We start from the raw sequence: 114,597 nt of genomic DNA, 5'->3' as shown, positions 1-114,597 counted from the left end.
TAAAACTTGGCGGATAGACAATGGGCATATCGTTCGTTGTCTGCATAGTGACACCGCAAATATTACTACCTGCGCTGGTACCTAAGTAAGGAACCCCATTAAAGATAGCTTCCCTCAATACATGAAGCAGCTCGTACTTATAGAGTTGTTGCACTAGCAGGAATGTATTACCGCCACCCGTAAATAGGCCGCCAGCTCTCTCGATGGCTTTCTTTTTATCTTCATATTCATGGAGGCCCTTTACCTTCTTGTCAATTTTCTTGAAGCTTGTCGCTACTTTTTCCGTATATCCTTTGTGTGTAATGCCGCTAGGTCGGGCAAAGGGGATAAAAAGTATCTCTTTAGTGTCCGAAAAATGTTCTTCAAGGGTAGGTAACAGATATTCTAAATACGCTGCATTGTGAATAGTAGAAGTGCTAGCAACAATTATGTTCTTCATAAGAAAGTTTTATGTAAAAATAAGTAATGCGTTTGGCTTTCTTTATACTTAATATGTATCTTTAAAAGAAAATCGAGTGAAAATGAGACCCTATTTCATATTTATTTTATTATTTATTTCCATCGCTACTTTGCAGGCGCAAGAACGAACGCTTTTAAGGGGGCAGGTGCTTTACAGGAATGGTTTTGTGGCCAATGAGAATGTGGTGAATGTCACTGCTCAAAAGGCTACTATAACCAATGATAATGGTGAGTTTGCCATCGATGTGAAAATAGGGGATGAACTTGTTTTTTCTGCGCTCCAATTTCGGTTGAAGACCGTTTTTATTACGCCCGAGATCTTAAGAAACAATCGTTTGGTGGTTGAAGTGAATGAGAAGATCACGGAATTGAGTGAGGTGGTCGTCAGTCCTGAAAACGTAGATAAGTTTGTAGAGGTCAAAGAAGAGGAGTTCAAAGGGTTTGATTACGAGCGCGATAAGGCCACTCCCGTCAACAACGTCGCAATGGACGAAAATATTCTTACCTATGGTGTGAATTTTGTCAATATATATAAAGCGCTTTTCAAGCGAAAGAAAGAGACCGAGCCATCTGTACAATTAAATATGAGCGAAGTGATCCGAGAATTGTACGAAGATGATTTTTTTGTGGTCAATTTAAAGATCCCTCAAGACGAGATCAATAAATTCCTTTATTACTGTGATGCGCAAATGCCATCTAATTCATTGCTTAAAAAGGATAACGAGTTTCAGCTTATTGATTTTTTGGTCACTCAGAGCAACAACTATCGTTCGGGGAAGTGATTCATTTAACATAAAATTATAGACGGCTTAAGTTTTTTGTAAGAAAAGGTGTTGTTTCTTTAGCTTCTACGAAACCACCTGTATGAAAAACAACTATTTTCTTCTATTTCTTCTATTTCCGTTTTTGGTCAACGCGCAATTCTTTAAAGAATTGAGAGGTAAGGTATTGCATAACAGGAACAGCATAGTGGGAATTCACGTCTTGAATACCACAACGGGAGCCACCACAATCACTGATGAGGAAGGTTTTTTCGAGATCGGGGTAAGGCTGAATGATACCCTTTTCTTTTCCGCAGTTCAATATAACCATCAAACCCTGGTTATAAGCGCCGAAATACTTCAACAGAAAGTTGTAAATATTTATTTGGAAGAACGGATCACGGAGCTCGAAGAAGTAGTCGTAAGACCCCATAATCTCGAGGGAGACCTCACAAAAGATATTAAGAATAGCGGTGTAAAGCCAGCAATAAATTTTGATGATGTAGGAATACCGGGATATAAAGGAGTAAGGCAAGAGCCAATAATTTCTACCTGGCAAGCTTTCAACTATGGAATTCCATTGGGGTCCATAAATATCGAGGCGATCTATAAAAACTGGTCTGGTTATTACGAGGGACTAAAAAAAAGACGAAAGTGGGACGCTGAAAATGAGGCGATCGTTCAGATAATTTCTTTCTACGGAGTAAAATTTTTTATCGAAACCTACGCCCTTAATGAAGACGAGGTATATCCGTTTGTTTTAGGGTGTGTCGCTGACAGCGATGTTGAAGTGGACTTCAAAAATGGCAATCACAATTTGGTCGTGCAGTTGTTTGATCAAAGGCATCGCGAAAACAGGGACAGGGAATAATTGGAATGCTTTTTGTTCCATTGATATAGAATTGAATACTTTTACCCAAAATATGAGTTTTCTTATGCGACGCAAACTGCTGTTTTTGTTTTTAGTTCCATTATTGGCTTTCACATCGCTTCATAAGTATTATGTGAGCACCACCCAAATTAAACATTCTGAGAAGGATGAGGCATTACAGGTGATCACAAGAGTTTTCATCGATGACATGGAACGACTTCTGGAAATGCGTTATGACATCAAAGCAAAACTTGCTACAGAGGATGAGTCTCCCATGGCTGACAACTACCTTAAAAAGTACTTCTTGCAAAAAATGAGCTTCAAGATTAATGGCAAGGAAGCAAGTATCGATTTCTTAGGAAAAGAATATGAGGATGATATGATAAAATGCTATATCGAAGTTCCAAATGTCAAGGGAATCAAGTCCATCGAGGTGGTCAATGAAATTCTGTTCGACGCCTTTGAGGAGCAACAAAATATCGTTCATTTCAAACTTCAAGGGAAACGAAAAAGTTTTATCCTAATAAAGGACAATGATAAAGCTTTGTTAAACTTTTAACGTTTCTTTACCTTTTGTCATAGTTTCTTTAATTTCCCCTCGCTAAAAATAAATTCAACATTAATGAGAACAATAAAATATGCTTTTCTATCGATGCTTTTTGTGTCCTTCGGTCTAAGTTTTGCTCAAGACCAAGAGCAGCCAACTGAAGAAGAAAAGAAGCCTAAAGGCCATATCAACAACAACAAATTCAGGCAACTATATCAAGAAATGGCCACGCCAAATCAATATCGTACTGCCGCTGGGGCGCCTGGTGTTGCTTATTATCAACAACAGGCAGACTACAAGATGGATATCGAGTTGGATGATAAGACCCAAAAGATCTATGGTGTAGAGACCATTACCTACCATAACAATTCACCTGATGACTTGGAATATCTTTGGGTACAGTTGGATCAGAATGTTCGTTCGGCAGACTCGCCAGCGCCACTTAGAAATGGCGGGGGAGTACCCATCGCCGAACAACCTGGTGGATTTACGGCGAAACACCTTGGAGCTGCCTTCGATGGAGGTTTCAAGATAGACTATGTGCATGACGCCAACGGAAAACCGTTGTCGCATACCATCAATCAGACCATGATGCGAATCAACTTGGCACGCCCGCTAAAGAGTGGTGAGAAGTTTTCCTTTTCTATGAAATGGTGGTACAACATCCCAGACCATACGGTAAACAGAGCGCGCTCTGGGTTCGAACACTTTCCAAAAGATGGAAACAACGCTTATGTGATCGCTCAATTTTTCCCAAGAATGTGTGTTTATAACGACGTAGAAGGTTGGCAGAACTACCAATTTTGGGGCAGCGGAGAGTTTGCATTGCCCTTTGGAGATTACGAAGTGAATATCACCGTGCCTGCGGATCATGTAGTAGATGCTACTGGTGTTCTTCAAAATAGAAAAGAGGTCTTCAGCAAAGAAATGATGAAGCGTTATGAAAAAGCTAGAAGAACCTATGACAAGCCAGTTCTTATTGTAACTCAAGAAGAAGCTGTAGCAAAGGAAAGCTCGTTTTCTGAAAAGAAAAAGACTTGGGAGTTCAAAGCCAAAAATGTTCGTGACTTCGGTTTTGCCAGTTCGCGCAAGTTCATTTGGGATATGATGGCCGTAAAAATCGGAAATAAAGATGTGATGGCCGTTTCACTGTATCCAAAGGAAGGAAATCCACTTTGGGAAGAATACTCAACCATGGCTGTGGCACAGACCTTAAAAACATATTCAAAGCACACCTTCGATTATCCTTATCACAAGGCTATTTCGGTTCATGCTAAGAATCAAGGGATGGAATATCCAATGATATGTTGGAACTACGGTCGCCCAGATGAAGAAGGCAACTACAGCGACCGTACAAAGTTTGGAATGATCTCTGTGATCATTCACGAAGTAGGACACAATTTCTTCCCGATGATCGTAAATAGTGACGAGCGTCAATGGGGATGGATGGATGAAGGTTTGGATACCTTTATGCAATATCTCACAGAACAGGAGTTTGGTAAGGAACACCCTGAAGCCATCAAGCCTAACGAGAACTACCCATCTCGTCGTGGAGCGGCGTCGAAGATCGTTCCATATATGTCTGGTGACCAAGAGTTCATCTCGCCGATCATGTCCAATCCAGAAAATGTATATCAATTAGGGCCAAATGCCTATGGCAAACCTGCCACCGCCTTGAATATTCTTAGGGAAACTGTGATGGGGAAAGAATTGTTCGATTACGCGTTCAAGACCTACGCACAGCGCTGGAAATTCAAGCATCCAACTCCAGAAGATTTCTTCCGAACCATGGAAGATGCCTCCGCCGTGGACTTAGATTGGTTTTGGAGAGGATGGTTCTATACAACAGATTATGTTGATATCGGAGTCAAAGGAGTAAAGAAATATTATGTGACCAGCAAGCCAACAAAAGCGATAAGAGAGATCATGGCGCAGCGTGGCATGAAGGCGGAAGATCTTCCACCACTGGTATTTTTGGCCGAAGAGGGAAGTGAGGACTATGACGAAAGTTTGAAGGGAAAAGATGTTTTGGAAGCTTCTCAAACACTTAAAGAGTATGTGATGGACAACCTTACACCCGCGGAGCGTGCTAAGATGAAATCACCAAAATATTTTTACGAAGTTACTTTTGACAAGCCAGGAGGAATTCCAATGCCATTGATCGTTGAGTATACCTACGAAGACGGCAGCAAGGAGACCATCAAGTATCCGGTTCAGGTATGGAGAAAGAATGATGCCGAGTGCAAAAAGGTGATCGCCTCAGAGAAAGAGATCGTTGGTATTACGGTCGATCCAAATATGGAAACGGCAGACATCGATACAACAAATAACTCATGGCCCCAGAAGCAAGAAGATAATGACTTTGACAAGTTCAAAAGTAAGGTAAAGGGGTAATTCCTTATATATTTGAATAGACCATAGGTCAGAAAAATTGAGGGGGCTGCTGTTAAAGCGGCCCTCTTTATATCCTAACTTCCGTATATTTGCATGATGTTAGTTAATATGCCATTATTTATTAGTTGGACGGAGATCGTCTTTATTATGTTTATCGTCCTGATCGTCTTTGGTGCAGATAAGATACCGGAGATCGCAAGGGGACTTGGTAAAGGTATGCGTCAACTGAAAGATGCTACCAACGAGATAAAACACGAAATATCTAAGAGTGCCGAAAAGCATGGTGTCGATACCGATATTACGAAAGAGGTCACTAAAGAGATCAATAAGGTAAAGGATGATTTTGACGATCTAACGGGTCCCATCAAACGTCAACTTTAACTATGGAAAAACTCTCGGAGCTAGATGTTGAGTTGTTGGTGTTTCTTAACGGACTAGGTTCTGAGTCCTATGATAGCTTTTGGCGTATAGCCACTAACACCATCTATTGGATTCCGGTTTTTTTGATCGTCTTTATACTTCTGCTTAAAACCTCATCTAAAAAAGAGATATTGCTTACCCTTTCGAGTATTCTTTTATTAGCACTAAGTACTGGACTGGTTGTTTTTCTTTTCAAGGAAAATGTGATGCGACTTCGGCCAAACAATGATGAAACAGTTAGTCAAATGCTACGTTTGGTGATCCGCCCGGTCAGCTATAGCTTTATTTCTGGCCATGCAGCGAATTCTATAGCCGTCACCTCTTTTGTAGTGATGGTCTTTAGAGAAAAGACCAAATGGATATATCTCTTTTGGCTATGGCCTATGTTGTTCATCTACAGTCGACTCTATTTTGGAGTCCATTATCCGTCAGATATTATTTCAGGAGTTGTAATCGGATTCTTACTTTCCTTTGCATTTTATCGATTTCATAATTTTTTAGGTGTAAAATTTAGAATTTATTAATAGATTCGGCCGAATTTTAACTAAAACCAAACTAATTATGAGATTAACCACAAAAGCGCTGCTGCTTATGGCTGCAGTGGTTGTCGTATCTTGTTCTAGAGAAGAACAAAACTCCGCTCAGGAAGAATTGCTAAGCAATGAGCTTATTGAAACTCCAAAGGATCCCTTAACCCCCCAAGAGATCAACAGAGAAATTACACAAACCATTGAATCTTCAGGCACCTTTAGTTGGTCCGATGCAAGTGACCACTTGCTATGGAGTGCCGTAATTCATGGCGATAATGTCTTAACCATTGGTTTCGGAGCCAAAGGTGAAAGTTATCGAACCTTAGGACAAAAGGACGTCGCTGGCTACAAGCAAGCGATGATCTCCGCAGCCTCCGAAATTGAGAACAGCGGTAAGAAACAGACGGAGAAGATCCTCATTAACGAGAATGAAGTGCTGAATGTTTTCGATATCAAGGTAGAAAAGATAGCGACCATCCAAGCTTTGAGAAAGATGGAAGGACTTCGCTATATCGAGGCTAGTGGATACCGCTACGTAGACATCGAAAGACAAACGGCTTCGGGGTCTGGATGTGACACTTCTGGCGCTACTTTAGATTCTCAAGACTATAGAACGATCGCGCCAAATGCACGTGTGCCATGGACCTTTGACCAGCACAATATCACGCAAGCATGGGATTATAGTACTGGTAGTGGTATCGGGATTGCCGTAATCGATACTGGACTCTCATCAAATCAGCCATTACTGAACAGTAGTGGTATCAATGATGGCTATTCTACAGGAAGAACAGTGAAGAAATTTGGTGTTTATGTAGATTCTTGGTGGCCTTGGTCCAATAATACAGATGGACCTAACGATAAATGCGGGCACGGTACTAGCATGTCTGCTGCGGCGGCGGCTCCCAGAAATGATGATAATCTCCCGGTTGGTGTTGCCTATAATGCTAATTTGATCTCCTATCGCGCTACTAGCGATGTAGTACTAGATGGTTATCAAGAACAAAGAGGGGTAGCCAGAGCTTTAAGAGAAGCGGGCGATAGAAGCGATGTAAAGATCATTTCCATGTCTATCGGATACCCGTTCTCGATAGGGAGAATCAAAGATGCCGTGCGATATGCTTATGGAAAAGGGAAGTTGATATTCGCTGCAGGAGGTACTTCGACTAGCTTTACAAGCTTTGTTGGTGTCATTTTCCCAGCCAATATGAGCGAGGCAATCGCCGTCACTGGAATTAGAGATGATGGCTATAACACATGCGATATTTGCCACGACGGTAGTAAGATCGAATTTACCGTTGTCATGGAGCGTCGAAATACTGGAAAGAAAATGCCAGTACTTGGATTTAACAGCGGTCAGAATGACTATGTTGGTGGATCCTCGGTAGCTACAGCGACCACGGCAGGTATTGCTGCATTGGTTTGGGCTAAGAATCCAGGATGGAGTCGTTCTCAGGTGCTTAACAAACTAAGGCAATCTGCGGATTTCTATCCAAATAAAGATTCAGACCACGGCTATGGGAATATCGATGCTTTAAAAGCTGTTCAATAAATAAAATTCCCCAACCTAACCAGTATTCCAATTGTAATTGGGAAATTGGTAAACCCCAACTTGATTTAGTCTCGTTGGGGTTTATTTTTTTAACAACTGTAAATAGTGGTCTCTCGACAATTCCCATCGGTTTACCTCCTGCTCAAAATTAATGTTCCCAGGGATGGTGACGTATTTCCTAGCAAATGTAAATCCAAGTCGCTCCAATGTTCTATTAGGTGCTGGATTTAACGCATAGGGCTCACAATAGAGTTTCGCTAACCGATACGTTTCGAAGAAAAAAGGCAATGCCAGTTTTATAAGCTTGGTTCCAGCTCCTTTTTTTCGATGGGTGCCATCCCATAGATGAAGATGCATGGATGCAGCCTTGTCAAATTCGATCTTATTGATGTTATTATGACCTGCCGGTCTGCCATCGATCTCCCAAATAAGGCAGTAGGATTGTTTATCACCAATCGGAAAAGAAGCTTGTTGGCTCAAATAGGTCGCGAACTGTTCCTTGCTAGGCATTTTTTTCAAGTCAACACCCATACCTATAAGATGCTCGTCAGTAGCGCTAAACCAATAGTCGACTATTAAAGGGACATCACTCTGCTTTATTTCTCTTACGGAAAACATTGTTATTGATTAGATCACGACTCTACTAATGGTTAGGCCATCACGTATTGGTAGTAAGACAGTTTCCACTCGAGGGTCATTTTTTAGCAATCGATTGTAGTCTATAAGGGCAAGGGTCGATTCATCATCACTTTTCACCTTCTCGATCACCTTCCCGCTCCACAGCACATTGTCCGATAGTATGACGCCTCCCTTATTCATTTTGGGCATCACGAGCTCAAAATACTTGGCATAATTGGGCTTGTCGGCATCAACAAAAACCAGGTCAAATTTTTGGTCTAAAGTTGGAATGATCTCGGTGGCATCTCCCAAATGTTGTATGATCTGGCTTCCCCAGGGTGAACGATCGAAATATTTACGTTGAAAATCAACCAATTCCTCATTCACGTCGATTGTGTGGAGGGAGCCATTTTTTTGCAGGCCTTCGGCTAGGCATAGTGCAGAATATCCCGTGTAGGTGCCAATTTCGAGAATATTCGTAGGAGCGACCAATTTAGAGATCATGCCAAGGATCCTTCCTTGATAGGGGCCGCTTAACATTCTTGGCTGTAAGATCTTCTGGTATGTTTCTCTGGTCAATTGTTGAAGTAATGGCGGTTCTTCTTCAGAATGTGCCATCACATATTCGTCCAATGCCTCTGGTATAAAATGCACGAGCTATCTATTTATTTTTCGTAAAGATAGGACTCATAGACCAATTCTGCTTTGGGGTGGCAATGGCTTTTCTTATTTTTACGTAAAAAGCCACTGCATGCAATTTGAAAATACATTGGAGTTCGCCAGAAAGCTAGATGCCGAAGATAACTTGAAGAAGTATAGAGAGGAATTCCACTTTCCAAAAGTAAATGATGAACAGGTCATCTATTTCACGGGAAATTCGCTAGGGCTCCAGCCCAAAAGAACAAAAAAATATATCGATGAGGTGATGACCGACTGGAAAGAATTGGCAGTAGAAGGTCATTTTTATGCCGAAAAGCCGTGGTGGGACTATCACGAGCGACTAGCGGCACCTTTGGCCAAGATCGTCGGGGCGAAGACGAATGAGGTCACCGTGATGAACACGCTTACCGTAAATCTCCATTTGTTATTGGTCTCGTTCTATCAGCCTAAAGGGGAACGATTTAAAATACTCTGCGAAGAGAAGGCCTTTCCCAGCGATCAGTACATGCTACGGAGTCAGGTGCGCTTTCATGGCTTTGACCCGACCGAGGCCATCGTTGAGGTGAATAAGCGCAAAGGAGAACATTTTTGGCGTACGGAGGATATCGTGAAGAAGATAGAAGAGGTAGGGGATGAATTGGCCTTAGTACTTATCGGAGGTGTCAATTATTACAATGGTCAGGTTTTCGATATGGAGACGATAACCAAAGCAGGACATGAAGTAGGAGCAAAAGTGGGGTGGGACCTAGCACACGCAGTGGGCAATATAGCACTTCAACTACATGACTGGAAGGTGGATTTCGCTGCGTGGTGCAGCTATAAATACATGAATTCTGGACCAGGAAATGCCTCAGGCGTGTTTATTAATGAAAAATATCTTGGAAAAAAAGGGATTCAGCGTTTCGAGGGTTGGTGGGGAACAAAAAAAGAAACGCGTTTTTTGATGAAGCCCGAATTTGAACCTATGGAAAATGCAGATGCATGGCAGCTTAGCAACGCGCCGGTACTTTCTGTTGCACCCTACCTGGCTTCTTTGTCCATGTTTGATGAGGTAGGGATGGAGGCCTTGATAGAAAAACGGAACAAGATCGTTGCCTATTTAGAATTCATTCTACACGAAATTGACAAAGAGGTCGATACGACCTTCGAGATCATCACACCCAAAGAACGCGGCACACAATTATCGGTATTCCTACATGGGGAAGGACGCAGTATCTTTGATTATCTTATGAAAAATGGTGTCATTACCGATTGGCGCGAACCTAATGTGATTCGCTTGGCACCAGCACCCTTTTATTGTTCCTATGAAGACATGTATCGATTTGGGCAGATCTTGAAGAATGGAATTTTAAAGAAATAAAAGGCCACATGTTTGCTATGTAGCCTTAATTTTAAGAGATGTTACTGGATTGACATAGGGACTTCCATTAAGAGCAGCTTGGTGTCAGTATTGGCCTTGATATGCAGTTGCTCTACCTCCCATATTCCCAAACCATCCCTAGGTTCCAACAATTCATCATTGATAGAAACGGCTCCTTCAATGACAAAGGCGTAGACACCTGTATTTTTTCCTTTCAGATCATATTGAAGCTCTTTTGATCTCTCCAACGCCCCAATATGAAACCATGCATCTTGATTGATGTGCATACTTTCGTTCTCTCCATTCGGCGAAATAAGTTGAAGAAGCTTATTGCTGTATTCTTCTGGTTGTAAAGAGATTTGATCGTAACGAGGTTCGACATTGCGTTTTTTGGGCATGATCCAGATCTGCAAAAACTTTACCTCTTTATCCGTGTTTTTGTTGTATTCGCTGTGAAATACACCTGTTCCGGCGGTCATCACTTGAACGTCTCCCTCTTTGATCACTGTTTTATTGCCCATACTATCTTCATGTTCCAAATCGCCATACAGCGGAATGGAGATGATCTCCATATTGCTGTGTGGGTGTTTTCCAAATCCCATCCCAGCAGATACGGTATCATCATTGAGTACGCGCAACACTCCAAAATTCATCCGCTTCGGATCGTGATAATTGGCAAAACTAAAGGTGTGATAACTGTTTAACCAACCATGATTTGCATGACCCCTAGTGGCCGCTTTGTGCAACACTTTTTTCATCTTAATATCCTTTCTTAAAAAAAATAATTGAATCAACCCCGACGAAGGGCGGGATCTCCCTTTTTTACTTGATCAATTTGTCGTAAAAAAGGCTCTTTTCTTACAGCTATAGCTTCTAGTTCTCCGCCAAATATTTATGTACAAGACTGATGCTCATGGCACCCTCGCCAACAGCTGAGGCCACTCTATTCATCGCACCACTTCGTACGTCGCCGGCGGCAAAAATACCGGGAATGCTGCTCTCCAAGAGAAGTGGCTCGTGTGATACCTTCCAGGTCTGAGGGCCTTTTTCATGGTCCAAGACCTTCCGACCCGTAACAAGGAATCCTTTGGTATCTTTCAATAGCTGTTTCCCTGTCCATTCGGTATAAGGCTTGGCACCAATAAAGATGAAAAGTGCTGTGGCAGATCTTTCTTGCTCGGTGTTGGTTTTGTTGTTTTTAAGGACGATGCTCTCCAGGTGATCCTTGCCTTTGGCCTCGATAATTTCCGAATGTATGACCACCTCGATATTTTGTGTATTGTCTATCTGGTCGATCAAATACTGACTCATCGTGGAAATAAGTGAGTCTCTCCGAACAACGATATAGACATTCTTGGCAAATTTGGAAAGATACATTGCGCCTTGTCCAGCGCTGTTACCACCACCTACTATGTAGACTTCTCCATCCTTACAGGTATGTGCCTCGGTGGTAGCGGCACCATAGTAGATGCCGGCTCCAGATAGCGCTTCCATTCCCTTGTTATTTAGCCTACGATAGTCAACACCAGTGGCGATGACCACAGCTTTGGTCTTTATCTCGTTTCCATCAGAAAGTTGAAGTATTTTGTATTTATCTCTGGTGTCAATGCCTTGTACTTCTAGAGGAGAGAGAAATTCTATGCCAAATCGCGAAGCTTGGGTGATAGCTCTTCTGGCCAAATCCGAGCCGCTAAGTCCATTTGGGAATCCAAGATAATTTTCGATACGCGAACTCGTTCCGGCTTGCCCACCTGGAGCCTTGCGGTCGATGAGCAACGTTTTCAATCCCTCGCTTCCTCCATATACGGCTGCTGCAAGACCAGCAGGTCCAGCCCCGATGATGGCGACGTCATATAATTCTTCGCGCGCCTTTACATTCAACCCTAATTTTTCTGCAATGTCCTTGAGCTCAGGATTTTTTAAAAAACTTCCATCTTCGAAGAACACTGTTGGAAGATCCTTTGGTTCGACCTCATTGGTCTCTATCAACTCTTTGGCGGTCTCGTTGTTTTCGATATTCAAAAATTGGTAAGGAAAAAGATTGCCTGCCAAGAAATCCTTGATATTGTGTGTCTGTGGCGAAAACTGATAGCCAACAATTCTAAGCCCTACGAAAGGAGGAGAGAAATTGGCGAGCCAATCTTGCAACACGTCATCAATCACAGGAAATAACTTCTCTTCCGGGGGATTCCAAGGTTTTAGCAAATAATAATCCAGTTGAACATCATTGATGGCTTTGATCGCCGCATCGGTGTCCGAGTAGGCAGTGAGCAGTACTCTCTTGGCCTTTGGAAACACTTGTAAGGCCTTTTCGAGAAATTCTACGCCAAGCATCTCGGGCATCCGCTGGTCGGATAGGAAGAGTGCAATTTCCTCACCCTTATTCTTTAGTTGTTTGACGGCCTCAATAGCTTCATTGGCTGAGTCTGTAGCAATAATTCGATAATCGCTGCGATATCTCGATCGAAGGTCCGATTTGATGACCGTAAGTACCTGCGGGTCGTCATCGATGGCAAGGATTATTGGTTTTTTCATGCTTTCTTTTTCCGTGGTTGATAGTTAGCAATTTTATTTAATGGGAAGACAAACTTCAAAGGTGGTTTCGCCAGGTTCGGAATTTACTTTGATTTCGCCTTTGTGCTGTTTTACGATCTTCAGCACAATATCTAGACCTAAACCGGTGCCTTGTCCCATTTCCTTCGTAGTGTAGAAGGGTTCAAAGATGCGATTCACAATGTCCTCTGGGATGCCATGGCCATTATCGGTCACATAGACGCTTACAAAGTTGTTGGTCTTCTCCGTGGTAATATTCAATAGGCCTCCTTCATCGGGAAGCGCGTCGATAGCATTATCTATAAGGTTGGTCCATATTTGGTTAAGCTCTCCTGGCAGTCCTTTGATCTTAGGGACATCATTGGAAAAGTTGGTGGTCACCTCATGACCGACTTTGATAAGCTTGTGATTTAGCACGTTCAGCGTATTCTGGATTCCTTCGTGAATGTCCAACAATTGGAAATCCAAATTTCGATCCATGTAGGAATAGGATTTCACTGATTTGATCAATGTTTCAATGCGGTCTGAGGCCTCTCTGATCTCGTCAACCGTTTTTTGAGTGGTCATGTTTTGGATGATCCATTTTAAAACGGGATTGAAATCTTCCTCCCTAAGCAAGTCCTTTACGCGAAGCAGGTCGTCTGTATCAAATTGATAATCGACTAACAGCGGAATAAGGTCATATTTATCGTCAAGACTACATTCAGAGAACCAATCGTATAGCTCGTCTTCGAGCTCCGATCGTTCAAGGATCGAGAGGTTGGATGGTTTCTGCGAGAGTTTTTGGAACATAAAGTCATTGATCTCATCGATCACCTTATCGTCGGTTTTGATCTTAATCACCTTCTTAAAATCTGCTGGTAAAGACGTAAGATGTTGTTGCAACAAGGAGGCACTTCTCACAATGGCTGATGCAGGATTATTCAACTCATGGGCTAGGCCCGCCGACAATTTCCCTAAAGCGATAAGTTTTTCATTTTGAACCTCCATATGTGTGGTGTTCCTGATCCGGTTGTTCATCTCATGGACAAGCACTTCGGTAAGCTCGTGGTTTCCGGTGATGAGCGAGGTCATTTTATCTCTAGGTAGTTTCGCTATTTTAGAGGGTGTAAGGGCCACCCCAGAGGCGGTTGCCGTCTTGGCTCGAGAATACGGAAGCAGTCCGGTGATGTCATGTTTTTTAAAGGTGCCGAAGGTTTTTTTGTTATTTCCATTCTGAAAATAGACCTCGAACTCGCCTTCAAGAATAAGAATCATATGATCCACAGGATTGCCTTTTTCAAAAAGAAAATCGCCTGACTTTAGCTCATCGATCTCTACATGTTCGCATAACCACTCCAACTGCGCTGTTGGAATATTTTCTAGAAGAGGAAACGCCTCAAGCTCGGAGCGTTGTAAGGTTGGCATAGCGGATTTTTTTGATAGTTAAAGTTACATAAATGCCAGGTTGGGACAAAATGCTAGATTGATGATGTATTGGTACTTAGGTAATCGATATCCATGCGATCTTTTCTAGCGATCAGATTTCAGGTCTTTTAAAAAAGTTCAAAATAATCATTAGATAGTCGCCTTTGATCAAATAGTGCTATCTTAGAATGCTGAAAACCAATCAGCTTGAACTCGTTACACCTAATTCTTTCTAATTTACGATACTTTGCACCTGCATGGGTATTCGCATCCCTCAATATCATGGTTGGTACTTGGGTGCTCTACATTCCATATGTAAAAGACAAATTGTCCATTGATGATTCACAATTGGGTATCGCATTACTCTGTTTTGGTATGGGTACCTTGACCATGATTCCGATTTCTTCCAAAATCATCAGTCTCATCGGTCTTGGGAAGACCACTCTTTTTGGAATAACGTTATTTTCGGTCTTATTTCTTGCGCCAATAGTTGCTTCTAGCTATGTGTTGCTTTGTATAACGCTTTATCTCGTAGGATTAATGGCTTGCCTTACAGATGTTGCAATGAATGCGCTAGTCTCTGAGATCGAACAAGAAGATAGGGTTCATATCATGTCGGCATCCCATGGGTTCTTCAGTTTAGGGGGAGTGCTTGGCGCGGGAATCGGTAGTGTGGTCATCACCTATTTTGAAGTTCCGCTGACACATATGCTATTGGCGATGTCCGGGGTGGTGGTCACCAATCTTTTAATTGCCAAATCGTATCTTAACATCAAAGGAAAAAAGGCAGAGCGAGCAGCCAATTCCTTCAATTTAAAGTTGCTGAGACCGCTTTTGGGTTTAACGATCATCGCCTTTTTGATCATGGGAAGTGAAGGGGCCATAGAGCATTGGAGTAAGTTGTATCTGCAGGATGTGGTCAATGTGTTATCTGAAAGCACTGCCGGTTTGGGTTTTGTCGCTTTTTCAGCAACGATGACCTTGGGACGATTCTTCGGTGATGCGGTGAGTAAGCGCTTTGGTCCTTTGGCCATTATCATTGGAGGATGTTTGATCAGTGTGGCTGGTTTTTTAGCGGTACTTACCACAGGATTAGTTGCCAGTATTTTTGGGTTTGGATTGATCGGGCTAGGTTTTTCAGTGATCATCCCAGAATTGTTCCGCTTGGCAGGAAAGACCGAAGGCATCTCTGCTGCAGAGGGAATTTCCTTCGTTGCCGGATTCGGTTACGTCGGTTTTCTGGTTAGCCCCGCATTCCTAGGATTTCTATCCGATATAGGAACTTTGACCTTGAGTTTTACCGCGCTCTTGATCACGACGAGCGTGGCTATGTTAACCACCTTATTTTTAAAGAGAAGGAGTGTTTAAAGCTACTTTACGGAAATGTTGCTGAAACTCAGCGTCCAATTCCCTTCATCTTTTTTATGCGTCTTGGCGATCTTTAGCCCTTTGAAATCCTCGTAATTTTCCCACGAAGTCACAAGTGAAGGTGCTTCCGTATTCGCTTTTCTGAAGACCCACTCTCTGATGATCAGATCATCGCCAAAATAGAGATCATAGGCATCGCCAGGTGTATAACCGCCCTTGTCGCCATATACAATAGTAAGTTTTTGCATTGCTGTTTTGCTTATAGGAGCAGTAGCTTTTTCTTCATGTGTATATTCAAAGCTTTCACAATCCCAAACAAGATTAAATGGCGCCAACAGCCAGTATTTGTCATTGATAAAGCCACCATCGGTTTTTATCAGCGTAGAATCGATGATGCCTATTCGTGTATACCTTATCGTATCTTTACCCATAACCACAGAAACGTCATTCGTTTTCGGTTTCCAGGTCCAATGACGCTCAAAATGGTTTCCATCCCTGTCCACATTAAAAGTGTATTGAATTTCGTTAACGTTCTTCCAGTTTTCAAGACCGTGTGCGTTGGCTACTTTTTCTAGAAGCGTGAGTTCTTTTTGAACAACAGTTTCTTTTTTGCTGATAGGAGCCCGTGCCTTTTCTTCAGGCTTGCACGATATCATAGATAAAAGTGCAAGGGATAAGATGGTGATTTTTAGTTCCATGGTTTCTGGTTTTCGATAAAATTAGTAATTTAAACATCAAAAGACCAACCGCTATGGAATTACAGAAAGAATATCACAATGGCGACCTTACCATTGTGTGGAAACCCGAGAGATGTCAGCATGCAGGCATTTGTGTAAAAATGCTACCTGAGGTATACAATCCAAAGGAAAAGCCTTGGATAAAGGCCGAGAATGCAAGTGTAGAAGCGCTTAAAGATCAAATTAGTAAATGTCCTTCTGGGGCGCTGACCTATTATATGAAAGACGACACTAAAACATCTACTGCGACCGTTCAAGTTGTGGATAATGAAGAAAAAAAGCGTTTTGAAGCAGAGGTAAAAGGGAAGATCGCTTTTATAGAATACATTCGTGCCAAGGGAAGTATTTATCTTACCCACACCGAAGTGCCGATCGAACTCGAAGGGAATGGCGTTGGGTCGGCATTGGTAAGAGAGGTATTGACACGTATAGATAGATCCGGCGAGAAATTGGCACCACTTTGTCCTTTTGTAGCTGCGTACATGAAGCGTCATCCCGAATGGAAGAAGCTGTTGGCCGAAGGATATAATGTATGAAATGAAAATTTGTCAGGATGCATTTGATCGTCAGAGTTTTGGTATTTTTTTTGTGGTGAAGATGTAGAGCACTTTTGTTGATAATATTAATTTTAAACTAATTTGTTATGAAACAGCCGATTAATTTAAAGTTATTAGGAGTAAAAGGTGACCGCTTTTTGTTGCAATATCCTAACCTTTCCGTACCAATTGAAGTTAGCAAGGAACTACTACTCAAGTTAAAGCACAGCAAAGACTACCGGATTGTCGATTCTCACTTTACACATTTGAAACAGCGCGATGATCAACGACATTTAGCTATGAGCGTAATGAAGACAAAAGAAGCCTCGACCTATTGAGGCTTTTATTTTGTCCGATGTTTTTTGAAGTGACTCAATTAATAGCGACGAACAAATGCCCCGGGTCAACAGAATATACGAAACGCTATGAATTGATCAACGAGGAGCGCTTCGATATGATCATCATTGATATTGGACTTCCGGGAATGGACGGTCTTTCACTCATGAAAAAAGTGAAGAGGCTTAGACCAAATTTACCCATATTGATATTAAGCATGTATTTGGGGAGAGCGCTCGCCAAAAAGATACTTTCGGCAGCGGCAGATGGCCATCTTTCCAAGAAAGCAAATAAGAAGGAGTTATTTAAGGCCATAGAAAAATTTGCAACTGGAGGAACCTGCTATGGAAATGAGATAACCTCTATCATGGCCGATTTGATCAATTGCAAAACATCCCATACATCTGTAGCAAAGAAGGAGTTCACCAAAAGAGAACGGGAGGTCTTAAGGCTCATCTGTCAAGAATACTCGAGTAAGGAAATAGCCGATAGACTATGCATAGGGGTAACTACCGTGGAAACGCACAGAAGAAGTATGTTACAAAAGACAAACTCCAAGAATGTCATTGGCCTTATTCGCTTCGCCGTACAAAATGAACTTGCACTTTGGCATTAGCATCAAAAGTGAAGATCGACTTTCTCCGACAAGATACTTGTGCATACATTAAAATTAGTGATAATGGTATTGGAATGAATGCGCATAGGATGGACACCTGTAAAGGAATTGGCTGTAAGAATCTCTTTTCAAGGGTAGCACTTCTCTGGGGAAAGATAGACTTGAGATCGGTGTACACCAAAGGTGCTACTATAGTGGGTCAACTCTCAATATAGCTTCCCAAAAGTATCATTTTTTCTCTTGGTTTATTCACGTGAAGAAAACTAGCAATTGCCGTGAACGAGGATTCGGATTCGTCAATAATACCATGGTTTTCAAGTAGATAGAATCGTTGTTTGCAAGGATTTTATCACATCTCCTCTTGGTATACATTTGTTATATACGATTTGTTACAAATGTAGCTGGGATGCATACCGCTGATTTGTTGTCAAAAATGAATCGATTCTGATGGGCGAAAACCGAAAAGCCTTTTGAATAGAGTAGGTACACTAACAAAACCAATGATCATGAAAAATCGCAAATTAAAATTTATTCTTGTTAGCATTCTCACTTTTGCAATGCTATCGATGTTTGTCACTTCTTGTAGCAAAGATGATAATCAAAATGACCTAGAGACTAATGAGGTCATTCAAACCGATAATGATATTCTCGCTAAAGCCCTGCAAACCGAAGAAGTGCTAAATTTTCAGAGTACCATTCACGGTGGGGAATTGGCTCTAGACCAAGCGACCTACGAAGAAGTTGCAGACGAAAATGGCGACAAGGATGGTGCCTTTATCACCATACCCATCAGGTCGTATGTCGCCAATCAATCGAAAGGCCTTTACATTCATTATGATTTTTTGACCAAAGAATTCAAACACGAGGTCATCGCTGTTACTTTCGGTCAATCATTCGTAGATCAGGTAAAGGGGTCAAGATTGGATTCGATCGATCATTTATCAGATTCAGAGGTGGAAAATTTGGGGCTTAGCTATTCAGCGACGTATGAGTTCTTTGCTTTAGATGGTGTATTGTCGGGCCGATTGACCTATGAAGACAATATATTGATCGAAGACTATGAGAACAGTTCAAGAGTGAGCTACTGGTGTTTGTTTAAATGTATGGTTGGCAAATTAAGCTGGAGAGAGCGAATCAGCTGTGGCTGGGCCGCGATATCTTGTATATCTGGAAATTGGGTCTCTTGTGTATGGAACATCTATCGATGTGCCAAAAATGGTCCTCGATATTACAGAGATTGTAGACGAAGATGTTAAAACCAGCATACCTTGAGTTAAAGTAATTATTGATAACTAAAGCTCGTCTTGACCATATACTTATGTCTAAGTCGATACGCTGAAAAGAATGTGGTGTTGACAGAAATGGATAAGTAAAGACCACAATCTGAAGAGGTGCAGACCGAAGGTGGTTAAGACGAGTTTTAAATGTTTACAAGTGGCTGTTTGCCATTTTCAAGTATGCCAAAGCCCAGTATTTCAATATATCGGGTTTGGCTTTTTAAAAATTAAAATTGACAAAATGAAAACTACCAATCGCCAATCTATCCTCTTTTTGATCATCATTTTCTTTTTTTTCTTGAATACGAATATCCTTTCTGCCCAATGGCGATATCAATCGAGCAGCATCACCAATAGCATATTTCGATATGGAAATGTTGGCATCGGAGGTTATCCATATTACAAACTCGATGTTAAAGGTTCCTTTAGGTGCTATTCCCTTAGCACAACATCCGATAAAAGATTCAAAAAGGATATAAAGGATATTGCTTCTGCTTTAACTATGATCAATGAATTACAAGGTGTGACGTATATGTTTGATAGGTCCCAGCAAAGAGAAGGAGAGTCCTTTCCTGAAGGACTCAATATCGGCTTGATTGCGCAGGATGTTAAGAAAGTGCTTCCCGAATTGGTGTTCGAAGATGGACAAGGAATTTACTCGGTCAATTATATCGGAATCATACCTATTCTTATCGAAGCAACGAAAGAACTAAACGAACAGCTATTAGAGAAAGAGGCACAACTCGCAGAAGTCGAAGAAAGAGTACGAAGGCTGGAAGAGCAGATCATCGCTTTAGGTAAAACCAACACGATCGAAGCAACTGAGGGTTATTTTTTGGAGCAGAACAGGCCGAATCCTGCTGAAAATAGTACGAAGATCCAGTATAGAACTCCTTTGGAAGCCAAAAATATCGCTTTAAAAGTTTTCAACGCAAATGGAACGCTGATATGGCAAAGGATAGTACATCCATCTTTTGAAGGGGAAGTCGATATCCCTACGAATACCTTTAAAGCAGGCGTGTACATCTATGCGCTGACAATAGGAGATAGGATAATGACCTCCAAAAAACTGATCGTTAAATAATTGGAGACTATTCAATCGGATAGATTTTTAATAGGAAATGAAAGGGGATGCTCGTTTTTATGAGCATCCCCTTTCAAAGTAGTGAGAATTAGGTAGGGGATATGATCATATCTCCCTCAACTAGATCTATTTTACGGTCAAGGTATTGTCTGTCGATGTTGGATTTAACGGACAGAAGTATACGTATTCTCCTTTTATCAATTTTGTGGGTTGCGAAGCCTGCGTGCTTCCTGTAGCAACTGCTTTGGTCACATAAGCCGTTTTGATGTGGTTCGCAGGATTGCTTATATCCTGCCCTTTTTTTACCAAGACAAATCCGACATCATGTCCAACCCCGTTATTAGAGATCTCGAAGACATACGTGCCTTCTTTTACGGTGAGTTGCTTTTGGGTGAATTCACCTTTTGTCTGCTCCAATGCAATAGTATTGGTTGCCTTTTCTTTAGTCATTTCTTGGGCATTTCCTGTAAATACCATTCCGATGACCAATGCTAATAATGTGATTATATTTTTCATAAGTTCTTTTTGTGATTAACTCCGTTGAATCTTCGATTTACTGCGCCCGCTTACCGGACATGCAGAGAAACTGGAGTCTATTGTTATTATTTATAAGGATTTTACTAAAGACCCATCAGATTTCAAAACCCGACAGGTCTGGATTGAAAATTATACTAATTCAGCTTCCAAAGGCTGCGCCACTGGAAAGTCTACAGGAACTTGTGTTGTGCTATGAATATAATTAGAGATGGTCTTATCTCCGACCAAGGCGATGGTATCGATCAAATTCTCTTTAGTGTATCCCGCAGCGAAGAAGTTGTCTAAGACATCCGCCTCAGTACGCCCTCTGTTTTCAGTGATGTTCTTTGATAGACGTGCCAACGCATCCAATTTATGGTCAAAAGAGGCGTTTCCTGACCTTAGCTCTAAGATCTCCGCATCACTAAAACCGTTCATCTTTCCTATGGCGGTGTGCGCGGACAAACAATAGATACAATTGTTCACTTGGCTTACGGCTAGATTTACTACTTCCTTTTCTTTGGCTGAAAGCGAAGTTTTGGCGCCCGAAAATGTAAGGTAGTTGCTCAAGGCGTTGTCCGAATAGGCATATGTTGCATATAAGTTAGGTACGAAACCTAATTTACTTTGAAGGTTGTCAAATATCGCTTGATTGTTTGTGCTCACTTCTTTTCTGGTTGGTACTTTGAATGTGCTCATAATTTTGTTTTTTGTTTCAATGTCATCCCGAGCTTGTCGAGAGATATGAAAGGTTTATAATGATTAAAAAATGTTGATTAAAATTTCAGGTACAAATATCCGTGGTACTTGTAAAGGAATCCATGATGAATCTTCCTTTATTATTGTCAATTTTTCCTAAATTGATTTACTGCTTGTTACAAAGGGCTTCTCTACGTCACAATAGAAGTCATGGTGAGCCTTTTGCTCACAATGGCTTTCAGTGTTAAGGGTGGTCATTACCCTTTGCTTTCCTCTTCGGAAGATGTCTATTAAATTGAAAATTGATTTGTTCATCTCGTACTTGTTTAAATTTGATGGTACAAAGATGCGGCATAGAAGGGCGCTCTAAAAGGTGAAGAATTCCCGAGAACTTGTCAATTTTTCCTTAAATAAATGATTTAGGTCTAATACTCGGTAGAAGGTGTGAGTGAAGGTGATGGATTATTGACTGAACAATAATATCAGTTGAAGCGCTTTGCTATATGGATATGTATAGGTTAGAAAAGGTAGGTCGAATGAAAAGACGTAAAGAATGAGCATACGGATACACTCGGCCCATTTGAAAATGATGAGGTCAATTCTTACCGAAAAAATAAAAAACAGGCATCATTTTCACTTCGTTATATCGAAGTGATCATAAATAACTATATCCGATTATCAATTTCCTCGAGAATTACGAGGATTATAGAAAACGTTTCCAAAACCACGTGCAGAGATCATCCTGAACAGTGCCTGGCTAGATCGGTATAGTCGATTTGACCTTATAAAAGAAGTAAGAAGGTCGGATATGGCTATTCCTGGTCCTTTTTCATTCGTTCGATCTTCTCCTTTTCGCGTTCTTTACGTTCTTTTTTGGCCAGTAAGTTTTCGGTGAAATGTACACCATCGTCGTGCATATCGGCCAAGGTGACATCTTTGTTGGGTTCTTTTTTATGCATTTTTATTTTCAAATTAAAAAAAGTTGTATTGATAGCACGTTAAGGTCCTGTTAATTAATGAAATCCTGGGAAAATTAATTGATTCGTAGTCCTTTTAAACATCGATGAGCTTCTCAAGATGGAAGATTTTCATTTTTCTATTCATAGCTTTTCTAAGAACAACAGAGGCTTTCTGGTTAGAAAGCCTCAACTAATTTAAATATCTTATGATGTTCCGTATCTTCTTTAACTGGCCGCCAAACGCTTCCCCAGGATAGGGATATCGGCCCGGTAGAACCAAAGAATAATGGCGCTCAATGTAAAAGTAACAATCGCAGTGGCAAACAAGACGCCACCATCACCTCTTACCTCAATGCCCAATTGGGTAAGGTGCATCATAATGGCCCCGCCTATAATCCCTAAGGTCAAGGTGGCTCCAAGCCATGCCGTTCGAGGAATCAAAATTAGGATACCCGCGATCAACTCGGCAATACCAATACCAATACGGCCAATAGGTTCGAGACCGACCGTCTCAAAAATGTAAATACTATCAGGGTGTGCGGTAAATTTGAATCGTAAGGTCTGGATCAGGATCACCGCTACGGCGATACGTAAGATCAATGGAAGGTATTTTTTCATAAGGTTGGTTTTGATTTACTTAAAAGTAGCATTTTGTGTCACTTCCTTACAAAAAGTGCTATTTAAGCAATTTGATGTATGCTTACGAACTATTTCTTTAATTGTGGTGGCTTTGGCAATGCAACATAGGTTGCATCACCTGCTACCTTAGGCCAATCCCATGCCTCCCATTTTCTCTTGGCAGTTTCGATCTGTTCTTTTGAAGTGGCGACAAAATTCCAGAAGATGTGGCGTTCCTCGGGAAAAGCTTCTCCACCAAAGAGTAAAAGATGGGTGTTGGGCTGTATTGTGATGTTGCAGATATCTTCAGCCTTGCTTACCAGCATATTTCCTTCGGTGATGGTCTCGTCACAGGCGTCGATACTTCCGCTTACAATACAGATCCCTATTTCGCCTTTCAAATATCCTTCTGCTTTGAAATCATATGCGGATGAGGTAGTGACCTCCACCATAAACAATTCAGAATGTACTGGGACCGGCGATTCTTTGCCAAAGCCTTTTCCAGCGATCAACGCAAATGAGGCATCTCCGTCGTTCCAGCGCGGCAAGGCATCCGCATCGATATGGTGAAATTCTGGGTTGGTGTCTTCTAGCGCCTTAGGCAAGGCCACCCAGATCTGGTAACCATGCATGGTCATCGTGCGTCCATCTCGCAGGTGTTGTGGAGTACGTTCGGTATGGGCACAACCTTTACCTGCAACCATCCAATTAACAGAACCAGGGGTGATGTTCTGCTTGGTGCCTAGACTATCTTCGTGCATGATCTCTCCTTCCAAGAGATAGGTAAGCGTGGCCAAGCCAATGTGAGGATGCTGGTCAACATCAAGATAATGTCCTGGACCGATCTCAGAGGGTCCCATATGGTCGATAAAGATGAAAGGCCCGACCATGCGCTTCTTTCTGAACGGTATTAATCTTCCAACTAAAAAATCGCCGATATCACGGCTGCGCTCTTCAATAATGAGATCTGTATTGGACATCGCTTTTTTCTTTTAAAAATACGAAGATGTCGTATGTTCTAAAAAAGTCTAACCGATTATTTTGAAGCTCGAAATTGTGAAGGTGACTGCCCTGTCTGTTTCTTAAATAACCTGCTCAAGTGGGAAGCGTCATCGAAACCCAGTTCGTAGGCGATCTCCTTTGCGGTTTTATTGGTGTAATGAAGCAAACGCTTCGCTTCAAGTGTTATTCGTTGGTGAATGACTTGCAAAGGGGTAGTGTTGTAGCTGGCGAAACTGTTAGATAAGGTCTTAGGAGATTTGAATAGCTTTTCGGCATAGAAATTTACAGAATGATTCTCTTTGAAATGACTTTCGACCAAAAGATTAAAACTTCGGTAAAGGTCCAGCTTCCTATGCTGTTTTTCTTCTATCCCCGTAGAAGTCTTGAGAATTCTGGTCGTCTTGATTATGAATCGTGCCAAAAGCATGCGAAGCATTTCTGCCTGAATCGTATCTTTGGTATCGATCTCCTCTAAAAAGATCTGATGCAACATCTCAAACTTTCGCTGTTCGTCTTTATCAAGGTCAATGATAGGATTCGTATGATTGCCAAAGAATAAAAGTCCGACACAGCCAACTTCTTGATCATGATCTTTGATACAATAGAATTCTCTGTTGAACTGATATACGATAGCCCTTTCCCCTTCAAGAAATTGAAACTGTTGCAGCGGTGTCAACGAAATGATCTGATTCGGTCTTATCGTCATAGGAACACTATCCACCACCATGGTTATCGGATCGTCTTTTACCCAGATAAAGGTGTAAAGACCTAAAGGTTTGGATGTGGAGTGATTTTCTAAGATCGATTCTGTAGAAAGCAGCAGCAGTGCGCCGGTAGAAAATTCAGAGAATTTTTTTGTCATCAGTTAACTTTGATCAAAAATATGAAGAAAAAACCCTTTGTAACTACACAAAGGGCCGAGTAAAATATATATGGACGCGTAAAGCGGGATTATAATAATTACGAGATACTAGTGGCGACCAGATGACATTACTTACACGATTGAGCAAAACTTAGCTTATATTTAACATTTCTCATCAAACTATGGAAGAAATAAACGATTTTTTTGAGACCAATAGAGAGACTTGGAATGAAAAAGTTTCTCATCATGCAGCGAGCGAGATGTACGATCTGGATGCATTCAAACAGGGAAGGTCCTCATTAAAAAAGTATGAGTTAGACGCCCTTGGAGAGGTAAATGGAAAATCATTATTACACTTGCAATGTCATTTTGGGCAGGATACGCTAAGCTTCTCAAGAATGGGAGCGAGGTGCACAGGAATTGACATTTCTGATAAGGCGATAAAACTTGCCCAACAGCTAAATGACGAATTGGCGTTGGATGCTCATTTTATTTGCTGCAATACCTATGATGTGAACAAGCATATTTCCGAAGCTTTTGATATTGTATTTACCAGCTATGGGGTTATTGGATGGCTGCCCGATTTGAAGCCGTGGGGCAAGATCATCGCATCGCGATTAAAGCCAGGCGGCACATTTTTCATGGCTGAATTTCATCCCATTGTTTGGATGTTCGATTATTTGGAAGAACCTCCAAAATTGAAATATGGCTATCACCAAAAAGAGGTGATCTATGAAGAATATGAGGGCACCTATGCCGACGAACGAGCTCCGATGACCAGTAAAGAGTACGGTTGGAATCATGGCCTAGGCGAAGTCGTTACGGCCTTGACCGAGGCTGGCCTGGAAATCGAATATTTGAAGGAGCACGAAGCTTCGCCTTACGATGTTTTGCCAAATCTCGTGGCCACCGAAAATGAACTCTTTGTAACAAAGGATAAATTGTATCCGTTGATATTCACGATAAAGGCCACCAAGCCTTAAAATAGTCCAAAATTTTGGTATTTTAGCCGAATAGTCAAGACATGCAAGCATCTAAAAATATTGCTATCGTCGGGAGCGGACTCGTAGGGTCGCTTTTGGCGATCTATCTTCGCAAATCGGGTCACAAAGTTTCAGTGTTTGACCGTCGTCCGGATATCAGAAATATAGAATTTAGCGGACGCTCGATCAACTTAGCGATGTCTGACCGTGGTTGGAAGGCCATGCGGAATGCCGGTATCGAGAATGAAGTTCGAAAAATAGCCATTCCAATGGAGAAGCGTGCCATACACCTGGTAGGTCAGCCTGTGTATTTCCAATATTATGGCGATGAAGGAGAGGCCATCTATTCGATCTCGCGTGGTATTCTTAATCGAAAAATGATCGATCTTGCAGAGGCACAGGGTGCCCAGTTTTATTTTGAAGAAAAAGTATGGGATGTCTCCCTTCCCGAGGCAACTATTTTTACTGGGGAGACCGAAAGGGGAGCGTGGAAAGAATATAAGTTTGACATGGTCTTTGGTGCGGATGGTGCCTTCTCTAGGATACGGCATAAGATGCAGCGCCGTAGCCGTTTCGACTATTCTCAGGATTTTCTAGATACCGGCTACAAAGAATTGCACATCCCGCCAAATGAAGATGGTACGCACAAGCTGAACAAAAATTCATTACATATTTGGCCAAGAGGAAAATTCATGCTCATTGCCCTTCCCAATTTAGATGGAAGTTTCACATGCACTTTATTTATGCCTTTTGAGGGAGATCACTCTTTCGAAAAACTAATCACCGATGAACAGGTCAAAGCATTCTTTAAAGAATATTTTCCAAGTGCAGTGCCCGTGATGCCGACCTTGTTAGAAGATTTTAAGAACAACCCCATGAGTGCCTTGGTCACCATGAAGTGTTATCCATGGACCTATTGGGATAAAGTTGCGCTCGTGGGAGATGCAGCTCATGCTGTGGTGCCTTTTTATGGCCAAGGGATGAACGCAGGCTTTGAAGATATCACCCAACTGGATGAACTGATGAAACAGCATAATGATGATTGGGAAACGATTTTTTCTGAGTATCAGCGGTTGCGAAAGCCTAATGCAGATGCCATTGCAGAATTAAGTTATCGCAATTTTGTTGAGATGAGTGCGAAGACCGCAGATCCAAAGTTTTTGTTGCAAAAGAAGATCGAAAAGCATTTTGCAAGTAAGTATCCTGACAAATGGGAGCCTTTGTATGAGCGGGTCACCTTCTCTCATCGACCCTATGCTGAGGCTTTGGCGGTTGGAGATATGCAAAACAAGATCATGGAAGAAATCATGGCAATGACAAACATAGAAGACATTTGGCATGAAGTAGAGGTGGAAGATCGCATCCTAGAATTATTGTCTGAAGTTGAAATAGATAAGGAATAAAAAAACCTCGTCTGTGAAGACGAGGGTGCCATATATTTTAAGTCTAAGTTCCTAAAGGGAGCCGAATAGTTTTTCCATTTTTTCCTTTTCTTCGTTCGCCAGGGCTGGGTCTATTAGGATACGACCGCTATGCTCATCGGTGATGATCTTCTTTCTAGAAGCGATCTCCATCTGCACTTGAGGAGGAATGGTGAAAAATGAACCGCCAGAAGCACCGCGTTCTACGGCTACTACGGCTAAGCCATTCTTAACATTGTCTCGAATGCGTTTGTAAGCCATCACCAAGCGGTCCTCGATCTGCTTTTCAAACTCTTCAGATTTTTTGATCAACGCTTTCTCTTCTTTTTCAGTTTCGGCCAAGATAGCGTCTAGCTCATCTTTTTTGTGCTTCAAGTGTGCTTCGCGCTCAGCAAGACGCTCTTTGGATTGTGCGATCACCTCTTTTTTCTGTTCGATCTGAGCCTTAAATTCTTTGATGTGCTTTTCAGCTAATTGAATCTCTAGCTCTTGGAACTCTACTTCTTTGGTGATGGAATTGTATTCTCTGTTGTTACGAACGTTCTTCTGTTGTTCGCTGTATTTTTTTATCAAAGCTTTTGCCTCTTCGATGAGGTTCTTTTTGCTTTTGATATCGTCGTCGATCTGTTGTAATTCGGCTGTTAATTTTTCTAATCGCGTGTTCAGGCCTGTGACTTCATCTTCCAGGTCTTCCACTTCCAAGGGAAGTTCTCCGCGTACATTTTTAATTTCGTCAATTCTAGAGTCTATAAGTTGTAGGTCGTACAGCGCACGTAACCTTTCTTCAACTGTAGCTTCTTTCTTCTTTGCCATGCTATGAATACTTGATCGGATTTGTATTTACTTCAGATAAAATGATTGCAAAATTATGAATTTTTTTGCTAAGATGCTCTACTAATAAGTTTTTTGTGAACTGTTCGCTTTCATAATGTCCGATATCGGCGATGACCAGTTGTCCCTCTGCCTGATAGAATTGATGATATTTCATATCGGCCGTCACAAAAACATCGGCACCTGCTCTTTTGGCATTTTCAATGGCAAAACTCCCAGAACCTCCTAACACTGCTACATTTTTTATCGGTTTCCCGAGCAAAACGGAATGTTTGATTACACTTACATTCATTTTTTGCTTCAATAATTCAAGGAACGCTTTTTCTGGCATGGCCACTGGCAATTCACCGATCATTCCCATACCCAGATGTTGGTAGGTGTTATCTAAACTAACCACTTCATAGGCTACTTCCTCATAAGGATGAGCCTTTAAAAGCGCATTGATCACTTGTCCTTCTATATGCTTTGGAAAGGTGACACCAAGTTGAGTCTCCGCTTCAAAATGGGTAATTCCTTTTTGGCCAATAACAGGTTTGCTTTCATCGTTGCCCTTAAAGGTGCCTGTGCCTTCAACCGTAAAACTACATTCGTCATAGTTTCCGATGTTGCCGGCCCCAGCCTTGAAGAGAGCAGTGCGCACTTCGTCTAGATCTTTTGTCGGCACATAGGTAGTGAGTTTTTTGATGACTCCTTTTTTAGGAATCAATATTTTCCTGTTTTCCAGTCCCAATTGTTGACATATACGATCATTGACTCCATTGATCGAATTGTCCAATGCCGTATGCATCGCATAAATGGCGATATCATTTTTAATAGCTTTCATCACTACCTTTTCGACATAGTTGTTGCCATTAAACCGCTTTAGTCCCGAGAAGACAATCGGATGAAAGCTAATGATAAGATTGCAATCCTTTTCAATGGCTTCGTCGACGATGCTCTCTAAAGTATCTAAAGTGACCAATACATTGGTCACTTTTGTATCATGATTTCCTACCAACAGGCCTACATTATCAAAATCTTCAGCATAGGCAAGTGGCGCTATTTCCTCAATGACATTAATGACATCTTTAATATTCATGCCCTGTATTTTAATTCAAATATAAATATTATACTTTCGTTGTGTGAGATCGTTGAGAAAAATACTCTGGCCATTTTCAATCATCTATGATTTGGTCACTTGGTTGCGAAATCTCCTGTATGACTGGGGAATTTTTAAGAGCACTGCTTTTGACCTGCCGATCATCTGTGTGGGCAATCTTAGCGTTGGCGGCACAGGAAAGACACCCATGATAGAATATCTTATCGCCTTATTGGATACGGACTATCACATTGCTACCTTGAGCAGGGGATACGGTCGGAAGACAAAGGGATATCGATTGGCGACTGAAGAAGATGATGCCACCACAGTCGGAGATGAGCCGTTACAGTTCTTTAAAAAGTTTAAAGAAATCGATGTGGCTGTTGCAGAGAACAGGGTGATCGGCATAAAAAAATTGATTGATAAAGAAACACCACCACAAGTGATATTGCTAGATGATGCCTTTCAGCATCGCAGGGTCAAAGCAGGCTTGAACATGATGCTTACGGCCTATGATGATATTTTTTATAAGGATCTTGTTCTTCCTGCCGGTAGTTTAAGAGAAAGCAAGCGCGGCGCTAGACGCGCAGATGTGATCGTGGTCACCAAATGTCCTGAGAACCTCTCTAACACGAAGCAGTTATTGGTAGCTTCCAAAATTGGTCTAAAAACGGACCAAAAACTTTTTTTTAGCACGATTGCATATAGTGATGATGTTTTGGGTATCGACACCAAAAAAAAGCTTTCCACTCTAAAGAAAAAAGCCGTATTGCTCATTACAGGTATCGCAAAACCAGCCCCATTATTGACCCATTTGGAAAAAGAAGGCATCTCATTTAAGCATTTGGCATTCTCAGACCATCACAATTTTTCAGAAGCTGAGATCGAAAAAATACGACAGTTGTCAAAGGGGAAAGAGATCCTTACCACAGAAAAAGACTTTTTACGACTTCATAAAAAGCTAAAGGGCGTATCGATGTACTATCTACCAATTTCGGTCAGCTTTTTAGGAGATACCGCAGGTTTTGAATCGCTGATTCTAGAGTATGTGGATACCAACAAGAAAAAGGCTTGACCTCCGTCAAGCCCTTTGCTAACTAACCAAACTAACTCAATCTAATTTATGAAGTGAAAACAATACTAACCAAACTTTGCTTTCATTCTAATAATATCAAACCTCGTGCCAAACTTTAAAAAAGATGGTGTCATGATTCAATACTGATATTGCAATTGTCTGTAATTAAGCGTTTTGAAGGCTCGCCACAATATTTTTTGAGATCTTCTTATAGAATACTTCTGGCTTAAACGGCTTGGTGATAATATCGTCACAGCCTGCTTTGTAGAAATCATCCGTGTTCTCGTCCAGAGAAATGGCGGTCAATGCCACGATGGGAACTTTGGTATTGAATTTTCTTATTTCTTGTGTGGTCTGCAGTCCGCTGATGCCTGGCATATGAATATCCATTAGAATAATATCGTACGCTTGCTCCATGGCCAGGTCGATAGCCTTGTAACCATCGCTTGCGATATCGCAGGTCATGCCTTTCTTTTCGATCATTTTCTTTGTGATGACCTGATTGATCTTGTTGTCCTCTACGAGCAACACATGAAGTCCTTCTAAAAAATTATCTTTTTTATCGATCAGTAGGATATCCTCGGCATCTTTGACCTTATCAGACTTATTGAAAGTGATATCAAAGCCAAAGGTAGAACCTTTGCCCAGTTCACTAGATAATTTTATCTCACTGTCGAGCAGTTCTAACAGACTTCTAACGATCGTTAATCCAAGACCAGTACCTCCATATTTACGGTTGATCTGCACAGAGCCTTGAGCAAAACTCTCAAAGATCTTATGCTGCATTTCTTTGGAAATCCCAATCCCGTTATCTTTCACTTTAAAACTAAGGTCGATCGTTTTATCATCTTTACCAATAACATCTACAATGATCCATACATCACCATTCTCTGTAAACTTTAGGGCGTTGCCCACCAGATTGATAAAAATTTGAGAGAGCTTTAACGAATCACCGATGACAAAAGGTGGAATTTTTTCGTCGAAGACCAAATGGATCTTATTGTTATTCTCTTTGGCCGTGGCATTCAGGGAACTTATCACATCATTCAAGATCTTGTGAAGACTAAAATCGTCCTTCTTTACATTCAGCTTTTTTGCTTCAATCTTATTGATCTGAAGGATGTCGTTGATAAAGGCAAGCAGATATTCCCCGGAAAATTTCAATGATTTTAAGTGTTCCTCCTGATGTTTGCTTGGATTGTCCTCTAGCAATAGGTGTGTAAGTCCTGTAACCGCATACAAGGGTGTTCGCAATTCATGGCTCACCGTTGACAAGAATTGAGCCTTGGTGTTCATCGCTTTCTCCGCCTTGTCCTTGGCCAACTGCAGTTCGTTATTTTTCTTTACCAACAATTGGTTGGTTTTTATCTTGATTTGGTTGTTACGATAAAGCGATATGGTAAGTAAAGAAATGATAATAAGGAGCGCAGAGCTCAAAATCGAAGTGAGTTTTGCCGTTTTCACGGTTTGTCCAAAATCCGCATTTTCATTTTCCAATTCGCCGATCATCCTATCTTTGATCTCCGCATCCGTTTCGGCCAAGGCGCTTAATTCCGAGGCGAGTCTTTCGGACGAAAGAATGGAATCTTCTAGGGTGTGGTATTTCTTTAAATAAGAAACAGCATCCTGATAGGCTTCTGTCTTTTCACTGATTTCGCTTAAGAGTTTATAGGTGTCAATGCTTATCAAAGGAAAGTTAAATGCCTTTGCGATGTTGTTGGCTTCAAGAGCATGTTCTTTGGCTTGGGCATAATCCTCATTATTTTCATTGATACGAGCCAATAAAAGCATTGTTTTCCCTCTAAGATAGTTGTCTTCCAATGGGTCTTTTACAGGAAGCGCGCTCTTCAGGTTTTCTTCGGCCTTGATCAGGTTGTTCTTTCCGAGATAAACTATGCCCAGGCTAATGTTGATCCTGCTCATCAACCGATTGATATTGTATCTTTTGGCAATCGTCTTTGCTTCCTGAAGATATTGTAAGGCCGTTTGAAAATTTTCTTTCTTTGCTTCTGCGAGGCCTTTATGGGTCAATGTAATGATCAGCCCTTCGAAGTCGCGAATGTTCTTTTGAATATTCTCCGCTTTGAATGAGTATTCTAAGGAGTGGTCATACTTCTCCTTTTCAAGATTGATGCTGGCCACAATATTGTAGCATGCCGCAACTTTCTCGTCCACTTCCAAGACATCGGCGATCTTTAAGGCTTCTTGCGTTTTTTGGAGAGCTTCGTCGTAGCGCGCGTTGTGTTTTAATCTATAAGCCCTGTGAAGATGCTCATCTATCTTTTCTACACTATAGTTTTTTACCTCTTGTGCCTTAAGAAAAGACACGTGGAGGAGCATAGCAATCAATAGGTATTTTACAATCCGGGCGTTCACGTTAGTGATGGGTTAATACCAGTAAATATAACTATTTATTTAAAAACACATGAATTAGGTCTATTAATCTGCTTGCATAGCCCACCTCATTGTCGTACCATCCCACCACTTTCACCATCTTTCCGATCACAGAAGTCATCAATGCGTCGAAGGTGCACGAGTGCGGGTCGTTGATTATATCTACAGATACTATTGGGTCTTCTGTGTAGCATAAAATACCGTTTAAGCCATTGTTAGAAGCTTTTTTGAATGCATTGTTGATAGCTTCTATAGAGGTATCTTTCCTTACATTGAAGGTAATGTCTGTTAAGGATCCGTCCGGCACAGGGACTCTGATACCGCAGCCTCCGATAACATCTTTTAATTCAGGAAAAATTTTTGTCAGTGCCTTTGCTGCGCCTGTTGTCGTTGGCACAATGCTTTGGCTTGCGGCGCGGGCTCTTCTCAGATCTCTATGTGGTTGGTCGTGCAGACTTTGATCTGTGGTATACGAATGAATTGTAGTGATGTAGGCTTGTTCAATACCGCAAAGCTCGTCGATTATCTTTATCATTGGAGCAGCGTTGTTTGTAGTACATGAAGCATTAGAGACGATCTTCTCATCTCCTGTTAAAATGTGCTCGTTAACCCCTAAGACCACCATTTTGATGTCCTCATCCTCCGGAGGAACGGTAAGGATCACTTTTTTTGCTCCATTTTTTATATGATTTTCAAGAAGCTCCTTTGTCTTGTACTTTCCCGTAGCCTCTATAACAACATCAACGTTGTAGGGTTGCCAGTGTACGTTTTTGATGTTTCCTTCCTGTGAGAGTGGTATTTTATTTCCGTCGATAACGATGTTGCCCTCGTCATGTGTTATTTCATTTTTTAGAACTCCATGTATGCTGTCGTACTTTAATAGGTGTGCTAATGTCCTTGCATTGGCCAGGTCATTTATTGCAACTACCTGCAAGTTTGGATGGTTTAGAGAAAGCCTAAAGAAGGTTCTGCCAATTCTGCCAAAACCATTGATAGCGATGTTTATCTTATTGTTCATATAAAAAGTAATCCCGCCTAGGTCTATCGATCAAGATAAACGAAGTGCAGGAATAAAAGTATTCAAAATAAACCTGAAAAAAGGCTGTTAGTTGATATGTTTATGCGCTTTATATGAAGAACGCACCAAGGCACCGCTCTCCACATGTCTAAATCCTAATTCCTTGCCTATTTCTTCATATTTGTTGAATTGATCAGGAGTAATGAATTGCTTGACGGGTAAATGTTTCTTCGAAGGTTGAAGATATTGACCGATGGTTACAACATCCACATTTGCATTTCTTAGGTCGTGCAATGTCTCGATGACTTCCTCTTCTGTTTCACCAAGTCCCAACATGATTCCCGATTTGGTTCTACGTGCTCCCTGTTCTTTCATATAGCGCAATACTTCCAAGCTCCGCTCATATTTGGCTTGGATGCGAACTTCGCGAGTGAGTCTCTTCACCGTTTCCATATTGTGTGAGATAACTTCGGGAGCGACGGCCACGATGCGGTCAATATTTCTGGTCACTCCTTGAAAGTCTGGGATCAAGGTCTCTAGCGTTGTAGATGGATTCATCCTTCTTACGGCTTTCACCGTCTCTGCCCAAATGATCGACCCCATGTCTTTAAGGTCATCTCTGTCTACAGAGGTGAGCACCGCATGCTTTATGTTCATTATCTTTATGGAACGCGCTACTTTTTCAGGCTCATCCCAATCCACAGATTCGGGTCTTCCAGTCTTTACTCCACAAAACCCGCATGAACGGGTACATATATTTCCAAGAATCATAAAAGTGGCAGTACCCTCTCCCCAGCATTCACCCATGTTTGGGCAACTCCCTGAAGTGCAGATGGTGTTTAGCTTATATTTGTCTACCAATCCTCTGAGCTCGGTGTATTTTTTACCAGTGGGGAGTTTGACCCTAAGCCACTTTGGTTTCCCTTTTGGGGGTAATACATTAACTGCGGCATCTGTACTCATAGTGCAATTTTTTCGAATACAAAGATACAAACTATGTTTTCAAAGGCAATACTTAGTATAGTTATAATGTGAGCAGGTACCATGCACTGAAACCTATTAGAAATACGATACCCATCCAACTCAATATTTTCATGTAAATAGAGGGGTGCCATTCTTTTGGGGTGTGTTTGCTGTTGATCAACAAATAGTTCAACAGTGCATAGAATGGTGCAGTGATGAAGGACAGAATAGTGGCTATTTTCACCAATAATGCCATTTCGGACAAGAAGAAACCTAGAATAATAAGGGTACCCGTTACTAGAACGCCCATCCAAAAGATATAACTGTGCTTTATAAGGTTTCCAGCTAGCAGCTTGGTCGTTTTTGCCATCGCCCTTGGCGATGCGTCAAGAGTTGTTAGCGTAGTGCTGAACATGGTGGTAAATGCTGCCAGCGCAATGATAACATAGGCCCAATCACCCAAGTTGGTCGTGTATAATGAGATAAGTTGCGAGGAAAAGCCAGAGGCGCTTGGACTGAAGGTCTCGCCACTTTTGAACATGACCAAAGCGCCGAGCGACACAAAGCAAACTCCCAGAATAATGGTTGTTAAGTAGCCGATATTAAAGTCCAAGAGCCCCCCTTTCGTATCAAAGGATTTCTCTTCTTTTTTCTTTTCGATGGCCCAAAGTGAATGCCAAATTGAAATGTCCATCGGTGCTGGCATCCAGCCCATGAAGGCAATCAGAAATGCGATACCGACACTATTTTCTGGCAGAATTTGTACCAAGGACATGCTTTTAGGGTCATTGTTCAAAGCTATGACAACTGCTATAATGGTGCTTATGGTCAGTGCAACGATGATGATTTTCATCAGATTGTCCAAGAGCTTGTACCTTCCGATGACGAGGATCAAAAGACAGATCACCGTGATGATGATACTCCATAGCACAACATCATCGGTGACTCCAAAAAGATTTACTGCCAAACCGGCCGTTACGATGGTTACGGCTGTTTGAATGGTGAACATGGTTGCAAGGTTGAGGATGAAGTAGGCTATTAGTGCACCGCGGCCAAGCTTCTTATAACCATCTAGCAAGCTTTCGCCAGTAGCTAGCGCATATCGTGGTCCAAATTGAAAAAAAGGATATTTGAAAAGATTTACAAGCAGCAGTGCCCAGATAAGACCAAAACCAAAATCGGCACCCGCTCTGGTCGATTGTACCAAGTGAGAAACGCCGATCGCTGCTCCGGCGAACAACAACCCAGGACCTAGCTTCCTTAGAATGGCGATGCTCATGATTTTCTCTGAATGATTTCTGCCAATAGCTTCTTCGCTCGCAGTAGTTTTACTTTCACGTTATTCATCGGTTCCTTGAGATGTTCGGAAATTTCCTTGTAACTGAGTTCTTGAAAATATCTTAGATTGATCACCTCTTGATAATGTGGTTTTAGTTGTTTGATGTCTCTAAGCAATTTAGAAAGGTTCTGTTCAGTGATCAGCTTATCTTCTGGTGTTGGCGCATCATCTGGTATTCGGTATACTTTTCTTTCTTCTTCGTCCGTTGTCTCTGCATGAAGCGAGGAACGCTGTTTTCTGACCAGGTCTACATGTAGGTTCTTAGAAATAGTGATCAGCCAGGTCTTGAACTTGTAGCGGTCATCATACGTTTTGATCTTGTCAAAGGCTCGAGAAAATGTTTGGATGGTGATATCCTCAGCATCGTTTTCATTTTGGATGCGTTTTAGTTGAAAGCCGTAAACATCATTCCAAAAGGAATCTAGAAGAAAATTGAAAGCCTTTTGGTCGCCTTCCTTTGCTTTTGCAATTTGTATGGCCAATAAATCTGGGTCTATTTCCAATGGGTGGGTGTTGAAATCCTATTCACAATAAATATAGTAAAATGAAATATAATAAGCGTCACTTCTAAAACAGGTACTAGCCACCATATATCCGTTTCCTTTAGTTTTTTCGCACCATAACCGATTACGAGATACTGAATGATCATTCTTAACAGAAACGCCATGGCAACCCAAGGCCATAGTTTAGAGATCATGACCAGCGCAATTCCCAGCCCCCAAAAGAGCAATGTGCTCAGAAAGAAAAGCGCGAGCAGTATGCGATGTTCCAATCTATAATGGTAAGCCGTAGAGATATGCCTTCTCTTCTGTCGGAACCAAGCCCTCCAACTTTTTTTAGCTAAGGATACAGTAAAACTGTTATGTTGGTATTGAAGTGCTACATTTTGCTTGCTTGCGACCTGATTTATAAAAAGATCATCGTCTCCCGACATAATTTCCATATGTTCTTCGAAGCCATTGGCGTGATAAAAAAGTTCTTTTTTATAGGCGAGATTTCTTCCTACTCCCATATAGGGAAGTCCGATCTTCGCGTAAGAGAAGTATTGAATTGCAGAAAGGACAGTTTCGTACCGAATAAGTTTGTTTAAAAAAGAGCCTTTTATCTTTTCATAGGCGCCGTAGCCCAGAACAATATCCTTACTTTCAGAAAAGCCACTGGCCATACAAGAAAGCCAATTTTGGGAAATCGGCCTGCAGTCTGCATCTGTAAATACCAGGTATGAATGTTGAGCCGTTCTTATGCCCAATGTGAGCGCATATTTCTTGTTTCCTCGAAAGGTTGGACCCTCTTCCACGTTCACCACCTTCACCTTTTCGGGAAACTTGGTTTGGAAATCTTCCATTACTGAAAGGGAATCATCAGATGAATGATCGTTTACCAGTAGCAACTCAAAGTTGGAATACGCTTGTTGAAGGATCAGGGGGATAAATTCTCTTAAATTTTCTGATTCATTCTTGGCGCAGATCATAACAGAAATAGGTAGATCGGAATCATTTTTGGGCGCTTGGTCTTTGGAGAAGGAGAATCTAGCAAATATGAATAGATAGTAGATGAGTTGAATTCCAACGCATAAGAGAAAAGTGTAAAGCAGAACGTTCAGCATTTGATACCGCAGTAGTTACTGCTGCTGGAGCTCTGGGTTCTTGCAGTCTTGTTCGTCGGGCATTTTACCACAAAGACCACATGCTTCACCATCCTTATTGAGAAAAGGACTTTGACTTGCGCAGGTTCCGGCAAACTTTCCATCTTTTTTCGCCCATATCTTGATGGCGATTCCAGCAAAGGCCAATGCCAAAAGGCCTAGCGTTAAGAGTAACAGTTTCATCTGTTCGAATTTTATTGCATAATAGAGGTCAGACCTGCCTGCTGCAGACAGGTGCAATTCGCCAATAAACATTTCGGAAGAAACAACCGTTATGTTTTTGTGGCTCATTTCATATAAAAAAATAAGGCTACAAAGGTACAAATTTTACCTTGTGTAGCCTAAACTTAAGATATGTCAATGGTTATTGGAATTCTACGTTCGCGACCAAATTCTCTACCGTAGCATGATTATTCCCTCCTTTTCTCTCGATAGTGATATTGTAGCTGGTCGCATTTTCATTATATGGGATTCGAAGCAATTTGTTTTCTGCTTTTTCAAGCACTCCTAGGCTCACCATTTTACCATCGATATCGGCCCACATTTGAAATACTTGGTCCTCTGGAAGGTTCGGCAGGTCAACTACGTTGATCAAAGAGATCTTCTCTATTGGATTTACATAGGCTACCGTTTTCAGGTTCTTTGCTCTCTGATTGCCTCGCAGCACATATTTCTGTGTTTCCGGATTTCTAAGTCTTGAAAGCTCTTCATAGGCACTGGCAAGCAATGTGCCCGATGAACTAAGTTCGTTTTGTAAGGATGCTATCTCTTTCATAGCATCTGTATTTTCTGCCTTCAGGAGTCGTCCTTCTTGATAGAAATAGAATGTGGAAGCTGCAAATAGAACAGCTGCGGCACTCGCAACAATGGTGAACCATGATGGGTACCTTTTGGTAACAGCGCGTGAAGATCTCACTTCATCAATGACCACCTCTCTTATGTGGGCAGGAGCTTTCACCGCATGTGCTCTCGCATAGCGCTCCAGGTCTTCCTGCATCGCTACGTATCTTTTATTAACTTCAGGATATTTTTCAATATAAGACTCTGCCTTTTGAGTTTCTAACGTATCCGTGTCGCCTAAAAGGTATCGTTCTAATAAGTCAGACTGAAGAAATATGTCTAAATTTTCTTTCATAATAAATTCACAATTACCAATATTAATAAAGTCGTCACATCATAGACTTTTCTTAATTCTCTTAATCCAATTTTTAATCTTGACTTTATCGTTCCTAACGGAATGTCTAAAGCTTCGCTAGCTTCCTGTTGCGTCATTCCCTGAAAAAAAAGTGCATCCAATACTACTTGGTACTTTTCCTCGAGAGAATTCATGTGGTCCTTGACGTCTAAATGTTCTGGTTGGTAATCCGTATTGCCTAATCTAAATACGTTTGATACTTCTATTTGGATTTCTTTATCAGCTTTATTATTGACACTTCTAAGTTTATCGATGGCAGTGTTCCGTGTAATTCTGAAGAGCCAAGTAAAAAGTTTCGCTTTGGATGCGTCATAGCTCTCTGATTTTTTCCAAACCTTTACTAGGCTCTCCTGTAAAACATCTTGTGCAAGCGCTTCGTCTTTTACGACCTTTAGCGCAACACCGTATAAGGTGTCCGCATAGTTGTCGTACAAGAGGGATATGGCCTTGTCATCGCGTTCCTTTAAGAGTTGTATAATGTGTTTTTCTAATAGCTGCCCCATTCTGTTATTGGTAGTTTTAACGTTTTTTTGACATGCCATTGAAGTCCAATTAGCAAAAGCATGCCGTATCTATAAACGAGTGCACTTCAAAATTATTAATTAAAAACATTAAAAATCATGAAAATGGGAAAATTTTTTGCAGTGCTTGTTTTGTTAACATTTGGTTTTCAAGGAAGTGCACAATGTGATGATGCTAAAAAGAACACGAAAGAGCTTGCTTACAACGATGTTGAAATGGCACAAGCGGATATAGTGGATGTGGCAGCAAGTTTAGAAGATTTTAGCACATTGGTGACAGCCGTTAAAGCTGCTGGTCTGGTCGAAACATTAAAAAGCGATGGCCCTTTTACCGTATTTGCACCTACAAACAAAGCATTTTCTAAACTTCCAGCAGGTACCTTGGACGGACTTTTAAAACCAGAAAGCAAAGGTACCTTGTCAAATATTCTGACCTATCATGTTGTTTCCGGTAGAGTGATGGCTAGCGATGTGGTCAGTGCAATAAAAAGTAACAAAGGAGAGTTTACTATAAAAACCGTGAGCGGAGGCAAACTTACCGCCTCCTTAGACGGGGATAGTGTAATTCTTACAGACGAATCAGGTGGTATTTCTACCATCACCAAAACAGACGTGGGTGCCAGCAATGGTATCATTCATGTCATCGATACAGTTGTTCTTCCTGAATAATTGTTTTAGGTTAGTTTAGTTGGGGAAAAGCCCGTGCTGGGGAGCACGGGCTTTTATTTATCTACTGGATGACATTTACTTCGGCCTCTATGGCGATGCCAAATCTGGCCAATACGCATTGCTGAATCTTTTGTGCAAGGCCCCACAACTCTGACCCTGTGGCATTACCATGATTTACGAGAACCAAAGCTTGATTCTTATGAACTCCTGCATCTCCAAAACGTTTTCCTTTAAATCCAGCTTCTTCAATAAGCCAGCCCGCAGGAACCTTGATCTCATCATTTGAAACCACATAGTGAGGGATGTCTGGATATTTTTGCTGAAGCACTGCGAACGCTTCCTTTTTGATGATCGGATTCTTAAAAAAACTACCGCTATTTCCTAAAATGGCAGGATCAGGTAGCTTACGCTGTCTAATCGCTATGACCGCATTAGAGATATCCTTGATCTTCGGCACATCGATGCCCATCTCTGCTAATTCGGTCTCAATGGCGCCGTAAGAGGTGTTCAGTTTGTGGTTGTTCTTGGTCAGTCTAAAGGTTACCGAGGTGATGATATATTTACCTTTTGCTTCATTTTTAAAGATAGAATTGCGATATCCAAACTTGCAATCTTCCCTATCAAAGGTCTTCAAGGTGTTAGAGCTGATCTCTATCGCTTCACAGGACTGGAAAACGTCCTTCAGTTCAATGCCATAGGCTCCGATATTTTGAATTGGGGCTGTACCTACATTGCCTGGAATTAACGACATATTCTCCAGCCCTCCGTAATCTTGCTCCAAGCACCACAAAACGAATTGATGCCAATTTTCACCTGCTTTGGCGGTGATGATGACTTCGCTAGCTGTTTCGGAGACCTTTTCGATTCCCTTAATATTGACGTGCACCACCAAAGTATCGATATCCTTTGCCATCAACATATTGCTGCCACCTCCGAGGATAAATTTCTCTGGATAGGAATGATCGTCCAACAACTGCTGCAATTCTTTCACCGAATTGATCGATACAAAGTGCTTGGCCATCGAATCGATTCCGAAAGTATTGTATGGTTTTAGAGATATGTTATGCTGAATTTTCAATTTAGCTTTTGTATGCTTCTAGTGCCGACTTTAGTATTTCGACCGAACGCACGAGGTCTTCTTTTTTCAGTACATAGGCGATACGCACTTGATCGAGCCCTATTCCCTTGGTGGAGTAAAATCCTGCTGCGGGGGCTACCATGATCGTTTCACCATTCAGATGAAATTCTTCTAAGAGCCAACGTGCGAAATCATCTGCGTCGGCAACGGGAAGTTCTGCGATGCAATAAAAGGCGCCTTTTGGTTTGGCAACACGCACCCCATCAATTTTTTCTAATTCAGCGACCAATGTATTTCTTCGCTCTACATATTCTTCAATGACGGCGTCAAAATAACTTTGTGGGGTATCTAAAGCTGCTTCGCTTGCCATCTGAGCAAAGGTTGGCGGACTTAGTCTAGCTTGTGCAAATTTTAATGCCGTACCAATAACTTCTTTGTTTTTGGATACGATGCAACCTATTCTAGCACCACACATGCTATATCGCTTTGATACGGAATCGATCATAATGGCGTACTGCTCAAGTCCGGGCTCCTGCATCACCGAATAATGGTCTTCACCATCATAAGCGAATTCTCGATAAACCTCATCGGCGATCAAGAAAAGATCGTGTTTTTTAACGATTGCAGCCAATTTCTTGATCTCGTCCTTAGAATATAGATATCCAGTGGGATTCCCAGGATTGCAAATGAGAATGGCCTTGGTCTTTGGAGAGATCAACTTTTCAAATTCCTCGATAGGGGGAAGTGCAAAATTGTTTTCGATTTTCGACACCACAGGAACCACTGTAACTCCCGACGCTGTTGCGAAACCATTGTAATTGGCGTAGAACGGTTCTGGGATGATCACCTCGTCTCCCGGATCGGTGATACTTCCTATTGCAAAGAGCAGGGCCTCGCTACCACCAGTGGTAACTATAATGTCATCATATTTGACCTGAATATCATTCCTATGATAATAAGCGGCGATTTTGGTACGATATTCTTCAGAGCCCTCCGATCTGCTATATGCTAAAACCTCTAAAGTATTGTTCTTAATGGCATCTAGTGCCACTTGGGGCGTATGAATATCTGGCTGGCCGATATTCAAATGATACACTTTATGCCCTCTTTTTTTGGCATCTTCGGCAAACGGAACCAATTTTCTTATCGGTGATTCCGGCATATTTTTTCCCTTGAGAGAAATTGCTGGCATGGTCTATAATTTAATGGCGCAAAGTTGCGAAATATATTTGAAAAACTCGCACATGCTACAAGCTTCATGCCCAGTTAAATAATGTTAAATAATTGTTATTTGGTCTTGCTATTCCATAACTTAGTAAATACCCTCAAAACAAAATAAGATTGATTTTATTTAAAAAATATCTTGTCCTATTATGTTTTTTGTCATTTTCGCTTTCGCTTGCTCAAAGTAGTTTTAGCTTTATAGACAAAGATGACGACCAGAGTTCTTTGCGCTTTAAATTGGTGAGCAATTTAATCGTTTTGCCAGTGGAGATCAATGGTGTGGAGCTTACTTTTCTTCTAGATACGGGTGTTAACAAACCAATCCTCTTCAACTTAACAGAAAATGACTCGTTACAAATAAATAATGTTCGCAAGATCATGATACGCGGTTTGGGCTCTGGAGCACCGGTGGAGGCCTTACTCTCAAAAAACAATACGATGAAGATCGGCGGCGTCGTAAGCACCGATCAGGAAATGTATGTGGTGTTAGACGAGAATCTCAACTTTTCAACGCGATTAGGAATTCCGATACATGGGATCATAGGACATGATCTCTTAAAGGATTTTATCGTCGAGCTAAAATATTCGACAAAACGTCTAAAATTCTATGATCCAGATAACTATCAATATAAGAATTGCAAAAAGTGTGAGACCTTTCCGCTAAATTTCAATGGGAAAAAGCCATATTTGGACGCGATGGTCACGGTTGATGATAATGAGGAAATTCCTGTAAAGCTACTGATAGACTCTGGAGGTAGTGATGCCGTATGGCTTTTTGAGAATGTAGAGAAAGGAATCAGGGTGCCAGAACGAAATTTTAGAGACTTTTTGGGTAGAGGCCTTGGCGGAAGTATTTATGGGGAGCGCAGTAGATTGCAGACATTCAAAGTTGGTTCTTTTGAGTTAAAAGATGCCAAAGTGGCCTTTCCGGACTCCTTGGATATCGAGTTGGCCTATGCCTATCAAGAGCGAAATGGTAGTATTGGTGGGGATATCTTGAAACGCTTCGACTTGGTCCTTGATTATCCAAATCAGCAGTTGACCTTAAAGAAAAATGGGCTTTTTAAAAAACCTTTTGAGTATAATATGAGTGGTATCGAACTGCAGCATAACGGGACTCGCATGGTAAAGAAACTAGACGCCCAATATGGCGGCGTCAAAAGAAAGGACGACTCTTCCATAGAGATCGTGCTTAGTGATATCTACAAGATGGCACTGGTGCCGGCTTTCGAGATCGCTGAGGTGCGAGAAGGATCTCCAGCCGAAGCTTCTGGGCTAAAAAAAGGAGATATTTTGGTGAGTATCAATGGCAAGGGAGTGGATAGTTATGAGCTTCAAGAAGTCATAGGAATGTTGTCCAATAGGGATGGAAAGAATATTAGGTTAATCGTGGAACGCAATGGGAAAGAACTCCGATTTGACTTTAAACTACGGAAGTTACTTTAATTTCACGGATGTTTTTTTATCCCGCTCATACTTTCTCAAATAAAAATTTTTAACGCACCATTCCAATTCTTAATTCTTAGAAATAATAAAAAAACCGCCTCTTACGAAGCGGTTTCAATATCCTTTAAAAGGTTCCTAGTTATTTGTAGGGCCTTTTTTCTGTTTCATCATCACGCTTTGCTCCGGATCCGCATCGACCACTTTGCCCTTGATCCTTAAGGCAACCGTAGGCGTTTCAGCATTAGAATAGACCGTGATGGTCTTACTGATCGGGCCAACTCGCTTCGTATCATATTTTACTTGAATCTCTCCAGTGGCGCCAGGAGCGATCGGTTCTTCAGGTTTTTTAGGGATGGTACAACCGCAGCTAGAATAAACTCTCGAGATGATCAATGGGGCGTCTCCTGTGTTAGTGAACTCAAACGTGCGCACACCGTCGCTACCTTTCTCGATCGTGCCGTAGTCTACCTTGTTCGTCTTAAATTCGATCTTTGCTACTTTTTCTTGGGCATTAACAGCAAAACCGATAAAAGCTACAACTAAAAGTGTAATAATTTTTTTCATCACTTTTCTATTTTGTTAGAATGTAAATTTAGGTACTTTTTGATCAACCGCAAAATAAATGAATTCCTTTCATAATCGTGCAGAGTTGAGTACTTTTGCACATCTATTTTCAAAAATCGGACCAAAATCATGAATATTCCGGCAAAGTTTGATGCAAAGCAGGTAGAAGACAAGTGGTATGACTACTGGATGAGGCATAAATATTTTCACTCCACACCAGATGAAAGACCGCCTTATACCATCGTAATCCCACCACCGAATGTCACGGGTGTCCTTCATATGGGGCACATGCTCAACAACACCATTCAGGATGTATTGATACGTCGTGCGCGCTTACAGGGAAAAAATGCGTGTTGGGTACCTGGTACAGATCACGCTTCGATAGCCACAGAAGCTAAAGTAGTTGCCAAACTTAAAGAGCAAGGAATCAACAAAAGTGATTTGACGCGTGAAGAGTTCTTGAAACATGCATGGGAATGGAAAGAAGAATATGGAGGGGTCATTCTAGAGCAATTAAAAAAACTTGGGGCATCCTGTGATTGGGACCGGACCAAGTTTACGCTAGACCCAGAGATGTCCGAGGCGGTGATCAAGGTCTTCGTTGATCTCTATAATAAAGGTCTCATATATCGCGGCTACCGTATGGTGAATTGGGATCCAGAAGCAAAGACAACGCTTTCTGATGAAGAAGTGGTCTATGAAGAAAGACAAGGAAACCTCTATTATTTATCCTATGAGATCGAAGGCAGCGATGAAAAACTGATCATTGCCACCACACGACCTGAAACCATTTTGGGCGACACTGCTATCTGTATCAACCCTAACGATGAGCGTCATACACATCTCAAAGGGAAGAAGGCCATTGTTCCTATTTGTGGAAGAGTGATCCCAATAATTGAAGATGAATATGTAGATATCGAATTTGGTACAGGATGCCTTAAAGTGACGCCTGCACACGATGAGAATGACAAGGTGCTTGGTGATAAGCATCATTTAGAGGTCATCGATATCTTTAATGAGGATGCCACGCTAAATTCTTTTGGATTGCACTATGAGGGAAAAGACCGTTTTGTTGTTCGAAAAGAGATCTCTAAAGAACTCGAAGAAAAAGGGCATCTCGTTAAAATAGAGCCATATACCAACAAAGTTGGGACTTCCGAGCGTACCAAGGCGATAATTGAACCTCGCTTGTCCGATCAATGGTTCTTAAAAATGGATCAATTGGTAAAGCCAGCCATAAAAGCGGTCTTAGAGACAGGAGAAGTGAAGCTTTTCCCTAAGAAGTTCAACAATACCTACCGTCATTGGATGGAAAATATCCGCGATTGGAACATTTCTCGCCAACTTTGGTGGGGGCAACAAATTCCAGCCTATTATTATGGTGATGGGAAAGAGGATTTTGTAGTTGCAGAGACGATTGAAGCAGCCCTAAAACTTGCAAAAGAGAATTCTGGCAATGATCAACTTGAGATAGGTGATCTAACGCAGGATCCCGATGCCTTGGATACATGGTTCTCTTCATGGCTATGGCCGATGAGCGTTTTTGATGGGATTCGCAACCCGGAGAATAAAGAGATACAATATTACTACCCGACCAACGACCTGGTGACCGGCCCAGACATCCTTTTCTTTTGGGTGGCTCGGATGATCATTGCCGGTTATGAGTACAAAGGAGAGCGACCCTTCAACAATGTATACCTCACTGGACTGGTGCGTGACAAACAACGCCGAAAGATGTCAAAATCCTTAGGAAACTCTCCCGATGCTTTGAAACTCATCGATGAGTACGGCGCAGACGGCGTGCGTGTAGGGTTGCTATTGAGTTCCGCTGCTGGTAATGACCTAATGTTCGACTTCGATCAAGTTGATGAACAAGGAAATGTGCTGACCAAAGAGGAAATTTTTAAAAGGAAAGAGCTTGGCAAGCCCGAATTATATGTTTCACCGCTTTGTCAACAGGGAAAGAACTTTGCCAATAAGATATGGAATGCCTTCCGATTGATCCAAGGGTGGGAGGTAAGTGATAGTATTGCACAACCCGAACATTCAAGGATAGGATTGGAATGGTATGAGGCGAAGTTACAGAAGACCTTGACCGAGATTGAAGACCATTTTGGTAAATATCGTATTTCGGATGCTCTGATGGCTATCTATAAATTGGTGTGGGACGATTTCTGTTCTTGGTTATTAGAAATTTCCAAACCGGCATATCAACAGCCTATCGATAAGGTTACCTACGACAAGATCATCGAGCTTTTAGAGGCCAATCTGAAGTTGTTGCATCCCTTTATGCCTTTCCTTACGGAAGAAATATGGCAACATATCGCTAATAGGACATCCGAGGAGGCGTTGATCATAGCTTCATACCCAAAGAAGACATCTTTTGATGAGCACTTGATCGCTCGCTTCGAAATAGCCCAGGAGGTTGTATCTGGGGTGCGGACCATTAGAAAAGAAAAAAATATCGCCTTTAAAGATGCAGTGACACTTTCTGTATTGAATAGTGAGGGCTGGACCACGGACATGGATGCCATCATTGCCAAACTAGGTAACATATCTTCTATCGATCATGTGGAAGAGAAAGTTGGTGGCGCACTTTCATTTAGGGTAAAATCTAATGAATATTTCATTCCGTTGGTTGGAGCCATCGATATTGACGCTGAGATTGAAAAACTCAATGCAGAATTAACAAAGGCTGAAGGATTCTTAAAATCGGTTCAAAAGAAGCTCTCTAATGAACGCTTTGTGTCTAACGCTCCAGAACAGGTAGTGGCTTTGGAAAAAAAGAAAGAGGCGGATGCTTTAGCGAAGATCGCAACCATAGAGGAGAGTCTAGCGACGTTGAGCAAATAAGACTAAAGGGCTTTATTGTTTGTCAAAATAGTCATTCACCAACTGGATATACGCTTCCTTCGCTTCAGAGGGTGAAATGTTTTGTGATTGAAACAAGGCGTTGGCCTTGAATGCATTGATCAATGGTATTCGGCTGCTTGGCGTCTCTCGATTGAGTGTTGCTCGTTTGTAATAGGCGTAAAGACGCAACAAGAAATCTGCGGGAAAGGGTTCTTTATGTTGGTTGATTCGTTCTACCGCATTGTTAAAGGCTATATCTAACGCTTCTTCCGTCATTGTCTTTCGGCAATAATATCGATTCCTCCCTTTACTTTTTGATTCAGTGAAACATTGACCTTTGCATCAAGTGGCAAGAAGATATCTACTCTAGAACCAAACTTGATAAAACCAGCATCCGTTCCTTGCACCACCTGCATCCCTTCCTTGGCGTAATTTACGATACGCTTGGCCAGAGCTCCTGCTATCTGGCGATATAGTACTTCGCCGAAGGATTCGTTGTCAATGACGATCGTGGTGCGCTCGTTCTCTTCCGAGGCTTTAGGGTGCCAAGCTACCAGATATTTTCCAGGATGATATTTGCTATATTTGATCAAACCGCCAAGGGCGTATCTTGTTACATGCACATTGATGGGAGACATAAAGATGGAGATCTGCATCCGTTGGTCCTTAAAATATTCTTTCTCGTAAACTTCCTCAATAACGACCACCTTTCCATCAACTGGCGCAACAACATGATCATTGTTTAGAATCGCTTTTCTAATAGGGTTTCTAAAAAATTGCAGGATCAACAACAAAAAGATCAAGGCGGCGATCTGAACCAACAACTGAAGCCAAAAAATTCCGATGAATTGATCGGCAAGGATGACTATGATGGCGGCGATCAAAAATGAAATACTAATTATTTTATATCCTTCTTTATGAAACATGTTTAAATATTTGAATGGTAAAGTATATGAATGGGGCAGCAAATACCAGACTGTCCAATCGGTCCAATAATCCACCATGCCCTGGCAAGATCGCACCGCTATCCTTGACTTTTCCGACCCGTTTGAATTTAGATTCTACCAGATCACCAAAGGTGCCTGCTATGACCACAACAGCACCCAATGTCAACCAATGTACCGTCGAAAGTGCCTCACTGTCATCATATCGAGACAAGAGATATGCAGCGATCAATGCGAACACTACTCCGCCAAGAAAGCCTTCGATGGTCTTTTTGGGGGATATACGTTCAAAAAGCTTATGTCTACCAAAGGTGCGGCCTACCAAATAGGCAAAACTATCATTTACCCATATCAATATAAAAATACCAATAATTAACAGCTTGTCAAAGCGATTTTCTCCATAAGGGATCATGGTAAGAAAAATGAAGCCACCTCCAATATAGAACAGACCTATAAGGAAGAGGTTGGTGGTATTCCATTTCTTAGGTTCGTGCTCATAGAGATTTGCGAGTAGATTCAGATTGATCAGGATACAGGGAATCAAGAGTCCCCAAATAGCATTGGGTGATTTGATCACATATATGAATAACCACCAGAGTATCAAGAACGCGATAAAGATATAGGGGCCTTTTAATTTTACGATTCGTCGAAATTCGTAGATACATACGAGTCCAAAGACAAGAAAGAGAAAATCAAAGGCGTTTTCGTCCAAAAAAACGGCTCCCAGCAACAAAACGACATACAGAAAGCCCGTTAAGGCACGCTTCAAAAGTTCCTTCATGCTATAAGTCTTCGAGAAGCAACAAATATAGGTTTTTTGAACTACTGCCGTATGAAAGAAAGTCTTTTTCCTCTGCAGCTGGCTCAAAGTGTTTTATGGTGGTGATATTGCTTGGAATCTTGCTGCGGTCTTTGTTTTTTATCCCTCTGAGGCCTTCTCCCAAGGTTTCGACAAGTTGACTTGTCGTGGCAAATACCACAAAGTTATCTGGAAGGTCATTCAATTTCTTTTCAGCGATCTGTCTGGAAGACACGAGGATGGCACCATTGTTACCAACCAAATATTCACAGGTAGAGAAGAAGAATTTTGCATTGTGATTGGTCTTTGAGAAAAAGATATTGAAATCTGAAAATCTGTCTGCAAGTTGCTCATCTAAGCATATCGCTTCTTTGGCTAGCCAATCGTTTTCCTTTAAAATATTGCCGAAGGCTTCGTTTATTTCGTCGGTGGAGTCGCAATAAAGAAATTTTCCACCATTCTTTTTGAAGTTGATCGTGAACATTTCATCTACAGGAAGTCTTAATTCTGGCATGTATTTACTACGCTCTTGCGCAGTTTCATCCTGCGAAGTAGCTTTAGATTTAGGGCCAAAGATCTTCTTAAACAAACTCATTAGTATTAGCCAGATTTTGAGGGCTTACAAATGTTCAGTAAACGTAAAGATAGAAAATCCTGATGTTTCCATATGGATACACCAAGATTTTTTCTATATCTGTCGATGTTTATTTTTTCTAGCTCGCTTTCGACTCCCCGCCATCTTCTTTTTCCAGAATGGACTCGGGCGTTTCTTTTTGCTCCTCTTTCTTCTCAAAAGGACGACTTCCAAATATTTTTTCAAGGTCATCTTTAAAGATCACTTCTTTCTCTAGCAGGCGGTCCGCCAAAGTGGTCAATTTGTCCTTATGTTTTTCTAGAAGCGCTATTGCTCTTTCGTATTGCTCTTCGATGATGGCCGAGATCTCTTTGTCGATCACTTGTGCCGTCTCTTCGCTATATGGTTTAGAGAAGTTGTAATCCGACTGCCCGGTAGAATCGTAATAAGTAAGATTTCCAATCTTGTTGTTCAATCCATAGACAGTGACCATCGCACGAGCTTGTTTCATCACCTTTTCAAGGTCGCTCAAAGCACCAGTAGAGATCTTGTTAAAGATCACTTTCTCAGCGGCTCGCCCACCTAAAGTGGCACACATCTCATCTAACATTTGTTCTGTTCTTACGATCAAGCGCTCTTCTGGCAAATACCAAGCTGCACCTAAGGATTGACCGCGAGGTACGATAGTGACCTTTACAAGGGGTGCTGCATGCTCTAACATCCAACTAACTGTTGCGTGGCCTGCTTCGTGATAGGCGATCGTCTTTTTCTCTTCGGGAGTGATGATCTTGTTTTTCTTCTCCAATCCTCCAACGATTCGGTCTACTGCATCGAGGAAATCTTGTTTGTCAACGCCTTTTTTACCATTTCTTGCAGCAATAAGGGCGGCTTCGTTACATACATTGGCTATATCTGCTCCAGAGAAACCTGGAGTTTGCTTGGCCAAGAAATCCGTATCTAGAGATTCTGAGGTCTTGATAGGTTTTAGATGCACTTCAAAGATCTCTTTACGTTCTCTAAGATCTGGAAGGTCTACATATATTTGTCGGTCAAAACGACCAGCACGCATCAAGGCCTTATCTAATACATCTGCACGGTTGGTCGCCGCCAAGATGATCACATTCTCTTTAGATCCAAAACCATCCATTTCCGTGAGAAGTTGGTTCAATGTATTCTCACGTTCGTCATTCGAGCCTGTGAAATTACTCTTACCTCTCGCTCTACCGATGGCATCTATCTCGTCGATAAAGATGATCGATGGTGATTTGTCTTTTGCCTGTTTAAAGAGGTCCCGTACTCTAGACGCTCCCACACCCACGAACATTTCAACAAAATCTGAACCTGACAGTGAGAAGAAAGGTACTTTGGCCTCTCCGGCGACGGCTTTGGCCAATAATGTTTTACCGGTACCAGGAGGTCCAACGAGGAGTGCTCCCTTTGGGATCTTTCCTCCCAATGAGGTGTATTTGTCCGGATTCTTTAGAAAATCCACAATTTCTTGAACTTCCTCTTTTGCACCTTCGAGACCAGCAACATCTTTGAAAGATACCTTCGTATCGGTCTTCTCGTCAAAAAGTTTGGCTCTGGATTTTCCTATATTAAAGATCTGTCCGCCACCGCCAGCAGCTCCGCCACCGCTCATTCTTCTCATCAAGAAGATCCAAATACCTATAAAAAGTACCAGTGGCAGTAGGATTCCTATATAATCGGTCCAAATGTTATGTTTGGTCTTGAAGTCGTAATCAAATTGAATTCCTTTGGCTTTAGCTTCTTGGAGTCTTTCCTGAAAAAGGGTAAGGTCGCCTATTTCAAATTCATAGTGAGGCCCTGTATTGGCCTGCTTTAAAAAGGTCGTCTTGGGTATCTTTTTGTGGGCATCTTTTGCCAAGGCCTCTTGGTCGAGGTAAACAAGGGCTCTTTGTTTGTTGATCACCACGACCTTTTTCACATCTCCATCGTTCAGATATCTTTCAAAATCTGAAACATTGGTTCTAGGCGCGTCCTGCCATTGGCTGTCACTGTTAAAAACAGTCATACTCAGCAGAACAGCTATTAGAATCGCATAGATCCAGTATGCATTGAACTTGGGTTTCTTATTTGGTGTTTTCTCGTCTGCCATGAAGCATTTTTTAGTAATTGGTAGCTATAGAAGTCACTTTGGCATCGCCCCATAAGCCTTCTATATCGTAATATTCTCTTATATGTTTTTGAAAAATGTGTACCACAACGTTCACATAATCCATTAAAACCCATTCGGCATTGTCAGTTCCTTCTACATGCCATGGTTTGTCTTTTATTTGTTTGCTAACTGTTTTTTGAATGGAGTTAACGATCGCATTAACTTGTGTATTGGAAGTACCATTGCAAATGATAAAATAGTCGCAGACCGTATTTTCTATCTCACGAAGGTCCAAAATGTCTATATCTGAACCCTTTACCTCCTCAATTCCCTCTATAATAACTGATATAAGCTGGTCGGCGCCGCTATTCGTTTTTACCATTAATTTTTTGTTATTTTATGCAAAGTTATTACTTTTTTAAATTCTCAAAGCTCTTATTTAACATAAGATTCCAATTATTATTTTATGAATATCATCAAACTTGATGCCATTGGTTCGACAAATGATTACCTAAAAGAGATATACACCAAAAGAAATTTGGAGGATTATACCGTTGTGTCTGCGTTGGAGCAGATCAAAGGACGAGGGCAGATCGGGACTTCATGGGCCTCGGAAAAAGGTAAAAACCTAACAATAAGTGTGTTAAAGAAGATTGTTTGTTTGGATCATAGTGAACAGTTCAGTATAAGCATGGGGGTGTCGCTGGCAATCGTAAAGGCCTTAAATTACTTCGCAGTCCCTCAGCTCAAAATAAAATGGCCGAACGACATTTTGTCAGCAAATAAGAAAATATGTGGCATTCTTATAGAGAATATTATTAAGAATGGACAAATGAATGCTGCTGTCATTGGTATTGGACTTAATGTGAATCAGACCTATTTTGACCATTTACAAAGTGCATCATCCCTAAAATTGATCAATGGCATCACGTATTCTTTGGATGAGGTGTTGCATCAGGTGATGAAACAGTTAAAGGAATATGCGCCATTGATAGAAGATAGAGCCTTTGACCAGTTAAAAAAAGAATACGAGGAAAATCTCTTTAGAAAAGACAAGCCTTCAACATTTAAAAATTTAGATGGAGAACTGTTTATGGGATTTATTCAAGGAGTGACCGATACCGGAAAACTCTTGGTGAAGCTTGAAGATAACCGCATAGAGGAATTTGACCTTAAACAGATAAAGCTTCTATATTGATAGAGATAGGCGGGTGTAGTAGACAGTTAGCGGTTTGTAAAAAAAACTTACCGCAACTGCCAACTTCAATCGTACACTATTTTAAAGCTTCCCCATATTTTCAGATAGGGTGCCGATGAACTTAGTGATAGGTGCCTTGATCATCATGGACATCATTGGATTGAATTCTCCCTCGAAGGTCAATTGCGCTTCACTTTTGTTGGCTTCGACCTCTTTGATATCTGCGGTAAGGGTGAAGGGAAGTTTGTCACTCGCCGCTCCCAAAACAACCTTGTTAGGCGGCGTAGATTCTTTTAACTTCAATATAAGCTCGGGCATACCTTTTAACTGGAAAAGGAATTTGCCTTCTTCCAGAACCTCAAACTTATTGATACTCTCTGGCATAAGCTTCTCGAAATTTTCGACCTTCATCAGAGATTCGAAAAGTTCTTGTGGTGACTTGTCTACTGTTACTTTAGGACTTTGTAAGTTCATGTGAAATATGAAATGAATTATTAATTAGTATGGCCTATATCAATTAGCGTTCCATTCTGAAGGATGATCTCTCCAAGATCGTAAGGCAGCCAACTCTTTTTCTGTGATGTAATTGGTTTCCAGTGCTTGAGAAAGCAAGTTTTCGTAGTTGCTCAGGGTATATAGGTCAACAGCTGCTTTTTCAAAATTCTTTTCAGCAATGTCAAAACCGTATGAAAAGATCGCGATCATCCCTTTAACAACGGCACCGGCCTCTTTCAATGCGGTCACGGCATTGAGGCTGCTCTTTCCAGTGCTGATGAGATCCTCGATGACCATGACGCTTTGTCCAGATTCCAAGAAGCCCTCTATTTGGTTCTCACGGCCATGTTTCTTTGGCTCTGGCCTTACATAGACAAAAGGAAGTCCCATATATTCGGCAACAAGCATTCCAATACCTATGGCGCCTGTCGCAACCCCTGCAATGACATCTGGTTTGCCAAAACGTTCTTCGATCTGTTTGCTCATTTCCTCTCGCAAATAATTCCTGATAAGAGGAAAGGATAGCGTGATTCTATTATCGCAGTAGATAGGAGATTTCCATCCAGAGGCCCATGTAAAAGGATTTTTAGGACTCAATTTAATTGCATTAATTTGTAGTAGAAGTTCAGCTGTCTTCTTGGCGGTTTCCTTATCCAAAATCATGCTGCAAATGTATAAAGTTTTTGTGAATGAAAAACCTATTGTATTAACAAATACGATTACAAAAGAAACGGATTTTAAGCTCTTTTTGTTAGAAAGTGCTGATATTTATGAGGTCATCCGTCAGCTGCAAAAAAATAAGATCGCTGAAGCACGATTATACCATCCAAATAAACATCTATTGCTCGATCTCTTTAAAGAAAAATTGCCAGTCGTCATTGCTGGTGGAGGATTGGTAAAGAATTCAAAAGGAGAAGTGCTCTTTATTCGCAGAAATGATAAATGGGATCTTCCAAAGGGTAAAATAGAAAAAGGCGAGAGTGTAGAAGAGGCGGCGGTCCGAGAAGTAGAGGAGGAGACGGGTGTTGAGAACGTAGCGATCGATCACCAATTGATGGATACGTATCATTTATTCAGAAGAAATGGTATTTATAAGTTGAAGCTGACACATTGGTACGCTATGAACACCGATTACATCGGGCCTACGACCCCCCAGCTAGATGAAGATATCACTGAGGTAGCATGGAAAAACGATGTGCAGACAAAGGAAGCATTGACGGACTCCTATGAAAACATTAAGCTGCTATTTGAGAATGGAGTTTAGGGATCGAGACTATTTAATTTTCAGGAGCAAGGAGCAAGGAGCAAGGAGCAAGATAAGATGGATGAGCTTACAGGTAGAGGAGTTTAGCTTAAATGTTTAGGTACAAGTAGCAGAACATTTCTCAACACTAAACTTATAAACTTCAAACTTTCAACTTAAAGACCATCACCCGTCATCTAACATCGAGAGACAAGAGACAAGAATTAACGACTCACTCTGTATACCGGATATCTCATATGCGCCTTCTCGTAATGCTCAGATCGTTTATAGATCCAATCTAATTGCGCATACCAATTGCTTGAAAAGGCCTCATCATCCCGCTTTTTCTTTTCGAATTCAGCCCTTAGTTCATCATTCTTGGATAGTAACTCCAATGCTTTATCTTCCCAAACATAAGGAGAGAATCCTTCCTTCTGTTGCAAGATCGTGTCGAAAAAATTCCAATTGAAAAATGAATCGGGCGCTTCAGGTTCTAAGGTTTCAAGAAGGTAACGAAAGGCGGGCTGGTCAGTTTTGATGATCAAAAATTTGTCGCTCGGAAATGTGACCATCTCTTTGTTCATTCTTACCTTGGTGTTATAATGTGGATAGTGCCCTTCGTAAGCCGACTTTCGAGTTTCATAAGAGTCAATGTGATATACCTCGACCTCCATCGTAGTTTCATCTTCGATATATTCCATTTCCACCTTGTTGTTCTCAAGGCGTTCAATAATTCTAGACCAGGCCCTAGAAATAATGTAGGCTTTAGGAACGGTAACCTCTTTCGACGGCTTAAAACGGTTTTGATAGGCTACTTCAACTTCAAAAGGTTTGCTCTGATCGTATTTTAATCGCTCTGCTTCTGTGACCTTGCTAGGAATCATTTTACCTTCGTATCCCTTAAAATCAATTTTTGTCGATTTGCTTTCATCCAAGCTCCATTCGATAGCATAGGTATCCCGTTTGGCAAAATCATCTCGTGCTCGTTGGCGTAGCTGCTTTATTTTCTCATGATCTCTTTCGACGATCGCTATCATGCTTTTCATCAACTCATACGTGCCTTCCACGCGCAGATTATAAGGTTTCAACATATGCGTCTCTACCATCATACCCAAAGTGTTCCACAGGCTTGTATAGCCGGTAGAATATCTCGGAAGATCTAAAAATTGCGAAAAACCCTTTTCGGGCGTGGTTCCCCAAACGTTCACATAAGGGGTGATATCCCATTTTTTCGCTGCCAGCGTTCTTTCTAGTGTTGGCATCATTTCTGTATGGAGATAATTACCTAGCTCGCCACCTAATTTGTCGTGTTGGGTAAAAAGATGGGTCAATACATACTGATAATCTGCTCCGTTACTTACATGGTTGTCGATAAAGACATCTGGCTTTATCGTATGAAAGATCTTGGCAAAGGCACTGGCATTCCTGGTATCTGCTTTGATAAAATCCCTGTTCAGGTCGTAGTTGCGAGCATTTCCCCTGAAACCATATTCTTTGGGTCCATTTTGATTGGCCCTAGTGGAAGCATTGCGGTTCAGGGCTCCGCCGATATTGTATATCGGAATCGTCGCTAAAACAGTATTTTCTGGCATGGGGATCTTCCCTTGGGCGATATCTCGAAAGAGCATCATAGTGGCGTCGATGCCATCACTTTCGCCTGGGTGGATGCCGTTGTTGATCAAAATAACCCGTTTCTCTTCCCCGATATTGTTGAAATTGGTTTCTGGACTCGGGTTTATAATTACCAATTGAAGTCTTTCGCCACTATCTGTTCTGCCACCAGTACGAAGTTTCACCGACCGATAGGTCAAAGCCAGGTTCTCATAAAAAGAGACCACTTGATCATAGGTTGCTGTTTCGGTACCTCCTGATGCTTCAAAAGGTGTAATGAAATCAAAGGTTGAGGCATCTTTTTCGATCTTACAAGAGACCAAGATCAGTAGAAGTAGCACGTATTTTTTCATGGATAGTTTATTGCGAAAGGTAAAGCATCAGCCAGGTCATTCCTTCGACTGTATTTAGCGCATTATAGGTTTGTCTTAGTTCTTCTGCATTTTCTTTGGCTGCCGTGCCGATGATCTCGATGGTTTGCCCTGTTTTCCTTATGGTAAATTTGCATCCTTCTTCAACGATTGTGGCTACAACACCCGAACAGGCTATGTCTTGTCCACAATTATGTGCGGCAAAAGCTACTTTACAGGCCAAGGCATTGGCAGAGGACATACAACCAAAAAAGGCACCCGCCTCTACTGCAGGCAGCGAGATCTCTCCTACAATTTTGCAGGCCTCATCTTGAGCGAAGGACAGGGATGTGGTCATCGAGACAAGCAATACAATGATGATCTTTTTCATGATATTTAAGTTTATTTTGTTCTTACTACTTTAACGTCAAAACTTATTTCGAACAGTTCCTTGTTTCCATTAAGTGTCGTTTCTTGCTGACCGAGGCTAGCGGTATTCCCATAGATAGGGTGTATGTCGGGTTGTTGGTCATTCAATTTGGTCAACGTCTCTATCGAGTAGCTTTTCTCGGGATTTTGAAGATTTCCAAACCCAAAGCTAGATCCGATTCCCATGGGTGGCCCACCCAACATGCCTGTTGACCAAGGCGCCGTATTGCCTGTTCGTGTATCTAAGGTGATCGATAATCTCATCGCATGCCTGCCTGTGCTCAGCGATCGATAGGTCGCGCTCGTGGGCAGATTATTTTTGGCAGACGATAGAAAGCTATAATATCGGTTTCGTGCCATCGAGCTCTTCCAAACATTGCTCGATGCGCTGATATTCTTTGGCACCTTGTAATGGATGGTCTTAGCATTTTTGATGGAATCTCTTATTTTTTCGAGCCCGTTCTCGGATGTGAGGTAGCTGATCATGGTGGCCAGCTCGGGAGAGTTGTTATTTCCATTGATCGTTACATGTCCACCACCTTTGACGAGGCCAAAATTAGCGGGTTTTGCAATCTTTAGCTCTGGGTCGAAGGCATTGTAGATATGTCTAACAATGAGGCTCTCTATAAACGTTTGTTGCGCTTCTTTAGAGACTTGTCCTATCATGTTATCAATTGACGGATTGCCCTTGAACCACCTTAAAAAAACAAAATCTTCTGGCTTGAAAAACTCTTGTCGAACAACCTGAGTTGGTCTAAACCAATAAAACTTTAGATTTTGGCCGTTAGTGTTATTGAAATTAAAACTAAAGGGCTGTCCTGTTGCCGGTACCGTATATACCGATTCCATACTCCTCTGTTGGTCAAGGAACATTTGTGCCTCTGTCTTCCTTATAGGAAGCCCAGCCACTAAAGGATCATTAGCTGCGATCTGAACGGGGGCGATGGCATACTTGACTTTATCGGTATAGAGCTTTCTGAGTTTAACATTGTCAATTACCAATTCGTCATCTTTTTTCAGGTCGACATTAAGCTGAAACTGGCCATCCGCGGTGAAAACAATACCTTTTTTTTCATAGATCACTGGTCGATAGTGAACACCCATAAGGTCCTTGGCAGCGAAATATGACAAGGAGATCTTATAGCCAGGTTGTAGCCTGTCTGAAACACTAAACGGGATGATCACATTATTTTGATCATATACAGTGACCACCCATTTACGCCAATCAATAAGTTCTTGCCCACTGATCTGATTCAGTTTCTTATCGCTTTGGACATTTTCATTCACGCTGATTTTTTTAATGGCATCAACAATACTGGTATCGTCTTCTACTGGGTAGAATTCGAGTTGTTGTTCTTTTAAATAATCCTTTATCAACTCGGCAGCGGTAGGACGTGCATCTCCGATGAGTGCAAAGAATTCTTTGGTGTCCTGTCCGTTGTAATATTTAACACGCACCCCATTGTCTTCATGTGATTCCTCAAGTTCGCCGGCAAAATAACTTTGACCACTGACTTCAACTTCGAGATTATTTAAGTTTACCTCGATCTCTTCAGAATTCAAATAGTTAGAGAACAATCGTTGTACATCCAGATTTTCAACATTTACCTCAAAATCTTTGTAGTTCTTCGCTGGCAGCCAATGCACTTGTCCATCGCCGGCAGTAGCGTTTTGAAAGGAGATGATCTCCCTACTTCCATTAGGCATCAGAAAGTAAAGGACAAACTGCGGATTTTTGATGCGAATGCCTTTCTGGGCATCGTTGAAGATCCTTAAGCTGAATCTGATAAAGCCAGCATTCGCATCAACGGTAGATTCTTGAGTGATCTGCTGCACGAGTTGATTTTTTACGTCCGTGCTAGAGGTGTTAGTCGTGGTATTGGTCCTTTCAAATTTTTCGGTGGTCTTGTAGGTCGAAGTCTCGTAGACCCTATATTTTGGGGTCATCATATGATCCAATACATTTCCGCCAAAGTCTAGCAGGCCAGAAGGATCGCCCGAAAATGCTTTGGCGATTCCCCCTAAAAGTGAGCTTGGTTTGGGTCTGCTTTTATAGTAATCTTCATTGGTCTTTCTCTGTCGTTCCTTGGTAACATCTCTGATATAGCTATTGCTAAAAGTATTGGTGTTGCTACTCGAAAAGTTCTGATTGTTTTCGATCTTGTAATTGAGATAGGTCTTTGTCTGGCCCTGTGTCTTTACACCTACTTGGATATTACTGCTAATTTCTATCAATAGTTTTGGTGGGTAGTAGGTTTCTTGAGCGGTGGTGAGATAAAAGGAAATGAGGAATGGAATGAAAAAATAAAATTTCATGGGTCGTATAGTTGGTTTGCCCCTAATTTACAAAAAGTTGAAATTAATTTGCAAACCATCGGGCTATTGCTAGAATCGAGTAGTTGAATAACCAGAATTTAATCTGGCTTCCTTTTGTCCAGCGTTTAGATTCCTATATCTTTGCGGGCTTAAATCGATAGCGATGAATGCATTTGTACGTAAGCGCGTTGCCAACGCCAAGGATGATATTTTAAGCGGATTGACGGTGGCCTTGGCCTTAGTTCCGGAAGCAGTTGCCTTTGCCTTTGTGGCAGGGGTAGACCCCTTAGTTGGATTGTACGCTGCGTTCATGATCGGTTTGATCACCGCTATCTTCGGAGGAAGGCCTGGAATGATCTCCGGTGCTACCGGAGCTTTGGCCGTGGTGATGGTGCATTTGGTCGCCGAAGGAAATGCCATGGGCGCCGAGGGCGAGAACCTTGGTCTATACTATCTTTTTGCCACAGTAATCCTTATGGGAATCATTCAAATGCTCGCGGGTGTCTTTAAACTTGGAAAATTTGTCCGACTTATCCCGCATCCCGTAATGATGGGCTTCGTAAACGGACTGGCCATTGTGATCTTCCTTTCGCAGTTAGGAATGTTCAAAGAGATGGTCAATGGTGAGTTGACTTGGATGTCTGGGAACAAACTATGGATGATGCTCGGTTTGGTGGCGCTAACCATGGGGATCATGTTTGGATTGCCAAAGATCACCAAGAAATTACCAGAGGCATTGATCGCCATCCTTGTTGTTTCGGCTATCGTGATCTTAGGCAACTTAGATGTGGCTACCGTTGGTTCTTTTATTCGCGAAGGTGGCGGCGAAGGCCTAAAAGGTGGATTGCCAACCTTCCAAATGGACATCTTCAATAAAGTTCCCTTCACCCTAGAAACATTAAGATTTATAGCGCCCTATGCTTTTATTTTGGCGGCTATCGGACTCATCGAATCCTTGATGACCTTGAATTTGATCGATGAATTGACAGAGACCCGCGGAAATGCCAATAGAGAGTGCTTGGCCCAAGGTGGCGCCAATATTGTTACTGGTCTATTCGGCGGAATGGGTGGTTGCGCGATGATCGGGCAATCGATCATCAACATCAAATCTGGCGGCCGAACACGACTCTCGGGAATCGTTGCTGCTGTTACTTTGTTAGCTTTTATACTATTCGCCAGCGGCCTGATCGAGCAAGTGCCGATCGCAGCCTTGGTAGGCGTAATGTTCATGGTCGTTATCGGCACCTTTGCATGGAGTAGCTTTAGAATCCTTAGGAAGATTCCGTTGACGGATGCCTTTGTACTGATCGCAGTATCACTGATTACCGTCTTTAAAGATCTCGCAGTTGCCGTGATCGTCGGAGTGATCATCTCAGCCTTGGTCTTTGCCTGGGAAAATGCCAAACGCATCCGCGCTAGAAAGCGCATGAAAGAGGATGGTACGAAGATCTATGAGATCTGGGGCCCGTTGTTCTTTGGAAGTATATCGGCCTTCAACAATAAGTTCGATGTGAAGAATGACCCAGAAAAGGTGGAGATCGATTTTGTGGAGTCGCGTGTAAGCGATCATTCGGCTTTGGAGGCCATCTTCAATTTGGTGGAAAAATATCAAGCTGCAGGAAAGCAGGTGAAGTTGAAACATTTAAGCGAAGACTGCAAAGAACTTTTATACAAGGCGAGTCCTAAGTTCCATGAGGTGATCGAAGAGGACGTGGACGATCCAAGGTATCATTTGGCGGCCAATCCAGAGAAATTCACCAAGAGTTTGTCTGAGTATAAATTATAGGGTTTGCTGTGTCATTCCTGCGTAGGCAGGAATCCATTATTCATACCGATAAAAGGGTAAATCACTCCAATTGGGATTCTCTTCTTCTTCTTTCCCATCAGTCTTATGTATCATTTAACCCTTACACTATCTGGAACCAAAACGGTATAATCTCCACCATTTCGTATGACATCGCGGACAATAGAAGATGAGATATAGCTCTTTCCAGAAGAAGTGAGCAAGAACACGGTCTCTATCTCGGAAAGCTTACGATTGGTATGGGCAATGGCCTTCTCAAACTCAAAATCGGCCGGGTTGCGCAAGCCACGCAAAATGTACTGTGCGTCCACTTCTTTGGCAAAGTCAACAGTGAGTCCTTTATAAGTTACCACTTTGACCTTCGGTTGGTCCTTAAAGGCGTCTTCGATAAACTTTACACGTTCTTTTAAGGAAAACATATATTTCTTGTCGGCATTGATACCTATGGCGATGATCAATTCATCAAACAGCGTAATTCCCCGTTCGATGATGTCGTAATGGCCTAAAGTGATAGGGTCGAAAGACCCAGGAAAAACTGCTCTTCTCATGAGTCCTTCTTTACCTTTCCAAAGGGGTGAAATGATTTTATTTCGTAAATATAATAAACCATATGTTACTTTATATATTAGTTTACCCCCTTCTCTCTTTGGGAGAGGGGTTGGGGGTGAGGGCTTCCTCAATGGCATTTCCGAAAAGCTCGGGCAGGCTAATGCCAGCTGCCTGCGCCTGCTGCGGCAGGATGCTCTCTGCAGTAAATCCTGGGATGGTATTCATCTCTAACATATACGGTTCACCCCCTTGAAAGATGAATTCACTTCGGCTAAAACCACTCATCTTTAGAACGTCATAGGCCTTCTTTGCAACAGCCGAAGCCTTTTTGGTCATTTCCTCTGAAATTCTGGCTGGGGTGATCTCTTGTGACTTGCCTAAATATTTTGCCTCATAATCGAAGAAATCGTTTTCTGAAACGATCTCGGTAATGGGCAATACTTTGGTCTCTCCTTTATAGCTGATCACGCCAATCGATACTTCGGTACCGTCTAAAAATGCCTCTATAATGATCTCATCATCTTCTTTGAAAGCGATATCGATCGCATCTTGAAGATGCTCTTTTTTGTGCACTTTGGTCACACCAAAGCTGCTTCCCGCTTTATTGGCCTTAACAAAACAGGGCAGGCCTACCTTAGAGATTATAGCGTTCTCATCAATCGCATCTCCAAGATTTAGATAATAGGATTCTGCGGTTTTAATTCCGTAGGGCTTTAAGACCGAGAGACAGTCGCGTTTGTTGAATGTTAGTGCTGCCTGATACATTCCGCAGCTGGTATGTGGAATATGAAGTAATTCAAAATAGGCCTGCATATGACCATCTTCGCCAGGGGTGCCGTGAATCGCATTGAAGACACAATCAAAGGTGATTTTCTCATCATCGATAATTACTGAAAAATCATTTCGGTCTATGGGGGTCTCCTGGTTTTGAGCATCGACGTAGACCCACCTGTCCTTGAAGATGTGCACGCGATAGCGATCATATTTGTCAGCATCGAGATACTGATAGACCACATTTCCGCTCTTAAGCGAGATCTTATACTCAGAAGAATATCCACCCATAATGATGGCAATCTTTTTTTTCATCTAGTTCCCTTGAAAAATTAACAAATACTAAAACAAAAATATCATTTAATTTGAAGCGTTATGTAAAGCAATGGGTTTTTATATCTTTGCTTACATATAAACAGAATTGAATGAGTCTACTCAAATTTATTTTCAGTAAATCTTTTTTAAAGCAGATAGGGTTGGCGATCGTCGCCTTTATCGTGATTGTATTCTTGCTGTTGCAATGGTTAAAGAGTTCTACGAACCATAACGAATTTGTACAAGTTCCCGATGTGTCAAACCTTACCTTTATAGAGGCGAAGTCCAAACTAGAAGAGAATAGTTTGAATGTAGAGATCATGGATACGGCCAATTTTAATCCAAAATATCCAAAATTTGCAGTGATCGAACAATTGCCATTGGCAGGAGAGCAGGTAAAGGAAGGTAGAAGGGTCTATCTAACGATCAATCCTTCGGGCTACCGAAAGGTGACGGTCCCTAATATCATTCAGATCACCAGAAGAAGCGCCGAGGCTACCTTGAGAGCGGTAGGTCTGGAAGTGGGAAAGGTCGAATATATCGATCAGATCGGCAGGGATATGGTCTATTATATCAAGTATGATGGCAAGCAGATACGCCCGGGAGAAATGGTGACCAAAACCTCTAAGATCGACCTCGTTCTTGGAAATGGAAGACGCTCAAATTAAAAAGATGGCAACAGTGGAGGAGGAGTTGGACATCAATGGTGAAGAACAAGGTCTTTATGAGCATTACGCCTTTACTGCCGATAAGGGGCAACAGCCGTTTAGGGTAGATAAGTTCTTAATGGGCAGAATAGAGAATGCTACGCGAAATAAAATACAGCAAGCAGCCAAGAATGGTAATATCTTCGTAAATGGTCAGACTGTAAAACAGAATTATAAAGTAAAGGCGGGCGATGAGGTCAAAGTCTTATTTGAGCATCCTCCGCACGAATATCTACTTACACCAGAGGATATTCCCCTAGACATCGTGTACGAAGACGACACCTTGTTGGTTGTGAACAAACCTGCGGGAATGGTTGTGCATCCGGGTCATGGGAATTATTCGGGCACCTTGATCAACGCCTTGATCCATCATTTCGAGAATTTACCAGAAAATAGCAGCGGAAGACCTGGGTTGGTACATCGCATAGATAAAGACACTACTGGGCTTTTGGTAGTTGCCAAGACCGAAGAGGCCATGAATCACTTGAGCAATCAATTTGCCGAAAAGACTTCCGAAAGGGAATATGTGGCATTGGTATGGGGCAATGTCGAAGAAGATGAAGGCACCATTGAAGGGCATTTGGCCCGACACCCGAAGAATCGTTTACAGATGACTGTCTTTCCAGAAGGGGATCAGGGGAAAGAGGCGGTCACACATTACAAGGTCTTGGAGCGATTAGGGTATGTCACGTTGGTCTCGTGCCGACTGGAAACAGGTCGTACCCACCAGATCCGTGCACATATGAAGCATATTGGGCATACGCTTTTTAACGACGAGCGCTATGGGGGTGAAAAGATCCTAAAAGGCACCACTTTCACCAAATACAAACAATTTGTAGAGAATTGCTTTAAAGTACTTCCACGAACGGCGCTTCACGCAAAGACATTAGGCTTTGTACATCCCAAAACTGGGCAGATGATGCGTTTTGATTCTGAGATTCCACAAGACTTGCAGGATTGTATCGAACGTTGGCGGAATTACTCCAAGCATAGTAAAGAGTAAAATCAGAACGAAAGATTGATTTAGTTTATAACGGTATCAGCTGTTTTTTGTTCATCTAGTTTCTTCTACTATTTTCAAGTTGTATTTTTGAAAGAGCACTGTTTGGATCAAGCCTGAACGTGTAAAATAGATTCTCACTGTCGTGGGAATGACCACAAAATGTCATTATCTTATGAAAATTGTAATATCACCCGCAAAGTCACTTGATTTTGATTCAGCATTACCAACGAAAAGACATTCGGAAGCCGCATTCTTATCGGAGGCAGAACGACTGAACAAGCTTTTAAGAAAGAAATCCGCCAGAAGCTTATCAAAACTGATGAGCATTTCACCTGCTTTGGGCGAACTCAATTGGGAGCGTAACCAATCTTGGGCCTTACCTTTCAACCAGAAAAATGCACGACCCGCAGTATATGCCTTCAGTGGGGATGTGTATCGTGGATTGGATATAAGAACCTTACCCGAAGATAAATTGGACGACCTCCAAGATAAATTGCGAATCATATCTGGGCTTTATGGAATTCTCAAACCTTTAGACCTGATGCAGCCCTACCGTCTGGAGATGGGAACCAAACTTCCTGTCGGTGCCAAAAAGAACCTATACGAATTCTGGAGGAAGAAAGTGACCGATAAACTGAATGAAGAGTTAGAAGAAGGCGAGTTGTTTGTGAATCTTGCTAGTAACGAATATTTTAAAGCGATCGATACCAAAGCGCTCAAAGTCCCTGTTGTCACCCCAGTTTTTAAGGATTTTAAAAATGGCGAGTACAAGACGATCATGACCTTTGCCAAGCTTGCACGAGGTTATATGACCCGATATATTATTGATACTGATGCACACACCATCGATGATCTGAAAGGCTTTGACTATGAGGGGTATCGATACAGCAAAGAGCTCTCCACGAAAGAAGATGAGTTGGTCTTTGTTCGCTAACCGATGAGATTTATCATTTCTTTACGATCTGTGCGCCGATGATTACACTATATTTGTCGGCATTCTTAAAAACATTTCATATTGTATTACTATCTTATTTTAGGCTTTCAAGCATTCTGCGTTTATCATTGTTATAAGAATAGAAACGATAGGGTCTGGTATTTTTTGATCATCTTTTTGCCACTTATCGGGTGCGTCGTTTACCTTTTCACTCAGGTATATTCAAAAAAAGGTGTTGAAAAGGTACAAGAGAAATTGACAGAGACCATCAACCCGTCTAAAAAAGTGCTCGATCTTGAAAAGAAGGTACAATTTGCAGATACCTTTGAAAATCGGGTAGCGCTAGGGGATGCTTATCTTTCCAGTGAGATGTATGAGAAGGCGGCAACCACTTATTTATCTGTTTTGAAAGGGACATTTGAGAATGATTTTTATGTGGTGGAACAGTTGATAAGTGCCTACTATTTGCAAGAAAAGGACCAGGAGGTGATCCAAATGGCTTCACGTGTCAAGGAACATAAGGAGTTTAGAAAATCTAACGCCCAGTTTCTTTACGGTTTGTCTTTGGCAAGAGTGGGTAACTTGGACGAAGCCTTTGAGGCATTAGAAGGTCTTAATGTGCGGTATAGCAATTATGAAGAACGGGTGGCCTTGGCGATGCTCTATGAAGAGCATGGAAGAAATGATGAGGCCAAGGAAATTTACCAAGAGATCGTATCCGAGTCAGAAAATATGCAACGTCCCGGTTATAGGACAAACAAGAAATGGATCGAAAAAGCAAAAGAGCAGCTATAAACTGCTCTTTTTTTATCTTTATTCTTCTTTTTTTTCTTCAGTTGGCTCTCCTTTCGGTGGTTCCTCTTTGGCTTTGGCTTTCGGTTTGGCAGCTGCCTTGGGTTTTGTTGTTTTTTTAGCTGCAGGTTTTGCTTTTGGCTTTGGTTTGGGTTTTTCAACACTAGCGACCGCTAATTTTTTCTTCTTTCTAGGTCGGCGTACACCGTAGGTTCCATTGATGATCTTACCTCTTCGAGATTTTTTGTCTCCTTTTCCCATGCTGCTTGGCTTTTGGTGGTTTTAAATGTTAGTATGCTAATTGATCAAAGGTGTTTTTGGGTAGTGGGGCTCCCAAAAGTGAAGTTACTTTTTGGTATCGATGCGTATCTTTTCTTCAGGAAGTTGACGCTTTTTTATCTTTTTCAGCCTCCGCACGCCATGGGTTCCTCTTTGAATCTTTCCTCTTTTCGTTTTTCTGTCTCCTTTACCCATAATTTTCGTTTTGGTTGAAGCTTAAAGTTACTTATTTTCGAATGGAAATTCAAATTTTGAAAAAATCAACAACAGTTGTTCTACCATTTCCATCCTTACGAACCCTTTATTCCTGTTAATGCGACCAAGCTCATCGTTGGGACTTTACCACCTCCAAGATTTTGTACCAAAGATCTTAAAACAGGGGATGTCGATTTTTGTTATGGTAGCATCGATGGACAACTTTGGCCAATTTTAGATAGCATCTTTAAGTTGAATTTAAAGTTCGAGACCACCGACGAAGCTATCCATCAAAGAAAGGTCTTTTTAGAATCGCGTGGCATTGGTATTTGTGATATCGTCGCTTCTGCCGAGCGCAATAAGATCGATGCCTCGGATCTGGGCATGCAAAATGTGAAACTTCGTGATCTTATAGGATATCTTCACAGGCACCCTAAGATCGATACACTGCTGTTCACTGGAGGTAATAGCAAGAATGGTCCCGAGTATTTCTTCAGAAGGCATTTAAAGGAATACGGATTGACGTTGGAAGTGATATCGGATGAAGTTCCGCGCATCCACCAATTCGTCATTGCCATGCCGAGACCTCGGCAGAAGCAATCTGCCAAAGAAGAACGCATCATCAAAACGGTCTCGCTTACGGCGCCATCTGGTGCAGCCAACCGTGCTGTGGGTAGTTTACCACTTTACAAAAAGCTCAAAGATGCGGATCCCCGTTTCAATACGATCGATTTTAGAGTGATGCAGTATCGTGAGTTTTTTTAAATGAAGCGAGCGTTTATTCAATAGGTGTACTCAATATTCCGTAAAATGCTTTAAGGCCATATTTGACATTCGCAATCCTAAGATTCTCATCGGGACTATGCTGATTGTTATCAGGGTTCACCATAGGAACGATGATGGCGGGGACGTTTAAGGCATTGATAAAGGGTGCGATGGGCACCGTACCACCCATAATACGAATGTGAACGAGCTCCTCGTCAAAGTTTGCGTTCATCACCTTTGTGAGCCATTGCGCATGGCGATGATTCATATCGGTCCTAAAGGCTTTTGTAAAGGAGCCTTCTTCAAAAGTTACGATCTTGTCATAGGTTATACGTTCTTCAAGAGATGGTTCTTTCTGGGTCACATAAAAACCTTGGGATTCGATATGCGCTTTCACCAATTTCTTTAGGCGGTCACCGTCACTTTCGGGGACCAAGCGCATGTCTATAGCTGCTGTAGCTTTGTCGGGTACGATGGTTCTAGCCTGAGCACCGACCCAACCTGAAGATAATCCACGAACATTTAGAGAGGGAAATTGTAGCGATTCTTGGTAGTTATCGCCTACTTTTTCTGGGGTTTTTATTGCCAAACGAGCCAGCAGCTGTCCTTTGTCATCGGGTACGGCGGCCAAAATGGTCTTGATGTCATCATTCAATTCGATGCCGTCATAATAGCCTTTGATCGTAACCCGCCCTTGGGCATCTTTCATGCTGGCGAGCAATTGCGCCAACTGCATACCTGGATTTGGCGCATAATTGCCAAAATGTCCGCTATGTTGAGGTTTTATAGGACCATAGGTGGTAAGGTTCACGGTGGTAATTCCGCGACAGCCATACACCAGCGTAGGTTGCCCCGAAGGATGTACCGGACCATCTGTGATGATCATCAGATCGGCTTCTAACAGATCCTTGTATTGTTTAACAGCATCGGGTAGGGGTTTGCTACCGCGTTCTTCTTCGCTATCCAAGATAACTTTAACGTTATATGGGATTTTCTGTTTGTTCGACTTTAAAAGGTCAAGCGCATGAAGCATCATAATGATGGGGCCTTTGTCGTCCGAGACAGAACGCCCGAAAATACGCCACTCCATATCGATATCTCCTTTGAGATTTTCCCAAGGCACCGTTTTCCATTGACCTTCCTTTTGTTCTTTAAGGACGACGCCATAGGGATCTTCCTGACTCCATTTCGAGGCATCGACAGGCTGTCCATCAAAGTGCATGTAGAATAATACTGTTGGACGGTCATCTTCCATGGGTAAGGAGCCAAAGAACAACGGTTCGCCACTGGTCGATAAGGTTGTGGTGTTAAAACCACGTTGTTTGAACTGGTTCGTCAACCAAGAGATATTTCTATAGATATCCACTGAGTTAATGGAATTGTTAGGGATGGCTACAAAGGTCTTGATATCTTGGACAGTACTGGAGAGTGCTCCCTTTATCTGTTCATCTAGATCTTGGGCACTGACCATTGCCGTTAGGAATAGTGTACTTACTAATAGCAATCGTTTCATACTTTGGTGATTGATTTTATATAAAGATACGTAAAGTGCGGTGGTCGTTGGAGGAAAAGAAATATGGTCGGTGTTTTGAGTATATTTTCTATGCCTCTCGTAAGATCTTCTCCATCTTGCGGCCTTTAGACAATTCGTCCACCAATTTGTCCAAATATCGTACTTGCCGTGTCAAGGGGGTTTCGATCTCTTCGATGCGATAACCACAGATAACGCCTTTGATGAGATGGGCGTTGGGATTTAGTGAAGCTTCTTTAAAAAAGGTCTCGAAGGTCACTTTCCTGTCGACGAGGTCCTGCAGTTTTTCATCATCGTAACCCGTTAGCCATTCGATCACTTGATGTAATTCTTCTTTGGTTCTTCCTTTTTTCTCCACTTTGGTAACATAATGTGGGTAGACCCCAGCAAAGGTGAGTTTTGCAACTCGCGCATCGTGTTCAGGTGTTGTTGTACTCATATTGATGTTTTGGTTTTACGGGTCTATTTTAATTCTTCTTTGGCTCGACTACCCATGAATCATCGTTTTTAAAGATAATTAATTTCAGTGAAGTCTTGCCCATAGATCACGACCACTAAAATGCCATATTCAACATTTGTTCTATTCATCGTTAGGCATTAAATGCAAAGGAACATGGACTTGCGGTTAGAAAAAGGATTACTCAGGAAGTCTGTTCTTCACCAATGAAATTTGCCCCATGTGATTCGCCGAATGTTCCAAAATATGGAACCATGCCCAATGGTTGTTCACGTTTTCATCCACATTTGCCGCAAACCAAATATCATCTTTGGCTTTGAGACCTTTAAGTGTTTTGCTCCGAACTTCATCCCAAAGGTCCAAATAATATGATATGGGTTTTCCTTGTAACTCTTTTCGTTGCTTTTCACCTAAGCCAGTAGCTATCCCCCAGAATTCCGATTCCTCTTCGGTCCATTGGCGATTTTCCAAGGTTTCAACCTGATAATATGATTCTGTCGCGGCCAGATGCATGATCAAGGCCCCAATGCTATTGGCCTTGTCGTCGAATAGGAAATCCGTTTCCTCTTGACTCAGATCGTGCGTCATTTCTGTAATTCTACTCTTTAGATCTTCAAGCATATTTACCATGACGCCTATCTGCGGAGTATAGCCTTCTACTGGTTTAATTTCATACTGTGCATTTACTCCTAACACGGAAAAGCAAAAAACGAAAAGAAAGACGATTCTTTTTAAGGAAGTCATACGATGAGTTTTAAAGGTTGTCGATTCTAAAATTATTAAAACATTCTAGAACAGACCCTTAAATATTTATTAATACTGGCGGCGTGTTGGTCTTTATTTCGAGTAAATCATCTTTATGGACTTCTTGTAAAATGCTAGAAGCACCATTCCTACGCATCAATTTTCTATGATTAAAAGACTTCTGATGTGCTTGTTTTATTCTATTTCACCCATTTTGTTGAGACCTCAAATAAAGGCTACGCTCCACCAATGATTTGCATCTTCTGTCGCTCCAGTTGCTGTTCAATCGATATTCATCGAGTTAAATTCTGAGAATACCTGTTGGGCCTCTTCGACCATTCCGATTGGAATATATTCGCAGACCTCGGCATATTTCTTCCACATCTTGAGAACTTCGGGGTCGGCATGGGCCTTTTCCATGGCCATTTTTGATTTCCACCCAAAGACTTCGACGATGGTGCCGCCTTCAGCTTCCATTACGATAGGTTTTCGATGGGTAACAAGCCCCAGGTCATGTAAGCTGTTCCAATGGGATTTGGCCAATTGTTTTAATTCTTCCTCTTTTCCCTTTAGAGGTTTGTATCCTACGATGACGATTCTTTCCATTTTTAAAGTTTTTGATATGGACCCTTTGCGTTTTCTGCAGAACGCGTTATGACTCCATGCTTTATATTACAACTATTTTCCAGATTCATCAATAACATACCTGAAATCACAATAAGGCGCCCCTTCTGCAATGACTTGACTTCGCTTAAAAACAATGCCTTTGGGTAAATATTTTTGGATATAGAGGTCTGCCTTGCACATATAGGGTGCCAACTCTTCAGCGTTCATCTTTTTTAGAAAATGGACATGACCACATCTAAGCACGTTGACGCCGTAAAATAAGTTCCCAGTGGGTTTTAAATATTCAAATTGCTGTCCTTCTGGGTCATTTGCCTTATTGGTTCGAGCAAACCACCAACGTCTATAAATTCTATGCAGAAATCGATTTCTATAAATTTTTCTTGCGATCCAGTTGTCAAATTGTCCGTCCATCCATCTGTTTACAAAGGGCAGGATCATTTTTAGGGCATCATCTTTTTCCAATTCGGTTCGCAACGCCCTGTAGAAAGCTAGACTATCTACAGATATCTGTAGGAGCATCCGATTAAAGGACGACTTAAACACTGGTATGTCTTTCTGGATCTCTTTGTAGTTAGAAGCTATCGAAGCCATGATACTATGGCATTGTTCCGCAGGATATTTCTGTGCTAGCACCTCTTTTGCGAATTTCGTGACTCTTGCTATTCGTTTGTCTGTGGTCATTAGCGAAATGATTATCCAGAATATGATGATGTTTCTTTAAAAATGAAGACAGATCTTCTTCGATCGGCAGCGTTCTGATGTCTCCCTTCTTTTGTTGTCTACCCGATCTTATCTTTTCACAAAGACCTTGTATGCCCAAGCGTCCAATGTTATTTCGAAGTTATCCTTCAAGGCCACGTCCTCTTTTGTAAAGTAATCGACATAGTCACCATGATAAAGTGCTTCTTTAAAGTTGACCTTTTGGGTTTTATCTGAAAAATTGAAGATCGCAAAAACTTTGTCCTTTTCGTTTTCCCTAACAAAACTGAGAATGTCATTTTCTGAGGAATTCGGAACTTTGATCATGGTGGCGCCCCATTTGGCATGCCAAAGGGCGGTATTTTCCTTCAATAGCGCGAAAAGCTCTTTGTATAGATCGCCGATGTAGTGTTTTTGCCAAACGATGGGGTCTTTCTCAAAAAATGCCAAACGCCTAGTATTCCCCGCTTCTTGTCCGTTATAAATAAGCGGTAACCCTTCTCCCACAACAGAAAGTACGATCGCCGCATTTAGCCCATCGCCAAATTGTTCCCACATAGTACCCTCCCACGCATTTTTGTCATGATTGCTCACAAATGTCATTCGCATGGCATTTTTGGGGAATGCGCTTTCATTCCAAGAATAGTAGATGTATAGGCCATTCACATTGGCCCGACCCATACAGATATTATGTACGGTTTCATTCCAGCTCCAAGCGTAGGTCATGTCGAAGGCTTCGGCATGAAGATCACGCGACTCCCATTCGGCCAGCATAAAGACAGGTTTTATGGCATCTAACTCTTTACGGACATGGGTCCAAAAATCAACAGGCACAAAACCAGCCACATCACATCGGTACCCATCGATGTCAGCTTCTTTCACCCAATATTTAAGGGCAGCTGTCATATACTGGCGAACGCCAGAGTTATTGAAGTCCAGATCGATGATATCTGACCAATCCCACCAAGGCGTCGGTCTAAAGTCGCCCTTATAATCTCTATCATACCATTCTGGATGCTCTTTCACCAGGACATTGTCCCAAGCGGTATGGTTGGCCACCCAGTCTAGGATAACATACATTCCTTGGCCATGAGCCGCTTTTACAAAGCCCTTAAGGTCTTCCAAGCTGCCTAATTCGGGATTCACACTGTAGTAATCTTTGACGGAGTAGGGGCTTCCCAACGTGCCTTTTCTGTTTTTTATACCGATCTCGTGAATTGGCATCAACCAAATAATGTCCACACCAAGCTCCTTTAAACGCGGCAGATGGTCCTGCGCGGCCTTGAAGGTTCCTTCTTCTGTAAACTGTCTTGTATTCAATTGGTAGATCGTTGCATTCTTGCTCCACTCGGGATGCGTGATCTTTACATATGCCTCCGGACTGTATGCATTTGACGAAGAAGTAGGTTCATTTTGTTCTTTGGTATGATCTTGGCACCCCAGTAGGATGAGGCTCATTCCGAAGAATAGGCATTGTTTGATTTTTTTCATGATCTCTTTTGTATTACTCGCTACTTATCAAAAATTGGTAATGACGAAGAAGTAGAAAGGTTTTGACACTGGGTTACTGCAAAATGGTTCGTATGTGGCATTCTGACATCACTATAAATTTAGCAAAAAGGCTTGAGATTCAGGGGTAAAACGTCAAACGCCATTCAAGTTATGGACTAGAATCACTATCTTTCTGTAGTTTGGAATCACAAATAAAAAACAAATGATAAAAGGTCTGGTTATAATGATAGTCGCCGCGCTACCCTTGTTTGTACATGCTCAAAACGAGGAGTACGCCCTAAGTTCCTATTTGAGTGAAGGCGTAAAAGCCCCCAATACACATCATCTTGGTGATGCTTGGTTAAATTTTCTGGTAAAGGCAGATGATGATTTTGACAAGAACATCACGCAGGCAACTTTTGGTCCCAACGCAACCTTGGATTGGCACAAACATGTTACGAATCAGGTGATCATCGTGGTCGCAGGTGAGGGTTATTACCAAGAAAGAGGGAAGGAGCCCATTGTGATCAAAAAGGGAGATGTGATCCATTGTATGAAGGACACAGAACACTGGCATACCTCCTCGGCGGACAGTTCGGTCTCCTATATCGCGATTTATGGGAAGCAACCCACCATCTGGACGGAAAAGCTTACTCGAGCATACTATGACAGCGTGGCCCAAAAACTAAAGGGGAAATAGAGATAGGGGGTTGGGTTGTAGATAATTGAAGCTGCGTTGTAGTTTCGGTGATGGTTTCGTTTTGGAATGCATCGTCGGAATGATCATCGACCTCCGTACTTATGACATTACAATTTTTCGGCATGTTATTTTCTGTCTTTATATAATTCGATCGCTTGTAAAAGTTTCATTCCACCATCCGCTGTCAGGTCGTTGATAGATCCATTTAATTCAGGATGATTTTTGTCAATCCAGCTCAAAAGTCTATTTTTATTTTTTTCCCATGTTGGAAAATCAAAATTCACGTAATCTATTTCTACACTGATTATTTTATCTTTTTGAAACCTGAGAGTTTGATTTGTTATGAATGGTTTTTCGTGAAGAAAAGAAATTCGCTTGTCCGTCTTTGAAATTCTTGCTTTGACCATTCCGTCCTTTTGTTCAATTTCGAGTATCTCATAGTCAGGGTCAAAAACAAAATCCCATTTTAAAAACTCCAAATATTCGGTCTTGGAGTATACGCTTTTATGTTCTCCTTCTATCGTTTTCAGGCTATCTGCAAACCAGTCCGACATTTTAGCGTAGTCCGAATTGTCAAGAACCTCAAAGTACTGTTTAGCGATTTCAACTTTGTCAATTTCCTTTTCAGCGTTGTTGCAGGATATGGATACGACTGCAAATAGCAGCAATGATATTATAGTTTTGCCCATTTGTTTTTGGTTTGATCTAAGATGCTAGAAGGGTTCTGTGTAGGCGTCATTTATAGGTTAATGAGTGTTAATTTAGGATTTGGTACTAACAATAGCAAATCAAAGATTTAACGAAGCTAATTCCGAGTGCCTGCCTGCCTGCGAAGGTAGGGATTCGGACGTAATTGCGGTTGTGTGTTGTTGACAACAGTGTTTTTTTTCACTTTTCATTCCGAAATTACCGGTGCATGTCCAATGAGCTCATCCCTTTTCAGGGCATCGACCATAAATTTTGCGACATTTTTACGGCTGATCGTCAGATTTGGTTTGGGCTCGTTGTCATAGCTCTCAATTCTATTCTTTTCCTTTTTAAAGTTGGTCAGTCCGGTTGGTCGTACGATCGTCCATTTTAAATTCGACCTTTTTAATAGATTTTCCTGTCGTTCATGGTCTTTATAGGCAGCTCCGATATTACTATTTTTTATAAACCATTTAAACCAAAATGGGATTTCCTTTTCGGTTTCGGCAACGCCCCAAGCCGAACAGACCACAATTCTTCTAATTTCTTTCTCTTTTGAAAGCGAAATTATATTTTTCATCACGTCAGAAAGGAACGTTGGTGGTGTTCTTAGCCTGGACCAAGGGAAATCCGATTTTCGAGATATATTTAGAGCGCTAATGATTCCATCACAACCGTCAATTGCATTTTCCAGATTGGACATCCGTTCGGGCGAACCTTGGAAAACACGTAATTTTTTAGAATTTTCCTTGATTTTTTTCGGTTCTCGAACCAAACAATGCACTTCATAACCTTGATATAGGGCTTCTTCTAGAATTAATTTTCCAGTTCTTCCAGTTGCACCTAATATCAATATTTTCATTTGCAAGTTGTTGGTTTTATTGTTGTGAACGAATAGGGTATGAAACGTTGTGGAAAACATCCGCAGACTTTAACACCGTAGCGCTAAATTAATAAATAAGCGAGGATTTCCGTTTAGGAAAACCGCCCGTAATGGATTATTCGTATTGTTGGCATTTTATTTTTTACTTGTCCCACTCACTGGACTCCATCCATTTTTTCTTCCATTCTTTTGGAAATGATCTGTGGTTCCTGGTCTTCATAGACAATTTTGTATAAAATATTTCCTGAACTTGTCCATTCCTTTTTTTTAGGTACACAAAATTTTGATTTGCAGGTTTAATCAGACTATCTCCAACTTCTGCAGAATCGACTATTTTCTGATATGGAGAAATTTCAAAAAATCCCGTTGCTGTTTTTATTTTTAAATGAGTTGGTTTTGTCTTTCGAACCGAGAATTTGTCAAAAATAATACCCTCATATCCTGTTGCAATCTCGTCTATTTTCATTTGAACACCACTGGGCATGGAAAGTCTAGTTTCTATGATATAGATAAAAAGAAAGAAAAGGATAATTATTGAGATAGAAATGAGAACTTTTTTCAAATAATTTAATTTTTAAAATGAATGCTAACTTGTATATAAACACTATAGCGTTTATTCTCATCATGTTGATTCGATCATACCATTTATACCTCTATTTTGGGCGACTCAAGTCCAGGTCGATTCATTATTAGTCCAAAATAAGAAGTTTTTAGGAGAAATGGTTACGGATTTTCCGTAGTTGGGGAGTTAAAGCACTTTTGACCTAGCTTTCAGAATTATCGGCGATCTTTGATTTTCGTTGAAGCGCTAAACTAATATTATTTATGAATAAATATGGGCATCCGTTAAAAGCTAATCAATGTAGCGGATTGATTTCTATAATTTCTTGTTTTCCTAAGTTCGTTTTTTCAGTTCATATGGCCAAAAGATTCTTCGTTTGAACGTGGCTAAGAAATCTTCAAAATCGTTATTAACGAAAGAATTTCGGGGTAGAACTATCTTCCCCGAATGTTGGTAGTGGATTACAATATAGTCCGCTGCCACTTGATGTTCAGCAATGTTTTCCCAGTTAACCTCCAATACATCTTTGTCTTGTATAAGGCAGACGCTCTTATTGTTTAATTTGAGCTTGTGTTCTTTATAACTGTGGTTAAGTTGGTAGAAATCTTCTATCCACTTGCGACTTTTTTTTAGTGATTCGGAATGGCTTTTAAAATCTAAGGTAGCCATTAGAAGTCCAAGACAGAGGAAAAAAATAAAGAACCATTCTGAAGTGCTTTTTGGGCCATAGATAAATCCGACGATGATCGGGACAAGGAAAATAAAAACGATAATTTTAGCATCAGCTTTTCTTCTCTTTCGTCTTTTCAGGTCATAAACGTCTTCGAATACTTCCTTGAAATGCGATTCTTGATAAGACAATCTAAATTCAATTTCATGAAGCTTATCTGTCATCGAATGGTCTTTACGAATTTTCCAATCCCTCCCACACCCTCTTTGGTCAAATGTTTTATAAAGGCCGAGCCAATGATGGCACCTTTGGCCTGTTTGGTGGCCTGGTCAAAGGTCTCGGCGTTGCTGATCCCAAAACCGACGATCTGCGGGTTGTTTAGCTCCATCTTGGCGATACGGTCAAAATAATCGCTTTGCGCATTCCCAAAGGTGTTCTTTGCGCCGGTCACACTGGCAGAGCTTACCATATAGATAAAACCGTTACTCACGCTATCGATAAACCGAATACGCTCCTCACTGGTCTGCGGGGTGATCAAGAACACATTGATCAAGCCATATTTTTCAAAGGTGGCCTGGTATTCCTCGTGATACACATCTACCGGCAGATCGGGGATGATCAAACCGTCGATGCCCAACGCTTGGCATTTAGCACAAAAGGCCTCTACGCCATATTGCATCATAGGATTAAAGTAGCCCATAGCGATCAACGGGATCTGCACCTCTTTGCGAATGTCTTTAAGCTGTTGAAAGAGTTTCTCGGTGGTCATGCCATTTTTTAGCGCGGCAGTAGAGCTGTCTTGTATAGTGGGTCCGTCTGCCAAAGGATCACTAAAGGGCAAACCGATCTCTATCATATCCACCCCGTTCTTTTCTAATTCTTTGATGATAGTGGCGGTGTCCTCCAGAGAAGGGTATCCCGCTGTGAAGTATATGGATAGGAGTTTTTTATTCTCTTGTAGTTTTTTGTTTATTCTGTTCATTTAAATTAATTTTTTTTCATTCCCGCGCCTGCCTGCTATACAAACAGAAAGGCTCAATTATTTTCGTTTCATCCTTGAATTGTCATTAACGCTGTTGAATCTGCGATTTCCTACCTATTATTTTTGACCTGTCATTCCTGCCCGTCCGGTAGGCGGGCGCGGAAGTGAAAGTTTTTATTTTAATTTAAAATAATCGATATATGTATCCAAATCCTTATCACCTCTTCCTGAAAGACTGATCACTACGATATCGTCCTTCTTAAATTTCTTATGGTCAAAAATGGCCAATGCATGACTCGTTTCGATCGCTGGAATGATACCTTCCAATTGTGAGAGCTCCAATCCTGCGGTCATCGCCTCATCATCGGTCACCGAGTAGAACTCCCCACGACCCGATTTGTACAAATGCGAGTGCATGGGTCCTACACCGGGATAATCCAGTCCGGCCGAGATGGAATAAGGCTCGGTGATTTGCCCATCGGGCGTTTGCATCAGGAGCGTCTTACAGCCATGGATGATGCCCTCACTTCCCAATTTGGAGGTGGCAGCGCTTTCACCCGAGTCGATGCCCTTTCCGGCTGCTTCCACGGCGATGATGCCCACCTCCTCATTTTCTAAAAAGTGGTAGTAGGTGCCTGCAGCATTACTTCCACCACCGATGCATGCCACAACATAATCGGGATTTTCACGACCTTCCTTTTCTTTTAATTGCCACTTGATCTCTTCCGAGATCACCGATTGAAATCTTGTGACCATATCCGGATAGGGATGTGGTCCGATGGCCGATCCGATAATGTAATGCGTATCCACAGGGTTGTTGATCCAATCCCGGATCGCTTCGTTGGTCGCATCTTTTAAAGTGCGACTGCCAGAAAGTGCTGGCCTAACTTCAGCACCGAGCATTTTCATCCGTGCCACATTGGGGGCTTGGCGGGCGATGTCGATCTCGCCCATATACACGATACATTTGATGCCCATCAAAGCGCAGACAGTAGCGGTGGCCACACCATGTTGTCCGGCACCTGTTTCGGCAATAATTCGGTTCTTACCCAATTTCTTGGCCATGAGGATCTGCCCGATGGTGTTGTTCACCTTGTGTGCGCCAGTATGGTTGAGGTCTTCACGTTTAAGATATACCTTGGTGTTATACTTCTCCGAAAGGCGCTTGGCAAAGTAGAGCGGCGATGGACGTCCCACATAATCTTTCAGCAATTGGTTGAATTCCTTCTGAAAGGAATCTTCGTACATCACTTCCAAATATTTCTGGCGCAATTCTTCTACATTAGGATAGAGCATTTCGGGAATATAGGCGCCACCGAATTCTCCGTAATATCCTTTTTTATTGACGTTGTATTTCATGGCATACTATTTTGTCATTCCTGCGCAGGCAGGGATCCATTCTTTTTTAATGTGTTTTCAAATTCTTTTAATTTCTTCTCATCCTTCAATCCAGCTTTGATCTCAAATCTGCTGTTTACATCGATGGCGTGACAGTAATTTGATTCCTGCCTGCGCAGGAATGACAAAACATTGTCCACTTCTTCCAACCCAATGCCACCACTTAAGAAAAAAGGTTTTTTCGAAGGATAATTTTCTAATACAGTCCAATCAAAGGCATAGCCGTTTCCACCGGGCAATTTTCCTTTGGTATCGAAAAGGAAATAATCGCATACTCCTTCAAAATCCCTTAATACCGAAAAGTCAAAATCATCCTTTATCGAAAAGACTTTGATGATTTCAATAGATTCCGCATCGCCGCCTGATTGTCGGGCAGGAAGTGAGGAATGACAAAGTGATCGAAACTTTCTACAATAGGCTGCATCTTCTTTCCCATGCAACTGCACGACTTGAAGATCGTGTTTTTCAACTGTTGAGATAACTTCTTCGACAGGAGCATCAACAAAGACACCCACTTTTTTGATATGCTTGGGTAACTGCGGAATATCACCTTTGAAATATCTTGAGGATGGTTCCCAAAATATAAAGCCCAGGTAATCGGGTTGCAAGGCTGCAACCGACTGGATATTATCTTGGTATTTCATTCCGCAAACTTTTAGTTTCATATTTCTTTGTCATTAACGCTGTTGAATCTGCGATTTCCTGCGTACCTGCCTGTCGGCAGACAGGGGCAGGAATCTATTTTTATTTGACCTAATTTCATGGAGGTCAGACCCCTCCGCCCGCTATCGCGGACACCTTCCCTTCATCAAGGGGAGGAGCTCTATTTAAGTTTTCTTATAAACTCCATTGCACTGCCTCCCGGATCGTCGGTCTTCATAAAATTCTCTCCGATCAAAAAGCCGCTGTAACCGTATGGACGTAATTCCTTAATGGCTTCCATATTGCTGATTCCGCTTTCGGATACTTTTACAAAGTTGTCAGGGATCAATTCTGAAAGCGATTTGCTCGTCTCGAGTGAAACTTCGAAGGTCTTTAAATTTCGATTGTTCACCCCCAACATATCCAAACTTGGCATGATCGATCGGTGCAATTCCTCTTCATTATGAACTTCTAAGAGCACATCAAGACCCAAGCTTTTAGCAAAGGTTGAAAGACTTTTAATCTCATCCTTGGTCAAACATGCGGCTATCAGCAAGCAAACATCGGCTCCATGCGCCTTGGCTTCTAACAACTGATATTCGTCGATGATGAATTCTTTGCGAAGCAGCGGCATCTCTACCGCTGCTCTTGCCAATAAAAGATCGTCCAACGACCCTCCAAAATATTTACCATCGGTGAGAACAGACATCCCACAAGCGCCAGCTTTTTCATAGCCCGTTGCAACATCTTGTACACTCACCTTTTGATTGATGACCGCTTTGGAGGGCGAACGTCGTTTGTGCTCGGCGATGATCCCTGTGTTGCTATTTCTTAAAGTATTCGTCAATGAAATCGTTTCTCTTTCAAAAAGCACCGTGGCTTCCAATTGAGAAACGGGAACGATGCTTTTTTTAAGAGCGACCTCTTTGTGTTTATCGGCTATTATTTTGTCTAGTATGTTCATAGGTCTCCTCACCCTAACCCTCTCCTCAAGGAGAGGGAGTAAAGGTGATTTATTATTTACTCAATTCTTGTAACTTTTTTAGTGTTTCCAATGCCTTTCCACCCATTAGGGATTCTTTTGCTAATTCAAACCCTTCTCTAGGCTGTAGACCTTTGACGGTGGCGATGGCCATTCCGGCATTGGCACAGACCACATTGTTTTGGGCTGCCGTGCCTTTTCCGCTGATAACATTCATAAATATCTCGGCCGAAGACTCCACCGTATCACCGCCGTAGATATCTCTTTGTGAGTGCGCCGAAACCCCAAAATCTTCAGGCTTGAGCATGCCATCTGCATTATTGGAGATGGTCTTTGTATTTCCGGTCAGTGAGATTTCGTCATAGCCGTCCAAGGCATATAAAATGGTGAATCTTTTATCGGTATTTTGATATAGATAGCCATACATTCTGGCTAATTCTAAGTTAAAGACACCGACCATTTGATTCTTTGGAAAAGCAGGATTTACCATCGGCCCCAACATATTGAAGAATGTCTTTACAGCAAGCTCTCGTCTAATGGGAGCCACATTTTTCATCGCTGGATGGAACAGCGGAGCATGCAGTACGCAGATACCGGTCTTGTCGATCGACTTTTCAAGAAAATCTCTGTCATTGCTAAACTTGATTCCTAGATATTCCATAACGTTGCTGCTTCCGCAGGAAGAGGAGACCCCATAGTTACCATGTTTGGCCACTTTAATACCTGCTCCTGCTGTAACAAATGATGAAAGTGTGGAAATGTTGAAAGTATCCTTGCCATCGCCACCGGTACCGCATAGGTCCACTGGGTCATAGGCCGACAGGTCGACTGCCAAACAAAGCTCTAACAGCGCATCTCTGAAGCCTTCCAATTCTTTGATAGTGATGCTACGCATCATATATACAGTTAAAAAAGCAGCGATCTGACTGTGGTTATAATCGCCCTTTGCAATGTTGACCAAGACCTGCTTAGCTTCATCCTTGCTAAGGACTTCGTGATTGATCAATCGATTTAATATTGTTTTCATTTTCCCCTCACCCCAACCCTCTCCCCAAGGAGAGGGAGTCTAGGTCGTTTTAATTATTGTTTAATTCATTTTTCATCACTGATCAACTGTTCAGCCAATTTTCTAAAATTTTCTTTCCATTTGGGGTCAATACAGATTCTGGGTGATATTGAACTCCACAAACGTCATATTCTTTATGGCGAAGCGACATGATCTGTCCGTTTTCGTCAAAGGAGGTGGCTTCCAGACTATCGGGCAAATTAGTATCCACCACCCAAGAATGATATCTACCTACCTCAAATTCTTTTGGCAAACCTTCAAAAAGTTTGTCGTCTTTGGTGATGGTTATTTTTGTGGCGACGCCATGATATACTTCATCTAGATTGACCAATCGTCCTCCAAAGACCTCTCCGATGGCCTGCTGACCAAGACATACACCAAAAATACTTTTGGTAGCTGCATATTTTTCTATGATGGCTTTGAGCAGTCCCGCCTCATTAGGGATTCCAGGCCCAGGAGAAAGCACTATTTTATCAAAGGCTTCAACGTCGTCTAGGTGCAATTGGTCATTGCGCTTTACCACAACTTCACAGCCAAGATCCTCTAAATAGTGAACCAGGTTGTACACAAAGCTGTCGTAATTATCGATCATTAATATCTTCTTCATCTTCTTTACTTTATGCGTTCGGCAATTTCCAATGCTTTGTTCAAAGCCCCAAGTTTATTGTAAGTCTCTTGCAATTCGTCTTCAGCATCTGATCTGTTGACGAGTCCGGCACCTGCTTGAAAATGCAGCTGATGATTCTTACTCAAAAAAGTACGAATCATGATGGCATGATTAAAATTACCTTCAAAATCCATAAAACCGATGGCCCCACCATAATAGCCACGACCGGTCTTTTCATATTTCTCTATGAGCTGCAATGCCATTGGTTTTGGCGCACCACTGAGCGTACCGGCGGGAAAGGTATCTGCAACCACTTGCATGGTAGAGATTTCGGGTTTCTTTTGTCCGGTGACCTTCGAGACCAGATGGATGACATGTGAAAAGAACTGTACCTCGCGATAGGTCTCCACTTGCACGTGATTGCCATTTCTGCTTAGATCGTTTCTCGCTAGATCCACAAGCATCACATGTTCTGCATTCTCTTTATCATCTACGGCCAGTTTCTTTGCCAACTCGGCATCTTGTTCGTCGTTTCCAGTTCGTTTGAAGGTACCTGCAATGGGATGGATCTCGGTCTTGCCATTGCTCACCACCAACTGTGCCTCGGGAGAGCTTCCGAAGATCTTAAAATCACCATAATCAAAGTAGAACAAGTAGGGGGAAGGATTGATGCTTCGCAACGCGCGATATACATTAAACTCATCCCCTTTAAAACCTTGTGAAAATCTTCGCGAAAGTACCAACTGGAAGACATCGCCTCGAGCACAATGCTTCTTGGCGAGAGCCACGTGCTCTTTGTATTCTTCGTCCTTTAAATTGGAAGTGCCTTCACCATCCTTATGAAAGGTGAAGGAGGCAAAATTCTTTACACGGAGCAATTGCTCAATGTCATCGACATTACTTTCAGTTTTGTAGCAATGCGCAAAGATGTACGCCTCATTGTTAAAATGGTTGATGGCAATGACGTTTTGATAAACGGCATAATGGATATCTGGAATGGCAACGCTATTGTCCTTCTTTGCGATGGTTACGTCTTCAAAATATCGGACGGCGTCGTAAGCAATATAACCAAACAGCCCACCATTGATGAATTTGAAGCCATTCTTTTCTACTTGGAATTGATTGGCAAATTGTTCGATTTCGGAGGGCACATCGATATCGTCGGTGATAGGTTTGGTCTGGGTCGTTCCATCAGGAAACTTTGTGCTTATCGCTTCATCCTCAACGTTTATAGATGCAATAGGATTGAAACAGATGTAGGAGAAGCTGTTGTCATTAGCGTGATAATCACTACTTTCTAACAGTATACTGTTGGGAAAGCGGTCTCGCACTTTGAGATAGACACTAACCGGAGTTATGGTGTCCGAGAGGATTTTGGTATACGTTGTCTTTAATGGATACATTATTCTTTCTAAATAAAAAAAGCCTGTCGTGACGACAGGCTGTTGATATGATTTTGTACAATAGCTTAGGTCACGAAATTTAGATTTCGATTGACCACCACCATGTATTTGTAATTCTCGTTTTCATTTGTTGGTTCAAATATAGGAATGTAATTTTTAATTTCAAACGAAAATTGGCGGGCTTTTTTTCGCAAATTAAAAATCCAAACAAAAAAATCCCGACCTGTGTTGAAATCAACATAAGTGTCGGGATGGGGGAACCTTGAATTACGTCATTTAAAACTGAAGGTCGACCACTAGATCGAATTCGTCATAGATGGTCTTATCCCCTAAATTGTCAAAAAAGCTTCCCGATCCATACTTAAGACCAAATTTTGTCCTATCTAATTTAAGCGTAGCAGTTGCTTTACTTCCATAGACGGAAAGATCAAAATTTATAGGCTCGGTGGTGCCTTTGATCGTGATATCACCCTTTACAGAATAGGAGTTTTTACCAGTTGCCTCTGCGTTATCAATGGTCAAAGTGGCAGTTGGGTGATTGGATACGCCAAAGAAATCATCAGACTTAAGGTGTCCATTGAGTTTTTGCTGATATTCACCTTCGAGGTCGGTAGCCGTTAGCGAAGTCATGTCTACTGTAAATGATCCTCCTACCAATTTATCTCCGTCAAACTTCAGCGTTCCATTTTTTAGGTTAACAGTTCCTTCGTGAGACCCAGTTACTTTGTAACCCTTCCAGGTGACCGTACTAACATCGGTCTTTACAGTTTTTTCTTGAGCCAAGGTAGCTCCTACGACAAGGGTAAATGCAAATAATGTTGTGAAAATTCTCTTTTTCATTTTGAATAGTGTTAATGGATTATTGTTTTAGTTTATCGAGTAATGTATTCAGCGTTTCCATCTCTTCTCTTGAAAGATCTGTCAACATCTGTTTATTAAGTCCTTCTATAATTTCTAAGGTATTCAACAATTCGAGGCCGTTCTTGGTAATGGTGATCTCTACTTTACGGCGGTTGGTCGGACAAGTGATGCGATTTACTAATTTCTTAGCGATCAACTTGTCTACCAATCGTGTGGTGTTGCTCATTCTATTTACCATTCGCTCCTGAATCGTCGAGAGGTTGGCCGGTTTTCCCCTTTGGCCCCTTAAAATCCTGAGTACATTGTATTGTTGCATACTAAGGTCATATTCTTTAAGTACTTCGGTGATCTTGTCCACCACGAAATTGGACGTATACATCAAATTAATGATGGTTTTCGTGTGAATGTCCATGGGTTTGGTCGCCTTGATCGCTTCTTCAATAGTCATAATTGTATGAACAATATTTGTATATACAAATGTATGATTATGTTTTGAACTGCAGTCGTTAGGAATGATAAAATTTTGTTAAAAACGTTTTCTAGATGGTTTATTTTATCTTCACTATTAAACCATTTCTGTTTTCAAAGGTCAATATACCATGAGTAAAAAGATGACTTCCAAAGAGATCAAGCACCTTTATTGGAGAGCGGGATTTGGGTCGAATGTATCAATCGTAAGATCGCTCGATGGCATTGAACGCGAGAAACTAGTTGACGAGCTCTTTACGCAGGCTTCAAATTTTGAGAGACTTACCGTTCCAACACCCGAGATCGATAAGGCTTTGAAGGATAAGAATCTCTTGGCAAAGAAAGACGAGATTCGTGCACTAATCAAACAAAGCAAGGATAGAGTAGGTGACTTGAACAGCGAGTGGATCAAACGTATTTGCACCACCGAAGAACCTTTGCGAGAGCGAATGACACTGTTCTGGGCCAATCATTTTGTGTGTCGGGACCTTAACATCCTTCATATTCAACAGTACAACAATACCTTAAGGAAATATGCCTTGGGAAACTTTAGAGATTTTGTAAAAGCCATTTCTAGAGAAGCCTCCATGATCAAATATTTGAATAACAAACAAAATAGAAAGGATCAGCCCAATGAGAATTTTGCCAGAGAATTGATGGAGTTGTTCACTTTGGGAAGGGGGCAGTATTCTGAGACCGATATCAAAGAGGCGGCACGCGCCTTTACCGGTTGGAATCATGATTTTAGAGGAGCCTTTCGATTTGTGATGCGGCAGCACGATTACGAGGAGAAGACCTTCTTTGGAAAGACCGGCAACTTTGATGGAGAAGATATTATCGACCTGATCTTGGAGAAACGTGAATGTGCAGCATTCATATGTAGAAAGATCTATGCCTATTTTGTCAACGATAATGTAAGTGAAGATCATTTACGAGCGATGACGGATGTTTTCTACGCAGATTATGATATCGAAAAACTAATGCGTTATGTCTTTAATTCCGATTGGTTCTATGACAACAAAAATATTGGGGGCAAGATCAAATCTCCAATGGACCTCCTAGCTGGAATGTATAGAACAGTTCCCTTCAAATTCAATGAAGTGAAGCAGCTGAGATATATACAAAACCTCTTAGGGCAAATATTGCTGTATCCTCCCAATGTCGCAGGATGGGAAGGCGGTAGAGGTTGGATCAATGCCAATACGATGATGGTACGGATGAGGCTATCCTCGATACTGCTGAATAATGGTTTCATCGCCTTTGATGAAAAAGGGGCATTTGAGGATAGTTTTAAAAAACGCTATGCCAAGCGAAGTAATCTGAAACGAAGGCTAAATATCACCGCAGATTGGGAATATGCAGACAGACATTATGGTGCACTGACTCATCATGAGCTTCGAGATATAATTCTCAATGGGCGTTTGACCGATACCACAAGGTCATTTCTGAATACAAAAAGCGATGTACCAAAAAAGGAGTTTCTTATTCAGCTAATGTCATTGCCAGAATATCAACTTTGTTAATACTGCAACTATGAAGAGAAGAGATTTTATAAAACGAAGTTCACTCGCCAGTGGCGCTCTATTGGTACCGAGTTTTTTGCAGGCTTTCGATAAGATAGGCATGTCAATATTTCAGGGAAAGCGATTGGTAGTAATTCAACTAACTGGCGGAAATGATGGGCTTAATACCGTTGTACCATTCCAAAACGATATCTATTATAAAAATCGGAGAGGAATCGCTCTTCCTCCCCGGGAGATAATAAAATTGAATGATGAGGTTGGTTTGCATGCTGGTTTGAAGGAATTAAAAGAACTTTATGACCAAGGATATTTGTCGGTCATAAACAATGTAGGCTACCCCAACCCCGACCGTTCGCATTTTCGGTCATCAGATATTTGGCACACAGCTAGTAGTAGCAGCGAATATTTACAGACGGGCTGGTTTGGAAGATATCTGGACAACCATGCCGAAAGACCCTATCAAGGTATCGAGATAGACGATACGATGTCGCTGATCATGAAAGGAGAAAAGATCAATGGCATCGCCACAAAAAATGCCAAGGTGCTCTATGAGACTTCGCGGAATCCGTACTTCAATGAATTGAGTCGCCATCAGCAAGATGCTCATTTAAGCGAACACAACCTCGGATATTTATATAAGACCTTTAATGAGGCCAAATCTTCTGCCAGGTATATTTACGAAACGTCAAAAACCTTTACAACCAAGGTTACCTATCCTCAAAATGCCTTTGGAAAGCAATTGAAGACCGTTTCAGAGTTCATCAACTCGGGCTTAGATACCAGCGTATATTATGTTTCTCTCGGCGGATTTGATACGCATGCGAATCAGCTGGGCCAGCAAGGGCGATTGCTCAAAATATATGCCGAAGGGATCAAAACTTTTGTCGAGGACCTGAAAGCCAATGGCACCCTGAACGACACCTTGATCTTCACCTTCTCGGAGTTTGGACGTAGACTGAAGCAAAATGCCGCCGGCGGTACCGATCATGGTGCTGCAAACAATATTTTTATCATCGGAAATAAATTGAAGAAGCAAGGAATTTTCAATGCAATGCCAGATCTAAGTGATCTGGATGCCAATGGGGATATCAAGTTCAACATAGATTTTAGGGATCTTTACGCGACCATGCTCGAAAAATGGTTGCAAGTGGATTCTGAGCGAGTGTTGCTCGGGAATTTTAGGCCGTTAAATATCCTATAAATTTTTGTTAAACGCGACGGCAGCCATGGATATCTTGGTTAATTTTAATCCAAATATTCAAGTCCAATGCGCTATTCTTACTTGTTATTGACATTAGTGCTCCTTATTGCTTCATGTGCAAAAAAGGCTGATGAAAAATCGACTGAAGCAACTCAAAATGTCGAAAAGAACGAAGCGACCATTACGGCTTCCCATAGCATACCAAGGTACACTTTCGAAGAATTCTCACCGCTTCTGCATAAGGATGATGACAAAACCTATGTAGTCAATTTTTGGGCTACATGGTGCGCCCCTTGCGTCAAGGAATTGCCCTATTTTGAAGAATTGTATTCGAAATATAAAGAACAGGGTGTAGAGCTGATCTTGGTGAGCTTGGATTTTCCTTCCAAGATCGAATCGCAATTGGTTCCTTTTGTCAAAAAACACGATCTTAAAGGCACGGTGATCTTTTTAGACGACCCCGACCAAAATAGTTGGATACCGAAGGTGAATAAGGAATGGTCCGGAGCCATACCTGCCACCTTAATATATAATAGGGATAAGCGTGATTTTTTTGAGCGTTCATTTACCTATGAAGAACTGGAAACTGAATTAAAGCAATATTTAAACTAGATGATATGAAAAAACTAACCGGAATTTTAGCACTAGCCACCGTTTTTGTACTCACTGCCTTTACGGTAAACCTAGAAGATGGCTATGAGATCGGAGATTATGCAGATGATTTTAAGTTAAAGAACGTGGATGGAAAGATGGTCTCCATGGCAGACTACGACAACGCGAAAGGATTTATCATCACCTTTACCTGTAACACATGCCCTTATTCGGTGGCTTACGAAGATCGATTGATCGCGTTGGATAAGAAATACAAGAAAAAAGGCTATCCAGTGATTGCCATCAACCCGAATAACCCGGCCGTGAAGTCTGGCGACAGTTTCGAGGCGATGAAAGTGAGGGCAGAGGAGAAAGGATTTACGTTTCCTTATTTGTTTGACGATGGTCAAAAGGTTTATCCAAAGTTTGGCGCCTCAAGAACACCGCACATGTATGTGCTTCAAAAGACACCAAAAGGAATGCAAGTAAAGTATATCGGAGCTGTTGATAATAACTATGGAAACGCGGATGCGGTATCTAAAAGATATGTCGAAGATGCGGTAGATGCGCTTTTAAATGGAAATGAAGTGCCTATAAAAACGACAAAGGCCATCGGTTGCTCCATCAAAGTTTAAGATGCGACCCCTTTTTAAAAAAATGATCCGAGGTCTGAAAGGTCTCGGATTTTTCATTCGGAATAATCTTGCTAAAAATAGTATTTTTGGAGCCAAAAGAAATATTATGGCAGATCTATCACAACAAGAATGGACCGATCGATTGAACAACGATGACAATGCAGTAATATTGGATGTCCGTACGGATCAAGAGGTCGAAGAAGGATATATTCCCCATGCCAAGCATATCGATATCTATCTTGGGCAGGGCTTTATCGATGAGGTTGAAAAGCTGGACAAAGACAAGAACTATTATGTCTATTGTCGCTCTGGAAACCGCAGCGGTCAAGCATGTGCCATCATGAATCAACTTGGGTTTGAAAACGCCTACAATCTAAAGGGTGGTTTTATGGAATGGGAAGGCGAAGTTGTACAGTAATCGCGAAAAACGAATCCAAATCAATAATACATCCCGTCTTTCGACGGGATTTTTTGTTCCAAGAAAAAGCGATTTCAGCTTTTGATAATTCGAACAATATATTTTGTACTTTCATAGGTCGAATATGAAAGAAGACTTCCTACATTATATATGGAAATATAAAAAATTCAATACTTTGAATTTAAAGACCAATACGGAAGAAACCGTGGAGGTCCTCTCTGTGGGTGATCATAATCATAACTCTGGTCCAGATTTCTTTAATGCAAAAGTGAGGATAGCCGACCAGCTCTGGGCCGGCAATGTGGAGATCCATTTAAGGTCTTCCGACTGGTACTCCCATAAACATCAGAAAGACACAAGCTACGACAATGTCATTCTTCACGTCGTTTGGGAGCATGATGCAGAGGTCTTCAGAAAAAATAACGAGCGTATACCTGTACTAGAATTAAGGGAAGTGATCGATAAAGGCACTTTGGATAATTATCATATGCTGTTTGCAAATATGCAGCGCTGGATTCCCTGTGAAAATGATCTTAGTGTAGTTGACGATTTTGTTTGGGATCATTGGCTCGAACGTCTTTATATAGAACGTTTGGAACAGAAATCACAACCTATTTTACAACTGCTAGAAAGCTCGAATAACGATTGGGAGGCGGTTCTTTTCAAGATGATGGCCAAGAGCTTCGGACTCAAAGTGAACGGGGAAGCATTCTTTGCGATGTCTAGATCTTTCGACTTTTCTTTATTGCGAAGACTTCAACAGGATCTATCACAACTTGAGGCCTTGTTGTTGGGACAGGCTGGATTGCTAGAAAATAGTGTTGAAGACGCCTATTTTCAGAGATTGAAAAAAGACTATGAATATCTGGTGCGCAAATTCCATTTAGCGAATGCGACTGTGCCAGTTCCACAATTCTTCCGGCTGCGTCCCAACAACTTTCCCACGATCAGATTGGCACAACTGGCCAATTTGTACCATACGAAGAAAGGAATTTTCTCTACACTTATGCGTTTGGAGTCTAGAAAGGAATTCTATGATGAACTAAGAACTGGGGTTTCGGAATATTGGGAGCGTCATTACGGATTTGGAATTCAATCAAAGAAGAGAGCAAGATCATTGTCGAAAGATTTCATCGATCTACTGCTTCTAAATACCATCATCCCGATCAAGTTTTGTTATATGCAACAACAAGGGAAAAGTGATGTTGACGGGATCTTAAAACTTGCGCAAGACATTAAACCTGAAGACAATGCGATCGTGAGAAAATTCAATTCTTTGACAAAAGTGACCGAGAGCGCTGTGGAAACGCAGGCGTTGCTTCAGCTCAAATCTTTTTATTGTGAAAAGCACCAATGCCTGCGATGTGCTATAGGTAACGAATTATTAGGTAGAAATTAGTATTTTGCAAAAGATATGAGAAAGCTTTTTTATAACGTCTTGCACTTCTCCCAAAAACGTGGATTTTATGTTTGTCAGCGTATAGCAGATAAACTTGGGATGAGGGCCAGAGTAGTGAGAACCTCCTTTATTTACCTCACCTTTGTAACGCTTGGCTTTGGCTTTGCGCTATACTTGTTTCTGGCCTTTTGGATGCGAATAAAAGACCTGATCTACACTAAGAGAACTTCAGTTTTTGACCTTTAGCCTATGTTCAAACTCTTTCGATCAAAGTTTTATATTGCCTTAGCACTGTTGACCCTCGTTTTTTTGATGGGAGTGATAGGATACGTGGTGATCGGTAATTACTCCTTGGTAGATGCTGCGTATATGACCATTATTACCGTTACGACCGTCGGATATAAGGAAGTGCATCCATCAGATGTGCCAACGAAGATATTTACGATCATTTTGATAATCACCAGTGTCTTTGTCTTTGCCTATTCGGTTACAGTCATCACCGAATATATCTTGGGAAAGAATACATCGGAACAACTTAAAACCAAAAAACGCATGAAAAAGATAAGCGAACTCAACGATCACATCATTATCTGCGGTTATGGGAGAAATGGAAAACAAGCCGCCGAAAAGCTCAAAATATATCAAAGGCCTTTTTTGGTCATTGAAAAGGATCGAGACATCATAGAGCGTTTTGAAGAACATATACTGTTTGTAGAAGGAAATGCCAATGAGGATGAAGTTTTGGAGAATGCTCGTATTGATAAGGCAAACACCTTGATCACCGCTTTGCCTAATGATGCCGACAATTTGTTTATCGTGCTAACGGCACGTCAGATGAATCCAAAGATCAGGATCATCAGTCGAGCATCAGAAGAAACCTCTGTTCGCAAACTAAAGTTAGCCGGTGCCAACAATGTGATCATGCCAGATAAGACCGGTGGAGACCATATGGCCTCCTTGGTGGTCGTGCCCGATCTGGTAGAGTTTTTGGATTCATTGTCGTTGGAAGAGGACAACAGTGCCAATCTCGAAGAAGTGGCTATCGAGGACTTGTCCAAGGACTATGTGAACAAATCACTATATGAGCTGGATATAAGAAAAAAAACCGGCTGTACGGTCATCGGCTATAAGAGTGCCGACGGAAAGTATATGGTCAATCCAGAGACCGATCTTCCACTTGCCGCCAAATCGAAATTGATCGTGTTGGGAAGGCCCGAACAGATTCAAAAACTGAATCGACTCTTTAACATCTAAACCTACCATATTTAACGGCCAAAACTTGATTTGACAGTATATTTTTAGGATATTGCCCCGTTTTTTGACTGAAAACAGACAATAATTTAACGCTAACTAAACATAATCATGAAGAAATTACTTCTTTCAATTTTCACATTATTATTTCCATTATTCATATTTGCTCAAGAAACGGCTGAGCAAAGCATTGACGATATCATAAACGAAAAGTTTGGTTGGCTTACCGGTTGGTTCGTCGAAGGTATATTCTATGCCATACCCATAAAGGAGGGTGTGGGTATTCCATGGGTTGTGGTATATCTCCTAGGATTCGCGACCTTCTTCACCATCTATTTCAAGTTTATCAATATTGGTGGGTTCGCTAAAGCGATCAACACAGTTCGCGGAAAGTATGATGATATCGACCATCATGAGGTCGATCCGATGTATGGGGACCCGACTCCCGGAGGGGATTCGATAGAAACGATCAAAGTAGAAGGAAAAGAAGGTGAAGTTTCGCACTTTCAGGCATTGACGGCCGCACTTTCGGGAACGGTAGGACTTGGTAATATTGCAGGGGTGGCGATCGCGATTACCATCGGTGGTCCAGGCGCAACCTTTTGGATGATCGTTGCGGGGCTCTTGGGAATGACATCAAAGTTTGCGGAGTGTACATTGGGGGTAAAATATAGAGATGTAGGTGAAGATGGTACCGTCTACGGTGGGCCAATGTACTATTTGAAGAAAGGTCTCAACGAAAAAGGGCTAGGCACATTAGGTAAAATATTGGCCGCGCTTTTTGCAATATTTTGTATCGGAGGATCTTTTGGAGGTGGAAATATGTTCCAGGCCAATCAAGCAGCCCAGATCTTTAACGATGTTGCTGGGTTTTCGGGCGGTGCCTCCGGACTGATCTTTGGAGTAATTATGGCCGTATTTGTTGGCATCGTAATTATAGGTGGGGTCAAACGTATCGCATCGGTCACAGAGAAAGTGGTACCTTTTATGGTTGGAGTATATGTATTGGCGGCTTTAGTGATTCTTGGTGTCAACTTCACAAGCATACCAGATGCTTTCAGTAAGATATTTGAAGGGGCTTTTGCGCCTATGGGAGTCGTCGGAGGTTTCTTCGGAGTGCTCGTCCAAGGATTTAGGAGAGCAGCATTTTCCAATGAAGCCGGAGTTGGGTCTGCAGCTATTGCGCATTCAGCGGTGAAGACAAAATATCCTGCAAGTGAGGGAATCGTTGCATTGTTAGAACCGTTTATCGATACAGTGGTAGTCTGTACGATCACCGCCTTGGTAATCGTGATTACTGGTAACTATGTAGATGTTGGAGGCGCCTCAGGGGTACAGTTAACATCTAATGCGTTCGCATCTGTGCTGCCTTGGTTCCCATACGTGCTTACGGTAGCCGTGATCCTATTTGCTTTTTCAACGATGATCTCATGGTCATACTACGGCCTACAATCATGGTTGTTCCTCTTTGGAAAGACCAATAGAAACGTCGTCACTTACAAGGTCCTTTTCTGTATTTTTACAATTATTGGAGCATCGATCAGCTTGGGAGCAGTAACAGATTTCTCGGACGCGATGATCTTTGCCATGGCAGTTCCGAATCTTGTGGGAGTTTCCATTTTATTGCCTCGTGTAAGGGATGAGCTCGCAAAATACGTTTCGGCCATTAAAGCCAACAAATAGTCTATTTTCGAACATAGAATAGAACAATAAGGCCAACTTCGAATCAGTTGGCCTTTTTTACAAAAAATTGTTTTTCAGCCATTTAAGGTCAATAGGATTTATAAATTTAATACATTTATCCTATGAAGTTTGAATGGGGTATTTCTGGAAGTCAAAAGAAAGGGGTGGTAGTTTTACTGCTTCTCATCGTCATGCTGCAGTTGTTTTACCACTTCTTCGATTTCAGATCTTCAAATTATAATTTTGAAAATAGTGATGCCATCGCTCAATTTCAAAAGACCATAGATTCGCTAAAAATTCTACAGCTCGAGAAGCAAAAGCCAAAGATATTCCCCTTCAATCCCAATTACCTCACCGATTATAAAGGCTACACGCTTGGCATGTCCGTTGAGGAGATCGATCGACTTCGTCAGTTTCGTGATAAGAACAAATTCATAAACTCGGCCAAAGAATTTCAACAGGTGACAAAAATATCTGATTCCTTGCTCAAGGAGATCAGTCCTTTCTTCAAGTTTCCGGATTGGGTCGTGAAAAAAAGGTCTAGAAAAAACGCTTTCAATTCCAACAATGGTAAAATGAAACGGGAGGTCATTGAAAAAAAGGATTTGAATGGGGTCACTGCAGAGGAGTTAAAAAGGATCAAAGGTATCGGTGAGAAGCTTTCTGAAAGGATCATTAAATATCGCGACATACTTGGAGGGTTCTTAGTAGACGAGCAACTTTTTGAAGTGTATTATTTAGATTCTTTGGTAGCCAAACGCGCCTTGGAATATTTTACGGTAAAGACCGTACCATCCATTACTAAGCTCGATATCAATATGGCCACCATGTCCGAACTTGCCTCAACGCCCTATATCAACTATAAGTTGGCTAAGAAGATAGTAACCTACCGCTCTTCGGTAGGCATGATCTCTTCGTTTGATGAATTAACAAAAATTGAAGATTTTCCTGCTGAAAAAATTAACAGAATAGCGTTATATTTGACAATAAAATAAAATTGCTGTGTTATACTGCGGAGGAGTGGTCCTCCGCTTGATATTTATTAAGATATGGAGAGTACATTGACCAAAAGTAGGAATAGGTATTTTACGGAAGAGCACGAGGCTTTTAGACAAAGTTTCAAGGATTTTTTGAAGAAGGAAGTCGTACCTCATATTGACAGATGGGAGGAAACAGGAGACATCGACCGCTTTATATGGGAAAAGTTCGGAGAAATGGGCTATTTCGGATTGGTGTATCCAGAGGAGTATGGGGGGTTAGGTTTAGATACATTCTATACGGTGATCTTTCTTGAGGAATTACAGAAAATTAATTCTGGAGGTTTTGCTGCTGCCATGTGGGCCCATGTTTATTTGGCCATGACCCATCTTAATGCTGAAGGTAGTGCAGCTATAAAACAGCGATATCTAGTACCAAGTATCGAAGGTAAGAAAATCGGTTGTCTATGTATCACGGAACCTTTTGGAGGTTCGGATGTTGCAGGAATGCGAACCACTGCAGTGAAAAAAGGTGATACATATATTATCAATGGATCAAAGACATTTATTACCAATGGGGTCTACTCCGATTATTTGATCGTGGCTGCTAAAACTACTCCAGATCTTGGTAATAAGGGAATGAGCATTTTTGTAATTGATAGAGATACCCCAGGTATTTCGGCGACCAAATTAGATAAGCTCGGATGGAGAGCGAGTGATACAGGTGAAATAGCTTTTGACAATGTTGAGATTCCAGAGGGTCATTTAATGGGAGAGGAGAATAAAGGCTTTCAATACATCATGCAACACTTCGCGCTAGAGCGATTGATCATGGGGGTCAATGCACATGCCAGAGCTGAGTATGCCTTAGACTATGCAATTCAGTATATGTCCGAACGCACCGCTTTTGGGAAATCGCTAGATAAGTTTCAAGCCCTAAGGCATTCAGTCGCAGACATGGCCAGCGAAGTAGAAATGTGTAAGGAGTTTAACTATGCCATCGCCAGCAGATTGGACAAAGGCGAATATGTTGTGAAAGAGGCAAGCATGTCCAAACTGTTGTCCACGAAAATTGCCGACCAAGTAATATATCAATGCCTACAATTATTAGGCGGGTATGGTTATATGGAAGAATATCCTATGGCACGTCTCTTACGCGATAGTAGATTGGGTCCAATTGGAGGTGGCACATCGGAGATACTCAGAGAGATCATAGCAAAGATGGTCATCGATAAGAAGGAGTATAAACCCGCGACTTAATAATTATTCATTTTTAATTGGTAATTATCAATTAGTTCATATATTTGCCGTCCAAACGAAAGGAGGTGATGACACTATGTTAATAATACCTATAAAAGAAGGAGAAAATATCGACAGAGCGCTAAAGCGTTTCAAGAGAAAATTCGACCGTACAGGAACAATGCGTCAGCTACGTGCACGTCAACATTTCACTAAACCATCAGTAGCGCGCAGAGCACAGATTCAAAAAGCGGAGTATATCCAGCACTTAAGAGAGCAGGAAGAGATCTAGTATTTCGTTTTATACTATAAATTTGAACCGTTAGTGGCCAAAGTTTTTAACTTTGCTATCTAACGGTTTTTTTATGTCATTTACCTCTTTCATCGATTATCTTCAATTGGAAAAGAACTATTCCGTCCATACGGTGAAAGCTTACAGACGAGACTTAGAAGTTTTCGCATCCTTCTGCGAACAAGAATTCGAGGTCTCTGACATCAAGGAGGTCAACTATAGTTTCATAAGAAGTTGGATAGTCGCAATGGTCGAACAAGGCATAGGAAACAGGACCATCAACCGCAAGGTATCTTCGCTAAAGAGTTATTATAAATTTCTGCTGAAAGTGGGGGATATTGATATAAGTCCGCTCGCCAAGCACAAGGCGTTGAAGACGCCCAAAAAAATACAAATTCCATTTTCTGAGAGCGAGGTTGAAAATGTTTTCGTCAAGATCGCTTTCCAAGATTCTTTTGAAGGAATGCGAAACATGTTGATGATCGAGCTATTATATACCACAGGGATGCGTAGGGCCGAGTTGATAGGCCTAAAGCTTCAGGATGTCGATCTTTCCGAAAAAATGATAAAGGTTCTTGGTAAGAGAAATAAAGAACGCTTCATACCCTTGGTGGACTCCGTGGTAAGAAATATAAGGGCTTATATAGCCTGTAGAAATGAACAATTTTCAGAAGTTGAAAACGACCATTTGTTCCTTACTTCAAAGGGAAATAAAATATATGAAACGTTTGTTTACCGAGTTATAAATGATTATTTTAGTAGGGCATCCAGTAAGGTGAAAAAGAGTCCCCATGTACTTCGACATACTTTTGCGACTCATCTCCTAAACAATGGTGCAGACCTAAATACGGTCAAAGAATTGTTAGGCCACGCAAGTCTAGCATCCACTCAGGTGTACACTCATAATAGCATGGCAAAGCTAAAGGATGCCTATGCAAACGCACACCCGCGGGCCGACAACGATTCTTAAGGCGATAATAATTGTTTAACCACTAAAAAAGATTGAAGATGAAAGTAAACACTCAGTCGGTAAACTTCGCCGTCGATGGTAAATTGATCGATTTCATCCAAAGACGATTAGACAAGCTTGAAAATTATTATGACAAGGTCATCGATTCAGATGTCTATTTGAAAGTACAAAAGACCAGCGCGAAAGAAAACAAAATTGCTGAGGTCAAAGTCAATGTTCCAGGAGACGAATTCATAGTAAAAAAACAATGCAAAACCTTTGAGGAAGCGGTTGATTCCGCTGCGAGTTCACTTGAACGTGTATTACTGAGAAGAAAGGAAAAAATTAGGGCACATCTATAAATAAAAATTTAGTAGAATTTGTTTTGTTTAAAAAAATAAATCTATACATTTGCAGTCCGTTAGAAATAGCGGACTTTTTTTATGGTCATAAGCCGATGTAGCTCAGCTGGCTAGAGCAGCTGATTTGTAATCAGCAGGTCGTGGGTTCGAGTCCCTCCATCGGCTCTGAAAAACAAGAGATTAGCTCGTGTTTTTGTTCTTTGAAATAGGAAAAATAATTGGGGAGATACTCAAGCGGCCAACGAGGGTCCCGAGTGCTCGGGATAAATCTGTGACATCGTGTGATGTGACCTATTCGCTTCTGTATCTCTCCAAGGAATATTGGGGAGATACTCAAGCGGCCAACGAGGACAGACTGTAAATCTGTTGGTTTTTACCTTCGCAGGTTCGAATCCTGCTCTCCCCACATAAAATTTCTGAGGAACTGCTGTCAAAAGCTTGCTTTTGTAAAGCAATGACGAAGAAATTTTATGTTCGGGGCCACCCGAACGGTATGCGCGAGCGAAGGTGAGCGAATCCAAGGATGTCGGGGCCACCCGAACGGGATGCGCGATCCCGAGGACTCGGGAGTGTATTTTTAAGGTGAATAAATCTGAATTCGAAAATTAAAATTCGTAATTCAAAAACGCGGGAGTAGCTCAGTTGGTAGAGCGTCAGCCTTCCAAGCTGAATGTCGCCGGTTCGAACCCGGTCTCCCGCTCAAAGGTAAGTTGGAGCTGAAAATCATCATGACTCGGTCGTGATTTCAGTGAGGGTAAAATTTACACCAATGAGTATTCTTGTTGTGGCCTAATGTGGGCTGACAAGGGCACAGGAAACTCTTCCTATTTTTATATAGTAAGAGTGGTTTAAACACTTTATGCCGACGTAGCTCAGGGGTAGAGCGTTTCCTTGGTAAGGAAGAGGCCACGGGTTCAAATCCCGTCGTTGGCTCATTTTTCATATAAATTGAACACTAATATATAACTAAGATTAAATTCATTAAATCATGGCAAAGGAAACTTTTGATCGTTCCAAACCCCACTTGAATATTGGTACTATTGGACACGTAGATCACGGTAAAACAACTTTGACAGCTGCTATCACTAAAGTTTTAGCAGAGAAAGGTCTTTCTGAGGCTAGAGACTTCGATACGATCGATAACGCTCCAGAAGAGAAAGAAAGAGGTATTACTATCAACACTTCTCACGTAGAGTATCAAACAGCTAACCGTCACTATGCGCACGTTGACTGTCCAGGTCACGCGGATTACGTAAAGAACATGGTTACTGGTGCTGCTCAGATGGATGGAGCGATTCTTGTAGTTGCGGCTACAGATGGTCCTATGCCACAAACTCGTGAGCACATCCTTCTTGGTCGTCAGGTAGGTGTTCCAAGAATCGTTGTATTCTTGAACAAGTGTGATATGGTGGATGATGAAGAGCTTTTAGAACTTGTTGATATGGAAGTAAGAGATTTGCTTTCTTTCTACGAGTATGACGGAGACAACGGTCCTGTTATCCAAGGTTCTGCGCTTGGTGCACTAAACGGTGAAGCGAAGTGGGTTGACTCTGTGATGGAGTTGATGGATGCGGTTGATAGCTGGATCGAACTTCCTCAGCGTGATGTCGACAAGGATTTCTTGATGCCGATAGAGGATGTATTCTCTATTACTGGTCGTGGTACAGTTGCAACAGGACGTATCGAAACTGGTGTTGCTAACACTGGTGACCCAGTAGAGATCATCGGTATGGGTGCAGAGAAATTGACTTCTACGATCACAGGAGTAGAGATGTTCCGTAAGATCCTCGACAGAGGTGAAGCTGGTGATAACGTAGGTATCCTACTTAGAGGTATCGAGAAAACCGATATCAAAAGAGGAATGGTTATCTGTAAGCCAGGTTCTGTAACTCCTCACGCTAAATTCAAAGCTGAGGTATATATCCTTAAGAAAGAAGAAGGTGGTCGTCACACACCATTCCATAATAACTACCGTCCACAGTTCTACGTTCGTACGACTGACGTAACAGGAAACATCAATCTTCCTGATGGAGTTGAAATGGTAATGCCAGGTGATAACCTTACTATTACAGTAGACTTGATTCAGCCTATCGCACTTAACCTAGGTCTTCGTTTTGCTATCCGTGAAGGAGGTAGAACAGTAGGAGCAGGTCAGGTAACTGAAATCCTAGACTAAGGTCAATAGTTTATCAAATAAATATGGAACAAGGTGTCCCGATTTTCGGGACGCCTTTTCTAACAATTACGGGTGTAGTTCAAGGGTAGAATAGCGGTCTCCAAAACCGTTGATGGGAGTTCGAATCTCTCCACCCGTGCAAAAAATAAAATAAAATGGCAGGAGTAGTAACATATATAAGAGAATCTTTTGAAGAATTGAAAAACAACGTGACCTGGACACCTTGGCCAGAGGCGCAAAGGCTTACGGTCGTTGTTGCTATTTTTTCAATCATATTCTCACTTGCTATTTGGGGGGTCGACTCTGTATTTTCCAGAGCTATGAAAGAGATCTTTAAGTTATTTTAATCTTAACACGTAGAATGCTATGGCAGATACAATGGTAAAAAAGTGGTACGTGGTAAGGGCTGTCAGTGGTCAAGAGAATAAGATCAAAGGATACATTGAGAGCGAGATAGAGCGTCATGGTCTATCGGATTTTGTGGAAGAGGTCCTGGTACCTACAGAAAAGGTGATCCAGATCAGAAATGGTAAGAAGATAAATAAGGAACGCGTTTATTTTCCAGGATATATAATGATAAAGGCGAATCTTGGAGGTGAAGTACCGCACATCATAAAGTCGATAACAAACGTCATAGGTTTCTTGGGAGAGACCAAAGGAGGCGACCCTGTGCCACTTCGTCAAGCCGAGGTCAACAGGATGCTAGGTAAAGTGGATGAGCTCGCTGTAAAAGATGACAATGTGGCGATTCCCTATGTTGTTGGAGAAACAATAAAAGTGATCGATGGTCCTTTCAATGGTTTCAATGGTACTGTTGAAAAAGTGAATGAAGAAAAGCGTAAGCTAGAGGTAATGGTGAAAATTTTCGGAAGAAAGACCCCATTAGAGCTAAGCTATATGCAAGTAGAGAAAGTATAATTGTTACATATTATATATAGAGGTATTTCTTTAAAGCTTCCAACTGTAAAGAATATTTCGAAATTTTAAATTAATCGCAAAATGGCTAAAGAAGTAAGTAAAGTAGTTAAACTACAAGTTAGGGGAGGTGCCGCGAATCCATCGCCACCGGTAGGACCCGCTTTAGGTGCCGCAGGGGTTAATATCATGGAGTTCTGTAAGCAATTCAATGCTAGAACTCAGGATAAGCCAGGTAAAGTATTACCTGTTGTGATCACTGTGTACAAGGATAAGTCGTTCGACTTTGTTGTAAAGACACCTCCAGCGGCGGTTCAGTTGATGGAAGCAGCTAAGATCAAAAAAGGATCTGGTGAACCTAACAGAAAGAAGGTGGCGAGCGTTACTTGGGATCAAGTAAAGCAGATCGCTGAAGACAAAATGCAAGATCTTAACGCATTTACCGTTGAATCTGCCATGAGCATGGTGGCTGGTACTGCAAGATCTATGGGATTAACGGTGTCAGGTAACAGACCTTTTTAAATCTTAAAAAGAAATGGCAAAATTAACAAAAAAGCAAAAAGAGGCGAGAGCTAAAGTGGATAGAAATAAGTTGTACTCGGTAGAGGAAGCTTCCGCTTTGGTAAAAGAGATCACAAACGTGAAATTTGATGCCTCCGTAGACATTGCCGTGAGATTGGGTGTAGATCCTCGAAAGGCCAACCAAATGGTCAGAGGGGTGGTAACACTTCCGCACGGAACAGGTAAAGATGTTAAAGTATTGGCGTTGGTTACACCAGACAAAGAAGCTGAAGCAAAAGAGGCTGGAGCTGATTTTGTAGGACTAGACGAGTACCTTGACAAGATCAAAGGTGGTTGGACAGATGTCGATGTAATCATCACAATGCCTAGCGTAATGGGTAAATTGGGACCATTAGGACGTGTATTAGGGCCTAGAGGTTTAATGCCAAACCCAAAGACCGGTACGGTAACTATGGATGTTGCCAAAGCGGTGAGCGAAGTAAAAGCTGGTAAGATCGATTTTAAAGTTGATAAGACGGGCATCGTTCATGCAGCTATTGGAAAAGCATCATTTAGTGCTGAGAAAATCGCTGGTAACGCAAACGAATTGATTCAAACATTAGTAAAGTTGAAACCAACTGCTGCTAAAGGAACTTATATCAAGAGCATTGCTATGTCAAGTACAATGAGTCCTAGTGTTCCCATAGATACAAAAGTAGGTTAATAAGACAGTTTAAATTTTAGATCATGACTAGAGAAGAAAAAGCACAAGTTATAGAAGATTTAACTGCTCAGTTAGCTGAAAACAATAACATCTACTTAGCAGATATTTCTGGATTGGATGCCGAATCTACTTCTAATTTGCGTCGTGCTTGTTTTAAAGCCGGAGTGAAGCTAGCAGTTATCAAAAATACATTGCTTGCGAAGGCAATGGAAGCATCTGACAAGGATTTTGGAGAACTTCCTGAAGTATTGAAAGGAAACTCTGCAATGATGATCGCCGAGACGGGGAATGCCCCAGCGAAAGTGATCAAGGATTTCCGAAAGAAATCAGAACGACCAGTTTTAAAGGGAGCTTTTATCGAAGAAGCGATTTACTTAGGTGACGACCAATTGGAGGCACTTGTAAATATCAAATCGAGAGAAGAGCTTATCGGAGATATCATTGCCTTGTTGCAGTCACCTGCCAAGAATGTGGTCTCTGCCCTTCAGTCTGGAGGAGGAAAATTATCTGGTATCCTTAAAACATTATCCGAGAAACAAGGATAATACAACAAAGAACGCACTTTATAACACTAATATTTTTAATTACAATTTTTTAAAACGATAGAAAATGGCAGATTTGAAAGATTTTGCAGAACAATTGGTTAACCTTACAGTAAAAGAAGTAAACGAGTTAGCTGATATCCTTAAAGAAGAATATGGTATCGAGCCTGCAGCTGCAGCTGTAGCTGTTGCTGGTCCTGCTGGCGGTGCTGGTGGTGATGCTGCTGAAGAGAAAACTGAGTTTGATGTTATCCTTAAAGCAGCCGGTGCATCTAAGCTAGCAGTCGTTAAGCTTGTAAAAGAGCTTACAGGTGCTGGGCTTAAAGATGCCAAAGAACTAGTAGATAGCGCACCTGCTCCAATTAAAGAAGGTGTTTCTAAAGATGAGGCTGAAGGGCTTAAAGCATCTCTAGAAGAAGCCGGAGCAGAGGTTGAGCTTAAGTAAGCTTACCAAGCTTTGAAAACTTGGTTTAGGTCTTTCCCACATAGTGGGATAGGCCTAAACCCTTTTGCGTATATAAACGTACGCTTACCAATAGCCTACGTTTTTCCTTTTATTTTAAACCTAATATCGTCCATTGATGATCACGACTCAGACTGAAAGAATCAATTTCGCTTCGGCAAAGAATACCCCTGAGTATCCAGACTTCCTAGATATTCAGATCAAATCTTTCCAAGATTTCTTCCAACTGGAAACAAAATCAGAAGAGCGAGGTAACGAAGGTCTTTACAATACCTTCATGGAGAATTTCCCAATAACGGATACTCGCAATCAATTTGTACTAGAATTCCTCGACTATTTCATAGATCCACCACGATACAGCATCCAAGAATGTATCGAAAGAGGATTAACTTATAGCGTGCCTCTAAAGGCAAGATTAAAGCTATATTGTACCGACCCAGAACACGAAGACTTTGAGACCATCGTACAAGATGTGTACCTAGGTACTATCCCGTACATGACTCCCAGCGGTACCTTCGTGATCAATGGGGCAGAACGAGTAGTAGTTTCTCAGTTGCACCGTTCGCCAGGGGTTTTCTTCGGTCAATCCTTCCATGCTAATGGAACCAAATTATATTCGGCAAGAGTAATTCCATTCAAAGGTTCTTGGATAGAATTTGCCACAGACATCAATAGCGTCATGTACGCTTACATCGATAGGAAAAAGAAGTTGCCCGTAACAACACTCTTCCGTGCTATCGGTTTTGAAAGAGATAAGGACATCTTGGAGATCTTTGACCTTGCAGAAGAGGTGAAAGTTTCAAAAACTGGACTTAAGAAAATATTAGGTCGTAAACTTGCTGCACGTGTTCTAAAAACATGGCACGAGGATTTTGTAGATGAAGATACAGGTGAGGTTGTTTCTATCGAGCGAAACGAGATCATCCTTGATCGTGATACCGTTCTAGAAAAGGAACACGTTGATGAGATCTTGGAGGCAGATGCTAAGACGATTCTTCTTCATAAAGAAGACAATCTTCAGGCGGACTATGCTATTATCCACAATACATTACAAAAAGACCCGACCAACTCCGAAAAGGAAGCGGTAGAACATATTTATCGTCAGCTGCGTAATGCCGAACCACCCGATGAAGAAACGGCACGTGGCATCATCGATAAACTGTTCTTCTCGGACCAGCGCTATAATTTAGGCGAAGTAGGTCGTTACAGAATGAATAAGAAGTTGGGACTTGATATCGCAATGGACAAGCAGGTCTTAACTAAGGAAGATATCATTACCATCATTAAATACTTGATCGAATTGATCAACTCTAAAGCAGAGATTGATGATATCGATCACCTTTCTAACCGTCGTGTAAGAACTGTTGGAGAACAACTTTCTGCGCAGTTCGGTGTTGGATTGGCACGTATGGCCCGTACCATCCGTGAACGAATGAATGTTAGAGATAACGAAGTCTTTACACCGATCGATCTTATCAACGCAAAGACCTTGTCTTCAGTGATCAACTCATTCTTTGGTACGAATCAGCTTTCTCAGTTCATGGACCAAACAAATCCATTGGCCGAGATCACACACAAACGTAGATTGTCTGCCCTAGGGCCAGGAGGTCTTTCAAGAGAGCGAGCAGGTTTTGAAGTACGTGATGTTCATTATACCCACTACGGCCGACTATGTCCTATAGAAACGCCCGAAGGTCCAAACATTGGTCTAATATCCTCATTGGGTGTTTTTGCCAAGGTCAACCAAATGGGATTCTTGGAAACTCCATACCGAAAGGTGGAGAATGGAAAGGTAGATATAAGCAAATTTAGTTTCCTGAGTGCTGAAGAAGAAGAAGGAATGAAAATAGCACAAGCTAACATTCCAATTAAGGATGATGGAACCATTACGGCAGAGAGAGTCATTGCAAGAGAAGAGGGTGATTTCCCAGTGGTCGCACCATCGGAAGTTCAATATACCGATGTCGCACCAAATCAGATCGCTTCGATATCTGCATCTTTGATTCCTTTCTTAGAGCACGATGATGCAAACCGTGCCTTGATGGGGTCTAACATGATGCGCCAGGCAGTCCCATTGTTAAGACCAGATTCACCAATCGTGGGTACTGGCTTAGAACGTCAAGTGGCATCAGATTCTCGAGTTTTGATCAATGCTGAAGGAAATGGAGAGGTCGTTAGTGTAGATGCTCAAAAAATCACCATCAAATATGAAATGAGCGAGCGCGATGCGTTGGTGAGTTTCGATGGTGATACAAAAACATATGACCTTATCAAGTTTAGAAAGACCAATCAAGGGACTTCCATCAACTTGAAACCTATCGTTCGTAAAGGAGATAAAGTTGCCAAAGGTCAAGTTTTATGTGAAGGGTATGCTACCCAAGCTGGAGAACTTGCCCTAGGTAGAAATATGAAGGTTGCCTTCATGCCTTGGAAAGGATATAACTTTGAGGATGCTATCGTAATATCGGAGAAAGTGGTAAGAGATGATATCTTTACCTCTATTCATATAGACGAGTACGCCTTGGAAGTTCGTGATACGAAATTAGGTACCGAAGAACTTACCAACGACATCCCTAATGTCAGTGAGGAAGCGACCAAAGAACTCGATGAGAATGGAATGATCCGTATCGGAGCTGAGGTCAATCCTGGCGATATCCTTATAGGTAAGATCACTCCAAAAGGAGAATCAGACCCTACACCAGAGGAAAAACTTTTGAGAGCGATCTTTGGTGATAAAGCAGGAGACGTTAAGGACGCCTCCCTCAAAGCCTCACCATCCTTAAGAGGGGTCGTGATAGACAAGAAATTGTTTGCAAGAGCCATTAAGGATAAACGCAGAAGAGCAAAGGACAAAGAAGATGTTGCTGCTTTAGAGATGGAATACACCGCGAAGTTCCAAGAACTTCAGGATGTATTGATCGAGAAGCTCTTCACCTTGGTCAATGGTAAAACTTGTCAAGGTGTTCAAAACGACCTAGGAGAAGAAGTACTTCCAAAAGGGAAAAAGTTCACCTTAAAGATGCTAAACTCTGTTGACGACTTCACGCATTTGGTAGGTGGAACATGGACTACAGATGATGAGACCAATGCAGCGGTTAAGGATCTTTTACACAATTATAAGATCAAGGAGAATGACCTTCAAGGATCTTTGCGTAGAGATAAGTTTACCATTTCTGTCGGAGACGAACTTCCTGCCGGAATCATCAAACTTGCAAAAGTGTATATCGCCAAGAAACGTAAGCTAAAGGTAGGTGATAAGATGGCTGGACGTCACGGTAACAAAGGTATCGTCGCACGTATTGTTCGCGAAGAGGATATGCCATTCTTAGAGGATGGAACTCCAGTAGACATCGTTCTTAACCCACTTGGGGTACCTTCTCGTATGAACATCGGTCAGATTTATGAGACCGTTCTTGGTTGGGCAGGACTAAAACTTGGTAAGAAGTTCGCTACACCGATCTTCGATGGGGCTACATTGGACGAGATCAATGAGCTTACAGACGAAGCCGGTGTTCCAAGGTTTGGCCATACCTATTTGTACGATGGTGGAACCGGAGAACGTTTCGACCAGGCAGCTACAGTTGGTGTTATCTATATGCTGAAGCTAGGCCACATGGTAGATGATAAGATGCACGCGCGTTCTATTGGACCATACTCATTGATCACGCAGCAGCCTCTAGGTGGTAAGGCCCAGTTTGGAGGTCAGCGTTTTGGTGAGATGGAAGTTTGGGCATTGGAAGCCTACGGAGCCTCGAGCACGCTTAGAGAGATTTTGACCGTTAAATCTGATGATGTAATTGGTAGAGCAAAAACGTATGAGGCCATCGTAAAAGGTGAGCCGATGCCAGAACCAGGGCTACCTGAGTCTTTCAACGTACTAATGCACGAATTGAAAGGCCTTGGGCTAGATATCAGATTAGAGGAGTAATTGATAAAGAAATGTCGCGCTGAGCGCATTCGAAGCGCGACATCGCTGTTTTTTCATAAGATTTAAATTCATTATCACCATTGTATCATGGCTAGAAATAAGGATAAGAATACAATTAAAAGATTTAATAAAATTTCGATAGGTTTAGCCTCGCCAGAAGCAATTTTGGCAGAGTCTAGAGGGGAGGTGCTAAAGCCAGAGACCATTAACTATCGTACCCATAAACCAGAACGCGATGGACTTTTTTGCGAGCGTATCTTCGGTCCTGTGAAGGATTACGAATGCGCCTGTGGGAAATACAAGCGAATTCGCTACAAAGGAATCGTTTGTGACCGCTGTGGTGTAGAAGTGACCGAAAAGAAAGTACGTAGAGATCGCGTAGGCCATATCAATCTTGTGGTACCTGTGGCGCATATCTGGTACTTCCGCTCGTTGCCAAATAAGATCGGTTATCTGCTAGGATTGCCATCCAAGAAATTGGACATGATCATATACTACGAACGTTATGTTGTCATTCAGCCAGGTATCGCTAAGAATGAACAGGGAGAGCCTCTGGAAAAGATGGATTTCCTTACTGAAGAAGAATATTTGAATATCCTCGATACCCTTCCACAAGAAAATATGTATCTAGAGGATTCAGATCCAAATAAATTCATCGCTAAGATGGGTGCTGAATGTTTGATCGAATTGTTGTCGAGGATCGATCTAGATGCGCTTTCATATGAATTGAGGCATAAGGCCAATAACGAAACGTCAAAACAACGTAAGACTGAGGCTTTAAAACGTCTACAGGTCGTAGAGGCCTTGCGTGAGGCAAATGAGAATAGAGAGAACAAACCAGAGTGGATGATCATGAAGGTGGTGCCCGTAATTCCTCCAGAATTACGTCCATTGGTGCCGTTGGATGGAGGTCGTTTTGCGACTTCAGACTTAAATGATCTATACCGCCGTGTCATCATTCGTAACAATCGTCTTAAGCGATTGGTAGAGATCAAGGCTCCTGAAGTGATCTTGCGTAACGAGAAACGTATGCTGCAAGAATCGGTAGACTCGCTATTCGACAATACCAGAAAAGCATCAGCTGTAAAGACAGATTCCAACAGACCGCTCAAGTCACTTTCGGATTCCTTGAAAGGAAAACAAGGACGTTTCCGTCAGAACCTTCTCGGAAAACGAGTGGACTATTCTGCACGTTCCGTGATCGTCGTCGGTCCAGAATTGAAACTATATGAGTGTGGTCTTCCAAAAGACATGGCAGCAGAACTATACAAGCCATTCGTTATCAGAAAACTGATAGAGCGAGGCATTGTAAAAACGGTGAAGTCAGCTAAAAAGATCATCGATAGAAAAGAACCAGTTGTTTGGGATATTTTAGAGAATGTCCTAAAAGGGCATCCAGTACTGCTTAACCGTGCCCCTACATTACACCGTTTAGGGATACAGGCGTTTCAGCCAAAGTTGATCGAGGGTAAAGCGATTCAGTTGCACCCATTGGTATGTACGGCATTCAACGCAGACTTTGATGGTGACCAGATGGCAGTTCACCTACCATTGGGCCCAGAGGCGATCTTAGAGGCGCAGTTGCTAATGTTAGCATCTCATAATATCTTGAATCCAGCCAATGGTTCGCCGATCACAGTACCTTCTCAAGACATGGTACTTGGTCTGTATTATATGACCAAAGCTCGTAAGAATACCAAAGAAGTGCCGATCAAAGGAGAAGGCTTAACATTTTACTCTGCGGAAGAAGTAAATATCGCTTACAACGAGAAGCGTGTGGATATCAACGCAGTGATCAAAGTAAGAGCAAAAGATTTCAATGAAAAAGGCGAGTTGGTTCCTCAGATAATCGAAACTACTGTGGGTAGGGTGTTGTTCAATGAAGTAGTGCCTGAAGCAGCTGGTTATGTCAACGAGGTATTGACCAAGAAATCATTGAGAGACATTATCGGTAGAATCTTAAAGGCTACCGACGTGCCTACCACGGCCGAATTCCTTGATAGTATTAAGGACATGGGGTATGGCTTTGCATTCCGCGGAGGTCTTTCTTTTAGTTTAGGAGATATTATCATTCCTGAGCAAAAGCATAGCATGATCGACGATGCCAATAAGCAGGTTGAAGGAATTATGATGAACTATAATATGGGTCTCATCACCAACAACGAGCGCTATAATCAGGTAATCGATATCTGGACATCTACCAATGCTAGCCTTACCGAATTGGCCATGAAGAACATTAGAGAGGATCAACAAGGATTCAACTCTGTGTATATGATGCTAGATTCGGGAGCTCGTGGATCTAAAGAACAGATTCGTCAGTTAACAGGTATGCGTGGTCTGATGGCTAAACCAAAAAAATCGAACGCTGGTGGAGGAGAGATCATCGAAAACCCGATTCTGTCTAACTTTAAGGAAGGTCTTTCGATCTTAGAATATTTTATCTCTACACACGGTGCCCGTAAAGGACTTGCAGATACCGCTTTGAAAACGGCAGATGCGGGATACCTTACGCGTCGATTGGTCGATGTTTCCCAAGATGTGATCATCAATGTTCACGATTGTGATACCTTAAGAGGCGTAGAGGTTTCGGCACTTAAGAAGAACGAAGAAGTTGTAGAATCCCTTGGAGAAAGAATTCTTGGACGAGTATCGCTTCAAGATGTTTATGACCCACTGAAGGAAGAATTGTTAGTGGCTGCGGGAGAAGAGATTACCGAAGCCGTAGTTGCTGCCATAGAAGATTCACCAGTAGACAAGGTAGAGGTACGTTCTCCTTTGACTTGTGAGGCTAAAAAAGGTATTTGTGCCAAATGTTACGGACGTAACCTCTCTACCAATAAAATGGTCCAAAGAGGCGAGGCCGTCGGTGTTGTTGCAGCGCAGTCCATTGGAGAGCCAGGTACTCAGCTTACATTGCGTACTTTCCACGTAGGTGGTGTTGCCGGAGGTGTTTCTGAGATCAATAACCTGCAAGCAAAGTTCGACGGAGTTGCAGAGATCGAGGAACTCAAAACAGTGAAAGGTGAAGATGCCGATGGAAAAACACAAGAAATTGTGATTTCTCGAACCACTGAGATCAAATTGGTGGACAAGAAAAGCGGAATCGTACTTAGCACAAACAATATTCCTTATGGTTCCTCCATCTTTGTGAAGGATGGAGACGCTGTGAAGAAAGGTGAGATTATCTGCCAATGGGATCCATATAACGGTGTTATCGTCTCGGAATTCTCGGGTAAGATCGCTTATGAAAACATCGAACAAGGAGTTACATACCAGTTGGATATCGATGAACAAACTGGTTTTGAAGAAAAGGTAATTACCGAATCTAGAGATAAGAAAAAAATTCCGACACTATTGATTCAAGATAGTAAAGGAAATACACAGCGGTCTTATAACTTACCCGTTGGAGCCCATATTATGGTAGACAACGGTGAGAAGATCAAAGAAGGAAAGATCTTGGTTAAGATCCCACGTAAATCTGCTAAAGCAGGTGATATTACGGGTGGTCTTCCGCGTGTAACAGAATTGTTCGAAGCGCGTAATCCTTCCAATCCTGCTGTAGTTTCAGAAATAGATGGTGTTGTCTCTTTTGGAAAGATCAAGCGTGGTAATCGTGAGATCATCGTTGAATCTAAGATAGGGGAGATCAAGAAGTACTTGGTAAAACTTTCGAATCAGATTCTCGTACAAGAAAACGACTTTGTCAGAGCAGGAATGCCATTGTCAGACGGAGCAGTGACTCCAGAAGACATCCTAATGATCAAAGGTCCATCTGCTGTTCAGCAGTATCTGGTCAATGAGATTCAAGAGGTATATCGTTTACAAGGAGTGAAGATCAACGATAAGCATTTCGAGGTGGTGGTACGTCAGATGATGCGTAAGGTGAAGATCCAAGATCCAGGAGATACTATCTTCTTAGAAGGGCAACTCGCTCACAAAGATGATTTCATTATTGAAAATGATGAGATCTTCGGTAAGAAAGTTGTTGAAGAAGCTGGTGACTCAGAAAATCTGAAAGCTGGTCAGATCATCACACCAAGAGAGTTGAGAGATGAAAATTCCCTACTAAAACGAGCGGATAAGAATTTGGTCGTAGCAAGGGATGTAGTACCTGCTACTGCAACACCGATTCTGCAGGGTATTACGAGAGCGTCACTACAGACCAAATCATTTATCTCGGCAGCCTCTTTCCAAGAGACCACAAAAGTATTGAACGAAGCTGCGGTAAGCGGTAAAGTAGACAGCTTAGAAGGTCTTAAGGAAAATGTGATTGTAGGTCATAAGATTCCTGCAGGTACTGGTATGAGAGATTATGACAATATCATCGTAGGAAGTAAAGAAGAATATGATGAGATCATCGCTCATAAAGAGGAAATGAACTTCTAATATTTGTATTTGTCATTCCTGCGTCCGAATGCCGCTGAAGCTTTAGCGGAGGCGCAAGACAGGAATCAATGAATATCAAAGACCATCATTTGTCATTCCTGCGAAGGCAGGAATCCAAACTTTTTAACATAGATTGAATTTATTTAAAACAGAGCCTCACGGGATTGATCATCCTTGTGAGGCTTTTTTATCTCATCAAGGAAAGAAGAAGAAGGAAACTCTATAATTCCCCTCCTTTGGAGGGGCTAGGGGAGGACGGTATAACTCACAAGGCATTTATCAGATATCACACTCAATTTCGAGGCCTTCGTTCATCTAAATGACTACATTTAGGACATACAGTCATAAATTATTAAATCTCGATTATGATGCAAAACTTAGAAAGGCAACCCTAAATATGGGTAAACCAAATCATATTGATTACCTTCACATAAACATTTGTCCGTCCAAGAGCTCTAGCTAAGACGGACATAACACACAAACACATTGCCATGAGCGACCAAAACAAAAAAGACCCTCAAATAAATATAGAGCTAGATGAGAAAGTAGCGGAAGGGACCTATTCCAATCTGGCGATCATCAACCACTCAGTTTCCGAGTTTGTCATAGACTTCATTAGCATGATGCCTGGAACTCCCAAAGCCAAAGTGAAGTCCAGAATTATTCTCACCCCGCAGCATGCCAAGCGTTTTCTTAAAGCGCTCAATGATAACGTGCATCGCTTCGAAAAGGCACATGGAGAAATAAAGGATTATGAGCAACCGCCAATCCCTCTTAATTTTGGTCCTACAGGTGAAGCCTGATCTACTACAAGATTGGATTTTGATTGCTTCAGAACTCTCGGACATTCGACTGTAGTATTGTTCCAAACTTGACGAATATTAACTTAAATCGATACTTTATTTGCATTTTTGCTTGAAAATGAAGTTTGACCATATTTTTTTTATGGCTTTACATCATCAATTCATATCTTTATAAAAAAGTAGTTCCCCTTTCCTAATAAGCTATATATCAATTACATATAAAAAAAGCGATTAAAAACTATTATAAGTCTTAGTCGCAACTGTTTTATAACCAAGCTATTAGAAAGAAAAATATGAAATCACTTACCCTACTCCCCCTTTCGGAGGATTTTTTTGTTATGTTCTTCTTATTTATAATTCGTAAGATTACCTCTTCTACCATCGGCAATCTGCAACACTTGGTAGAAATTTTTAAAGCCAACCACTACCACGGGTCAAAAAATAAAGTTTTAGAAATCTTCAGGATAGAGATGTTCGATAGAATGCTTTTTAAAGACATCCTGTACGCACACAAAGGAACATTTTTTCTTAACCGAAGGCCCTTAATTTAAGCTAGGTATTCTATAGGAGTACCATTTCTGATCAAAAAATACTCAAGCATATATAACTTTACCCATCAACAAAATGAAAATCCCTATTCGATTCTTGCTAAAAGGAATATTCCTTTTTCTATTGGCAGCAACATTCTCGTTGAATATACAAATCAGTTGGGCGCAAACCATATCTGCAACAAATGGAGGCTCTCCTTGCTCCAATTGTGTTCCTCCAGGTTGGGTTGACACCGGCGGGACCCCTGATATTTCAAATAATACGACTGCAGCAGCTGCTGGAACTGGAGGCGGTGGAGCCCAATGGGTCGATAGCCCGGGGAGCACCACTAATATTGTTTTATCCAATCCTCCGAATAATCATTTTGATTGGCTATCACTTAGAGATTTGGGTTCTGGCGGTATAGAAGAATCCGTCACCACATCTGTTGCAGGTTTGACAGTTGGATTAGAATATGAGATCATCGCCTATTCACTTACCGCTGTTACAGAAACAGTTGCCAGTGGGGTTGGACCTATTCCTTATGCTGGAACGTATAATGATTCATATACATTTGAGATTGCAGGGAGTGGAATCACTACTGTATCACCAATATCACAAAATACATGGGAGACAGATAGACTTCGTTTCGTTGCGACGGCGACAAGTGAGACTTTAATCTTAAGACCTGGCAACAATGCTGCTGCCACTGGAACAACCCAAGCCGATTTCGATCTATTCGAAACGGTACAGGTTTCCATTACGGTAAATGCCGTAAATGCTGTGCCCATAGCTGACGATAATGAAGCGTTCACCGACGAAGATATGCCGGTAACCTTTGATGTGGTCAGCACAGATATGGACCCGGATGGAAATGTGGTAGTCTCAACGGTTGATTTGGACCCTTCTACTCCTGGGATACAAAACTCTATATCCACGGCCCAAGGCACATGGACGGTAGATGCAAGTGGCAATGTTACCTTTACTCCTAATGCAGGATTTACTGGTGAGGCAACATTGGATTATACCATACAAGATGATTATGTGCAGGATGGAACCCCAGTTCCTGCTACTTCCAATCCAGCAACATTAACTGTGACAATTATCCCTGATAGTGACGGAGACGGTGTTGATGATACAGTAGATCTGGATGATGATAATGATGGTATTTTAGACACAGACGAACTTAACTGTTCTCCAGGATTTGTGGCTTTAGGTCAAACATTTGCAAGTACCGCTAATCCATTTACAGTTAATAATATATATCCTTACGCAGGTGTTGATGTAGATGCAACATTCCAGTTACAAGGTACAACTACTTGGGCATCTGGTGTCAATAGTCAGACCTCTGGAGGTGTAACAGGAGCATACATTAATACACAACCTAACAATACAAACTTTCCAAATGGAAATGTAGCTGTTTATACCTACACATTCTCAGAACCTGTTTATGATGTAGATTTCAAATTTGGTGGATTAGATAATGCAGATAGAGTTGATTTTATTGCTGAAAATGGAGGTGTTCAAACTCCTGTGTTTCTATCAGATATAAATTTAGGGGCCAATGTCACAATCACCGGTCAAACAGCAATAAGTTCGGCTGGAGGAGCAAATGCCCCAGCCAATAGTATAGCGGTCTCCATTCCTGGTCCTGTTACAACCATCACACTTACTGTTGGCAAACAAAATGGAAACGCAGGGAATGTGACCATGCAATTCTACGAATTAGATTATTGTGTAGCCATTGATACCGATAATGATGGTACACCAGATTTACTTGAAGTGGACGCTGATAATGATGGGTGCCCGGATGCATTGGAAGGTGCTGGAGCATTTACGACTGGCGATTTAACCTCAAGTAATAACCTAGCGGATGATGATGAAGGTGCAGTGAATGGTGTAGGGGTGCCTACCAACGCTGGAAGCCCTCAAGCCACTACTACAGAAGTTACAACTGCAACACAAGTAAATGTAGATGCTACTGGATTGGTAGACCAAACAATACTAGCCCCTAACGGGACCTCTTTCGCTATTGTTGCTACCGCAGACGAAGCGACAAGCTATACCGCTGGAACACCAGACTATGGAACTCCTGGGAATGCCAATGCAGGAATTAATTATCAATGGTTTATAGGAGATCCGACATCTGGTGGAACAGCAATAACAAACGGAGGTGTATACACAGGGGCTACCACAGCAACCTTAAACATAAGCGATGTGTCAGGGCTCGATGGTACTCAATACTGTGTGTTGATATCTCATGATGATAATGTGTGTGTTAATGAGGTGAATTGCGCTATTCTAACCGTAACGACTCCAGCGCCTGGCATGGAGCTGATCAAGAGCGTGACGGGCGTGACGGCGGCGGGAGCCGCGGGCGCGTTGGACGACGTGATCGAGTACACCTTCACGGTGGAGAACAC

At 41.7% G+C, this 114,597-nt stretch carries 116 protein-coding genes and 5 tRNA genes (1 of these 121 only partly in view); 60 read left to right on the top strand and 61 right to left on the bottom strand.

The window, feature by feature from the left end; all coding sequences use genetic code 11:
* Nucleotides 1–439, bottom strand: partial view of a dipeptidase PepE gene (gene pepE / locus ACFQ1M_RS10665; protein ID WP_386408007.1) — the 5' portion only. It extends 266 nt beyond the left edge of the window; the window shows 439 of its 705 coding nt (coding positions 1–439); it begins with the start codon at nt 437–439; its stop codon lies off the left edge, out of view.
* Between the two features lie 82 nt (nt 440–521).
* On the opposite strand from pepE, the gene ACFQ1M_RS10660 reads away from it, so the two are divergent.
* The 7 genes from ACFQ1M_RS10660 to ACFQ1M_RS10630 all read left to right on the top strand — a co-directional run bounded on the left by ACFQ1M_RS10660 (nt 522) and on the right by ACFQ1M_RS10630 (nt 7,531).
* Nucleotides 522–1,241, top strand: a complete 720-nt coding sequence (locus ACFQ1M_RS10660) for a hypothetical protein (protein ID WP_386408005.1) — start codon at nt 522–524, stop codon at nt 1,239–1,241.
* Nucleotides 1,242–1,323: 82 nt separating this feature from the next.
* Nucleotides 1,324–2,091 (top strand): carboxypeptidase-like regulatory domain-containing protein, encoded by a 768-nt coding sequence (locus ACFQ1M_RS10655; protein ID WP_386408003.1) that lies wholly within the window; start codon nt 1,324–1,326, stop codon nt 2,089–2,091.
* 64 nt (nt 2,092–2,155) lie between these two features.
* Nucleotides 2,156–2,650 (top strand): DUF6702 family protein, encoded by a 495-nt coding sequence (locus tag ACFQ1M_RS10650; RefSeq protein WP_386408001.1) that lies wholly within the window; start codon nt 2,156–2,158, stop codon nt 2,648–2,650.
* Between the two features lie 63 nt (nt 2,651–2,713).
* Nucleotides 2,714–5,032, top strand: a complete 2,319-nt coding sequence (locus ACFQ1M_RS10645; RefSeq protein ID WP_386407999.1) for a M1 family metallopeptidase — start codon at nt 2,714–2,716, stop codon at nt 5,030–5,032.
* Nucleotides 5,033–5,140: 108 nt separating this feature from the next.
* On the top strand, nt 5,141–5,413 hold the full coding sequence (locus ACFQ1M_RS10640) for a Sec-independent protein translocase subunit TatA/TatB (protein WP_386407997.1): 273 nt from the start codon (nt 5,141–5,143) through the stop codon (nt 5,411–5,413).
* Nucleotides 5,414–5,415: 2 nt separating this feature from the next.
* Nucleotides 5,416–5,976 (top strand): phosphatase PAP2 family protein, encoded by a 561-nt coding sequence (locus ACFQ1M_RS10635; protein WP_386407995.1) that lies wholly within the window; start codon nt 5,416–5,418, stop codon nt 5,974–5,976.
* A gap of 37 nt (nt 5,977–6,013) precedes the next feature.
* On the top strand, nt 6,014–7,531 hold the full coding sequence (locus ACFQ1M_RS10630; RefSeq protein ID WP_386407993.1) for a S8 family peptidase: 1,518 nt from the start codon (nt 6,014–6,016) through the stop codon (nt 7,529–7,531).
* 81 nt (nt 7,532–7,612) lie between these two features.
* Here ACFQ1M_RS10630 and ACFQ1M_RS10625 read toward each other — a convergent pair whose 3' ends face one another.
* The gene (locus ACFQ1M_RS10625; protein WP_386407991.1) at nt 7,613–8,149 is read right to left on the bottom strand and encodes a GNAT family N-acetyltransferase; all 537 of its coding nucleotides are present in this window, start codon (nt 8,147–8,149) and stop codon (nt 7,613–7,615) included.
* 9 nt (nt 8,150–8,158) lie between these two features.
* Nucleotides 8,159–8,803 (bottom strand): O-methyltransferase, encoded by a 645-nt coding sequence (locus ACFQ1M_RS10620; protein WP_386407989.1) that lies wholly within the window; start codon nt 8,801–8,803, stop codon nt 8,159–8,161.
* A gap of 97 nt (nt 8,804–8,900) precedes the next feature.
* Between ACFQ1M_RS10620 and kynU the strand changes: the two genes are divergently transcribed.
* A complete protein-coding gene (gene kynU / locus ACFQ1M_RS10615; RefSeq protein WP_386407987.1) occupies nt 8,901–10,169 on the top strand; it encodes a kynureninase in 1,269 nt (422 codons plus the stop codon).
* A 41-nt stretch (nt 10,170–10,210) separates the two neighbouring features.
* On the opposite strand, the gene ACFQ1M_RS10610 is transcribed toward kynU, so the two are convergent.
* From ACFQ1M_RS10610 to ACFQ1M_RS10600, 3 genes are all read right to left on the bottom strand, one after another.
* Nucleotides 10,211–10,927: a pirin family protein gene (locus ACFQ1M_RS10610; protein ID WP_386407985.1), complete on the bottom strand. Its 717-nt coding sequence runs from the start codon at nt 10,925–10,927 to the stop codon at nt 10,211–10,213.
* A 115-nt stretch (nt 10,928–11,042) separates the two neighbouring features.
* Entirely contained in the window at nt 11,043–12,704 is a 1,662-nt protein-coding gene (locus ACFQ1M_RS10605) for an FAD-dependent oxidoreductase (RefSeq protein WP_386407983.1), read from the bottom strand.
* A 33-nt stretch (nt 12,705–12,737) separates the two neighbouring features.
* Nucleotides 12,738–14,129 (bottom strand): ATP-binding protein, encoded by a 1,392-nt coding sequence (locus ACFQ1M_RS10600; protein ID WP_386407981.1) that lies wholly within the window; start codon nt 14,127–14,129, stop codon nt 12,738–12,740.
* Between the two features lie 207 nt (nt 14,130–14,336).
* Between ACFQ1M_RS10600 and ACFQ1M_RS10595 the strand changes: the two genes are divergently transcribed.
* Entirely contained in the window at nt 14,337–15,497 is a 1,161-nt protein-coding gene (locus ACFQ1M_RS10595) for an MFS transporter (RefSeq protein WP_386407979.1), read from the top strand.
* A gap of 2 nt (nt 15,498–15,499) precedes the next feature.
* On the opposite strand, the gene ACFQ1M_RS10590 is transcribed toward ACFQ1M_RS10595, so the two are convergent.
* Nucleotides 15,500–16,195 (bottom strand): hypothetical protein, encoded by a 696-nt coding sequence (locus ACFQ1M_RS10590; protein WP_386407977.1) that lies wholly within the window; start codon nt 16,193–16,195, stop codon nt 15,500–15,502.
* Nucleotides 16,196–16,248: 53 nt separating this feature from the next.
* On the opposite strand from ACFQ1M_RS10590, the gene ACFQ1M_RS10585 reads away from it, so the two are divergent.
* The 6 genes from ACFQ1M_RS10585 to ACFQ1M_RS10560 all read left to right on the top strand — a co-directional run bounded on the left by ACFQ1M_RS10585 (nt 16,249) and on the right by ACFQ1M_RS10560 (nt 20,083).
* Entirely contained in the window at nt 16,249–16,770 is a 522-nt protein-coding gene (locus ACFQ1M_RS10585; RefSeq protein WP_386407975.1) for a (4Fe-4S)-binding protein, read from the top strand.
* A gap of 107 nt (nt 16,771–16,877) precedes the next feature.
* The gene (locus tag ACFQ1M_RS10580) at nt 16,878–17,108 is read left to right on the top strand and encodes a hypothetical protein (protein ID WP_386407973.1); all 231 of its coding nucleotides are present in this window, start codon (nt 16,878–16,880) and stop codon (nt 17,106–17,108) included.
* Nucleotides 17,109–17,137: 29 nt separating this feature from the next.
* Nucleotides 17,138–17,722 (top strand): response regulator, encoded by a 585-nt coding sequence (locus tag ACFQ1M_RS10575; protein ID WP_386407971.1) that lies wholly within the window; start codon nt 17,138–17,140, stop codon nt 17,720–17,722.
* The gene (locus tag ACFQ1M_RS10570; RefSeq protein ID WP_386407969.1) at nt 17,713–17,937 is read left to right on the top strand and encodes a hypothetical protein; all 225 of its coding nucleotides are present in this window, start codon (nt 17,713–17,715) and stop codon (nt 17,935–17,937) included. The genes ACFQ1M_RS10575 and ACFQ1M_RS10570 overlap by 10 nt, the downstream gene beginning before the upstream one ends.
* 291 nt (nt 17,938–18,228) lie before the next feature.
* The gene (locus ACFQ1M_RS10565; RefSeq protein ID WP_386407967.1) at nt 18,229–18,978 is read left to right on the top strand and encodes a hypothetical protein; all 750 of its coding nucleotides are present in this window, start codon (nt 18,229–18,231) and stop codon (nt 18,976–18,978) included.
* A gap of 262 nt (nt 18,979–19,240) precedes the next feature.
* Nucleotides 19,241–20,083, top strand: coding sequence for a tail fiber domain-containing protein (locus tag ACFQ1M_RS10560; protein WP_386407965.1), 843 nt, complete (start codon nt 19,241–19,243; stop codon nt 20,081–20,083).
* Nucleotides 20,084–20,209: 126 nt separating this feature from the next.
* Here the strand turns inward: ACFQ1M_RS10560 and ACFQ1M_RS10555 are convergent, their stop codons facing one another.
* The 6 genes from ACFQ1M_RS10555 to ACFQ1M_RS10530 all read right to left on the bottom strand — a co-directional run bounded on the left by ACFQ1M_RS10555 (nt 20,210) and on the right by ACFQ1M_RS10530 (nt 24,739).
* A complete protein-coding gene (locus ACFQ1M_RS10555) occupies nt 20,210–20,599 on the bottom strand; it encodes a cupredoxin domain-containing protein (RefSeq protein ID WP_386407963.1) in 390 nt (129 codons plus the stop codon).
* A gap of 150 nt (nt 20,600–20,749) precedes the next feature.
* Nucleotides 20,750–21,298, bottom strand: a complete 549-nt coding sequence (locus ACFQ1M_RS10550) for a carboxymuconolactone decarboxylase family protein (protein ID WP_386407961.1) — start codon at nt 21,296–21,298, stop codon at nt 20,750–20,752.
* 812 nt (nt 21,299–22,110) lie between these two features.
* Nucleotides 22,111–22,257 (bottom strand): hypothetical protein, encoded by a 147-nt coding sequence (locus ACFQ1M_RS10545; protein WP_386407959.1) that lies wholly within the window; start codon nt 22,255–22,257, stop codon nt 22,111–22,113.
* A 225-nt stretch (nt 22,258–22,482) separates the two neighbouring features.
* Nucleotides 22,483–22,875 (bottom strand): DoxX family membrane protein, encoded by a 393-nt coding sequence (locus ACFQ1M_RS10540; protein ID WP_386407957.1) that lies wholly within the window; start codon nt 22,873–22,875, stop codon nt 22,483–22,485.
* Between the two features lie 89 nt (nt 22,876–22,964).
* A complete protein-coding gene (locus ACFQ1M_RS10535) occupies nt 22,965–23,855 on the bottom strand; it encodes a pirin family protein (RefSeq protein ID WP_386407956.1) in 891 nt (296 codons plus the stop codon).
* Nucleotides 23,856–23,911: 56 nt separating this feature from the next.
* Complete coding sequence (locus ACFQ1M_RS10530) at nt 23,912–24,739, bottom strand: helix-turn-helix domain-containing protein (protein WP_386407955.1); 828 nt, start codon at nt 24,737–24,739, stop codon at nt 23,912–23,914.
* Between the two features lie 182 nt (nt 24,740–24,921).
* Between ACFQ1M_RS10530 and ACFQ1M_RS10525 the strand changes: the two genes are divergently transcribed.
* Entirely contained in the window at nt 24,922–25,722 is an 801-nt protein-coding gene (locus ACFQ1M_RS10525; RefSeq protein WP_386407953.1) for a class I SAM-dependent methyltransferase, read from the top strand.
* 41 nt (nt 25,723–25,763) lie between these two features.
* Nucleotides 25,764–27,125, top strand: coding sequence for an FAD-dependent oxidoreductase (locus ACFQ1M_RS10520; protein WP_386407951.1), 1,362 nt, complete (start codon nt 25,764–25,766; stop codon nt 27,123–27,125).
* A 51-nt stretch (nt 27,126–27,176) separates the two neighbouring features.
* Here ACFQ1M_RS10520 and ACFQ1M_RS10515 read toward each other — a convergent pair whose 3' ends face one another.
* Nucleotides 27,177–27,956, bottom strand: a complete 780-nt coding sequence (locus ACFQ1M_RS10515) for a zinc ribbon domain-containing protein (RefSeq protein ID WP_386407949.1) — start codon at nt 27,954–27,956, stop codon at nt 27,177–27,179.
* A gap of 1 nt (nt 27,957) precedes the next feature.
* Nucleotides 27,958–29,052: a Nif3-like dinuclear metal center hexameric protein gene (locus tag ACFQ1M_RS10510; protein ID WP_386407947.1), complete on the bottom strand. Its 1,095-nt coding sequence runs from the start codon at nt 29,050–29,052 to the stop codon at nt 27,958–27,960.
* A 43-nt stretch (nt 29,053–29,095) separates the two neighbouring features.
* On the opposite strand from ACFQ1M_RS10510, the gene lpxK reads away from it, so the two are divergent.
* Entirely contained in the window at nt 29,096–30,127 is a 1,032-nt protein-coding gene (gene lpxK, locus ACFQ1M_RS10505) for a tetraacyldisaccharide 4'-kinase (RefSeq protein ID WP_386407945.1), read from the top strand.
* A 165-nt stretch (nt 30,128–30,292) separates the two neighbouring features.
* On the opposite strand, the gene ACFQ1M_RS10500 is transcribed toward lpxK, so the two are convergent.
* From ACFQ1M_RS10500 to ACFQ1M_RS10460, 9 genes are all read right to left on the bottom strand, one after another.
* Nucleotides 30,293–32,467 carry a tetratricopeptide repeat-containing hybrid sensor histidine kinase/response regulator gene (locus ACFQ1M_RS10500; RefSeq protein WP_386407943.1) on the bottom strand — a complete coding sequence of 725 codons (2,175 nt, stop codon included), beginning with the start codon at nt 32,465–32,467 and terminating at the stop codon, nt 30,293–30,295.
* A gap of 67 nt (nt 32,468–32,534) precedes the next feature.
* Entirely contained in the window at nt 32,535–33,539 is a 1,005-nt protein-coding gene (gene gap / locus ACFQ1M_RS10495; RefSeq protein ID WP_386407941.1) for a type I glyceraldehyde-3-phosphate dehydrogenase, read from the bottom strand.
* Between the two features lie 87 nt (nt 33,540–33,626).
* Nucleotides 33,627–34,502, bottom strand: a complete 876-nt coding sequence (gene lipA / locus ACFQ1M_RS10490) for a lipoyl synthase (protein ID WP_386407940.1) — start codon at nt 34,500–34,502, stop codon at nt 33,627–33,629.
* A 61-nt stretch (nt 34,503–34,563) separates the two neighbouring features.
* Nucleotides 34,564–35,781 (bottom strand): Nramp family divalent metal transporter, encoded by a 1,218-nt coding sequence (locus ACFQ1M_RS10485; protein WP_386407938.1) that lies wholly within the window; start codon nt 35,779–35,781, stop codon nt 34,564–34,566.
* The gene (locus tag ACFQ1M_RS10480; RefSeq protein WP_386407936.1) at nt 35,778–36,344 is read right to left on the bottom strand and encodes an RNA polymerase sigma factor; all 567 of its coding nucleotides are present in this window, start codon (nt 36,342–36,344) and stop codon (nt 35,778–35,780) included. The genes ACFQ1M_RS10485 and ACFQ1M_RS10480 overlap by 4 nt, the downstream gene beginning before the upstream one ends.
* Nucleotides 36,335–37,447: a glycosyltransferase gene (locus tag ACFQ1M_RS10475; protein ID WP_386407934.1), complete on the bottom strand. Its 1,113-nt coding sequence runs from the start codon at nt 37,445–37,447 to the stop codon at nt 36,335–36,337. Before ACFQ1M_RS10475 ends, ACFQ1M_RS10480 begins: the two co-directional genes overlap by 10 nt.
* Nucleotides 37,448–37,462: 15 nt before the next feature.
* On the bottom strand, nt 37,463–37,669 hold the full coding sequence (locus tag ACFQ1M_RS10470; protein ID WP_386407932.1) for a membrane or secreted protein: 207 nt from the start codon (nt 37,667–37,669) through the stop codon (nt 37,463–37,465).
* 181 nt (nt 37,670–37,850) lie between these two features.
* Nucleotides 37,851–38,621 carry an anti-sigma factor domain-containing protein gene (locus tag ACFQ1M_RS10465; protein ID WP_386407930.1) on the bottom strand — a complete coding sequence of 257 codons (771 nt, stop codon included), beginning with the start codon at nt 38,619–38,621 and terminating at the stop codon, nt 37,851–37,853.
* Complete coding sequence (locus ACFQ1M_RS10460) at nt 38,618–39,184, bottom strand: RNA polymerase sigma factor (protein ID WP_386407928.1); 567 nt, start codon at nt 39,182–39,184, stop codon at nt 38,618–38,620. The genes ACFQ1M_RS10465 and ACFQ1M_RS10460 overlap by 4 nt, the downstream gene beginning before the upstream one ends.
* Before the next feature lie 117 nt (nt 39,185–39,301).
* Here ACFQ1M_RS10460 and ACFQ1M_RS10455 point away from each other — a divergent pair, with 117 nt between their 5' ends.
* On the top strand, nt 39,302–39,871 hold the full coding sequence (locus ACFQ1M_RS10455; protein WP_386407926.1) for a fasciclin domain-containing protein: 570 nt from the start codon (nt 39,302–39,304) through the stop codon (nt 39,869–39,871).
* 61 nt (nt 39,872–39,932) lie between these two features.
* On the opposite strand, the gene murB is transcribed toward ACFQ1M_RS10455, so the two are convergent.
* Together murB and ACFQ1M_RS10445 are read right to left on the bottom strand one after the other, a co-directional pair.
* Nucleotides 39,933–40,949 carry a UDP-N-acetylmuramate dehydrogenase gene (gene murB, locus ACFQ1M_RS10450; protein ID WP_386407924.1) on the bottom strand — a complete coding sequence of 339 codons (1,017 nt, stop codon included), beginning with the start codon at nt 40,947–40,949 and terminating at the stop codon, nt 39,933–39,935.
* Between the two features lies 1 nt (nt 40,950).
* A complete protein-coding gene (locus ACFQ1M_RS10445) occupies nt 40,951–42,141 on the bottom strand; it encodes a pyridoxal phosphate-dependent aminotransferase (RefSeq protein ID WP_386407922.1) in 1,191 nt (396 codons plus the stop codon).
* A gap of 272 nt (nt 42,142–42,413) precedes the next feature.
* On the opposite strand from ACFQ1M_RS10445, the gene ACFQ1M_RS10440 reads away from it, so the two are divergent.
* Complete coding sequence (locus ACFQ1M_RS10440) at nt 42,414–43,619, top strand: aspartyl protease family protein (protein ID WP_386407920.1); 1,206 nt, start codon at nt 42,414–42,416, stop codon at nt 43,617–43,619.
* A gap of 135 nt (nt 43,620–43,754) precedes the next feature.
* Here the strand turns inward: ACFQ1M_RS10440 and ACFQ1M_RS10435 are convergent, their stop codons facing one another.
* Nucleotides 43,755–44,183, bottom strand: a complete 429-nt coding sequence (locus tag ACFQ1M_RS10435) for a DUF1573 domain-containing protein (protein ID WP_386407918.1) — start codon at nt 44,181–44,183, stop codon at nt 43,755–43,757.
* Nucleotides 44,184–44,312: 129 nt separating this feature from the next.
* Here ACFQ1M_RS10435 and ACFQ1M_RS10430 point away from each other — a divergent pair, with 129 nt between their 5' ends.
* A complete protein-coding gene (locus ACFQ1M_RS10430; protein WP_386407916.1) occupies nt 44,313–47,036 on the top strand; it encodes a valine--tRNA ligase in 2,724 nt (907 codons plus the stop codon).
* Nucleotides 47,037–47,048: 12 nt separating this feature from the next.
* Here the strand turns inward: ACFQ1M_RS10430 and ACFQ1M_RS10425 are convergent, their stop codons facing one another.
* From ACFQ1M_RS10425 to rsfS, 6 genes are all read right to left on the bottom strand, one after another.
* Entirely contained in the window at nt 47,049–47,312 is a 264-nt protein-coding gene (locus ACFQ1M_RS10425) for an acyl-CoA-binding protein (protein ID WP_386407914.1), read from the bottom strand.
* Nucleotides 47,309–47,962, bottom strand: coding sequence for a phosphatidylserine decarboxylase family protein (locus ACFQ1M_RS10420; RefSeq protein WP_386407913.1), 654 nt, complete (start codon nt 47,960–47,962; stop codon nt 47,309–47,311). Before ACFQ1M_RS10420 ends, ACFQ1M_RS10425 begins: the two co-directional genes overlap by 4 nt.
* On the bottom strand, nt 47,952–48,761 hold the full coding sequence (locus tag ACFQ1M_RS10415) for a phosphatidate cytidylyltransferase (RefSeq protein WP_386407911.1): 810 nt from the start codon (nt 48,759–48,761) through the stop codon (nt 47,952–47,954). The genes ACFQ1M_RS10420 and ACFQ1M_RS10415 overlap by 11 nt, the downstream gene beginning before the upstream one ends.
* A gap of 1 nt (nt 48,762) precedes the next feature.
* Complete coding sequence (locus ACFQ1M_RS10410) at nt 48,763–49,374, bottom strand: LUD domain-containing protein (protein WP_386407909.1); 612 nt, start codon at nt 49,372–49,374, stop codon at nt 48,763–48,765.
* 118 nt (nt 49,375–49,492) lie between these two features.
* Nucleotides 49,493–51,472: an ATP-dependent zinc metalloprotease FtsH gene (ftsH, locus tag ACFQ1M_RS10405; RefSeq protein ID WP_386407907.1), complete on the bottom strand. Its 1,980-nt coding sequence runs from the start codon at nt 51,470–51,472 to the stop codon at nt 49,493–49,495.
* A gap of 10 nt (nt 51,473–51,482) precedes the next feature.
* Nucleotides 51,483–51,854 (bottom strand): ribosome silencing factor, encoded by a 372-nt coding sequence (rsfS, locus tag ACFQ1M_RS10400; protein WP_386407905.1) that lies wholly within the window; start codon nt 51,852–51,854, stop codon nt 51,483–51,485.
* A gap of 84 nt (nt 51,855–51,938) precedes the next feature.
* Here rsfS and ACFQ1M_RS10395 point away from each other — a divergent pair, with 84 nt between their 5' ends.
* Nucleotides 51,939–52,670, top strand: a complete 732-nt coding sequence (locus tag ACFQ1M_RS10395; protein ID WP_386407903.1) for a biotin--[acetyl-CoA-carboxylase] ligase — start codon at nt 51,939–51,941, stop codon at nt 52,668–52,670.
* Nucleotides 52,671–52,751: 81 nt separating this feature from the next.
* Here ACFQ1M_RS10395 and ACFQ1M_RS10390 read toward each other — a convergent pair whose 3' ends face one another.
* Nucleotides 52,752–53,144 carry an SRPBCC family protein gene (locus ACFQ1M_RS10390; protein ID WP_386407901.1) on the bottom strand — a complete coding sequence of 131 codons (393 nt, stop codon included), beginning with the start codon at nt 53,142–53,144 and terminating at the stop codon, nt 52,752–52,754.
* A gap of 39 nt (nt 53,145–53,183) precedes the next feature.
* Nucleotides 53,184–53,828, bottom strand: coding sequence for an orotate phosphoribosyltransferase (gene pyrE, locus ACFQ1M_RS10385; RefSeq protein ID WP_386407899.1), 645 nt, complete (start codon nt 53,826–53,828; stop codon nt 53,184–53,186).
* 7 nt (nt 53,829–53,835) lie between these two features.
* Between pyrE and ACFQ1M_RS10380 the strand changes: the two genes are divergently transcribed.
* Entirely contained in the window at nt 53,836–54,429 is a 594-nt protein-coding gene (locus ACFQ1M_RS10380) for an NUDIX hydrolase (RefSeq protein ID WP_386407897.1), read from the top strand.
* 203 nt (nt 54,430–54,632) lie between these two features.
* Here ACFQ1M_RS10380 and ACFQ1M_RS10375 read toward each other — a convergent pair whose 3' ends face one another.
* The 3 genes from ACFQ1M_RS10375 to ACFQ1M_RS10365 are packed head-to-tail and all read right to left on the bottom strand — an operon-like array spanning nt 54,633 to nt 59,114.
* On the bottom strand, nt 54,633–56,372 hold the full coding sequence (locus ACFQ1M_RS10375; RefSeq protein ID WP_386407895.1) for a M14 family metallopeptidase: 1,740 nt from the start codon (nt 56,370–56,372) through the stop codon (nt 54,633–54,635).
* Between the two features lie 7 nt (nt 56,373–56,379).
* Nucleotides 56,380–56,760: a hypothetical protein gene (locus tag ACFQ1M_RS10370; protein ID WP_386407893.1), complete on the bottom strand. Its 381-nt coding sequence runs from the start codon at nt 56,758–56,760 to the stop codon at nt 56,380–56,382.
* A gap of 11 nt (nt 56,761–56,771) precedes the next feature.
* Nucleotides 56,772–59,114, bottom strand: a complete 2,343-nt coding sequence (locus tag ACFQ1M_RS10365; protein WP_386407891.1) for a hypothetical protein — start codon at nt 59,112–59,114, stop codon at nt 56,772–56,774.
* A gap of 163 nt (nt 59,115–59,277) precedes the next feature.
* On the opposite strand from ACFQ1M_RS10365, the gene ACFQ1M_RS10360 reads away from it, so the two are divergent.
* Nucleotides 59,278–60,900 (top strand): SulP family inorganic anion transporter, encoded by a 1,623-nt coding sequence (locus tag ACFQ1M_RS10360; protein ID WP_386407889.1) that lies wholly within the window; start codon nt 59,278–59,280, stop codon nt 60,898–60,900.
* A gap of 110 nt (nt 60,901–61,010) precedes the next feature.
* On the opposite strand, the gene coaD is transcribed toward ACFQ1M_RS10360, so the two are convergent.
* The gene (coaD, locus tag ACFQ1M_RS10355; RefSeq protein WP_386407887.1) at nt 61,011–61,466 is read right to left on the bottom strand and encodes a pantetheine-phosphate adenylyltransferase; all 456 of its coding nucleotides are present in this window, start codon (nt 61,464–61,466) and stop codon (nt 61,011–61,013) included.
* An 82-nt stretch (nt 61,467–61,548) separates the two neighbouring features.
* Entirely contained in the window at nt 61,549–62,553 is a 1,005-nt protein-coding gene (locus tag ACFQ1M_RS10350) for a D-alanine--D-alanine ligase (protein ID WP_386407885.1), read from the bottom strand.
* Nucleotides 62,554–62,663: 110 nt separating this feature from the next.
* Here ACFQ1M_RS10350 and ACFQ1M_RS10345 point away from each other — a divergent pair, with 110 nt between their 5' ends.
* The 4 genes from ACFQ1M_RS10345 to ACFQ1M_RS10330 all read left to right on the top strand — a co-directional run bounded on the left by ACFQ1M_RS10345 (nt 62,664) and on the right by ACFQ1M_RS10330 (nt 65,992).
* A complete protein-coding gene (locus ACFQ1M_RS10345; protein WP_386407883.1) occupies nt 62,664–63,221 on the top strand; it encodes a PASTA domain-containing protein in 558 nt (185 codons plus the stop codon).
* A gap of 4 nt (nt 63,222–63,225) precedes the next feature.
* Nucleotides 63,226–64,263: an RluA family pseudouridine synthase gene (locus ACFQ1M_RS10340; RefSeq protein ID WP_386407882.1), complete on the top strand. Its 1,038-nt coding sequence runs from the start codon at nt 63,226–63,228 to the stop codon at nt 64,261–64,263.
* A gap of 172 nt (nt 64,264–64,435) precedes the next feature.
* Entirely contained in the window at nt 64,436–65,197 is a 762-nt protein-coding gene (gene yaaA, locus ACFQ1M_RS10335) for a peroxide stress protein YaaA (protein ID WP_386407880.1), read from the top strand.
* An 81-nt stretch (nt 65,198–65,278) separates the two neighbouring features.
* Nucleotides 65,279–65,992, top strand: a complete 714-nt coding sequence (locus tag ACFQ1M_RS10330; RefSeq protein WP_386407878.1) for a tetratricopeptide repeat protein — start codon at nt 65,279–65,281, stop codon at nt 65,990–65,992.
* Nucleotides 65,993–66,010: 18 nt separating this feature from the next.
* Here the strand turns inward: ACFQ1M_RS10330 and ACFQ1M_RS10325 are convergent, their stop codons facing one another.
* Both ACFQ1M_RS10325 and ACFQ1M_RS10320 read right to left on the bottom strand, forming a co-directional pair.
* Nucleotides 66,011–66,250 carry a 30S ribosomal protein THX gene (locus ACFQ1M_RS10325; protein WP_386407876.1) on the bottom strand — a complete coding sequence of 80 codons (240 nt, stop codon included), beginning with the start codon at nt 66,248–66,250 and terminating at the stop codon, nt 66,011–66,013.
* 84 nt (nt 66,251–66,334) lie between these two features.
* Nucleotides 66,335–66,463 carry a 30S ribosomal protein THX gene (locus ACFQ1M_RS10320; RefSeq protein WP_386407874.1) on the bottom strand — a complete coding sequence of 43 codons (129 nt, stop codon included), beginning with the start codon at nt 66,461–66,463 and terminating at the stop codon, nt 66,335–66,337.
* Between the two features lie 75 nt (nt 66,464–66,538).
* On the opposite strand from ACFQ1M_RS10320, the gene ACFQ1M_RS10315 reads away from it, so the two are divergent.
* The gene (locus tag ACFQ1M_RS10315) at nt 66,539–67,228 is read left to right on the top strand and encodes a uracil-DNA glycosylase family protein (RefSeq protein WP_386407872.1); all 690 of its coding nucleotides are present in this window, start codon (nt 66,539–66,541) and stop codon (nt 67,226–67,228) included.
* A 13-nt stretch (nt 67,229–67,241) separates the two neighbouring features.
* Here ACFQ1M_RS10315 and ACFQ1M_RS10310 read toward each other — a convergent pair whose 3' ends face one another.
* From ACFQ1M_RS10310 to ACFQ1M_RS10285, 6 genes are all read right to left on the bottom strand, one after another.
* The gene (locus ACFQ1M_RS10310; protein ID WP_386407870.1) at nt 67,242–68,741 is read right to left on the bottom strand and encodes a M20/M25/M40 family metallo-hydrolase; all 1,500 of its coding nucleotides are present in this window, start codon (nt 68,739–68,741) and stop codon (nt 67,242–67,244) included.
* 88 nt (nt 68,742–68,829) lie between these two features.
* Nucleotides 68,830–69,198: a DUF2200 domain-containing protein gene (locus ACFQ1M_RS10305; protein WP_386407868.1), complete on the bottom strand. Its 369-nt coding sequence runs from the start codon at nt 69,196–69,198 to the stop codon at nt 68,830–68,832.
* A gap of 198 nt (nt 69,199–69,396) precedes the next feature.
* Nucleotides 69,397–69,960, bottom strand: coding sequence for a mycothiol transferase (locus ACFQ1M_RS10300; RefSeq protein ID WP_386407866.1), 564 nt, complete (start codon nt 69,958–69,960; stop codon nt 69,397–69,399).
* Nucleotides 69,961–70,242: 282 nt separating this feature from the next.
* Nucleotides 70,243–70,566, bottom strand: a complete 324-nt coding sequence (locus ACFQ1M_RS10295; protein WP_386407864.1) for a hypothetical protein — start codon at nt 70,564–70,566, stop codon at nt 70,243–70,245.
* Between the two features lie 72 nt (nt 70,567–70,638).
* Nucleotides 70,639–71,268: an L-2-amino-thiazoline-4-carboxylic acid hydrolase gene (locus ACFQ1M_RS10290; RefSeq protein WP_386407862.1), complete on the bottom strand. Its 630-nt coding sequence runs from the start codon at nt 71,266–71,268 to the stop codon at nt 70,639–70,641.
* A 108-nt stretch (nt 71,269–71,376) separates the two neighbouring features.
* Nucleotides 71,377–72,777 (bottom strand): alpha-amylase family glycosyl hydrolase, encoded by a 1,401-nt coding sequence (locus ACFQ1M_RS10285; RefSeq protein WP_386407860.1) that lies wholly within the window; start codon nt 72,775–72,777, stop codon nt 71,377–71,379.
* Between the two features lie 223 nt (nt 72,778–73,000).
* Here ACFQ1M_RS10285 and ACFQ1M_RS10280 point away from each other — a divergent pair, with 223 nt between their 5' ends.
* A complete protein-coding gene (locus ACFQ1M_RS10280) occupies nt 73,001–73,477 on the top strand; it encodes a cupin domain-containing protein (protein WP_386407858.1) in 477 nt (158 codons plus the stop codon).
* Nucleotides 73,478–73,602: 125 nt separating this feature from the next.
* On the opposite strand, the gene ACFQ1M_RS10275 is transcribed toward ACFQ1M_RS10280, so the two are convergent.
* From ACFQ1M_RS10275 to ACFQ1M_RS10215, 13 genes are all read right to left on the bottom strand, one after another.
* Nucleotides 73,603–74,166, bottom strand: coding sequence for a hypothetical protein (locus ACFQ1M_RS10275; RefSeq protein ID WP_386407856.1), 564 nt, complete (start codon nt 74,164–74,166; stop codon nt 73,603–73,605).
* A gap of 206 nt (nt 74,167–74,372) precedes the next feature.
* Nucleotides 74,373–75,026, bottom strand: a complete 654-nt coding sequence (locus ACFQ1M_RS10270; RefSeq protein WP_386407854.1) for an NAD(P)-dependent oxidoreductase — start codon at nt 75,024–75,026, stop codon at nt 74,373–74,375.
* Between the two features lie 163 nt (nt 75,027–75,189).
* Nucleotides 75,190–75,609, bottom strand: a complete 420-nt coding sequence (locus ACFQ1M_RS10265; protein WP_386407852.1) for a hypothetical protein — start codon at nt 75,607–75,609, stop codon at nt 75,190–75,192.
* Nucleotides 75,610–75,942: 333 nt separating this feature from the next.
* Complete coding sequence (locus tag ACFQ1M_RS10260; protein WP_386407850.1) at nt 75,943–76,503, bottom strand: hypothetical protein; 561 nt, start codon at nt 76,501–76,503, stop codon at nt 75,943–75,945.
* On the bottom strand, nt 76,500–77,261 hold the full coding sequence (gene trpA, locus ACFQ1M_RS10255; RefSeq protein ID WP_386407848.1) for a tryptophan synthase subunit alpha: 762 nt from the start codon (nt 77,259–77,261) through the stop codon (nt 76,500–76,502). Before trpA ends, ACFQ1M_RS10260 begins: the two co-directional genes overlap by 4 nt.
* Before the next feature lie 174 nt (nt 77,262–77,435).
* A complete protein-coding gene (gene trpB, locus ACFQ1M_RS10250; RefSeq protein ID WP_386407846.1) occupies nt 77,436–78,620 on the bottom strand; it encodes a tryptophan synthase subunit beta in 1,185 nt (394 codons plus the stop codon).
* A 14-nt stretch (nt 78,621–78,634) separates the two neighbouring features.
* Nucleotides 78,635–79,324, bottom strand: a complete 690-nt coding sequence (locus ACFQ1M_RS10245) for a phosphoribosylanthranilate isomerase (protein WP_449343013.1) — start codon at nt 79,322–79,324, stop codon at nt 78,635–78,637.
* Between the two features lie 158 nt (nt 79,325–79,482).
* On the bottom strand, nt 79,483–80,265 hold the full coding sequence (gene trpC / locus ACFQ1M_RS10240; RefSeq protein ID WP_386407842.1) for an indole-3-glycerol phosphate synthase TrpC: 783 nt from the start codon (nt 80,263–80,265) through the stop codon (nt 79,483–79,485).
* 52 nt (nt 80,266–80,317) lie between these two features.
* Nucleotides 80,318–81,310 (bottom strand): anthranilate phosphoribosyltransferase, encoded by a 993-nt coding sequence (gene trpD / locus ACFQ1M_RS10235; protein WP_386407840.1) that lies wholly within the window; start codon nt 81,308–81,310, stop codon nt 80,318–80,320.
* Between the two features lie 82 nt (nt 81,311–81,392).
* Nucleotides 81,393–81,956: an anthranilate synthase component II gene (locus ACFQ1M_RS10230; protein WP_386407838.1), complete on the bottom strand. Its 564-nt coding sequence runs from the start codon at nt 81,954–81,956 to the stop codon at nt 81,393–81,395.
* A gap of 5 nt (nt 81,957–81,961) precedes the next feature.
* On the bottom strand, nt 81,962–83,359 hold the full coding sequence (locus ACFQ1M_RS10225; protein ID WP_386407836.1) for an anthranilate synthase component I family protein: 1,398 nt from the start codon (nt 83,357–83,359) through the stop codon (nt 81,962–81,964).
* A 276-nt stretch (nt 83,360–83,635) separates the two neighbouring features.
* Complete coding sequence (locus ACFQ1M_RS10220) at nt 83,636–84,199, bottom strand: YceI family protein (protein ID WP_386407834.1); 564 nt, start codon at nt 84,197–84,199, stop codon at nt 83,636–83,638.
* 19 nt (nt 84,200–84,218) lie between these two features.
* Nucleotides 84,219–84,668 carry a MarR family winged helix-turn-helix transcriptional regulator gene (locus ACFQ1M_RS10215; RefSeq protein WP_386407832.1) on the bottom strand — a complete coding sequence of 150 codons (450 nt, stop codon included), beginning with the start codon at nt 84,666–84,668 and terminating at the stop codon, nt 84,219–84,221.
* A gap of 151 nt (nt 84,669–84,819) precedes the next feature.
* On the opposite strand from ACFQ1M_RS10215, the gene ACFQ1M_RS10210 reads away from it, so the two are divergent.
* The 30 genes from ACFQ1M_RS10210 to ACFQ1M_RS10065 form a co-directional block, all read left to right on the top strand.
* Complete coding sequence (locus ACFQ1M_RS10210; RefSeq protein WP_386407830.1) at nt 84,820–86,211, top strand: DUF1800 domain-containing protein; 1,392 nt, start codon at nt 84,820–84,822, stop codon at nt 86,209–86,211.
* A 10-nt stretch (nt 86,212–86,221) separates the two neighbouring features.
* Nucleotides 86,222–87,412, top strand: coding sequence for a DUF1501 domain-containing protein (locus tag ACFQ1M_RS10205; protein ID WP_386407829.1), 1,191 nt, complete (start codon nt 86,222–86,224; stop codon nt 87,410–87,412).
* A gap of 66 nt (nt 87,413–87,478) precedes the next feature.
* Nucleotides 87,479–88,024, top strand: a complete 546-nt coding sequence (locus ACFQ1M_RS10200; protein ID WP_386407827.1) for a TlpA disulfide reductase family protein — start codon at nt 87,479–87,481, stop codon at nt 88,022–88,024.
* Between the two features lie 5 nt (nt 88,025–88,029).
* Nucleotides 88,030–88,638 carry a thioredoxin family protein gene (locus tag ACFQ1M_RS10195; RefSeq protein ID WP_386407826.1) on the top strand — a complete coding sequence of 203 codons (609 nt, stop codon included), beginning with the start codon at nt 88,030–88,032 and terminating at the stop codon, nt 88,636–88,638.
* A gap of 106 nt (nt 88,639–88,744) precedes the next feature.
* A complete protein-coding gene (locus ACFQ1M_RS10190) occupies nt 88,745–89,056 on the top strand; it encodes a rhodanese-like domain-containing protein (RefSeq protein ID WP_386407824.1) in 312 nt (103 codons plus the stop codon).
* A 124-nt stretch (nt 89,057–89,180) separates the two neighbouring features.
* Nucleotides 89,181–90,455 (top strand): DUF2851 family protein, encoded by a 1,275-nt coding sequence (locus tag ACFQ1M_RS10185; protein WP_386407822.1) that lies wholly within the window; start codon nt 89,181–89,183, stop codon nt 90,453–90,455.
* 15 nt (nt 90,456–90,470) lie between these two features.
* Nucleotides 90,471–90,701 (top strand): PspC domain-containing protein, encoded by a 231-nt coding sequence (locus ACFQ1M_RS10180; protein WP_386407819.1) that lies wholly within the window; start codon nt 90,471–90,473, stop codon nt 90,699–90,701.
* 3 nt (nt 90,702–90,704) lie between these two features.
* Nucleotides 90,705–91,709 carry a potassium channel family protein gene (locus tag ACFQ1M_RS10175; protein WP_386407816.1) on the top strand — a complete coding sequence of 335 codons (1,005 nt, stop codon included), beginning with the start codon at nt 90,705–90,707 and terminating at the stop codon, nt 91,707–91,709.
* A gap of 108 nt (nt 91,710–91,817) precedes the next feature.
* Entirely contained in the window at nt 91,818–93,389 is a 1,572-nt protein-coding gene (locus tag ACFQ1M_RS10170) for an alanine/glycine:cation symporter family protein (protein ID WP_386407813.1), read from the top strand.
* 122 nt (nt 93,390–93,511) lie between these two features.
* On the top strand, nt 93,512–94,384 hold the full coding sequence (locus ACFQ1M_RS10165; protein WP_386407810.1) for a ComEA family DNA-binding protein: 873 nt from the start codon (nt 93,512–93,514) through the stop codon (nt 94,382–94,384).
* 54 nt (nt 94,385–94,438) lie between these two features.
* On the top strand, nt 94,439–95,626 hold the full coding sequence (locus ACFQ1M_RS10160; protein ID WP_386407807.1) for an acyl-CoA dehydrogenase family protein: 1,188 nt from the start codon (nt 94,439–94,441) through the stop codon (nt 95,624–95,626).
* A 76-nt stretch (nt 95,627–95,702) separates the two neighbouring features.
* A complete protein-coding gene (gene rpsU / locus ACFQ1M_RS10155) occupies nt 95,703–95,897 on the top strand; it encodes a 30S ribosomal protein S21 (RefSeq protein ID WP_386407804.1) in 195 nt (64 codons plus the stop codon).
* Nucleotides 95,898–95,970: 73 nt separating this feature from the next.
* Entirely contained in the window at nt 95,971–96,867 is an 897-nt protein-coding gene (locus ACFQ1M_RS10150) for a tyrosine-type recombinase/integrase (protein ID WP_386407801.1), read from the top strand.
* A 38-nt stretch (nt 96,868–96,905) separates the two neighbouring features.
* On the top strand, nt 96,906–97,208 hold the full coding sequence (gene hpf / locus ACFQ1M_RS10145; RefSeq protein WP_386407798.1) for a ribosome hibernation-promoting factor, HPF/YfiA family: 303 nt from the start codon (nt 96,906–96,908) through the stop codon (nt 97,206–97,208).
* Nucleotides 97,209–97,299: 91 nt separating this feature from the next.
* Nucleotides 97,300–97,373, top strand: a tRNA-Thr gene (locus ACFQ1M_RS10140).
* A gap of 158 nt (nt 97,374–97,531) precedes the next feature.
* Nucleotides 97,532–97,614: transfer RNA gene (locus tag ACFQ1M_RS10135), tRNA-Tyr, on the top strand.
* 221 nt (nt 97,615–97,835) lie between these two features.
* A tRNA-Gly gene (locus ACFQ1M_RS10130) sits at nt 97,836–97,908 on the top strand.
* 161 nt (nt 97,909–98,069) lie between these two features.
* Nucleotides 98,070–98,141, top strand: a tRNA-Thr gene (locus ACFQ1M_RS10125).
* Nucleotides 98,142–98,196: 55 nt separating this feature from the next.
* Complete coding sequence (gene tuf, locus ACFQ1M_RS10120) at nt 98,197–99,384, top strand: elongation factor Tu (RefSeq protein ID WP_386407795.1); 1,188 nt, start codon at nt 98,197–98,199, stop codon at nt 99,382–99,384.
* Between the two features lie 68 nt (nt 99,385–99,452).
* Nucleotides 99,453–99,523: transfer RNA gene (locus ACFQ1M_RS10115), tRNA-Trp, on the top strand.
* 16 nt (nt 99,524–99,539) lie between these two features.
* Nucleotides 99,540–99,731 (top strand): preprotein translocase subunit SecE, encoded by a 192-nt coding sequence (secE, locus tag ACFQ1M_RS10110; protein ID WP_386407793.1) that lies wholly within the window; start codon nt 99,540–99,542, stop codon nt 99,729–99,731.
* Nucleotides 99,732–99,750: 19 nt separating this feature from the next.
* Nucleotides 99,751–100,302: a transcription termination/antitermination protein NusG gene (gene nusG / locus ACFQ1M_RS10105; protein ID WP_386407790.1), complete on the top strand. Its 552-nt coding sequence runs from the start codon at nt 99,751–99,753 to the stop codon at nt 100,300–100,302.
* Nucleotides 100,303–100,383: 81 nt separating this feature from the next.
* Nucleotides 100,384–100,821, top strand: a complete 438-nt coding sequence (gene rplK / locus ACFQ1M_RS10100) for a 50S ribosomal protein L11 (protein WP_386407787.1) — start codon at nt 100,384–100,386, stop codon at nt 100,819–100,821.
* A 13-nt stretch (nt 100,822–100,834) separates the two neighbouring features.
* Complete coding sequence (gene rplA, locus ACFQ1M_RS10095) at nt 100,835–101,524, top strand: 50S ribosomal protein L1 (RefSeq protein ID WP_386407784.1); 690 nt, start codon at nt 100,835–100,837, stop codon at nt 101,522–101,524.
* A 23-nt stretch (nt 101,525–101,547) separates the two neighbouring features.
* Nucleotides 101,548–102,069, top strand: a complete 522-nt coding sequence (gene rplJ, locus ACFQ1M_RS10090; RefSeq protein WP_386407781.1) for a 50S ribosomal protein L10 — start codon at nt 101,548–101,550, stop codon at nt 102,067–102,069.
* Between the two features lie 64 nt (nt 102,070–102,133).
* On the top strand, nt 102,134–102,511 hold the full coding sequence (rplL, locus tag ACFQ1M_RS10085) for a 50S ribosomal protein L7/L12 (RefSeq protein ID WP_386407778.1): 378 nt from the start codon (nt 102,134–102,136) through the stop codon (nt 102,509–102,511).
* A 136-nt stretch (nt 102,512–102,647) separates the two neighbouring features.
* A complete protein-coding gene (gene rpoB, locus ACFQ1M_RS10080) occupies nt 102,648–106,457 on the top strand; it encodes a DNA-directed RNA polymerase subunit beta (protein WP_386407775.1) in 3,810 nt (1,269 codons plus the stop codon).
* Nucleotides 106,458–106,544: 87 nt separating this feature from the next.
* On the top strand, nt 106,545–110,843 hold the full coding sequence (rpoC, locus tag ACFQ1M_RS10075) for a DNA-directed RNA polymerase subunit beta' (RefSeq protein ID WP_386407772.1): 4,299 nt from the start codon (nt 106,545–106,547) through the stop codon (nt 110,841–110,843).
* A 491-nt stretch (nt 110,844–111,334) separates the two neighbouring features.
* Entirely contained in the window at nt 111,335–111,646 is a 312-nt protein-coding gene (locus ACFQ1M_RS10070) for a DUF3467 domain-containing protein (protein WP_386407769.1), read from the top strand.
* 624 nt (nt 111,647–112,270) lie between these two features.
* On the top strand, nt 112,271–114,597 hold a 2,327-nt coding region (locus tag ACFQ1M_RS10065; RefSeq protein ID WP_386407766.1), incomplete at its 3' end, for an Ig-like domain-containing protein.

The sequence above is a fragment of the Sungkyunkwania multivorans genome, assembly GCF_042675645.1.
Classification (GTDB): Bacteria; Bacteroidota; Bacteroidia; order Flavobacteriales; family Flavobacteriaceae; genus Sungkyunkwania; species Sungkyunkwania multivorans.
The sequence above is the reverse complement of the archived record's forward strand: the minus strand, read 5'-3'. Positions and strand labels throughout refer to the sequence as shown.

Bases quoted from the DNA above. Each gene is read 5' to 3' on its own strand.
- ACFQ1M_RS10660 (WP_386408005.1), top strand. From the start codon at position 522: ATGAGACCCTATTTCATATTTATTTTATTATTTATTTCCATCGCTACT.
- ACFQ1M_RS10655 (WP_386408003.1), top strand. From the start codon at position 1,324: ATGAAAAACAACTATTTTCTTCTATTTCTTCTATTTCCGTTTTTGGTC.
- ACFQ1M_RS10650 (WP_386408001.1), top strand. From the start codon at position 2,156: ATGCGACGCAAACTGCTGTTTTTGTTTTTAGTTCCATTATTGGCTTTC.
- ACFQ1M_RS10645 (WP_386407999.1), top strand. From the start codon at position 2,714: ATGAGAACAATAAAATATGCTTTTCTATCGATGCTTTTTGTGTCCTTC.
- ACFQ1M_RS10640 (WP_386407997.1), top strand. From the start codon at position 5,141: ATGCCATTATTTATTAGTTGGACGGAGATCGTCTTTATTATGTTTATC.
- ACFQ1M_RS10635 (WP_386407995.1), top strand. From the start codon at position 5,416: ATGGAAAAACTCTCGGAGCTAGATGTTGAGTTGTTGGTGTTTCTTAAC.
- ACFQ1M_RS10630 (WP_386407993.1), top strand. From the start codon at position 6,014: ATGAGATTAACCACAAAAGCGCTGCTGCTTATGGCTGCAGTGGTTGTC.
- ACFQ1M_RS10625 (WP_386407991.1), bottom strand. From the start codon at position 8,149: ATGTTTTCCGTAAGAGAAATAAAGCAGAGTGATGTCCCTTTAATAGTC.
- kynU (WP_386407987.1), top strand. From the start codon at position 8,901: ATGCAATTTGAAAATACATTGGAGTTCGCCAGAAAGCTAGATGCCGAA.
- ACFQ1M_RS10610 (WP_386407985.1), bottom strand. From the start codon at position 10,927: ATGAAAAAAGTGTTGCACAAAGCGGCCACTAGGGGTCATGCAAATCAT.
- ACFQ1M_RS10605 (WP_386407983.1), bottom strand. From the start codon at position 12,704: ATGAAAAAACCAATAATCCTTGCCATCGATGACGACCCGCAGGTACTT.
- ACFQ1M_RS10600 (WP_386407981.1), bottom strand. From the start codon at position 14,129: ATGCCAACCTTACAACGCTCCGAGCTTGAGGCGTTTCCTCTTCTAGAA.
- ACFQ1M_RS10590 (WP_386407977.1), bottom strand. From the start codon at position 16,195: ATGGAACTAAAAATCACCATCTTATCCCTTGCACTTTTATCTATGATA.
- ACFQ1M_RS10585 (WP_386407975.1), top strand. From the start codon at position 16,249: ATGGAATTACAGAAAGAATATCACAATGGCGACCTTACCATTGTGTGG.
- ACFQ1M_RS10580 (WP_386407973.1), top strand. From the start codon at position 16,878: ATGAAACAGCCGATTAATTTAAAGTTATTAGGAGTAAAAGGTGACCGC.
- ACFQ1M_RS10565 (WP_386407967.1), top strand. From the start codon at position 18,229: ATGAAAAATCGCAAATTAAAATTTATTCTTGTTAGCATTCTCACTTTT.
- ACFQ1M_RS10560 (WP_386407965.1), top strand. From the start codon at position 19,241: ATGAAAACTACCAATCGCCAATCTATCCTCTTTTTGATCATCATTTTC.
- ACFQ1M_RS10555 (WP_386407963.1), bottom strand. From the start codon at position 20,599: ATGAAAAATATAATCACATTATTAGCATTGGTCATCGGAATGGTATTT.
- ACFQ1M_RS10550 (WP_386407961.1), bottom strand. From the start codon at position 21,298: ATGAGCACATTCAAAGTACCAACCAGAAAAGAAGTGAGCACAAACAAT.
- ACFQ1M_RS10545 (WP_386407959.1), bottom strand. From the start codon at position 22,257: ATGCATAAAAAAGAACCCAACAAAGATGTCACCTTGGCCGATATGCAC.
- ACFQ1M_RS10540 (WP_386407957.1), bottom strand. From the start codon at position 22,875: ATGAAAAAATACCTTCCATTGATCTTACGTATCGCCGTAGCGGTGATC.
- ACFQ1M_RS10535 (WP_386407956.1), bottom strand. From the start codon at position 23,855: ATGTCCAATACAGATCTCATTATTGAAGAGCGCAGCCGTGATATCGGC.
- ACFQ1M_RS10530 (WP_386407955.1), bottom strand. From the start codon at position 24,739: ATGACAAAAAAATTCTCTGAATTTTCTACCGGCGCACTGCTGCTGCTT.
- ACFQ1M_RS10525 (WP_386407953.1), top strand. From the start codon at position 24,922: ATGGAAGAAATAAACGATTTTTTTGAGACCAATAGAGAGACTTGGAAT.
- ACFQ1M_RS10520 (WP_386407951.1), top strand. From the start codon at position 25,764: ATGCAAGCATCTAAAAATATTGCTATCGTCGGGAGCGGACTCGTAGGG.
- ACFQ1M_RS10515 (WP_386407949.1), bottom strand. From the start codon at position 27,956: ATGGCAAAGAAGAAAGAAGCTACAGTTGAAGAAAGGTTACGTGCGCTG.
- ACFQ1M_RS10510 (WP_386407947.1), bottom strand. From the start codon at position 29,052: ATGAATATTAAAGATGTCATTAATGTCATTGAGGAAATAGCGCCACTT.
- ACFQ1M_RS10500 (WP_386407943.1), bottom strand. From the start codon at position 32,467: ATGCTCCTCCACGTGTCTTTTCTTAAGGCACAAGAGGTAAAAAACTAT.
- gap (WP_386407941.1), bottom strand. From the start codon at position 33,539: ATGAACAATAAGATAAACATCGCTATCAATGGTTTTGGCAGAATTGGC.
- lipA (WP_386407940.1), bottom strand. From the start codon at position 34,502: ATGAGTACAGATGCCGCAGTTAATGTATTACCCCCAAAAGGGAAACCA.
- ACFQ1M_RS10485 (WP_386407938.1), bottom strand. From the start codon at position 35,781: ATGAGCATCGCCATTCTAAGGAAGCTAGGTCCTGGGTTGTTGTTCGCC.
- ACFQ1M_RS10475 (WP_386407934.1), bottom strand. From the start codon at position 37,447: ATGCTGAACGTTCTGCTTTACACTTTTCTCTTATGCGTTGGAATTCAA.
- ACFQ1M_RS10470 (WP_386407932.1), bottom strand. From the start codon at position 37,669: ATGAAACTGTTACTCTTAACGCTAGGCCTTTTGGCATTGGCCTTTGCT.
- ACFQ1M_RS10465 (WP_386407930.1), bottom strand. From the start codon at position 38,621: ATGAAAGAAAATTTAGACATATTTCTTCAGTCTGACTTATTAGAACGA.
- ACFQ1M_RS10460 (WP_386407928.1), bottom strand. From the start codon at position 39,184: ATGGGGCAGCTATTAGAAAAACACATTATACAACTCTTAAAGGAACGC.
- ACFQ1M_RS10455 (WP_386407926.1), top strand. From the start codon at position 39,302: ATGAAAATGGGAAAATTTTTTGCAGTGCTTGTTTTGTTAACATTTGGT.
- ACFQ1M_RS10445 (WP_386407922.1), bottom strand. From the start codon at position 42,141: ATGCCAGCAATTTCTCTCAAGGGAAAAAATATGCCGGAATCACCGATA.
- ACFQ1M_RS10435 (WP_386407918.1), bottom strand. From the start codon at position 44,183: ATGAAAAAAATTATTACACTTTTAGTTGTAGCTTTTATCGGTTTTGCT.
- ACFQ1M_RS10430 (WP_386407916.1), top strand. From the start codon at position 44,313: ATGAATATTCCGGCAAAGTTTGATGCAAAGCAGGTAGAAGACAAGTGG.
- ACFQ1M_RS10425 (WP_386407914.1), bottom strand. From the start codon at position 47,312: ATGACGGAAGAAGCGTTAGATATAGCCTTTAACAATGCGGTAGAACGA.
- ACFQ1M_RS10420 (WP_386407913.1), bottom strand. From the start codon at position 47,962: ATGTTTCATAAAGAAGGATATAAAATAATTAGTATTTCATTTTTGATC.
- ACFQ1M_RS10415 (WP_386407911.1), bottom strand. From the start codon at position 48,761: ATGAAGGAACTTTTGAAGCGTGCCTTAACGGGCTTTCTGTATGTCGTT.
- ACFQ1M_RS10410 (WP_386407909.1), bottom strand. From the start codon at position 49,374: ATGAGTTTGTTTAAGAAGATCTTTGGCCCTAAATCTAAAGCTACTTCG.
- ftsH (WP_386407907.1), bottom strand. From the start codon at position 51,472: ATGGCAGACGAGAAAACACCAAATAAGAAACCCAAGTTCAATGCATAC.
- rsfS (WP_386407905.1), bottom strand. From the start codon at position 51,854: ATGGTAAAAACGAATAGCGGCGCCGACCAGCTTATATCAGTTATTATA.
- ACFQ1M_RS10395 (WP_386407903.1), top strand. From the start codon at position 51,939: ATGAATATCATCAAACTTGATGCCATTGGTTCGACAAATGATTACCTA.
- ACFQ1M_RS10390 (WP_386407901.1), bottom strand. From the start codon at position 53,144: ATGAACTTACAAAGTCCTAAAGTAACAGTAGACAAGTCACCACAAGAA.
- pyrE (WP_386407899.1), bottom strand. From the start codon at position 53,828: ATGATTTTGGATAAGGAAACCGCCAAGAAGACAGCTGAACTTCTACTA.
- ACFQ1M_RS10380 (WP_386407897.1), top strand. From the start codon at position 53,836: ATGTATAAAGTTTTTGTGAATGAAAAACCTATTGTATTAACAAATACG.
- ACFQ1M_RS10375 (WP_386407895.1), bottom strand. From the start codon at position 56,372: ATGAAAAAATACGTGCTACTTCTACTGATCTTGGTCTCTTGTAAGATC.
- ACFQ1M_RS10370 (WP_386407893.1), bottom strand. From the start codon at position 56,760: ATGAAAAAGATCATCATTGTATTGCTTGTCTCGATGACCACATCCCTG.
- ACFQ1M_RS10365 (WP_386407891.1), bottom strand. From the start codon at position 59,114: ATGAAATTTTATTTTTTCATTCCATTCCTCATTTCCTTTTATCTCACC.
- ACFQ1M_RS10360 (WP_386407889.1), top strand. From the start codon at position 59,278: ATGAATGCATTTGTACGTAAGCGCGTTGCCAACGCCAAGGATGATATT.
- coaD (WP_386407887.1), bottom strand. From the start codon at position 61,466: ATGAGAAGAGCAGTTTTTCCTGGGTCTTTCGACCCTATCACTTTAGGC.
- ACFQ1M_RS10350 (WP_386407885.1), bottom strand. From the start codon at position 62,553: ATGAAAAAAAAGATTGCCATCATTATGGGTGGATATTCTTCTGAGTAT.
- ACFQ1M_RS10345 (WP_386407883.1), top strand. From the start codon at position 62,664: ATGAGTCTACTCAAATTTATTTTCAGTAAATCTTTTTTAAAGCAGATA.
- ACFQ1M_RS10340 (WP_386407882.1), top strand. From the start codon at position 63,226: ATGGCAACAGTGGAGGAGGAGTTGGACATCAATGGTGAAGAACAAGGT.
- yaaA (WP_386407880.1), top strand. From the start codon at position 64,436: ATGAAAATTGTAATATCACCCGCAAAGTCACTTGATTTTGATTCAGCA.
- ACFQ1M_RS10325 (WP_386407876.1), bottom strand. From the start codon at position 66,250: ATGGGAAAAGGAGACAAAAAATCTCGAAGAGGTAAGATCATCAATGGA.
- ACFQ1M_RS10320 (WP_386407874.1), bottom strand. From the start codon at position 66,463: ATGGGTAAAGGAGACAGAAAAACGAAAAGAGGAAAGATTCAAAGAGGA.
- ACFQ1M_RS10310 (WP_386407870.1), bottom strand. From the start codon at position 68,741: ATGAAACGATTGCTATTAGTAAGTACACTATTCCTAACGGCAATGGTC.
- ACFQ1M_RS10305 (WP_386407868.1), bottom strand. From the start codon at position 69,198: ATGAGTACAACAACACCTGAACACGATGCGCGAGTTGCAAAACTCACC.
- ACFQ1M_RS10300 (WP_386407866.1), bottom strand. From the start codon at position 69,960: ATGACTTCCTTAAAAAGAATCGTCTTTCTTTTCGTTTTTTGCTTTTCC.
- ACFQ1M_RS10295 (WP_386407864.1), bottom strand. From the start codon at position 70,566: ATGGAAAGAATCGTCATCGTAGGATACAAACCTCTAAAGGGAAAAGAG.
- ACFQ1M_RS10290 (WP_386407862.1), bottom strand. From the start codon at position 71,268: ATGACCACAGACAAACGAATAGCAAGAGTCACGAAATTCGCAAAAGAG.
- ACFQ1M_RS10285 (WP_386407860.1), bottom strand. From the start codon at position 72,777: ATGAAAAAAATCAAACAATGCCTATTCTTCGGAATGAGCCTCATCCTA.
- ACFQ1M_RS10280 (WP_386407858.1), top strand. From the start codon at position 73,001: ATGATAAAAGGTCTGGTTATAATGATAGTCGCCGCGCTACCCTTGTTT.
- ACFQ1M_RS10275 (WP_386407856.1), bottom strand. From the start codon at position 74,166: ATGGGCAAAACTATAATATCATTGCTGCTATTTGCAGTCGTATCCATA.
- ACFQ1M_RS10270 (WP_386407854.1), bottom strand. From the start codon at position 75,026: ATGAAAATATTGATATTAGGTGCAACTGGAAGAACTGGAAAATTAATT.
- ACFQ1M_RS10260 (WP_386407850.1), bottom strand. From the start codon at position 76,503: ATGACAGATAAGCTTCATGAAATTGAATTTAGATTGTCTTATCAAGAA.
- trpA (WP_386407848.1), bottom strand. From the start codon at position 77,261: ATGAACAGAATAAACAAAAAACTACAAGAGAATAAAAAACTCCTATCC.
- trpB (WP_386407846.1), bottom strand. From the start codon at position 78,620: ATGAAATACAACGTCAATAAAAAAGGATATTACGGAGAATTCGGTGGC.
- ACFQ1M_RS10245 (WP_449343013.1), bottom strand. From the start codon at position 79,324: ATGAAACTAAAAGTTTGCGGAATGAAATACCAAGATAATATCCAGTCG.
- trpC (WP_386407842.1), bottom strand. From the start codon at position 80,265: ATGAACATACTAGACAAAATAATAGCCGATAAACACAAAGAGGTCGCT.
- trpD (WP_386407840.1), bottom strand. From the start codon at position 81,310: ATGAAAACAATATTAAATCGATTGATCAATCACGAAGTCCTTAGCAAG.
- ACFQ1M_RS10230 (WP_386407838.1), bottom strand. From the start codon at position 81,956: ATGAAGAAGATATTAATGATCGATAATTACGACAGCTTTGTGTACAAC.
- ACFQ1M_RS10225 (WP_386407836.1), bottom strand. From the start codon at position 83,359: ATGTATCCATTAAAGACAACGTATACCAAAATCCTCTCGGACACCATA.
- ACFQ1M_RS10220 (WP_386407834.1), bottom strand. From the start codon at position 84,199: ATGAAAAAGAGAATTTTCACAACATTATTTGCATTTACCCTTGTCGTA.
- ACFQ1M_RS10215 (WP_386407832.1), bottom strand. From the start codon at position 84,668: ATGACTATTGAAGAAGCGATCAAGGCGACCAAACCCATGGACATTCAC.
- ACFQ1M_RS10210 (WP_386407830.1), top strand. From the start codon at position 84,820: ATGAGTAAAAAGATGACTTCCAAAGAGATCAAGCACCTTTATTGGAGA.
- ACFQ1M_RS10205 (WP_386407829.1), top strand. From the start codon at position 86,222: ATGAAGAGAAGAGATTTTATAAAACGAAGTTCACTCGCCAGTGGCGCT.
- ACFQ1M_RS10200 (WP_386407827.1), top strand. From the start codon at position 87,479: ATGCGCTATTCTTACTTGTTATTGACATTAGTGCTCCTTATTGCTTCA.
- ACFQ1M_RS10195 (WP_386407826.1), top strand. From the start codon at position 88,030: ATGAAAAAACTAACCGGAATTTTAGCACTAGCCACCGTTTTTGTACTC.
- ACFQ1M_RS10190 (WP_386407824.1), top strand. From the start codon at position 88,745: ATGGCAGATCTATCACAACAAGAATGGACCGATCGATTGAACAACGAT.
- ACFQ1M_RS10185 (WP_386407822.1), top strand. From the start codon at position 89,181: ATGAAAGAAGACTTCCTACATTATATATGGAAATATAAAAAATTCAAT.
- ACFQ1M_RS10180 (WP_386407819.1), top strand. From the start codon at position 90,471: ATGAGAAAGCTTTTTTATAACGTCTTGCACTTCTCCCAAAAACGTGGA.
- ACFQ1M_RS10175 (WP_386407816.1), top strand. From the start codon at position 90,705: ATGTTCAAACTCTTTCGATCAAAGTTTTATATTGCCTTAGCACTGTTG.
- ACFQ1M_RS10170 (WP_386407813.1), top strand. From the start codon at position 91,818: ATGAAGAAATTACTTCTTTCAATTTTCACATTATTATTTCCATTATTC.
- ACFQ1M_RS10165 (WP_386407810.1), top strand. From the start codon at position 93,512: ATGAAGTTTGAATGGGGTATTTCTGGAAGTCAAAAGAAAGGGGTGGTA.
- ACFQ1M_RS10160 (WP_386407807.1), top strand. From the start codon at position 94,439: ATGGAGAGTACATTGACCAAAAGTAGGAATAGGTATTTTACGGAAGAG.
- rpsU (WP_386407804.1), top strand. From the start codon at position 95,703: ATGTTAATAATACCTATAAAAGAAGGAGAAAATATCGACAGAGCGCTA.
- ACFQ1M_RS10150 (WP_386407801.1), top strand. From the start codon at position 95,971: ATGTCATTTACCTCTTTCATCGATTATCTTCAATTGGAAAAGAACTAT.
- hpf (WP_386407798.1), top strand. From the start codon at position 96,906: ATGAAAGTAAACACTCAGTCGGTAAACTTCGCCGTCGATGGTAAATTG.
- tuf (WP_386407795.1), top strand. From the start codon at position 98,197: ATGGCAAAGGAAACTTTTGATCGTTCCAAACCCCACTTGAATATTGGT.
- secE (WP_386407793.1), top strand. From the start codon at position 99,540: ATGGCAGGAGTAGTAACATATATAAGAGAATCTTTTGAAGAATTGAAA.
- nusG (WP_386407790.1), top strand. From the start codon at position 99,751: ATGGCAGATACAATGGTAAAAAAGTGGTACGTGGTAAGGGCTGTCAGT.
- rplK (WP_386407787.1), top strand. From the start codon at position 100,384: ATGGCTAAAGAAGTAAGTAAAGTAGTTAAACTACAAGTTAGGGGAGGT.
- rplA (WP_386407784.1), top strand. From the start codon at position 100,835: ATGGCAAAATTAACAAAAAAGCAAAAAGAGGCGAGAGCTAAAGTGGAT.
- rplJ (WP_386407781.1), top strand. From the start codon at position 101,548: ATGACTAGAGAAGAAAAAGCACAAGTTATAGAAGATTTAACTGCTCAG.
- rplL (WP_386407778.1), top strand. From the start codon at position 102,134: ATGGCAGATTTGAAAGATTTTGCAGAACAATTGGTTAACCTTACAGTA.
- rpoB (WP_386407775.1), top strand. From the start codon at position 102,648: ATGATCACGACTCAGACTGAAAGAATCAATTTCGCTTCGGCAAAGAAT.
- rpoC (WP_386407772.1), top strand. From the start codon at position 106,545: ATGGCTAGAAATAAGGATAAGAATACAATTAAAAGATTTAATAAAATT.
- ACFQ1M_RS10070 (WP_386407769.1), top strand. From the start codon at position 111,335: ATGAGCGACCAAAACAAAAAAGACCCTCAAATAAATATAGAGCTAGAT.